The organism is Paracoccus niistensis (assembly GCF_042432925.1).
GTDB lineage: Bacteria > Pseudomonadota > Alphaproteobacteria > Rhodobacterales > Rhodobacteraceae > Paracoccus > Paracoccus niistensis.
Genome location: NZ_JBHLWE010000038.1, coordinates 1 through 111,057, shown reverse-complemented (window position 1 = coordinate 111,057; position 111,057 = coordinate 1). Strand labels below are relative to the sequence as shown.

Sequence of the window (111,057 nt, the reverse complement as noted above, 5' to 3'; positions counted from 1 at the left end):
GTCGGCGAAATATTCGTCCGCCGCCGTCACGCCCACGCGGGCGTCGATGACGAACAGGCAGATGTCGGCCTCGTCCACGGCACGCTCGGTCAGGCGCCGCATCCGTCCTTGCAGCGAGTCGTCCTCGACCATCTCGAGCCCCGCCGAGTCGATCACGACAAAGCGCAGGTCACCCAGGCGCGCGTCGCCTTCGCGCAGGTCGCGGGTGACGCCGGGCTGGTCATCGACCAGAGCCAGCCGCTTGCCCACGAGGCGGTTGAACAGGGTGGACTTGCCGACATTGGGCCGTCCGACGATGGCGAGTGTGAAGGTCATTACCTGTACGCGTGAAGCTGGCCGTCGCGGCCGGTGACATACAAGGTGCCGCCCGAGACGACGGGCGCGGTTGCGGCGCCCCCGGGGATCGGCGCCTGCCCGACCGGCGCGCCGGAGCGGGGATCGAAGCTGCGCAGGATGCCGTCCGACGAGGCCACGAACAGCCGCCCGCCCGCCAGCACCGGGCCGTAATGGACGTGGATCGAATCCTGCCGCCGCACCCGCTTGTCGGTGTAGTAAGGCAGGTTGACCGCGAAGATGCGCCCGCCCGTCGCGGCGTCCAGCCGCACCAGCTGCGCCTGATCGTTGACCGCGAAAACCGACCCGCCCGCAAGCAGCACGGGGCTGTTCGCGCCATCCTTGTCGGACCAGATTTCCGTCCCCGTCGCGCGGTCGAAGGCATAGATCCGCCCCGAGGACGACCCCGCCAGCACCACGTCGCCCGCGATCACCGGGTCGCCCGTCAGGTCGCGGATGAAGGCGATGGCGCGACCCCGGCGAGTGCCCGCGAGCTGCGCGTTCCACCGCTCGGTCCCCGTGGCCGTGTCCACGGCCAGAAGCTGGCCCGAGGCGAAGGGGAAGATCACCAGGTCGCCGTCCACGGCAGGCGCGGCGACGCCGGTCACGCCCGACTGCGCGCGGATGCCCGAAACTGTCCACAGGACGCGCCCGTCGGCTGCCCGCACGGCCCAGCCGGTCGCGTCGCGCCCGACCACGTAGATCACGCCGTTCTGCACCGTGGGCGCCCCGCCGATGGGCGCATCCACCCGCTGGCGCCACAGCACCGCGCCCGAGCCCGCGTCCAGCGCGACCAGTTCGCCATAGCCGGTGGTCACGAAGATCCGCCCGCCCTCGTAGGCGATGCCGCCGCCCGAGGCGCTGTCGCCCCGTTCGCCCGCAGGCGTCAGGTCGCGCCGCCAGGCCGTGCCGCCGCTCAGCGCCGTCGCCACCACCTGCGCGCGGCTGTCCAGCGTGAAGGCCCGCCCGCCCGCGACCACCGGGTCGGCGGTGATGCGATAACGCCGGGCCGAGCCCTCGCCGATCGGTGCCGACCACAGGCGCTGCTGGCCGCTGCCCGCAAGCGCGGCATGGGGCATCCGGTGCGCGGGATTGGCCGCCCGGGCGGTCCACTCCACCGAAACCGGCGCCGACAGGTTCAGCGCCGTCGAGGACACCCCTGCCGGCCCTTCGACCGCGGGGCCCTCGGGCGAGACGATCTCGCGCGGGTCCAGCCGCGTGCCGGGCAGGATCTCGTCGCGCTGCTGGCAGGCCGCCAGCGCGGTCAGGGCGATCAGGGGCAGCAGCGTGGTCAGTCTGGTCATGGAAGGCTCCGGTGCGGCGCGGGCGGAAACGTGCGGTCTCAACCGCCCGTCGCGGGCGGCATCACCTCGGCCGCGAGGGTCGAGTCGGGGGCGGTCTGGCTGTCGGTCTGGGGCTCGGGATCGATGCCCAGGGTGATGAGGTGCTCGGCCAGGCGCTGGCGCATCGCCTGGGTCAGCCCGTCCTTCTGCTGGATCTGGCGGATCAGCGTCACGGCATCCTCCTTGCGGCCCGCGCCTGACAGGGCGACCGCCTTCAGTTCCAGCGCGATCATCTCGAAGGGTGCGCCGGGGGCCGAGAGCTGGGCCAGCACGGCGTCGCGTTCGGCCGGGTTCATCCCGCGGCCCTGCGCGATCACCGCCTTCAGCGCGGCGAGGTCCCGCACCACGGGGTTGTCGCCCGCCGCTGTCGCCACCGCGTCATAGCGTTGCGCAGCCCCGGCCGGATCGTCCGCCTCCACCAAGGCGTTCCCCGACAGGATGTCCCGCAACCCCGCCTGGCGCGGATTGGCCGCCGGCACCGCGGCAAGGGCTGCCGCACGCGCGGCGGGGTCCGCCTCGGCCTCGGCGGCAAGGATCGCGTCACCGAAGGCGCGGGCCGCCGCACGGTCGCGCGACGAGGCATATTCCCGCCAGGCCGCCCCGGCCACCAGGGCCAGGATCAGCAGCACGGCGATCCAGCCATAGCGGCGCATCATCAGGAACAGCCGGTCGCGGCGCAGGTCCTCGGTCACCTCGTCGATGAAACGGTCGTTCTGGTTCGCCATGCGCGCCCGCGCCCCTGCCCTTTGTCGTGTTCCCGCCCTTCTACACACGCGCAGGGCGGTTTGCCAACGCCCGCGCGGATTCCTTGCCGCAGACCTGCAAGGAACCGCTGCCCCTTGCAAGGCGTTGTCGCGGCGGCGAGACTGCGTTCCGACGCACCAGACAAATCCCTGAAAGGACTGCGAACATGGCTTTCACCCTTCCCGACCTGCCTTATTCCCATGACGCCCTGGCGAGCGGCGGGATGTCGAGGGAGACGCTCGAGTTCCACCACGACAAGCACCACAAGGCCTATGTGGACAAGCTGAACGAACTGATCGCGGGCACCGAGTGGGAAAACGCCTCGCTCGAAGAGATCGTCAAGGGCACCTACCAGGAAGGCGCGGTCGCCCAGAACGGCATCTTCAACAACGCCAGCCAGCACTGGAACCACGCCCAGTTCTGGGAAATGATGGGCCCGAACCCTGGCAAGATCCCCGGCAACCTGGAAGCCGCGCTGATCGAATCCTTCGGCTCGGTCGCTGAGTTCAAGAAGAAGTTCACGGAAGGCGGGGTCGGCCAGTTCGGCTCGGGCTGGGTCTGGCTGGTCCGCAACGGCCAGGGCGGGCTGGAAGTCACCAAGACGGAAAACGGCGTGAACCCGCTCTGCAAGGGCCAGACGGCGCTTCTGGGTTGCGACGTGTGGGAGCATTCCTACTACATCGACTTCCGCAATGCCCGGCCGAAGTACTTGGAAAACTTCCTGGAGAACCTCGTGAACTGGGAAAACGTCGCCTCGCGGATGTGAGCCACGGACACCCGGAATGCGACAGGGGCCCGCCATCCGGCGGGCCCCTTTTCTTTGCGCCAGTCGCCTATCGCCCCAGGGGCGTTCTTCTTCGCCCAAATATCCTTGGGGGGGGGAGGATCCGCAGGGGCCGGGGGGCAAAGCCCCCGTGCCTGCAAGCGGCCCCACCGGCCCGCCACCAAGGCAGACATCCGCCCGGCACCGGCCGGACGGCCGCACCCCGCCTCAGTTGCTTCCGCGGGTGACGTCGGTCCCCGTTCCGGGCGCGAGGTCCGGGTTCGCCGGGGCCGCGCCGGGTGCGCCGGGCTGGGCGGCGCTGGTCTGGCCGGTGACTCCGGCGGGCTCGCCCACGGCTCCTGTCGCCACCGGGCTGTCGGGGCTGGGAACAGGATCCTGCAGCGGGGCGAACAGGAAGAACAGGACGATCACCAGGATGACGGCGGCGGCGGCGATGACAAGCGTCCAGGGATTGATACCGCTGCCGGTTCGGGGATTGCCGGAATTTGCCATGAAAGGACCTCTGCACGTTGGACATTGATCGCCGGGCTCGGCCGGCCTGGACCGCGCCCTGCGAACCATCTTGCAGGACGCGGCGTGACTTCGTTCAGCCGGGCGCGCCGCTCAGGTGCCACCGGCCTGCGCCGTGACCGGGCCGGGCGGCGGGGCTATCCCGACATCCGCGACACTGGCGCCCGGCAGGCTGCCCGAGCCCAGGAACCAGGCAAGGATGGCGGCGCTGAGCACCACCAGGGCTGCGATGATCCAGAGGTTCCTGTTCGACGGGTTGCGGGTTGCCATGATCGACTCTCCTTGCGATTCCCAAACGCCTGCGGCCCGGCGCGGGTTTCCCAGCCGGGATCAACGCATCACCCCGTCGTCACGCATTCATCCATGAAGCCTCCGGCAGGGCGGCCGCTTGTCCCAGCGACGCCCAATTACAGGGAGAGAAGCTGCCGAAACCAGGCTCCGGCGCTGCGGGCCCTGCCTTCGCAATGCCCTCTGCGGCGTCCGGCCGCTTTCGCCCGGCCGGGTTATTCCTTATCTGGTCCGTCAAGAAAGCGAGGCGGCGATGTTCTGGATCCTGACGGCGGCAATGACGGCGATGGTGGCGGCGGCGATCCTGCGGCCCTTCTTCCGAAGCTCCGCCCCCGTGGCAGAGCCGGCCGCGGCCTATGATCTGGGCGTTTATCGCGACCAGCTGCGCGAGGTGGACCGGGACGTCGCGCGGGGCGTGCTGACCGAGATCGAGGCCGAGCGGCTGCGGACCGAGATCGGGCGCAAGATCCTTGACGCCGACCGCGCCATGGTCCGGCAGGCCGTGCCACAGGGCCGGGGTTCGCGCCCCGTGATCGCGGCCGTGCTGCTGGTTGCCGCGCTGGCTGCCAGCGCCGCCGTCTACTGGCGGCTGGGCGCCCCGGCGATGCCCGACCTGCCGCTGGGCGCGCGCATCGCCGCCGCCGACGAGCGGCTGCGCGACCTTCCCACCCAGGCCGATGCCGAGGCCCGCGCGCCCGAACGCCCGAAGCCCCAGGCCGATCCCGACTACCTGCGCCTGATCGAGCAGTTGCGCGCCGCCGTGGCCCAGCGCCCCGACGACGCGCGGGGCCTTGCCCTTCTGGCCGAGCACGAGGCGCGGCTGGGCAACAGCGCCGCCGCCCGGCAGGCACAGGAACGGCTGATCGCCATCCGGGGCTCCGAGGTCCAGGGGCTGGATCACACCCGCCTAGCCGCGCTGATGATCGAGGCGGCGGGCGGGTTTGTCTCGGCCGAGGCACGCGCGCAGATCGAGGCGGCGCTGCGGATCGACCCCGCAGACGGTCAGGCACGTTACCTGCAGGGACTGATGTATGCCCAGAACGACCGCCCCGACATCGCCTTCGGCATCTGGCGCGACCTGCTGGAAACCGGCCCTGCCGGCGCTCCCTGGATGGGTCCGATCCGTCAGCTGATCCCTGACCTCGCCTGGCTGGCCGGGCAGCCGGACTATGTCCCGCCCGAGGTCCCATCCGCTTCTGCCCTGCCCGGCCCCGATGCCGACACGATGGCGGCGGCAGGCGACATGACGCCCGAGGAACGACAGCAGATGATCGCGGGCATGGTCCAGAACCTGGAAACCCGGCTTGCGACCGAAGGCGGCACGCCCGAGGAATGGGCGCGGCTCATCACCTCGCTGGTCCGCATCGGCAACGAGCCCCATGCGCGCGAGATCCTGGCCGAGGCCCGCACCCGCTTCGGCGCCACGCCCGATGCGAGCGCCGTGATCGAGGCCGCCGCCGCCGAGGTGGGGCTGTCCGCCCCATGATCTGCACGGTCTTCGAGGATTTCGCCGCCGCCCTGCCCCGCATCGGCGCCATCGCCGGGCTGGACCTGGGCACCAAGACCATCGGCATCGCGGTCAGCGACGGGCTGCGGCAGGTCGCCTCGCCCCTGACGGTGATCCGCCGGCAGAAGTTCACGCTGGACGCGGCAGAGCTTCTGCGGATCGCGTCGGACCGCGGCCTCGTGGGACTGGTGCTGGGCCTGCCCCTGAACATGGACGGTAGCGAGGGGCCGCGTGTCCAGTCCACCCGCGCCTTCGCCCGCAATCTTGAACGGCTGACGCCCCTGCCCCTGGCCTTCTGGGACGAGCGCCTGTCCACGGTCGCCGCCGAACGCGCCCTGCTGGAAGCCGACGCCTCGCGCCGCAAACGGGCCGAGGTCATCGACCAGGTCGCGGCGGGCTATATCCTGCAAGGCGCGCTGGATCGCCTGCGCCATCTCGCATGAGCGTCGAAAGCCCCTGCCGAAAGCTCTGCGCGCTGGACCCCGTTACGCGGGTCTGCGCCGGCTGCCTGCGCACACTGGACGAGATCGCCCGCTGGGGCCGGATGAGCGACAAGGAAAAGCGGGACGTCCTGCGGCGGATCGAGTCCGTGGCGGGCGGCGTGGAGCCTTGAGGCCGAACCTGGAACCTGCCGCCTGAAGAAAGCCGGCCGCGCGGCACGACATTGCCATGTGGCACTGACATCAGGGCTTCTTCCTCGTCTGAATATCCTGGGATGAACGGGGTCAGGGCCCCATTCATCGGCAGCGCACGCATTATTCCCGCTTGACCACCACGACAGGCGGCCTTGCGGGCGCGCCCGTTCTTTGGCACGGCTCGGGCCATGGCCCATTCCGTCTCGCATCCCGTCACCGCCGCCTATGACCGTCGTGTCGCGGACGGCGCCATCAAGGACGACGCCGCCCAGCGCGCCGTGCTTCCCGCGTTTGACCGGCTGGCCGCGGCACTGGCGCGGCCGCATCCGGCCAGCAAGCCCGGCGGGCTTCTGGGGCGCATCTTCGGGGCCAAGGCCAACCCGCCGCCCGATCCGTCACGCCGGGGTATCTACCTGTGGGGGGGCGTAGGGCGCGGCAAGTCGATGCTGATGGACCTGGTGATGGAGACGGCTCCCATCCCCGGGAAGCGTCGCGTCCATTTCCACGAGTTCATGCAGGAGGTTCAGGCCGGACTGAACGAGGCCCGCGCGCGCGGCGACCAGGACGTCGTGCGTCCCGTGGCCGAGGCCATCGCCGCCCAGACCCGGCTGTTCTGCTTCGACGAGATGCAGGTCACCGACATCGCCGACGCGATGATCGTCGGGCGGCTGTTCCAGGTGCTGTTCGACCGTGGCGTGGTGGTGGTCACGACCTCGAACCGGGTACCCGAGGACCTTTACAAGGACGGGCTGAACCGGCAGCTGTTTCTGCCCTTCATCGCGCTGATCCGGGACCGGATGCAGGTGCTGCATCTCGAATCCCCGCGCGACCACCGGCAGGGCCGCCGGGCAGGCAGCGAGGTCTGGTTCACGCCCGCGGACGCTGGCGCGGCAGAGGCGCTGGACGAGGTCTGGGCCGACCTGACCGGCGGAGCCGCGCCTCGGCCGCGCGACCTGGCCGTGAATGGCCGCAGCGTGACGATCCCCGCCGCGTCGGGCCGTGTGGCGCGTGCGGGCTTCGAGGACCTGTGCGGCAAGCCGCTGGGCCCCGCGGACTACCTCGCCATGGCCGAGGCCTTCGACGCGCTGCTGATCGACGGCATCCCGACGCTCGGCCCCGCGAACCACGACCGCGCCAAGCGCTTCGTGACGCTGATCGACGCGCTTTACGAGGCCAAGGTGCGCCTTCACGCCAGCGCCGCCGCCGAGCCCGAGGCGCTTTACCCCACCGGCACCGGCGCGTTCGAGTTCGAGCGCACCGCCAGCCGCCTGCGCGAGATGCAGGGCGCTGGTTGGGGCAAGGCGTCGTAGGAGCGCTCTCCAAAGGCATCGGCGCTTGTCGGGTCGTCGCGCTCGACAAGGGTATTCGGGTCAGGAAGAAGCGCCTGCCCGGCCTTGATTGGCAGGGCGCAAGGTTCGCACCGCCCGATCCGGCGAGATGTCCGCATGGGAAATCGACCGCGCCGCTGGGGCGGCACGGCTCAGCCGTTTTCGCGCAGCACCCGCCCCGCGAGATACAGCGAGCCGCAGATCAGGAGGCGCGCGCCCGGATGCTGCCGGGCAAGGGCCGTGACGGCGTCGGTCACGCCGGGCGCGGTCGTGGCCCGGATGCCCGCGCCTTCGGCGGCGGCGGCGGTCGCCTCGGCGGGCAGGGTCGCGGCCTCGCCCTCGATGGTGACGGCGGTCAGGCTCTCGACCTGCGGCGCGAGCGGGCGCATGTAGCCCGTGACGTCCTTGGTGTTCAGCATTCCGCAGACCAGATGCGTGGGCTTGCGCGGCATGGCGGCCAGCGTCGCGGCGACCGCCTCGCCCCCCGCCGGGTTGTGGCCGCCGTCGAGCCACAGCTCGCACGTCCCTGCCGTGTGAACCAGAGGCCCGCGCGTCAGGCGCTGCATCCGGGCGGGCCATTCGACCCGTGCCATTGCGGCAGAGGCCTCGGCCTGCCCGAAGCCCAGCTCGCGCAGGGCCGCGATGGCGGTGCCGGCGTTCTCGACCTGGTGCGGCCCCGGCAGCGCCGGCAGCGGCAGGTCCAGAAGCCCGCGCTCATCCTGATAGACCAAGGCATCGCCTTCGCGCGCGACGGTCCAGTGCTGGCCCGCGACGGACAGGCGACAGCCGAGGCGGGCGGCCTTGCTCTCGATCACCGCCAGAGCCTCGTGGGGCTGGCGGGCGACCACGCAGGGCACCCGGCGCTTGAGGATGCCCGCCTTCTCGCCCGCGATCTGGGGAAGCGTGTCGCCCAGGTATTGCGTGTGGTCGATGCTGACAGGGGTGATGACGGTCAGGCGCGGCGCCTCGACCACGTTTGTCGCGTCCAGACGTCCGCCCAGGCCCACTTCCAGCAGCGTGTAATCGGCGGGCACACGCGAGAAGGCGAGGAAGCCCGCGGCGGTCGTCACCTCGAAGAAGGTGATGGGGCGCCCGGCGTTCACCGCCTCGACCTCGGCCAGCGTCTCGGCCAGCATCTCGTCGCCGATCAACTCGCCTGCCAGCCGGATACGCTCATTGAAGAAGGCGAGATGCGGCGAGGTATAGGCGTGGACGCGCAGCCCCGCCGCTTCCAGCCCGGTGCGGATGAAGGCCTGGGTCGAGCCCTTGCCATTCGTTCCCGCCACGTGGATCACCGGGGGCACCCGGTCCTGCGGGTCGCCCAGGTCGGCCAGAAGCCGCCGCATCCGGTCCAGCGACAGGTCGATGACCTTGGGATGCAGCGTGGTCAGCCGCTGCAGGATCGCGTCGGTCGCCCCGCTCACGTCAATCCCGCGCGGCAACCGCTTCGGGCGCCGGTTCGGCCTCGGGGGCGAGGGATCCGGCGGGCGGGTCCGACGCTTCGGGCGCATCCGGCAGGGCCGAGGGCAGCACGCCCGGAGCGGGCAGGTCGGCCACAACGGGCGCGGACTGGCCCGTCAGCATCCGCAGGATCGAGATCAGTTCCTCGCGCAGCTTCTTGCGATGCGTCACGCGGTCCAGCATCCCGTGTTCCAGCAGGTATTCGGCGCGCTGGAAGCCCTCGGGCAGCTTCTCGCGGATGGTCTGCTCGATCACACGCGGCCCGGCGAAGCAGATCAGGGCGTTGGGCTCGGCGATCTGGATGTCGCCCAGCATGGCGTAGCTGGCGGTCACGCCCCCGGTCGTCGGATGGGTCAGCACGACGATGTAGGGCAGCCGCGCTTCCTTCAGCATCTGCACGGCGACAGTGGTGCGGGGCATCTGCATCAAGGACAGGATGCCTTCCTGCATCCGCGCCCCGCCCGAGGCGGAAAACAGCACCAGCGGCCGCTTCAACTCGACCGCGCGCTTCGCCGCCGCGATGATGGCATTGCCGACATACATGCCCATCGATCCGGCCATGAAGTCGAAGTTCTGCGCCGCCGCCACGATGGGCGTGCGGCCCATCTCGCCCTCGGCCACCAGCATCGCATCACGCTCGCCCGAGGACTTCTGCGCGGATTTCAGGCGGTCGGGGTATTTCTTCTGGTCCTTGAAGCCCAGCGGATCGGCCACCGGCTCGGGCACCTTGACCTCGACAAAGACGCCGCCATCGAACAGCGCGGTGAAGCGCGCCCGCGGGCTGATCGACAGGTGATGGTCGCAATTCGTGCAGACGTTGAGATTGTCGGCCAGTTCGCGGTGGAACAGCATCGTCCCGCATTCCGGGCACTTGGTCCACAGGTTCTCGGGCACCTCCCGCCGCGAGAACAGCGAGTTGATGCGCGGGCGGACGTAGTTGGTGATCCAGTTCATGGCGGCCCTCGGCGTTTTCCCGGCGTCGGGCCGAAATATGCCGGGGACCGCGCTATTGCAATCGCGCGCCGTCTTGGCAAGCTGCCGGACCATGTGGGCGGACGTGCCGATCATCCTCCATGCCGCGGCGGCCTTGTCCGTGTCGGCCCGGGTGCTGATGCGGCCCCGGCTGGAACCTCCGGTCAGGCTGGCCTGGGTGCTGATGATCGTCGTGGTGCCGCTTGTGGGCATTGCGGCCTATGTCCTGTTCGGGGAAATCCGCCTGCGCCGGGGCTATCTTCGGACGCGGCGTCACGTGCGCGAACGGCTGAGCGGACGCTGGCGGCGCGGGCCCCATGACCTGACCGCCCTGCCCGGCCAGGCCAGGCCTGTGCTGCAGTCGGGCCGCGCGGTGGGCGGCTTTTCGGCGGTCGAGGGCAACGAGTTGCATCTTCTGGCCGAGGATGACAGCGCCATCGAGGCTATCGCGGCCGAGGTCGAGGCCGCCCGCGACCACGCGCATCTGCTGTTCTACATCTGGCTGCCCGACCGCTCGGGTGTCCGTGTGGCCGAGGCCTGCATCCGCGCGGCCCGGCGCGGCGTCGCGGTTCGTGTGATCGTGGACGCGGTCGGCTCGCGCCTGCTGCTGCGGTCCGATCACTGGGCGCGGATGAAGGCGGCGGGGGTGGAATGCCGGGCGGCCTATCCGGTGGTCTATCCCTTCCTGCAGGTCCTGTTCCAGCGGATCGACCTGCGCAATCACCGCAAGATCGTGGTGATCGACAATGCCGTGGCCTTCACCGGCAGCCGCAACTGCGCCGACATGGCCTTTGCCATCAAGCCGCGCTTCGCCCCCTGGATCGACATCCTCGTGCGGATCGAGGGGCCGGTCGTGCGCCAGATGCAGACGGCCTTCCTGGCCGACTGGATGAGCTACACGGGCCAGGATCTCAGCCACATGCTGGACGGCGCGGGCGCCCGCGCGCATCCGGGCGCCATCGCGCAGGTGATCGCCACAGGCCCCGACCGGCGGCAGGCGTCGATGTCGGACACCATCACGACGCTGATCCATTCGGCGCGCGACCGGCTGACGATCACCACGCCCTATTACGTCCCCGAGCAGCCGCTGGATGCCGCCATCCGCACCGTCGCGCGGCGCGGCGTGCGGGTCACGCTGATCCTGCCCGAACGGAACGATTCGCTGTTCGTCAACGCCACCAGCGAGGGCCTCTGGCACGGGCTTCTGTCCTCGGGCGTCGAGATGCGTCTGTTCCGGGGCGGACTGATCCATTCCAAGATCATCACCGTGGACGGCAGCATGGCGATGCTGGGCAGCGCCAACCTCGACCGCCGCAGCTTCGAGCTGAACTACGAGCTGAACCTGATGGTCGTGGACGCGGCCCTGACCGCCGAACTGGACGAGCGCCAGCGCAGCTACGTTGCTCGCTCGCGCCTGCTGACGCTGGCCGAGGTGCGCCGCTGGCCCTGGTGGCGGCGGCTTCGCAACAATATCCTTGCGCTGGCCGCGCCGCTGCTGTGACGGCTGGAACATCACCCCTGCGGGTGGCACAGGGCGGCCATGAGACAGGATCTGCCCCCTGACAGCTTCCGCGCCGGGCTGCGCGCGGCCATGCCTATCGCCGTGGGCTACCTGCCCGCGGCCTTCGCCTTCGGCGCCGCCGCGACCGGCATCGGACTTGGCGTGGCCGAGGTCGGCGCCATGTCGGCCATCGTCTTCTCCGGCGCGAACCAGGCCTTCCTGCTGGCGGCCATCCCGGCAGGGATGGCGATTCCGCTGATGATCCTGCTGACCAGCGCGGCAAGCCTGCGGCACCTGCTTTACGGCCTCGTCCTGCGCAGCCGCATCGCCGCGGACCGCACCCGGCGCGCGGTCTTCGCCCTCGGCCTGACCGACGAGGTCTTCGCCACCGCATTGGCGGCGACCGCCAACGGCTGGAGGCCGAGCGGGCGCTGGCTGATCGCCGTGGCGCTGACCGCATGGGCCGCTTGGACCGGCGGCAGCCTCATCGGCGCGGCTGCGGGCGACGCCCTGCGGCAGACAAGCGAATCGGCCGCCGCCGCCATGGGCTTTGCCCTGCCCGCGCTGTTCATCGGGCTGATGCTCGGCTCCATCCGGCGCGAGGTCGCGGTGCCGGTTGCGCTCGCCGCCGGTATCGCCGCGCTGGCGGTTTTGACCGGCCACGACAAGCTGGCCATTCCCGGCGGCGCGCTCGCCTGCCTTTCCGCGCGGTGGTTCCGATGACCGGGGCGCTCTGGGCGGCCTTCGTCGTGATCGGTGCGGTGACCTATCTCACCCGCGCCCTGCCCTTGCTGCGCGACCGCCGCAGCGGGACGCCCGACACGCCGCCGCCCGCATGGCTCGACGCACTGGGGCCCTGCATCCTCGCCGCCATCGCGGTCGCGGTGCTGCTGCCCGAGGCGCGGGCGGCAGTCGCCAGCGGCAGCCTGCGCCCCTTCTCGCTGGGCGCCCTTGCCGCGGCGGCGGCGATGCTGTGGCGGCGGGACGCGGGGCTTGCGACGGTGGCGGGCGTTCTCGCCTACTGGTTGTCGATCTGAACGACCCTTGCCCTTGCCCGCCCTGCCGCGCGCGACTATTCCCGATGCCAAGCCAAGGGGGATAGCCATGCACAACACGCGCTTCGACAAGTCGAGACTGCCCAGCCGTCACGTGACCGAGGGGCCCGCGCGTGCCGCGCACCGCAGCTATCTTTACGCGATGGGCCTGTCCGAGGAGGAGATCCACCAGCCCCTGGTCGGCGTCGCCACCTGCTGGAACGAGGCCGCGCCCTGCAACATCTCGCTGAACCGCCAGGCGCAGTCGGTGAAGATGGGCGTCAAGAAGGGCGGCGGCACGCCGCGCGAGTTCACCACCATCACCGTGACCGACGGCATCGCCATGGGGCACGAGGGGATGCGGTCCTCGCTGGCCTCGCGCGATGCCATCGCGGACACGGTCGAACTGACCATGCGCGGGCATTGCTATGACGCGCTCGTGGGGCTGGCGGGCTGCGACAAGTCGCTGCCGGGGATGATGATGGCGATGGTGCGGCTGAACGTGCCGAGCGTGTTCATCTACGGCGGCTCGATCCTTCCCGGCCGCTATCAGGGCCGCGACATCACCGTGCAGGACATGTTCGAGGCGGCGGGCAAGCACGCGGCGGGCCTGATCTCGGACGCGGAACTGGACATCATGGAACGCGTGGCCTGCCCGTCCTCGGGCGCCTGCGGGGCACAATACACCGCCAACACCATGGCCTGCGTGTCGGAGGCGATCGGGCTGGCGCTGCTGAACTCCTCGGGTGCCCCTGCGCCCTATGAAAGCCGCGACCAGTTCTGCGACGCCTCGGGCGTGGCGGTCATGAACCTGATCGAGAAGAACATCCGCGCCCGCGACATCGTCACCCGCAAGTCGCTGGAGAACGCCGCCCGCGTCGTGGCCTGCACCGGCGGGTCCACCAACGGCGGCCTGCACCTGCCCGCCATCGCGCATGAGGCGGGGATCGACTTCGACCTGTTCGACGTCTGCGACATCTTCCACGACACGCCCTATTTCGTGAACCTGCGTCCGGGCGGCGAATATGTGGCGAAGGACCTTTACGAGGTCGGCGGCATCCCGGTCGTGATGAAGGAACTGGCCCGCGCGGGCCTGCTGCATCTCGACTGCATCACCGCCTCGGGCCGCACCCTGGGCGAGGAACTGGAGGAGATCCGCGGCGAGCCCGACGGCAAGGTCATCCACCCCGTCGCCACGCCCCTGACCCAGACCGGCGGCGTCGTCGGGCTGAAGGGCAACCTCGCCCCTGACGGGGCCATCGTGAAGGTCGCGGGCATGAGCGAGGCCGAGCAGGTCTTCACCGGCCCCGCCCGCGTCTTCGAATGCGAAGAGGACGCCTTTGCCGCCGTCCAGGCGCGCACCTACAAGGAAGGCGAGGTCATCGTGATCCGCAACGAAGGCCCCGCAGGCGGCCCGGGGATGCGCGAGATGCTGGCCACCACCGCCGCGCTGTCCGGCCAGGGCATGGGCAAGAAGGTCGCGCTGATCACCGACGGACGTTTCTCGGGCGCGACGCGCGGCTTCTGCGTGGGCCATGTCGGCCCCGAGGCCGCGCATGGCGGCCCCATCGCGCTGGTCCGCGACGGCGACATGATCACGCTGAACGCCATCGAGGGCACGATCTCGGTCGACCTGTCCGACGAGGAACTCGCCCGCCGCAAGGCGGAATGGGCCGGGCCGCGCAACACCGACTATGCATCCGGCGCGCTGTGGAAATACGCCAGGCTCGTCGGATCGGCCCGTTATGGCGCGGTCACCCATCCGGGGGCGCAGGCGGAAACCCATATCTACATGGACCAGTGACGGCAGAGGGCCCGGCATGGCGTTTCGTCCGCGCAGATGGGTGGCAAACCGGGTGCGGCGCCGGGCGGCGGCGCAATGGTCCGAGATGGCGGCGGATACCGGCAGCCTGAGCCGCCACGCCCTCCGCTCGCTTCAGGCCGAGGGACAGGAACTGCGCCGCAGTCTCGACCGCTTCCTGTCGCGGGCGCAACTGCGGCTGGACGGGGCGGCGCGCTCCGCCGACGTGCTGAACCTGCCCGCCGGCACCGACTGGCGCTGGCGGCCCTCGTTCCTGTCGTCCCGGATCGCGCCCACGGGCATCGCGGCCCCGGCCAGCGGCGAGGGCCTGGGCGAGGAAGCCGCCGTCTGGCACGACTGCTCGGCCCGGGCGCTGATCCTGCGCCAGATCCCCAACCGCAGCGCGGCGGACCTTGCGCCCTACGGGCTGCAACTGGAAACGCTTGGCTTCGCGGGCAGCTACCTTTCGGTGGCGATCAACCTGCCCCCGGAAAGCCTGGACGGACTGACGCGGTCCCATATCGTCCGGCTGGACGCCACGCTGGGTGTCGAGCGCCCCATGAGCATCTACGCCCGGCTGAACGTCGGCCACGGTCCCAACACCGACGACCTGCTGCGCCACCTGGGCGACCTGGTGCCGGGGGTGTCAACGACGCGGGTGATCGAGTTCGACCTGCATTATCTCGACATCAACGAACGGCGGCTCGAGCGGATGTGGCTCGACCTGATCTTCGAGGCGCCGCAGATGAACTCGGTCCGAATCCGCGACCTGTTCCTGTCGCGCCACCTGCGCGCGGATGTATAGAGGGTGAGATGATCGGGAATTTCGCTTCGCTGGGCCTGAAGGGCGGCGTCTGGGAAGGCGCGCTGCACATCGACGAGGCGCCCGCCCGGATCGCGCTGACCCTGAGCGGCCGCACCGTCGGGCTGGCCGAGGTCGAGCCCGAGGGCGAGGGCCTGTGGCGCATCCGCGCGCGCGTCCCCGCCGAGACCCTGGCCGAGGGGATGCAGACCTACATGCTGATCGCCGACGACGGCGAGGGGCTGGAGGCGCCGCGGCCCGGCGCCCGGCGCGTCGGCTACCTGCCCCTGCTGGCGGGCGAGGGACTGGACGGCGACCTGCGTGCCGAGATCGACCTGCTGCGGGCCGAGCTGGACCTGCTCAAGCGCGAGTTCCGGCGGCTGGCGACCGACTGAGGACTCAGTCCCGCCGCCAATAGGCGTAGGCGCCCACCTGGGCGAAGCCCAGCCGCTCATACATCGCGCGCGCGGGCGCGTTTGCCGCCGTCACCGCCAGGGTCAGGTCCTGCGCCCCGTGCTCCAGTCCGAAACGGGCGGCGCGCCGGACCATCCAGGTCCCCCGCCCCCGGCCCCGCCATTCCGGCAGTACCGCCAGCGCGTGCAGCATGGCATGGCGCCCATGCACCGCGACAAAACCCACGCCCGCTGCGCGGTCCTTGGTGCGCCCAAGGATCGCGGCCTTGGGGTGTCCGGCGCGATCGATGATCGCCTGCCTTTCGGGACCGATGCCGGTCTGCGCCCACAGGTCGCGCTGGATCGCCAGCGGCGGCCAGCAGTCCATCGCCGTGACGGGCGGGATCGGCGGCTCGGTCAGGACGGGCAGCGGCGCAGAAAGAACGAGCGTCGGATCAGCTTCCCGATAGCCGCGCGCCGCCAGCACCTCGGCCAGGACGCGGTCCCCGGCGTCCACCGAGAACAGCAGCGGCTGGCCCCAGGCATGGTGCCGGGCCTCGGCTGCGGCGATGTCGGCTTCGGACCAGTCGGCGACGGCACGGGCGGCGCTGACGCGGCCGCCTCCGCCCTCGCCGCGCGCGACCACGAAAGCCCCCTCGCGCGCGTATTCGGCGGCCGGCCATGTAGCCGTCCAAGCCGCCTCGAACTGGGGCGAGATCACAGGGCCAGCCGTGCGACCAGTGCGGCGCGGGCCTGCGCCACCTCCTCCGCGTCGAGGCCCCGGATCACCAGGTTCGTGCCGTAGCGTCCCTCCTCGGTGAACGGATAGCTGCCCAGCGACAGCCGGGGATAGCTGCGCGCGACCTCTCGCAAGCCGTCGGCGATCTCGGATTCCGGGCGCTCGACCCGGATCGTTTCCGACACGGGCGGACGGCCGGGGGTCAGGCGGGGCAGCAGCGCCTCGACCATGCTGCGGAAGACGGACGGCACCCCGGCCATGACATGCAGCCCGCCGATGGAAAAGCCGGGGGCAGCCGACTCGGCATTCTCGATCAGGGTCGCGCCGACGGGGATGCGGGCCATGCGCAGGCGGCTTTCGGTGACGGGAGTGCCAAGGCGGTTCCAGCGCTCCTCCATCACGCGCTTCGCCTCGGCGTTGATCTCCAGAGGCACGCCATAGGCATCGGCGACCGCGTCGGCGGTGATGTCGTCATGGGTCGGCCCGATCCCCCCCGAACTGAAGACCATGTCCCAGTCGCCGCCCAGCTGCCGGTCCAGCGCCCGGATCGCCGCCACGATCGCGTCGTGGTCGTCGGCCACCACGCGGATTTCGCGCAGGTCGATGCCCACCGCGTTCAGGATGCCCGCAAGGTGATGGGCATTGGCATCGCGGGTGCGGCCGGACAGGATCTCGTCCCCGATCAGCAGGATGGCGGCGGTGGGATTGTCGGACTGCATGGGGCTGCCTTTCTGTTCGGCCGCCATATTGCCAGCGCGCGGGACTGGAACAAGTGGCCTTCCGGGACTATCTGGCAAGTCAAGCGAAAGGACTGCCCGATGAACGAAGCCCGCGTCACCCCCGAGGGAATCCGCATCCACACCCGCGAGGACTTCGAGGGCATGCATGCTGCCGGGCGCCTGACCGCCCGGATCCTGGACGAGGTGGGCGAGCGCGTCTTCCCCGGCACCACCACGGGCGAGATCGACGATTTCATCCGCACCCGGGTCGAGGAACTGGGCGCAACCAGTGCCACCATCGGCTATCGCGGCTACCAGCACGCCAGTTGCATCAGCGTGAACCACGTTGTCTGCCACGGCATCCCGGGCGACAAGCGGCTGGTGGACGGCGACATCCTGAACATCGACGTGACCGTGATCCTGGATGGCTGGTTCGGGGATTCCAGCCGCATGTATGTCGCGGGCACCCCCTCGGTGAAGGCAAAGCGGCTGATCCAGGTGACCCATGACGCGCTGATGAAGGGGATCGAGGCCGTCCGTCCCGGCGCGACCTTCGGCGACATCGGCGCGGCGATCCAGACCTATGCCGAGGGCCACCGCATGTCGGTCGTGCGCGACTTCTGCGGCCACGGCATCGGGCGCGTCTTCCACGCGCCGCCGAACGTCCTGCACTTCGGCCGCCCCGGCAAGGGACCGAAGCTGGAAGAAGGGATGTTCTTCACCATCGAGCCCATGATCAACCTCGGCCGCCCCGAGACCAAGGTGCTGGCCGATGACTGGACCGCCGTCACCCGCGACAAGTCGCTGTCGGCGCAGTTCGAACATGCCGTGGGCGTGACCGCCGACGGCTGCGAGATCTTCACCCTGTCGCCGGCGGGCAGGTATTTCCCCGCGATCTGAGGCCGTTCAGCGTTTCGGGCTCTTGGTCAGCCTGACCGCGCCCTTGGCCGCAAGCCCGGCCAGGGTGGTCACGGCCAGCGCCACGGTCTTGCGGTTGCGGATAACAAGGCGCGCGACCTTCAGGGCGGTCTTGATGTTGCGGCGATAGGACATGACCAGTCTTCCTTCGGGATGGGACTGGCTCAATGCATCCGGCGCGCCGAAGTTTCAGCGCGCCGCTTTGGCCCGAGGCCTCACGCCGGGACAGGAGCCGGCACCTCGACCGGTCCGTCGGTGAACTGGAGCCGCGCGAGCCGCGCGTAAAGCCCGCCCTGCGCCACCAGTTCCTCATGCGTGCCCTGCTGGACGATGCGGCCCCCTTCCATCACCACGATCCGGTCGGCCTTCTTCACGGTCGCCAGCCGGTGGGCCACGATGATCGTCGTGCGTCCTTGCGCCAGGGCATCGATGGCGTCCTGCACCAGACGTTCGGATTGCGCGTCCAGCGCGCTTGTCGCCTCGTCCAGCAGCAGGATCGGCGCGTCGCGCAGGATCGCGCGGGCGATGGCGATGCGCTGCTTCTGGCCGCCCGACAGCATCACGCCGCGCTCGCCCAGCTGGGTGTCGTAGCCCTCTGGCAGCGACATGATGAAGTCATGGGCATTGGCGGCGCGGGCGGCGGCCTCGATCTGCGCGTCCGTCGCGCCGGGCTGGCCGAAGCGGATGTTGTCGCGCGCGGTGGTGGCGAAGATCACCGGGTCCTGTGGCACAAGGGCGATGGCGCGGCGGAAATCGTCGCGGGCCATGTCGCGCAGGTCGATGCCGTCGATGCGGACGCGGCCATGGTCGGGATCCCAGAAGCGCTGGATCAGCTGCACCACGGTGGTCTTGCCCGCGCCCGAGGGGCCGACCAGCGCCACTGTCTCGCCCGGGCGGATCGCCAGCGTCACGTCGTCCAATGCCGAGATGTCGGGGCGGGTGGGATAGCGGAAGCTCACCGCGTCGAAGTCGATGCGGCCCGCGACCGGGCGGGGCAGCGGCACGGGCTTGGCAGGATCGCGCAGCGTGTCCTCGGTCGCCAGCAGGTCGCCCAGACGCTCGGTGGCACCGGCGGCGCGCTGAAGCTCGCCCCAGATTTCCGACAGCGCGCCCAGCGATCCGGCGACGAGGACGGCGTAGATCACGAACTGCACCAATTCGCCCACGGTCATGACCTCGGCGCGCACGTCCCGCGCGCCGACCCAGAGGACGCCCACCACGCCCGCGAAGATCAGGAAGATCACCAGCGCCGTCATCACCGCGCGGATGCGGATGCGCCGCTCGGCCGAGCCGAAGGCGGTCTCGGTCACGCGGGCGAAGGCGGCGCGGGTGGGCGCCTCGGCGGTGAAGGCCTGGACGGTCTGCGCCGCCAGCAGGGCTTCCGAGGCGGTGCCCGACGAGTTCGCGATCCAGTCCTGGCTTTCGCGCGACAGCACCCGCAGGCGTCGGCCCAGCACGATGATCGGCACGATCACCACCGGAACCAGCAGGAACAGCAGGCCCGTCAGCTTGGGCGAGGTGATGAGCAGCATCACCAGCCCGCCGATCACCACGATGGTCTGGCGCAGCGCCAGCGAGACGGAACTGGACAGCACCGACAGGATCAGCGTCGTGTCAGTCGTAATGCGGCTGATGATCTCGCCCGTCATCACCCGCTCGAAGAAGGATGGCGAAAGACCGATCACCCGGTAGAAGACGGCACGGCGGATGTCGGCCACGACGCGCTCGCCCAGCCGCGTGACCAGCGCGTAACGCAGCGCCGTGCCGATAGCCAAGGCGGCGGCGATGCCGAGGGCCGCGAGGAAATACTGGTCGAGAAGCTTTGCCCCCTGGTCGAAGCCGTCCACGATGCGCCGGACGGCGATGGGCAGGACCAGGCTGACAGCCGCGGTGGCCAGCAGCGCCACCAGCGCCGCCGCCATCATCGTCCGGTAGGGGCGCAGGAAGGGCCAGAGCGCCCTCAGCGCACCGATGCGGCGGGTGGTCGGGCGGTCGATCGTCGGCTTGGGTTGGCGGGCCAAGGGCTTGCTCCGGCGCTGGGTCCGGGATGGTGTAGGCATTGGGCCGCCCTGGGGCAACCCATAGCCATGCGGCATCCTGCCCTGACGCCCCCCCTTGGTGCGGGAAGTTGCCTCAGACGCCGCCCATGATCGCGCCCATCACCGCGCAGGCCAGCACCGCATAACCCATGTCGATCAGGGTCATCACCATGGGCCGGGGCGAATAGGTGTTGGTGATGAAGAACCAGGGCGCGACGATGGCCGCGCCGATCCCCGCGCCCCAGCCGAGGCCCGGGACGACCCCGTCGATGCCCGCGCGCACGTAAAGGATGCGGATCATCGCCGCGATGGCGACCAGCGCCACGCCCGCCAGCAGGTAGGGCGTGACCGACCGCGACAGCGGGTGGCCGATGTTCTGCACCTGCAGGGCCGAGGCGTTGCTGTAGACCCGGTCGTTCAGCCGATACCAGATCGCGCCGACCACCCAGGCGAGGACGGCGGCGGCAATGACGATCATCAGTTCCATGCTCTCACCCCTTCGCGCCCGAAAGCGCCAGCACCGTGTCCCATTCCTCGGGCTTCACCGGCTGGACCGACAGGCGCGAGTTCCTGACCAGCACCATCTCGGCAAAGCGCGGGTCCGCCTTGATCTCGGCCAGACCCACGGCGCGTGGCAGAGGCTCGACCGCCCGGATGTCCACGCATTCCCATTTCGGGTCGGCGGCGGTCGAGTCGGGATGTGCCTCGGCGATCACCTCGACGATGCCGACGACGGCCTTGCCCAGGTTCGAGTGATAAAAGAACCCCCGGTCGCCCACCTTCATCTCGCGCATCAGGTTGCGGGCCTGATGGCTGCGGACGCCGTCCCATTCCTCGCCCGCGTCACCCTTCGCGACGAGGTCGTCCCAGGAAAACACGTCCGGCTCGGACTTGAAGAGCCAGAGGTTCATCCGATGGCCTTGCGCCAGGCCATGACCTCGACCGAGTCGAAGACATCGGCGGCCGCATAGGGGTCTTCCGCGACCCATGCCTTGGCCGCGTCAAGGTCGTCCGCCTCGACGATCAGCAGCGAGCCGCAGGGATTGCCATCCTCAAGGAAGGGTCCGGCCAGCTGCACCCGGCCCGATCCGTTCAGCCAGGCGAGATGCGCCTCGCGCGTGGTCAGGCGGGCATCCAGGCGACCGGGCTTGTCCCGGCAGATCACGGCAAACAGCGGCATCATTCCTCCTTGAGCGGGCGTGCGAGCAGAAGCTCCACCGCCTGTTTAACGCCGACGCGGCCCCCGGCAAGCCCGGCGATCAGGGTCGAGACGGGCATCTCGATCCCCTCGCGCGCGGCGATTGCGGCGACGGCGCGGGCGGTGGCCGCGCCTTCCACGGTGACATCGGGATCGAACGCCTCGGCCCGGCCCAGCGCCAGGCCGTATCGGAAGTTGCGCGACTGTTCCGAGGTTGCGGTCAGGATCAGGTCGCCCAGGCCCGACAGGCCGGTCAGCGTTTCGGCGTCCGCGCCCTTCGCGGCGGCAAAGCGGGTCATTTCCGCAAAACCGCGCGTGATGATGGCGGCGCGGGCGGAATCGCCCAAGCCCGCGCCGATGGCGACGCCCGCCGCGATGGCGATGACGTTCTTCAGCGCGCCGCCGAGTTCCGCCCCCGTCACGTCGGTCGTGCGGTAAAGGCGCAGAACGGGGGTGGAGAGCGCATGCTGCAGTTCATGCCCCGCCTGCCTGTCCGCGCAGGCAAGCGTCAGCGCGGTTGGCAGCCCCCGCGCGATGTCGGCGGCAAAGCTGGGGCCGGTCAGGACCGCCACGGTCGCGTCAGGGCACGCCTCGGCCAGCATCCGCGCAGGCGAGCGGCCGGTGGCCAGATCGATCCCCTTGGCGCAGCTGACCAGCGCCCGGCCGTCCAGCCGCGCGCCGTGGCCGGACAGAAAGCCGCCCAAAGCCTGCGCGGGAATGGCGACCAGCAGGACCTCGGCGTCCGGCAAGGACTCCGTCACGCTTACACTGGCGGGCAGGGTGACGCCGGGCAGCAGGGGGTTTTCTTCTCGCCACTCGATCCGCCGCCCCCACAGCGCCACCGGCCCCTTGGCCGACAGTGCGACAGCAAGCGCCGTGCCGAAGGCTCCTGCCCCAAGAACGGCGATGCTCATGCCTTGGCCCCCCGCTTGCCCGCGCCCAGCATCGGCGCGGCGCTCTGATCCAGGGGCCAGCGGGGACGGGCAGCCAGGTCCATGCCGTCGCGATGGCCCAAGCGGAACCGCTCGATCCCCGCCCAGGCGATCATTGCCGCATTGTCGGTGCAAAGCGCCAGCGGAGGCGCAAGGAAGCGGACGCCTGCTTCCTCTGCCACCTGCTCCAGCGCCGCGCGGATGGTCCGGTTGGCCGCGACTCCGCCTGCGACGGCAACCACCGGCACGTCGGCCTGCACCAAGGCACGGCGGGTTTTCTCGGCCAGCACCTCGGCCACGGCTTGCTGAAAGGAGGCGCAGATGTCGGCACGCAGGGTTTCGCGCAGCCCCCCCTCGGCGGCGACTGCCTGATCGCGGACCCGCAGCACGGCAGTCTTGAGGCCCGAAAAGCTCATGTCGCAGCCGGGGCGGTCCAGCAGGGGGCGCGGCAGGGGCACGGCGGCGGGGTCGCCCTTCGCCGCCTCTGCCTCGACCGAAGGGCCTCCCGGCTGGGGCAGGCCCAAGAGCTTCGCAACCTTGTCGAAGGCCTCGCCGGGCGCGTCGTCGATGGTGCCGCCCAGACGGGTGAACGCCTCGGGGCCCGAGACGCGCAGGAACTGGCAATGCCCGCCCGAGACGAGCAGCATGAGATAGGGAAAGCCGATCCCGTCCGTCAGCCGGGGCGTCAGCGCGTGCCCGGCAAGGTGGTTGACCCCGACCAGCGGCAGCCCGGTCCCGGCGGCCAGCCCCTTGGCCAGCATCACCCCCGCCATGACGCCCCCGATCAGACCCGGCCCCGCCGTCACGGCGATGGCATCGAGGTCGCGCAGGGTCACGCCCGCCTGTTCCAGCGCCGCCTCGACGCAAAGGTCCAGCCGCTCGGCATGGGCACGGGCGGCGATCTCGGGGACCACGCCGCCGAAATCCGCGTGCAGCGCCGCCTGGCCGAAGACGACCGAGGACAGCACGCGGCCCTCGTCGGCCACCACGGCGGCGGCGGTGTCGTCGCAACTGCTTTCGATGCCAAGGACGGTCAGGGGCATGGTTGAATTCGCGGGAAGGCTGCGGCTTATCGGGGGTTAGCACCGGCCCGAAGGAAACGCCATGCGAGAGCCCGCCCCCCTGCCACCCGCGGTCCTGATCACGCGGCCCGAACCCGCCGGACGCCGCTTTGCCGGGCAGATCGCAGGGTTGGGCCTGCGCTGCGTCGTCGCGCCCCTGCAGCGGATCGTGCCCGTGCCCCATGATGCGCAGGCGCTGGACCGGGCAAAGGGGCTGGTCTTCACCTCGGAAAACGCGGTGCCCTTTGCCGGTCCCGGCGCGGGACGCCCGGCCTTCTGCGTCGGTCCCCGGACGGCCGAGCGCGCCCGGGCGGCGGGATTCGACGTGACCGAGGGGCCGGGCGACGCGGCCGGGCTGATGCCGATGCTGCAGGACCTTGGGCCGGGCTGGGTGCATCCGCATGGCGCGCATCTGGCGGCGCGGCTGCCGATGCCGGGTGTCGTCGTCTATGACCAGCAGGCCCTGCCCTTGCCGCCCGAGGGCGCGGCCTTGCTGCAGGGCGCTGCGCCGGTGATCCTGCCGCTGTTCTCGCCCCGCTCGGCCCGGCTGGCGGCAGAGGCGGCGCGGGACGCAACCGCGCCGCTGTGGATCGCGCCGATCAGCCCCGCCGCCGAGGTCGCCTGGGCCGGGGCCTGGACGCGCGCCCCCCTGCGCTCCGAGGTCGCGGACAGGCCTGACGCGGAAGGGATTGTTCATGCCATTCACCGCCTGCTCGATGCGGAACGCGCGCCCCTCGGCGCGGGTTGAGCAGGCCGACGCGCCCGTCTAGGGTTGGCGCCACCGCGCCGCCTTCAGCGGCGTGTCTTCTGCCAGGGTTTTCGACCGCACCGGGGGCTGGGTTGCCACCGGGAACTTCAAGGGATCGCCGCGCCATGACCGACCGCTCCGACGACGCCGCACCGCACCGCCGCCCCGAGCCGGCGGCCCCCGGCACGGCCCTGCCCTCGCACGAGGCGTCGGCACCCGATTCCGCAAGCGCCGAGGTGCCGCCCGCGCCGCCCATCGAGTCGGCGTTGGTGGGCGAGAACGGCGACCGTCCGGCCATGTCCCGGCGGTCCATGGACGAGGACAGTCCCGAACGGCCGGTCACGATCGACATGCCTGATGGCGACAAGGCGGGTGCGGGGTCGGAGTCCCCGATCGAGGCGACGGAAACCCGCTCGGCCATTCCGGCGGTGACGCGGCCCGCGCCCCCGACCACGGCCTCCAGCGATGCCGGCAGCACCCGGACGCCCGCGCCTCGGCGCCGGGGCGGCTTCATGCCCCTGTTCCTCGGCGGCGTTATCGCGGCGGCGCTGGGCGCCGGCGCGGCGTGGTGGGCCGTGCCGCGCCTGCCGCCCGCATGGCAGCCCGCCCCCTTCGCGAACACCGTCGGCGCCGAGGCCCTGCGCGCCGAGATGGAGCGGCAGGCGGCCGAGATCGAGGCCCGCGCCGTCGAGGCCGCCCGGCAGGCCGCCTCGGAGGCCGCGACCCAGGCCGCAGGCGCCAGCCTTGCGGACCAGGGTGGCCCTCTGGTCGAACAGGCCCGCCAGGCGGGAGCCGATGCCGCCGCCAAGCTGCTGGCCGAAGCCCCCGCTGCACCGGGCGCCGACCCTTCCGTCGCGACGACACTCGCCGCCCAGGCACAGCAACTTGCCACGCTGGACGAGGCCGTGACCGCCCTGCGGAGCGTGCCCGCCCAGACCGTGGACCTTGCCCCCCTGCAGTCGGCAACCGAGGAACAGGCCGCGCGACTCGCGGCGCTGGAGCAGACCGTCACCACCCTGCGCGACACGCCTGCGGTCGATCTGGCCCCTCTCCAGCAGCAGATCGAAGCCCAAGCGGCCCAGATCGCCGAACTGGCGCAGCGTCCTGTGGTCGATGCAGCTGCGGTCGAGCGGCTGAACGCGCTTGCTGCCGAGGCCGACACCCTGTCCCAGCGCCTCTCCACCGCCGCCGACGAGGCCCAGGCGCGGCTGGCAGAGGCGGAATCGCGCGCCACGGCGCTGGCGCAGTCGGCCGAGGACGCCGCCCGCCGCGCCCAGGCCGCTTCGGCCGCGCTGGCGATCGGCGAGGCGCTGCAGTCCGGCGACTCGCCTTCCGCCGCGCTGGCGCAGCTTGAGGACGCGGGCATGACGCCGCCCCCTGCCCTGACGGCCCAGGTGCCGACGCTGGACGAGCTTGTCGCCGCCTTCCCGCCTGCCGCGCGCGCCGCCGTGCGCGCCTCGCTGCAGGCCGAGGCGGCCGAGGGACAGGGCAGCATCATCGGGAACTTCCTGCGCGCCCAGACCGGGGCCCGCTCGGTCGCGCCGCGCGAGGGCTCGGACGCCGATGCGGTCCTGTCGCGCGCAGGCGCGGCGGTCGAGCGCGGCCAGATCGGGGCCGCCCTGAACGAACTGGACGCCCTGCCCGAAGCCGCACGTCCCGCGATGGCCGACTGGACCGCGCAGGCGCAGGCCTATGTCGCGGCGCAATCCGCCCTTGGCGCGCTGGTCGCCCCGGCTGCACCTTGGGCGGAAGACGCGGCCCCTGACGCAACTGCCACGCCGTCCGAGGCGGCCGCCCGGCCTGCCCCTGCCCCTGCCGCCGATGCCGTGGCCGCCGAAGCGCCCTCCGAACCCGAGCCCGAGGCGGGGACCGCCGAAGCAGCCGCCCCTTCCGGACCTTCCGCCCCGGCCGCCGAACCGGCACCCACGGGCGCGGCACTCCGCCCCACGCCGCCGGTCATCACGGCCACCGTGCCCCTGCATCAACCCGACACGCCGCCGGCCGACGCTGCCGCAGCCCCGTCCAACTGAGGTTCCCGCCGATGCTGCTTACGCTTCTCAAGGTCACCTTCTTCTTCGCCGTCGTGCTGGCGGCGGCGCTGGGGGCGATGTACCTGGCCGAACATGGCGAGCCTCTGCTGATCCAGTTCAACGGCGTCGAATACACGCTGGGACCCGTGCAGGCCGCGATCGCCGCCGTCGTGGCGCTGTTCCTCGCCTGGCTGGCCGTGCAGGCATTGCGGCTGGTCCTGGCCTTTCTGCGCTTCCTCGCGGGCGACCGCACCGCAATCCACCGTTACTTCGACCGCACCCGTGAACGCCGCGGGTACCAGGCGCTGGCCGAGGGGATGCTGGCCGTCGCCTCGGGGGAGGGCCGGCTGGCGCAGGACCATGCCAAGCGCGCCGCCAAGTACCTTGACCAGCCGCACCTGACCAACCTGCTGGCCGCCCAGGCCGCCGAGACGGCGGGCGACGCCACTCATGCCGAGCAGGTCTATCGCGCGATGCTGGCCGACAACCGTACCCGCTTTGTCGGCATCCGCGGGCTGATGCAGCAGCGCCTTGTGATGGGCGACACCGAAACCGCGCTGCGGCTGGCCGAAAAGGCCTATGCGATCAAGCCCACCAACACAGGGCTTCAGGACACCCTGCTGACGCTGCAGACCCGTGCCCATGACTGGAAGGGTGCGCGCTCGACGCTCAAGGACAAGCGGAAGCAGGGCGCGCTGCCCAAGGACGTGGCGATCCGGCGCGACGCCGTGCTGGCGCTGCAAGAGGCGTCCGAGGTGCTGGCCCACGGCAATTCCATCAGCGCGCGCGAGGCCGCGATCAGCGCCAACAAGGCCTCTCCCGACTTGGTACCGGCGGCGGTGCTGGCCGCGCGCAGCTATCTGGCGCAGAAGGACACCCGCAACGCCAGCCGCCTGCTGCAGAAGGCCTGGGGCGCGCAGCCCCATCCCGCGCTGGCGGCCGCCTATGCCGAGATCGTGCCGGACGAGACGCCCGCACAGCGGATGCGCCGCTTCGAGGACCTGATCCGCCAGAACCCCGACCACGAGGAATCGCGCCTGCTTCGTGCGGAGCTCGCGCTGGCGGCCGAGGACTTCCCCGCCGCCCGCCGCGCGCTGGGCGACATCGCCGACACCCATCCGACCGTGCGGTCCATCGCGATCATGGCGGCGGTGGAGCGCGGCTCGGGCGCGGACGACAGCGTGGTGCGCGGCTGGCTCGCGCGCGCAATGAACGCCAGCCGGGGCCCGCAGTGGGTCTGCGACAACTGCCACAACATCATGGCCGAATGGTCGCCCGTCTGTGACAGCTGCCACGGCTTCGACACGCTGACATGGCGCGAGCCCCCGGTCGACTCGCGCATGGCGATGGCGGGCAACGGGGTCGAGATGCTGCCCTTGATCGTCGGCCGTCCCCAGCACGCGGCGGACGCTGCGGGGGCCCAGGATGACCCGGAGGCGGCCGAGGTTTCGCTGCCCCTGCCCGCACCCAAGCCGCAGCGCCCGGCACCCCGCCCCGTCCGGCCCGGCATGGTCGAGCGTGATTCGGACTACGAGCCCTCCTCGACCGTGACCCACCGCGAGACGCCGGCGGAGGGAAAACCGCGGCGCGACGTGGCGCGGGCCGAGCCCTTGACCCCCGGGATGACCGGTCCAGAACGGCAGGCACCGGCAACCACGGCAGGAGCAGTTCCGCAGCCCCCCGTGGACCCGGTGCCCGCCGCGGCCGAGGCGCCGACCGTTGTCACCGTCGAGGTGATCGAGCCAGCTGCGGGCGAGCCCCCGGTGCGGCCGGATGTCGAGCCCTTGACGTCACCGGGGCAGGAAATGCGCTGACCCCCTTTTCCTGCGCGCGGGATGGTGCTAATCCGCCCCGCACGCCGCAGTAGCTCAGCTGGTAGAGCACGTCATTCGTAATGATGGGGTCGGGGGTTCGAGTCCCTTCTGCGGCACCACTTCCCATTCTCGCACTCGCCACGCCGCCCCTGCCGGGCGGCGCTGCCTTTTCCGGGATGGGCCTCAGCCCCGGGGGGCGGCGTAGACGGCGGCCCAGAAAACGGTCTTGCCGTCCGATCCGACCGCCCGGCCGATGCCGAAGTCGGCCACGGGCGGCAGCATGATGTTCTGCGCGTGGCCCGAGGACCGGCTCCATACCGTCAGCACCTGGCCGAGGTCGAAGGGACCGGCGGCGATGTTCTCGGCCGTCACGGTGGGGCGATAACCCACGCCCTTGACCCGCTGCGCAGGACCCTGCGTGCGGCTGCCCTGATGGGCCATGACCCCACGGCGGGCCATGTCGCAGGCGTGCTTCGCCGCCGCCTGGGCAAGGCGCGCATTGGCGCGGACCGGGGGCAGGTTGGCGGCCGCGCGCTGCTGGCTGGTCACGCGGGCGGCCGCCTCGTTCTCGCCTCGGCTGGTCGCCAGGCAACTTGCGGCGCCGGGTGCGGAGGCCTGCACGCGCAGCGGTTCGGACAGAACCGCCCCCGGCAGGATCAGCGCAACGGCCATGGCGACGAGGGAAAGCTGTTTTTTCATCTGAACCTCTGATCTGGCTGGCAATCCGCCAGCTGTTGCACACGCTTCAGCTGATCGGATGCGCGCTCACGATCAACTATAGATTGTGCTTCATTCGCCTGATCCAAGGCTTGACGCCGCGTTCCGGCGGCTGCCCGTCGCCGACAACTTGCCCCTTCGGCAGGTTTCGGCCCATCTTCCCCTTGCGGGAATTGCGGAGGGGGAGCCGATGTCGCGCTTTGTCAGCATCGCGGATCGTGACCGGATCGAGGCCGAGATGCCTTATACCGACCGGCCGCTGCCCAGGACGATCTATGGCTTCCTGTCGGCTGCCCGCGACCGATCTCCGCAGCGCCCGGCCCTGGCCTTCCAGCTTCTGGCCGACCCGCGCAGCCGCGCCTGCACGATGAACTGGACGGAATTCCACGAGCGGGTGACCGAGACGGCGAACCTGTTCCGCAGCCTCGGCGTGGGCCCGACGGACACCGTGGCCTACCTGCTGCCGAACTGCCTGGAAACGCCGGTCGTGCTGCTGGCGGGGGCGACGGCGGGGATCGTGAACCCGATCAACCCCCTGCTTGAGCCGGAACAGATCGCCAGCATCCTGCGCGAAACCAACGCCAAGGTGCTGGTCACGCTGAAATCCATGCCCAAGTCGGACGTGGCGCAGAAGGCCGCCGCCGCGCTGGAGCTGGCGCCCAACGTCGAGACCCTGCTGGAGGTTGACCTGGCGCGGTACCTCAGCCGCTTCAAGCGGCTGATCGTGCGCTTCCTGCGCCCGCGCGTCGTGGCCAGGCACAAGGCGCGGGTGCTGGACTTCGAGGCCGCGGCTTCGGCCCAGCCCCATGACCGCCTGGTCTTCGAGGACGTGCAGGCCGACCGCGTCGCCGCCTATTTCCACACGGGCGGCACCACGGGGATGCCCAAGATCGCCCAGCACAAGTATTCGGGCATGATCTACAACGGCTTCCTGGGCGGCTCGCTGCTGTTTGGGGAAAACGACGTGCTGATGTGCCCGCTGCCGCTGTTCCACGTCTTTGCGGCCTATCCGATCCTGATGTCCTGCATCCACTCGGGCGCGATGATGGTGATGCCGACGCCGGCCGGATACCGGGGCGAGGGCGTGATGGACAACTTCTGGAAGCTGGTCGAGCGCTGGCAGGCGAGTTTCCTGATCACCGTGCCGACCGCCATCGCCGCGCTGATGCAGCGTCCGGTGAATGCCGACGTGTCCAGCCTGCGCACGGCCATTTCCGGCTCGGCCGCGCTGCCGGTCGAGCTTTACAACCGCTTCAAGCAGGCGACCGGCGTCGAGATCGCCGAGGGCTACGGGCTGACCGAGGCCACCTGCCTTGTCAGCTGCAACCCGGTGGACGGGCTGAAGAAGGTGGGGTCGGTGGGCATCCCCCTGCCCTATACCCATGTCCGCATCCTGCGGCGCACGCCCGAGGGCTTCAAGGACTGCGGCACCGACGAGGTGGGCGAGATCTGCGTGGCCAATCCCGGCGTCTTCGAGGGCTCGACCTACACCGAGACGGACAAGAACCACGATCTGTTCGCCGAGGACCGCTTCCTGCGGACAGGCGACCTCGGGCGGATCGACGCGGACGGCTACCTGTGGATCACGGGCCGGGCCAAGGACCTGATCATCCGGGGCGGCCACAACATCGACCCGGCCGAGATCGAGGAAGGGATGCTGTCGCACCCTGACGTGGTCGGCGCCGCCGCGATCGGCCAGCCCGACAGCTTCGCGGGCGAACTGCCCTGCGTCTATGTCCAGCTGCGCGACGGGGCCTCGGTGCCGACCGAGGCGCTGGCCGAACATGCCCGCGCGCATATCCATGAACGCGCGGCCGTTCCCAAGCACATCGAGATCATGCCCGAGTTGCCGACGACCGCCGTGGGCAAGGTCTTCAAGCCCGCCCTGCGCAAGCTGGCCATCGCCCGCGTCCTGTCTGCGGCGCTGGAGGGCACCGGCGCCTCGGTCGCCGAGGTGGTCGAGCATCGCCGGAACGGCCTGACCGCCCGCGTCACCCGGGCTCGGGGCACGGACGAGGCCGAGGTGACCCGGCGGCTGGGCGAGTTCACCGTGCCTTGGGAGTGGGCCTGAGTCCCGCCCCCCGGCCCCTTGGGATCAGCCCTGCCCGGCCAGGGTAATCGCTGCGCCGGCGGCCGCGCCCAGCAGGACGATGATCCAGGGCGGCGTCCTCCACATCACCAGCGCGACGAACAGCACCGCCGCCAAGGCGAAATCGGCGCGGTTGTGAATAGCGCTGGTGAAGACGGGATCCTGAAGCGCGGCCGCCAAGATGCCCACCACGGCGGCATTGACGCCATGCATGGCCGACTGCGCCCAAGTCCGGCTGCGCAGCAGGTTCCAGAAGGGAAGCGCCGCGACCAGTAGCAGGAAATTCGGCAGGAACAGCGTCCCCAAGGCGGCGGCCGCATCATGGGCTGGCCTTTCGCGGCATCTGGCGGGCCGGGCATGGCACGCGCGGGCGGGACAGGCAACGACGAGGCCCGCCCGGCCATTGACGCGGCCCCGACCCTGCGCGTATCTGCCGCTGTCCGAGTTCCGGCCCTGCCGGATTGAAAGGGAACACGGGACGGCCCCGAAGGGCCAAGGCCGTGGCTGCCCCCGCAACTGTGCGCGGAGAGCGGCGCCGACATGCCACTGGGGCTTGCCCCGGGAAGGCCGGCCGCCGTGATGACCCGCAAGCCAGGAGACCTGCTCGGCGACACCCTTTCGATGGTGCGGGGCGCGCCAGCGAAGCGGCATGCCGCAGCGGTGATCCGTCAACCGTCTGCGGGGCTGATCCGTCCCTCGGACCCCTGCCAACCTTGCGGGCGCCGCCCCGCCATCCCGGGACCGATCATGTCCATCCGCACCCTTCGCCTGACCACCGCGCCCCTTGCCATCGCGCTGACCCTTTCCGCCCCCGCCCTGGCGCAGGAGAATGTGACGCTCGACCCCGTGATCCTGTCGGGCGGCTTCTCGCCCGTCGAGGCCGGGGCCTACGGTCGGGCGGCAACCGTCCTGGACGCCGAGGACCTGCGCCGTCGCGGCGTGTCCAGCGTGCAGGACGCCCTGCGCGCCCTGCCGGGCGTCTCGGTCGGCAGCACCGGCACCTCGAACACGGCCGTCCGCATCAGGGGCGGAGAGACGCGGCACACGCTTGTCCTGATCGACGGCGTCAGCGCGGCGGCGGGCGACCAGCCCTATTTCCTGTCCGGCCTCGACCTGGCCGATGTCGAACGCATCGAGGTGCTGCGCGGCCCGCAGACGGTCTATTACGGATCGAACGCCGCCTCCGGCGTGGTCAACATCATCACCCGCAGGGCCGAGGCGACGGGCGGCTATGCGCGCGCCGAGATCGGAAACGGCGAGGCGCTTGCGCTGGGGCAATCGCTGGTGGGCGATCGCTGGCGCCTGCAGGGCGACTGGTCCTGGCGGGACGACAAGGGCTTTGACGTCTCGGCAGGCGACGGGGGCGATGACGACGGCATCCGGCGGGGCACGCTGGCGCTGTCGGGCGAATACGAGGTGACCGAGACGCTGCGCTTCGGCTTTTCGGCGCGCCGCTCGGACGAACGCTACGAGTTTGACGACACCAACTGGTTTGCCTCGGACAAGGACAACTACCTGATCGACAGCGACGCCGAAGCCAAGCGCGACGAGCGGATCGGCACGGTCTGGGCCAGCCGGACCTCGCTGGACGGGCGGCTCGAACAGCGACTTGCCTGGCAGGACACCCGCCACCGGCTGGAACAGGACAACGGCGCGACGTCGCGCGCGCGGACGCGGGCGCTGAAATACCGCGCCACCTTCGGCCTGGACGGGTCCGTCGCCGAAGCGGGCCAGACCCTCGCGCTGGCGCAGGATTGGATCACCGACGAGGCGACGGGCGTGGCCGACAACCGGCGCGAGACCAAGTCGACGGCGCTGGAATACCGAGGCGCCCATGCCAATGGCCTCGATGTGCAGCTGGGCCTGCGCCACGACGACAGTTCGGACTTCGCATCCAAGACCACATGGAACGCGGGCCTGTCATGGCGGATCGAGGACACGCCCCTGCGCCTGCACGCCTCGGCCGGGACGGGCGTCAGCAATCCGCAGTATTTCGAGATCCTCGGCGGTTACGGTTATGTCGGCAACCCGAACCTCAAGCCCGAGGAAAACCGCAGCATCGATCTGGGTATCGAATACAGCCTGCCCGATGGGCGCGGGGTCATCGACGTGACCTGGTTCAAGGAACGACTGGAGGATGAAATCACCTTCAGCGGCCTGCTGCTGCCGAATGGCACAAACTACTACAACCAGGACGGCACCAGCCGCCGCGAGGGGATCGAACTGGCCTATCGCCAGGACATCACCGATGCGCTGACGGTCGGCGCGGCCTATACCTATCTGGACGCAAGGAACTCGGACGGCACAGTCGAGATCCGCCGCCCCCGGCACGAACTGACCGTGAACGCCAGCCTGCAGACCTTCGGCGGGCGCGGCTGGGTTGCGGCCGACCTGCGCCATGTCCGCGACCTGTCCGACACCCAGTATTGGCATGACCGGGAGCAATATCCGAACGGGATCACCAAGGATCTTCCCGATTTCACCACCGTCAACCTCGCCGCCAGCTATGACCTGACCGACCAGGCCCGCCTGTCCGCCCGCGTCACCAACCTGTTCGACGAGGATTATTCCGAAACCTGGGGCTATGCCGCGCCCGGCCGGGCCGCCTGGCTGGGGGTCGAAACGCGGTGGTAAGCCTGCGCGCCCTGGCGGTGCTGGCGCTGGCGGCGGGTCTTGCGGCACCCGCCGGGGCCGAGCCGCCCAGGCGGGTCGTGTCAATGAACCTCTGCACCGACCAGCTGGCGATGGCGCTGGCTGCTCCGGGGCAGCTCGTCTCGATATCCTATCTTGCCCTGGATCCCCGGTCCTCGGCCATGGTGGAGGAAGCCAAGGCCTATCCCACCAACCGGGGCCGGGCCGAGGAGATCTATCTGCTGAAGCCCGACCTGGTGCTGGCCGGCAGCTTCGGCGGCCCCGCCGTCGCCATGCTGCACCGGCTGGGGGTGCCCGTGGTCGAGGTCGCACCGCCCACGTCGCTGGCCGAGGCGCGCGACGCCATCGCCCAGGTCGGCGCAGCCCTGGGCCGCAGCGAGACGGCCGAAGCGATGATCGCCGACTTCGACCGCGAGGTGGCGAAGCTTGCACGCCCCGCAGGGCCGGATGCGCCGACCGCCGCGACCTGGGGGGCGAATGGCTATTCGATCGCAGGGGACACGCTGGCCGGGGACATCCTGCGCCTGGCAGGATTTGCGCTGGTGACGGATCGACTGGGCATGAAGGCCTCGGGCTATGTCCCGCTCGAGGTGCTGGTCATGGCCCAACCCGACCTGATCGTGACCGGCAGCCCCTATCCCGGCGCCTCGCGCGCCGAGGAGGTGCTGGACCATCCTGCCCTGGAGAAGCTGGAGGGCCATGTCCTGCGCGTGCCGGATGCGCTGTGGACCTGCGCCCTGCCCCGCTCGCTGGAAGCCTTGGCGATGCTGTCAGCCGAAGCCGAGGCGCTGCGGTGACGCGGGACGCGCGCCTTCTGGGCGGCCTTGCCGCGCTGGTGGCGGCGCTGGCGCTCGTCTCGCTGCTGACCGGGCCGGCGGATGCCGGGCTTCGCGCAGGGATCGAGGCGCTGTGGACCGGCGAGGGGCCGCTGGGCATCGTCCTGCGCGAGATCCGGGCCCCGCGCACCGTGCTGGCCATCATGGTCGGGGCGAGCCTGGGGCTGTCCGGCGCGGCGCTGCAGGGCTATCTGCGTAACCCGCTGGCGGAACCGGGGCTGATCGGCATCTCGGCCTCGGCCGCGCTGGGGGCGGTGATCGCGATCCAGGCGGGGATTTCGGCACTGGCGCTGGGGGTGCCCTTCGCGGCCTTGGGCGGCGCGCTGGGGGGCGTCGCGCTGATCCTGGGGCTGGCGGGTCGCCGGGCCGGGGGCCTGGGCCTGATCCTCGGCGGCATCGCCGTTTCGGCGCTGGCGGGCGCCTTGACGGCGTTGGTGCTGAACCTCTCGCCCAATCCTTTCGCCGCCTATGACATCATGTTCTGGACCATGGGCTCGCTTGCCGACCGCAGTTGGGGCCATGTGCTGACCGCAGCCCCGCTGATGCTGGCGGGATGGGTGGCGCTGGCGCGGGCCGGCCGTGACCTCGACGCGCTGTCCCTGGGCGAGGAGGCCGCCGCGTCCATGGGCGTGAACCTTGCGCGGCTGCGGCTGCTGGTGGTGCTGGGCGCTGCCGCCGCCGTCGGGGCCGCGACGGCCGTCGCCGGGGCGATCGGCTTCGTGGGGCTGGTCGTGCCGCACCTGCTGCGGGGCGCGGTGGGCGCGATGCCCTCGCGGCTGCTGCCCGCCGCAGGTCTGGGCGGCGCGGCGCTGGTGCTGGCGGCGGATGTGGCGGTGCGGCTGATCCTGCCGGAACGCGACCTCAAGCTGGGAGTGATGATGGCGCTGGTGGGCGCACCCGTCTTCCTGCACCTCATCTGGCGCACGCAGGCCGGACGATGAGCCTGTCCCTGCACGGCCTGACAGTGCGGCGCGACGGATGCCCGACCGTCGATCACGTCACACTGTCGGTGCCCCCCGGCAGCCTTGTCGGGCTGATCGGCCCGAATGGCGCTGGCAAGACCACCCTGATGCAGGCCGCGCTGGGGCTGATCCCGGCCGAGGGGCAATCGGACCTTGCAGCCCTTTCTCCTGCCCGCCGCGCCCGCCGTGCCGCCTGGCTGCCGCAGGCGCGCGAGATCGCCTGGCCCATCCCGGTCGAGGCGCTGGTGCGACTGGGCCGCCGCGCCGATCCAGACCGCCGTGCCGATGCAGCTGCCGTGGCCGAGGCCATGGCCGCGCTGGACGTGACCCATCTGGCAAGCCGTCGTGCGACCGAGCTTTCCGGCGGAGAGCTGGCCCGGGTCCTGATCGCCCGGCTGCTTGCTCAACGCACGCCGCTGATCCTGGCCGACGAGCCGGTGGCGGGCCTGGACCCCTCGCACCAGTTCGCGGTGATGGAGCTGTTCGCCCGCCTCGCGCGGCAGGGGCGCACGGTGATCGCCTCGATCCACGACCTCGCGCTGGCCGCGCGCTTCTGCCACCGGCTGGTGCTGATGGACCGGGGGCGCCTTGTCGCCGACGGCCGCCCGTCCGAGGTTCTGACGCCCGCGCGGCTGGAACAGGTCTTCGGCGTCTCGGGCGCCTTCGTGCCGACGCCGGCGGGGCCGGTCTTCGTCACCCTGCCGCCACCCCCAGGGTCTTGCGCGCCCGCGCCACCAGAGCCGTGAGATCCTCGAAGCTCTGCTCGCCGAACAGGGCTTCGTCGCCGGCGATGAAGGTGGGGGTGCCGATCAGGCTCATGTGCTCGGCCAGCATGAAGGAGCGGGCGATGTGATCCTCGACCGGATCAGACTGCATCGCTGCGCGCAGCTTCGCCTCGTCCAGCCCTAGGCGGCGCACCACGCGCATCACGGATGCTTCGGCGGCACGGTCCTTCATCGCCATCAGCCCGGCGTGGACCTGCCAGTATTTCCCCTGCTCGCGCGAGGCCAGCGCCGCGCGCGCCGCGAAGTCCGAGCCTTCGCCGAAGACCGGCCATTCGCGGAACACCACCCGCAACTGCGGGTCTGCGCCGATCAGCCGCTGCATCGCCGGGACCAGCTTCTTGCAGAAGGGGCAGTTGTAATCGAAGAACTCGGTCAGCGTGACGTTGCCCTGCGGATTGCCCAGCACGACGGCATTGCGGTCGCGTTCCAGCGCCTCGCGCAGCTCTCCCGGCATCGGGTTCGGCCGGTCGGCCGTCTGGCCGAGCGCGGGCGAGGCCGCCACGGCGGCAAGAAGGGCAAGCGTGGCGCGGCGATTGGGCATGAAGCGTCCTTTCCGTGATCCGGCGCCACGCTAGAAACGTTAAAAGGCAGAGGGAAATCACGATGCCTCCAGTTCCGGAGGCGAGCTTAAGGGGGATAGATGCCGCGCCGATTCGACCCGCCGACCCCCAAGCCCGAGGCGGTGCCCACCTGCCCTCTCTGCCTGCGCCCGATCCCCCCGGGCGTGCCGCAAAGCCGCCATCACCTGATCCCGAAGCTGCGCGGCGGCAAGGGCGGCGAGACGGTGCTGCTGCACCAGGTCTGCCATTCCACGATCCACAGAACACTGAGCGAGACGGACCTGGCGCGGAACTACGCGACGGTTGACGCCCTGCGCGGGCATCCCGAACTGCGGCGCTTCTTCGACTGGGTGGGCAAACGCCCGCCAAGGTGGAAGGGAAAGGTGCGGTGAGAAGTGGCGTGTTCGTACGTGCCATTCCGCCCTTGCCGGATGTCTTCTTGTCTGGCGCGTGATCACAAGACAACGTGGCCGTCAGCCCGCACCTGATGCGGCCCAATCATCCGCACGCCCAGTCCGCCTCATCACAGCCTCGTCATCCGGCCCGGCTGCATGGCTCAGCGTTTGGAGAATGAGTGATTCGGGTACACCATCGGACCTCTTCTCCAGGAAAGGAACCGCCATGCCCCGCCTGACGATCATCAGCCTCGCCTCGGCCTGCGTCCTCGCCGCCTCGCCGGTCCTGGCCCAATCCGCCGCAACCACGACGCCAGCGCCCCAGCCGGCGGTCACGACCCCGGATCAGGGCGCGACGCCCGCGAAGCCTGCTGGTGGGCACAATTGCGGGGGGAAAGCGCGGCAGGTGATGTCGTAATGCGGGGATACCCTAGGAGGTAATTTCGGTTTCGGATGCAGGCACGAAAACCATATTTTCGATTTGAGGACTGACATGTCTGTTTGTCCTGCGAAACGGCAAGTGTTCTTGCATGCCGCTAGCAGTGGTGCGCGAATCTGAACGGCCCGCCTCCGCGCACCGAACATAACGATCCGCGCTTTACATGGGTGCCCTCACTCTGAGGTATGGAAAGCGTCTCATTCGGCATATGGCTCAGAAAACAGTCTGCTTTGCCTCGACAAGTGTGATCCCTGCCGGTGGCTGAAATGCCGAAGAGCCGACAGCGGGTGCACTTATCCTGAAGTGATGAAAGTCAGGCCTGTTCATATACGATTGAAGACGTGCGGCGACTTCAATATCCTCGTGCCGCATCTCCTTTTCGATCTTGCGCCGGGCCAAGCGGTCAGCCAACGCGCCGACCTTGGACTGTAAACGCCGCGATAGGCCAACCGCCTGAGTCATGCGGTCAAGTTCGGCCTGTTTCTTCTGCCGGGCTTTAACCTGCTCGTTCAAATGGATCAGTGTCGGCATACAATGTTCCAGCACGGGCGAGGGAAACAAGGCATAAACAGGATTTCTCACCTCCCAATAGCGGTCGATGAGATCATCCACTGGCCGGACAATGCGCCCCGCTGCTGTAACTGCATCGATAATTCGTTGGGCGCCTTGGCGCGTCAGCATGAAGGCCTGCATTCCTCCAAGCGTCCAGGTGAACCGGACAATCTGAGTGCGCGCCCGATAGATGATCTGACGTGCGGGCATCCAGACGCGCGCATAGAGGCGAAGATAATCGAGCCCCGTGGAATGTGCGAGGGCAGCCGCCGCTTGGAAGTCGAACCAGGGATCCAGATAGACGTCGTCTTCAAGGACAAGCAGAACATCGGACGCGCCGTCCTCAAGCCATGAGGAGATGATTCCGATATGGCTTACGAAGCAACTCAGTTCTGCCGCGGAAAGCGTTCGACCGGCCGCATGGGCCGATCGATCGTCATAGGCAAGCGCCGAACCTTCATGGGGAACCGCGTGATGAAACTGCCAAGGGGCTCCTTTCAGCCCCTCGGCCTTTTGCATCACCTCCCGCATTCGGGTCTGGCGATCCGTGGCGCCCGGAAGGGTCAGGATGCGGACAGCGAGTGAAGTATCAGCAGTTTCCATGTGCATCCTCGTAGATGATCAGCGTCCCTGTGCCCCTCTGGACAGCCTGCCCGCGTCCTTAGCGTGCAAACTTCTTGTACTTCACCCGCTTCGGCTCGATCGAATCCGGCCCCAGCCGCCGCACCTTGTCTTCCTCATAGGCCTCGAAGTTCCCTTCGAACCACTCCACATGCGCGTCCCCCTCAAACGCGAGGATATGCGTGCAGAGGCGGTCGAGGAAGAAGCGGTCGTGCGAGATGATCACCGCGCAGCCGGCGAAGTCCTCCAGCGCCGCTTCCAGCGCCTGCAGGGTTTCGACGTCTAGGTCGTTGGTCGGTTCGTCCAGAAGCAGGACGTTGCCGCCGGACTTCAGCAGCTTGGCCATGTGGACGCGGTTGCGCTCGCCGCCCGAGAGCAGGCCGACCTTCTTCTGCTGGTCGCCGCCCTTGAAGTTGAAGGCCGAGCAATAGGCGCGGCTGTTCATCTGCGCGTCGCCCAGGTCGATCTGCTCGGCGCCGCCCGAGATTTCCTCCCACACGGTCTTGTTGGGGTCCAGCGCGTCGCGGCTCTGGTCGACGTAGGACAGCTGCACGGTGTCGCCGAAGGTGATCTCGCCCGCGTCGGGCTTTTCCTGCCCCGTCAGCATCCGGAACAGGGTGGATTTCCCCGCGCCGTTCGGGCCGATCACGCCGACGATGCCGCCGGGCGGCAGGCTGAAGTCTAGGTTCTCGATCAGCAGCTTGTCACCGAAGGCCTTGGTCAGGCCCATCACCTCGATCACGCGGCTGCCGAGACGCGGCCCGTTCGGGACAATGATCTGGGCGTTGTTGATCTTCTCGCGCTCGGACTTGGACGCGAGTTCGTTATAGGCGTTGATCCGGGCCTTCTGCTTGGCCTGCCGCGCCTTGGCGCCGGCGCGGATCCAGTCGAGTTCGCGCTCAAGCTGCTTCTGCTTGGCCTTGTCCTCGCGGGCTTCCTGCTCCAGCCGCTTGGCCTTCTGTTCCAGCCAGGCGGAATAGTTCCCTTCGTAGGGAATGCCCCGGCCACGGTCGAGTTCGAGGATCCAGCCAGTGATGTCGTCCAGGAAATAGCGGTCGTGGGTCACGATCAGGATCGTGCCGGGATATTCGATCAGGTGCTTCTGCAGCCAGGCGATGGTCTCGGCGTCCAGGTGGTTGGTCGGTTCGTCCAACAGCAGCATGTCGGGCGCTTCCAGCAGCAGCTTGCACAGCGCCACGCGGCGGCGTTCGCCACCGGAAAGGGTTTCCACGTCAGCGTCGTCGGGCGGGCAGCGCAGGGCCTCCATCGCCACGTCCACCTGGGAATCCAGGTCCCACAGGTTCTCGGCGTCGATTTCGTCCTGCAGCTTCGCCATCTCCTCGGCGGTCTCGTCCGAGTAGTTCATGGCAAGCTCGTTGTAGCGGTCGAGCTTGGCCTGCTTGGCCTTGACGCCTTCCATCACGTTGCCGCGCACGTTCAGCTGCGGGTCAAGCTGGGGTTCCTGCGGCAGGTAGCCCACGGTCGCGCCCTTGGCGGCCCACGCCTCGCCGGAAAAGTCCTTGTCGATGCCGGCCATGATCCGCAGCAGCGTCGACTTACCGGCGCCATTGACGCCCACGACGCCGATCTTGACGCCCGGCAGGAAGTTCAGGCGGATGTTCTCGAAGGTCTTCTTGCCGCCGGGATAGGTCTTGGACACGCCGTCCATGTGATAGACATATTGATACGAGGCCATGATCCGCTCCTGTTCGCTTGTTGCGGGCTATCTAGGCCACCAGTGGGGCGAATGTAAGCGGCGCCACGCGGGCGCCGCCCAAGGATCACTGGGTAAGTTCGCGATCAAGGAAGGCGCGGATCTGCTCGCCTGCCTGGGCAATGTTCAGGACGCCGTCCAGGTGACCGCGGGTGCCTTCGAGTTCGACCACCTCGACCGGGGTGCCGTCGGACCTGATGATGGCGGCGGTCTCACGCACCGCATTGCCGGAGAAGACCAGATCCTCGTCGGTGTGGATCAGCATGGTCGGCACGTCGATGGCCTTGAGCCCGTCATAAAGGCTCTCGCCCCCAGCCCCGCCCGCGACGAAAAGCTGGTTGGCGCGGATCAGATACAGCAGGTGGTTCGCGTCGGAAGTTGCCGCCCGCGCGGCGCCGCCGTCGTTCAGCGTCTTGACCACGGCAAACTCGTTTTCCATGGCGGCGGCGGGGTCCGCGTCCTCCTCGGCCCAGTCGCGGCCGAAGGTGCCGTTTGTCCATTCGGCCGAGTTCGCGTGCAGCGTCACGATCTTCAGCGCCTGCGCCAGCCCAGCGTCCGGCGGAGTCCCCTTGTAGTAGTCGCCCCCGTTCCAGTTCGGGTCCAGCCGCACCGGCGCCCCCCAGATGTCCAGCCAGGCGATCAGGTCGGCATCGGCCCAGCCCGAGGCGATCACGGGGATCACCCGCGTCAGCTTGTCGGGATGCCGCGCTGCCCAGTCATAGGCCTGCAGGCCGCCCATCGACGGCCCCATCACGGCGTGCCATTTCTCGATCCCCAGTTGCTCCATCAGCCCGCGCTGGGTTTCCACGAAATCGCCGATGGTCAGGATCGGGAAGTCCATGCCCCAGGGCTTGCCGGTCGCCGGGTTCACCGTGGCGGGGCCGGTGGTGATGACCGTCGGGCTTTTCGCCGCAAGGTTCACAGGCGTGTCGGCCGAGACGACGAAATACCTGTCGGTGTCGATGGGCTTTCCCGGCCCGATGATCGCGTCCCAATAGCCGGGCGCGGCGTCGCCTTCCGCATATTTTCCGGCAGCGTGCGAATTGCCCGAAAAGAAATGGGTGATCAGGATCGCATTGTCCTTGGCCTCGTTCAGCGTGCCATAGGTTTCGTATCCCAGCGTCATCTCGGGGATCGTTTCGCCGCCCTGCGTCTGGAAATCCGTCAGCGTGAAGCTTTTCTTCTCGACGATCTCGTCCAGCGCGAAGGCGGGCGCAGTCAGCAGCAGCCCGCCCATCAGGGCGGCCATGTATCTGATCATTCCGGGTCTCCTCTCCCTCATCCCTTGGGCGAGTAGAGCCGAGGCCGCAAAACCTGTCCACCGCCTCAGCGGATCAGGCCCGAGAACTCCTTGCCGAAAGTCTGCTCGATGAAGTCGAATTGTGGCTCGAGCCGTTCGCGGATCTTCGCCCGCGCCTCGGGGGGCACCGAAAGCTCGGCATTGGCGGCGAAGACCTTGGCGTTCAAGCCGCGATAGGCGTGCGGGGTCAGGCCGCAGAAGGATTCGACCCGGCGCATGACGCCCCCCGGGTCCCTGGCGATCAGGCCGAAGGGCAGGATCAGCAGCCGGTCCGCAGCCAGGCGCGAGGTCCAGCGCGGCACATAGGTCGCGTAGTCGCCCCGGTCATACAGCACCGGGTCGTCGATCTCGGCCAGCCAGGCCTCGACGCCTTTGGGGGCTTTCTTCTTGCGCGTCAGGTTCATCTTCAGCTGGCTGATCGCACGGTCCACCGGGTGGCGGATGATGTAGATGAAGCGCGCCTGCGGCAGGAAGTCCGTGACGAACTCGACCCCTTCGTCCGGAAGGGTGGAATATTCCGGGGTGATGTCGCAGGGCATGGTGCCCTCGGGGGCGGGGGCGAAGACCTGCTTGTACCAATGGTTGGTGAACATCTCGCCCCGGGTGATCCGGTCGAGCCAGTCGTCCAGCGCGGGCGGCATCGCCTCGCCCTTGGCGGCATAGCGCTTTTCCTGCGTCTGGCGCGCACGCTTGAAATGCCAAGGCAGCCATTGGCGGTGTTCCGGCAGGAAGCGATGGTTGAAGAACTGCACTTCCTTGAAGGGCGGCAGCCAGACCTGCGGATGCTGCGAGATCATCTGCCCCAGCCAGGTGGTCCCGGCCTTCTGCGCGCCGATGCCGACGATCAGCGGCTTCTTCGGCGCGCCCTCGGGGTCCCACTTGGGCAGGTCCGTCACAGTGTTCCCCACAGGTCGTAGTCCGAGGCCTCGTCCACGGTGACGGTCACGATGTCGCCGGGCGTCAGGGCCTCGAAGCCTTCGTCGATGAACAGGTTGCCGTCGATCTCGGGCGCGTCCGCCATGGTGCGGCAGGTGGCGCCGTCGGCGTCGATGCTGTCCACGATGACCGACTGGCGGGTGCCGACCTTGGCGGCCAGCCTGGCGGCCGAAATCGCCTGCGCCTTCTGCATGAAGCGGTCCCAGCGGTCCTGCTTGACCTCGTCCGGCACATGGTCGGGCAGATCATTGGCCCGCGCGCCACGCACGTTCTCGTACTGGAAGCAGCCGACGCGATCCAGTTGGGCCTCGTCCAGCCAGTCGAGGAGATACTGGAACTCGGCCTCGGTCTCGCCGGGGTAGCCGACGATGAAGGTGGAGCGCAGCGTGATCCCCGGCGCGGCGGCGCGCCAGGCGGCGATCTCGTCCAGCGTCTTGGCGCTCGCCGCAGGCCGGGCCATGCGCTTCAGCACGTCGGGGTGCGCGTGCTGGAAGGGGATGTCGAGATAGGGCAGCACCCCGGTTCCCGTCGCCGCCGTCTCGGCCATCAGCGGGATCAGGTTGCGGACATGGGGATAGGGATAGACATAGTGCAGCCGCACCCAGGCCCCGAGCGAGCCCAGATCGCGGGCGAGGTCGGTGACATGGGCGCGGTGCCCCCGCTCCTCGGCGTGGCGCAGGTCGAGGCCATAGGCCGAGGTGTCCTGCGAGATCACCAGCAGTTCGCGCACGCCGCTGGCGACCAGCTTCTCGGCCTCGCGCACCACGGCATGGGCCGGGCGGCTGACCAGGCGGCCGCGCAGGTCGGGGATGATGCAGAACTTGCAGGCGTGATTGCAGCCCTCGGAAATCTTCAGATAGGCGTAGTGGCGGGGCGTCAGCCGCACCTCGGACGCGGGCAACAGGTCGATGAAGGGGTCTGGTGCGGGCGGCACGGCCAAGTGGACCGCGTCCAGCACCTGCTCGTACTGATGCGGACCGGTGACGGCCAGCACGCGGGGGTGGACACCGGTGATGTATTCGGGCTCGGCCCCCAGGCAGCCGGTGACGATCACCCGGCCGTTTTCCGACAGGGCCTCGCCGATGGCTTCCAGGCTTTCCGCCTTGGCGCTGTCGAGGAAACCGCAAGTGTTCACGATCACCGCGTCGGCGCCCTGGTACTGCGGGCTGATCGCATAGCCCTCGGCCCGCAGGCGGGTCAGGATGCGCTCGCTGTCCACCAGCGCCTTGGGGCAGCCAAGGCTGACCATGCCAATAGTGGGCTGCCCGCCACGCCCCGCTGCCGCGCGTGCTGGCGCGTCGTCGAGGCGAAGGGCGGGGGCGAGATCCGGGCGAAGGCTGGGCGGGTTCAGGCTCATGGTCCGGCATATAGCGACGGGCGGGCCGAAGGCAAAGCGCGCGACGTGGCGTTTATGGCGCGATGATGCGCGAGGGCCGCGCCTTTCAGGGGATCGCGCCCGCCGTTAGGCTGGCGCGGTCGTGATGGGCGCGCAGTCCGAAGGGAGCGGGCGGCGGATTTTCATTCCGGCCGCAGACCGCCATGATGCGCCCATGCACATCCTTCCCCAACTTGCCCGCCGCGCCGCGCTTCTGGCGCTGATCGCCCTGCCCGCCTGCGCCGCGCCCCCGTCCGGCGGCAACGCCGCGACCCCGGTGGCCGCCGGGCCCGAGCCCATCGTCATCCATGACAACCGGGGCGGCAACGTCCTGCAGATGATCCAGCGACGCAACGAGCTCGAGGCCTCGGGCCGGCCCGTCCGCATCAGCGGCGTCTGCAACTCGGCCTGCACGATGCTGATCACGCTTCCGAATGCCTGCCTTGCGCCCGACGCCTCGGTCGGATTCCACGCGCCGCGCCTGCCGGGGACCAAGGTCATCCCGCCCATCGTGGACCAGCTGATGGCCCTGCACTACCGGAACGGCATCCTGGAACGCTGGAACGCCGAATGGCGCCATTCGCTGAAGATCCGGAAGATCAGCGCGCGGGAGTACGTCAGGCTGGACCCCCAGACGCGGCTCTGTCCGCGCTGAGGCTCAGGCCGCCATCACCAGCGGCTTGAGGTTCCGAAGCTGCCGCTCGATCAGCCGGGTCACTGGCTTGCCGCGCATGACGGGGCGCGCCGTCGGCTGCGGCTCGGCCGTTCCCCCCGCCGAAACCAGTTCGGGAAACAGCGCATGCAGTTCCTCGACCGCGTCCTTCGTCATCGCCGCCAGCGCCATCGGCCCGAGATAGAGCGATTCCGCCTCGGCCCCTTCGGCGAAGACGATCTCGTGCCGGTCGAACATGAGGTGCCAGTAGCCGACGCCGCTCTGCGCCTCGGTCCGCTCGATCCCCGGATGCCCCAGCAGGTGAACGGCCGCGATCAGCACCTCGGCCGAGCCGGTCATGCGTTCGGCGATCACGGAACGGACCAGCATCCGGTGCTGGGGCGAGACGACCAGGTCGCGCGCAGGCAGGCCCGGCCCCAAGGCTCCCGCCGCGATGCGGATCGGGTGCAGCCTGGGGTTGGCGCGCAGGTCGGTGCCCGACACCTGCCGCCCGCCCAGCCAGCGCAGCGGCTGCAGCCCATGGTCGCGGGTGCGGACCAGGTCGCCCACCCGCAGGCGCTGGACAGGGCGAAGCCCGCGCTCTGTCTCGATCAGCGTCCCGGTCGTGAAGCAGGTGACGTCGATCCTGAAATCGTCGTCGCGTGAAATCTCGGCCCAGGGGTAGCGTTGCAGGGGCTCGACATAGCTGACGTGCATGGTCGAGATCGCCGCGCCCGAACTGCCGTCGTACGGAGTGGTCTGCCCGTCCAGCGGCACCAGCAGCCGCATTTCCTCGGAAGGGTCCGCGACTCGGGTCAGGGACAGGACAATGGCGTTGGTATCGCCGGACTTGCCCTCGGCATATTCGACATAGCTTCTGAGGAACCGGACGGCGCCGACCCGGTACGCGACCCCGGCCAGGACAATGGTGTCGCCGTTCGACAGCATCGCGGAACTGGACTGGGAAACCTCCAGCGGTTCAAGAACGTCCGAGATCCTGTGGGTGCCGCCAGGCCTGCCCTCGGGCCTGATGACCGCACCGTCAAGCGAAGCAGGCCCCGTCAGAATGCTGGCGTCGTAAAGATTGACCATCGTTAACCCCGCATTTTTACAAGGGGTTAACGATGATTGGTTAACGCAAGGTTAAGCGTCCGGAAAAATGCGGCTCAGTCGCGCAGCCGCCAGCCTGTCACGAAGATGCGCCGGATCACCGCCAGCAGCACGACGATCATCAGCCCGACCGCGACCAGCGACACGCCCACCGGCACGTCGGCCAGCCCGAAGAAGGACCAGCGGAAGCCCGAAACGAGGTAAAGCGCGGGGTTCAGCTTGGCCACCTGCTCCCAGAAGGGCGGCAGCATCGAGGCCGAGTAGAAGGCGCCGCCGAGGAAGACCAGGGGGGTGATGACCATCATCGGGACGATCTGCAGCTGCTCGAAGTTCTTGGCCCACAACCCGATGACGAAGCCCAGCAGCGCGAAGGCCGTCGCGGTCAGCGTCAGAAAGGCCATCATCCACAGCGGGTGGACGATATGGACGCCCACGAAGAAGAAGCTGGTCAGAAGGATGATCGCTGCGATCAGGATTGCCTTGGACGCGGCGGCGCCCACGAAACCCAGCGTGACCTCGGCCCAGCCGGTCGGGGCGACGAGGTATTCGTAGATCGTGCCCGAGAACTTGGGGAAGTAGATCCCGAAGCTCGCGTTCGAGACGGACTGCTGCAGCACCGTCAGCATCATCAGCCCCGGCACGATGAAGGCCGCGTAGGAAATCCCCTCGACCGATTCGATCCGCCCCCCGATGGCGGCGCCGAAGACGACGAAATACAGAACCGTGGACAGGACGGGCGAGGCCAGCGACTGCCAGATCGTGCGGAAGAAGCGCGCCATCTCGTGGCGGTAGATCATGCTGACGGACTGCCAGTTCATCGCCGCGCCTCCCCCCCGTTTTCCAGCAGCGACATGAACACCTCCTCCAGCGAGGACTGCTGGGTGGCGACGTCGCGCACGCCGATCCCCTGCGCGTTCAGGTCGGCCAGCAGGCGGCCGATGCCGGTGCGTTCGGCGCGCGCGTCATAGTCATAGTCCAGCCTGCGGCCATCGGACGACAGCGTGATCCCCCGGTCGGCCCAGCCCTGCGGCAGCGCGTCCAGCGGCGCGTCCAGCTCCACGGTCAGCTGCTTGCGGCCGAACTCGCCCATCAGCTCGGTCGTGGGGCGGACCAGCATCAGGCGACCCTTGTCGATGACGCCGATGCGGTCGGCCATCTCCTCGGCCTCTTCCAGGTAATGCGTGGTCAGGATGATCGTCACGCCCGAGGCGCGCAACTCGCTGACGACGGTCCACATCTCGCGCCGCAGGTGGACGTCCACCCCGGCGGTGGGCTCGTCGAGGAACAGGACCTTGGGGCGGTGCGACAGCGCCTTGGCAATCAGCACCCGCCGCTTCATGCCGCCCGACAGTGCACGGGTCGGCGCGTCGCGCTTGTCCCACAGCGCCAAGCTGCGCAGAAGCTGTTCCAGGTAGGCCTCGTCCGGCCCTTCGCCGTAAAGGCCGCGGGTGAAGCGGACCGAGTTCGCCACCGTCTCGAAGGGCTCGAGCGCGATTTCCTGCGGCACCAGCCCGATCAGCTTGCGCGCGGCGCGCCAGTCGGTGCGGATGTCGTGCCCGCCCACGCGCACGGTCCCGCCCGTGGGCACCACCAGCCCGCAGATGATGGAAATCAGCGTCGTCTTGCCGGCGCCGTTCGGGCCCAGCAGCGCGAGGATCTCGCCCTGCTTGATTGACAGCCTGACGTTGTCGAGCGCCCGTGTGCCGCCCGCATACTGCTTGGACAGATGGTCGATCTCGATGATCGGGGGCACGGCACTCTCCTTGCGAACTGACGAGAGCTATGCCTGCAAGACGCGCTTGTCCAGACGCGCGGGCGGTCAGCGCGCCGAGGCCTCGGCCATCAGCGCCTCCGACGCGCCCTCGACCACGGCTTCCAGCCGCTCGACCGTCTCGGCTGCCGAGCCCCCCGGCGAGAGGGGATCGAGGAACTCGATCACCGCGCGGCCCGGGCGCATCCGCAGGCCGTCCCTGGGCCAGAACATGCCGCAGTTGACGGCAACGGGATGAATCGGCAGCCCGGTTGCAGCCTGGATCGTGCCCACGCCGTGCTTGTACTTGCGCCGCTCGCCGGGACGGGTGCGGGTGCCCTCGGGGTAGATGATGAGCTGGCCGAGCCCGTCTTCCGAGGCGCGGGCGGCCTGTACCCCGGCGATGATCTGGCGCATCGCCTCGGACCCGCGGGCGCGGTCAATGGGGATGCAGCCCGCAAGCCGCGCGTAATGGCCCATGACCGGCACCCGCAGCACCTCGCGCTTCATGACGAAGCCGCATTGCGGGACGGCATGGGCGATGGCGAGGATGTCAAGGAAGCTCTGGTGCTTGGCGGCGATGATGCAGTCGCGGGTGGGCGGCGTGCCCCGCACCTCGACCGAGATCCCCAGGATCGCGCGGGCAGCGGCCAGCAGCCGGCCCGTCCAGACGACCGGCAGGACATGGGCCTGCGACGGGTCGCGGCGGATTCGGGGCCACCAGGCCAGCCCCATGACCAGCGTGACAAGCGCGATCCAGACGTAGAAGACGGCCGTGCGCAGCGGCCACAGCAGCGGCAGGCGGCCGGGCTGGTAGCGGAGATCGCGGGCAGGGACTGCGACGGCTGACCGGGGCTCTGCCCCGGACCCTGGGATATTTCCAGACAGAAGATACCCCTGCTGCGGCATTCCTTCGGGCGCAGGGCTGAGCGCCCAGCCGGGCTGTTCAAGGCGGCGCAGGGCCATCAGCGGACCTCGCGCAGCATCCGCAGCGCGGCGGCGCGGGTGGCGGCAAAGCCCACCAGCGCGCCCACGGGCGGGATCAGCAGCGGCCAGAGCCAGCCCCAGCCGGTGAAGCCGAGGCCTGTCAGGAAGCCCCCCGCCGCCTGCATGTCGGGCAGCGCGAAAACGGCGAGCATCCCCAGCAGGGTGCCCCCGGCCGCGCCCAGCGCCGTGCGGCGGGTCAGGCGGCGGACGAAGGCCTGTGCGATGGTCAGGTCGCGCGCGCCGATCAGCCGCATGACGCGGATCACCGGCCCGTTCGCGGCCAGCGCCGCCTGCGCAGCCAGCGTCACCATCGCGGCCCCCGCCGCCCCGATCAGCAGAAGCGACAGCCAGCCGAGCCAGCGCAACCGCGAGGCGGCCGAAACCAGCGGCTGGCGCCAGCGGGTATGGTCGTCCAGCACCGCGCCCGGAGCCTCGGCCTCGAGCCGCAGGCGCAGGCCCTCGGCGTCGAAGCCGCGTTCGGTCGTGACCTCGACCAGCCGCGGCACCGGCAGCGCGTCCACGGGGACGTCGGGGCCGAACCAGGGCTCGAGCAGCGCCTCGACCTCCTCGCTCCCCAGCAGGCGGCTTTCGGCGACGCCCGGCGTCGTTGCAAGCGCCTGCTGGACAGCGGCCGTCTGCGCCTCGATTTCCGACGCAGGGGCCGAGAGGCGGATCGTCACGGTCTGCGCCAGTCCTTCGGCCCAGCGGTCGGCCAGCCGTCCCGTCGCCAGCGCCAGCGCCAGCGCGAAGACCGCGAGAAAGGCCATGACCCCGGCCGCGAAGACCGTCAGCTTCGCCGTCGCCCCCGAGGGCGGCACGATCCGGTCGGCCAGTCCCGCCTCGCGCCCGACCAGGCTGCGCCAGAGGGTGCGGACATCCAGCGCGTCCAGCCCCGTGCGCACGCGGGGAGCGCGCGGCGCGCGGCGGACCATGGCCCGCCAGTCGGAGCGCTTCTTCGGACCCGCGCTCACAGCTCGGTCCCCGCGGCCTGCACGCGGCCGCCAGCGATGCGCAGCACGCGCACCGGGACCTGCTGCCTGGCAGCCCGGATCAGGTTCATGTCATGGGTGGCGATCAGCACGGTCTTGCCTGACTTGTTCAGTTCGATGAGCAATTGCAGCAGACGCAGGGACATGTCCCAGTCGAGATTGCCCGTGGGTTCGTCCGCCAGGATCACGTCCGGCGACAGGATCACCGCCCGAGCCAGGGCGGCGCGCTGGCGCTCGCCCCCGGAGAGCGCTGGCGGCAACTCGCGCGCGGCCTGTGTCATCTGCACCCAGGCCAGAAGGTCGCGGATGGCGGCCATGTCCACCGGCTCGCCCGCGACGATCATCGGCAGGGCAATGTTTTCGGCAACCGGCAGGTGATCGAGGAACTGCGTGTCCTGCTGCACGAGGCCGATCCGGCGGCGCAGGGTCGCGATCTCGTCCCGGCCCAGCGCGGCCGCGTCCTGTCCGAAGACCGTCAGGGTGCCGGAACTGGGCAGAAGGTCCGCGATGCAGAGTCGCAGGAAGGTCGTCTTGCCCGATCCCGACGGGCCGGTCAGGAACTGGAAGGAGCCGCGCGGCAGCTCCAGCGTGATGCCCCCAAACAGCGCGCCGCCCCGAGGATAGGCGAAGCCCACATCCCGCATCTCGATCACGTCCGCCCTCCTTGACCCGGCGCGCTTGGCGGCCGATGGCGGCGTTGATAGAACGTCGGCGCGGCGATGAAAACCACGCGGCTTGGGCGAAACGGAGGCGATGCGATGCGGCTGGTCTGCCCGCGCTGCGGCGCGCAGTATGAAATCGACGGCGCCGCGATCCCGCCGGCGGGGCGTGACGTGGAATGCTCGGCCTGCGACCACGTCTGGCACGCCCTGCCCGCGCCCGAATCCTTCGATCCCGCCGCCCGCCCGCAGTTGAGCCGCCCCCTGAGCGATTCGGTGATCGAGATCCTGCGCGAGGAAGCTGCCCGCGAGCTCGAGGTCCGCGCCGCCGAGCGGCGTTCCCTTCGCGCGGCGGAAAGGGCGTCTGTCGCACTGGCCGGGATCGGGGATCAGGACGGCCAAGCGCTGGCGGACGACGTTCCGCCCGCGCCCGCCCTAGTGGCCGGGGCAGGCAGCGGCCCCGGTACAGGCGCACAGGGTGTCGTGACCGACGCGGGCACCGGCCCGGAAGCCGCTGAACCTCCCGCCCGCAAGACGGACACTTTTCCGACATCGGCAGCCGTCACACGGACCGCACCAGGTGCGGACCTCACGACAACTGAGGACGTCATTGCGGCCGCGCCTGCACCTGCGACCGAGCTGTCGCGGCCGTCGGCCTCCTTTCCCGCTGCTCCGCCACCACCGAGGGCCTCGGCCACGAACCACCGGCGCGGCTATGGCGCGGGCTTCGGGCTTGCGGTGATCGTCGCGGCCATCGCGGTTGCCCTTTATGCGCTGGCCCCGCGCCTGAGCGGCATGGGTCCGCTCGGCGCGACACTGGCGGAATGGCGCAGCGGAGTGGACGAGGGCCGAGGGTGGCTTGCCATGAAGGGAGAGGCTCTCACCAGCCGTTTGAATGGGGAACAGGGCAGCGAATAAGGGCGCTGCCTGGGCCAGTTCCCGAGGCAACCCGACTTGGGCTTGATCTCCGCCTTGGCGTCTCTTCCCGGTTGCGACCCGGCCGCCCTGGTGCGGTCTTGCGGCACCTGATCGCGGCAGAGGTTCCGACGTCGGCTGACCCTCTGCCCCGCGTTCTCAGAACCGGTCCAGCAGCCGTCCCAGATAGTCGCGCTCGGCGCGGGGGCGCTCGGGTTCACCGCTGCGGCGGCGGATCTCGTCCTGCAGCTCGCGGGCGCGGTTCTGGCGGGCCTCGCCCTCGGCCAGCGGCTCGCCCGTGGTGACATTCCCGCCCTGCCCGCTGCTCTGGCGGCCCAGGGGATCGAGCGTCGTGCGTCCGTCGCTGGTCCCTTCTCCGCCATCCGCCTGCGACTGGCCCTGCTGGCCGGGCTGCTCGCCCTGGCCCTGCCCCTGCTGGCCCTGCTGCGAACGGGCAAGATCGCCCAGCGCCCGCATTCCCTCGCGCAGCGCCTCGATGGCGTCGGCCTGGCCCTGCATCGCGCCCGCCGGATCGCCCCGGCGCAGCGCGCGCTCGGCCTCCTCCATGGCGCGGCCCGCCTCGCCCAGACGCTGGCGCGCCGCATCGCCTTCAGGCGTGCCCTGACCGGGCAAAAGGCCCTGTTGGCGGTCCAGTTCCTCGCGCAGCGCCTGCTGACGGTCGGCAAGCGAGCCCTCGCCCGGCGCGCCGCCCTGCCCGCCGCCGCCCTGACCTCCCTGCCCGCCGCCGCCCTGGTTCGACCGGGAGCCCTGCTGTCCCGGCTGCTGCCCTTCGCCCGGCTGCTGGCCCTCGCCGGGCTGTTCCCCCTGGCCGGGCTGCTGGCCCTGCTGGCCGAAGGGGTCGCGCTGGGCCTCGCGCATGGCCTCGTCCGCCAGCCGCTGCTGCTCGCGCAGGGTATCCTCCAGCCGCTCCATCTGACGCGAGCCCTCGCCGCCCTGGCCGCCCTCGCGCACCTGGAGGTTCTCCATCATGCGGTTGAACTGCTCCAGCAGTTCCTGGGCCTCGGCCATGCGGCCCTCGTTCATCAGGCGCTGGATCTCGTCCATCATCGCCTGGATCTGGTCGCCGGTGACCTGCTGTCCCTGCTGCTCGGACCGGTCGAAGCGGGCGGCCGGGTCCTCGCCCCGCTCGGCCAGCATCCAGGTGTAGTCGTCGGTCGCGGCCTTGAGCTCGTCCATCAGCTTCTGGATCTCGTCGCGGCTGGCGCCGTTACGGATTGCCTCGGACAGCCGTTCCTGCGCCTGACGCATCCGTTCCAGCGCATCTCCCAGCCCCCCGTCCTCGATCTGCACGGCGGCGTCCCACAGGGCATCGGCCAGCCGGTCGCGCGCCTCGGGTGACAAGGGTCCGGATTCAAGCGTCCGGACGGCATCGGTGATGGCGGCCCCGGCCTCGGGCGGGATCGCACGGTCGGGCTGCCAGACCATAGCGCGCAGCAGCCGGGCCGAGCGGTCGGCGTTCTCGCGCGACCACAGCAGGTCGCGGCGCATCTCGACCAGACCGGCGGCGAGGGGGTCGAAGAAGCGCCGGCCGGGCAGGATCATCGCGGCGGGCTGCGTCTCGGCCCCCTGACCGATGCCGTCCTGCACCGACAGGGTGATGCGCACGGGCAGGTTCGCCCAGGGGTGGCGAGCGAGGTCGGCTGCCAGTGTCCCCGCGACCTGCCGCCGCTGGCCCGCGGCAGGCAGGGGCAGGTCCAGCACCAGCGCCTCGCGCGGCTCGGGCTCGGGCGTCAGGCCGAAGCGGCGGTCGATCGCGGGCAGGTCCAGCCGGATCGTGGCATTGCCGCTTTCGACCCCGTGATCGTCTTCGGCCGAGAAGCCCTGTGCCATGCGTCCGTCAGCGCGGCGCTCGGCCAGTACGGCCAACTGCACCGTGGGCGCGTCGTCGGGGTTCACGGTCAGCGCGAAACTGCGGCCGCCCACCTCGACAAGGCCGCTGTTCTGCGCGGCGAACTGCGGAGCGTCCGTGGGGCTTTCGAGTGCCGGGCCGACATCCTGCGCAACCTCCAGCCCCTCGCCATACAGGCGGAAGCTCAGCACCGTGCCCTCGGGAACCGTCAGCGCGTCCCCCCTCAGCGCGTTGAGATAGATCGTCGGACGGCGAGTGTGGCGCGGCGGCCCGGCCCAGCCCTCCCAGGCGGGGCCGGTCGTCACGGGCTCGTCCGGCGCGCGGGGGGCAGGCGCCCAACTGGCCGCCAGCGCGCCCAAGCCCTGCCCCACCGGTCCCGCACCGCCGAACAACAGCGCCATCGCCAGCGCTGTCAGGCCCACCAGGCGCAGGGCGAATGGGTCGCGGATGGCAAGGCCGGCACGGGGGCCGACGGGCCGTGCCCCTGCGGCGGCGCGGCGGGCGGCTTCGACATGGGCGCGCCACAGGCCCTCGGCCTCGGGTCCGCCCAGCGCCATGCGGTCGCCCAAGGCCGACAGCGGCCGCCCGCGCAACCGGGCATCGACACGGACCAGCGCCTCGTCCCCAGAAGGGCGGCGGAACCGCCGCCATCCCGCAAGGGCCGAGGCCAGGAAGGCCAGCGCCCAGGCCAGCGTCCCCCAGACCAGCAGCGCGGGCGGCAGCGCCGCGACCAGCCCCAGGGCCAGCGCGGCCGCGGCCAGCATCGCCAGCGTGACCGGCACCCAGAAGGCGCGGGCCAGCCGTTCCCACCACATCCCCGCCAGCGTCAGGCCGACCGCACGCCGGGCGGCGGGGGGCAGGCCTTGGGGCTGGCGGGAAGGGCGCGTCATGTCAGCCAGTCCGGGATGCGGTCGCGGGCCAGCATCTCCTCGACCGTGGGACGCGGGCGGATGACGTCGAAGCGCTCGCCCGCGACCAGCACTTCGGGCACCAGCGGGCGCGAGTTGTATTCGGACGCCATCACCGCGCCATAGGCGCCGGCCGAGCGGAAGGCGACCAGTTCGCCGTCCTCCAGCCGCGGCAGCGGCACGCCGCGGGCGAAGGTGTCGCCCGTCTCGCAGACCGGGCCCACCACGTCCACGGGCGCGGGCTCGGTCCCCGGCGCGCGTTCCCGCACCGGCAGGATGTCGTGATGCGCGTCATACATGGCCGGGCGGATCAGGTCGTTCATGGCGGCGTCCACGATCAGGAAGTCGCGCCCCTCGCCCTGCTTCGTCCAGATGACCGAGGCGAGCAGCACCCCCGCGTTGCCGGCGATGTTGCGCCCCGGCTCGATCTCGATCTCGCAGCCGAGGTGGCCCACCGTCTCGCGCACGACCTGCCCGTATTCGATGGGCAGGGGCGGTGCGGCGTTGTCGCGGCGATAGGGGATGCCGAGGCCGCCGCCCAAGTCCAGCCGCATGATCGGGTGCCCGTCCGCCCGCAGCGCCAGGCACAGGTCGGCCATGCGGGTATAGGCCTGACGGAAGGGCTCGAGGTCGGTCAGCTGGCTGCCGATATGCATGTCGATGCCGACGACCTGCAGCCCCGGCAGGGCGGCCGCATGGGCATAAACCTCGCGCGCCCGCGCGATGGGGATGCCGAACTTGTTTTCCGACTTGCCGGTGGCGATCTTGGCGTGGGTCTTCGCATCCACGTCCGGATTCACCCGCACGGCGATGGGCACCGTCGCGCCCACGGACTGTGCGACCTGCGACAGCGCAGCCAGTTCGGGCTCGCTTTCCACGTTGAACTGGCGGATGCCGCCGCAGATGGCCTGCGCCATTTCCTCGCGTGTCTTGCCGACGCCGGAAAAGACGATCCGCTCGCCCGGCACGCCCGCCGCACGGGCGCGTGCATATTCGCCGCCCGAGACGACATCCATGCCCGCGCCCAGGTCACCCAGCAGCTTCAGCACGGCAAGGTTCGAGTTCGCCTTGACGGCAAAGCAGACCAAGTGGTCCGTCCAGTCTAGGGCCTGCCGGAACAGGTTGAAATGCCGCGTGAGCGTCGCGGTCGAATAGACATAAACCGGAGTGCCGACCGCCCGCGCGATCTCGGCCAGCGCGACGTCCTCGGCGTGAAGCGCGCCGTCCTTGTAGTTGAAGTGATCCATGCCGTTCCGTATCGCGCCAGTCAGGCGACGATATTGCGCCAGCGCCGGCGGCTTTGCAAAGGGCGCCGCGGCGCCCCTTGCCTCAGGTCAGGCGATCGCACGCAATCGTGCGGACGGATGCGGCTGGATCAGCGGGGTTCGAGCCCGACCAGGTCCGCGCCCGACAGCGATACCGGGGCGTGACGCTTGTTCGGGTCATAGACATAGGTGCCCTTCTGGATCAGCACCTGTTCCGAATCGCTGACCGTGCCCGATGCGCCCCCGCCACAGGCGGACAGCGCCGCCAGAGCCACGGCGATCAAAGTGAAACGTCCAATCATCTTGTGCCTCGTCTGCTCGTGATGGGCGGGTCTTCTGCCCGCTTCTGCCTGGATCCGCGCCGCCGTTCCGGCGTGTCGCGGCGGGTGCGGCGGGCAAGGGTCCTCCCCTGCCCGGCCGCGCGGTCAGGGCGTGAAGACCACGCCCATGCGGGCATCGCCCGTGACGGTCACGCCCGGCTCGTCCGCCACGCGCGGCACCTCGGGCGGGCCGTCCACGCCGCAGCCCGACAGGGCCACGGCCAGGGCGAAGGCCAGTCGTCTCACCATTCCTCCATCGCCTTGCGCCAGCGGGCGACCTGCGAACGCACCTGATCGGGCGCGGTTCCCCCGTATGATTGCCGCGAGGCGACCGAGTTGTGAACGCCCAAAACGTCGAACACGGCAGATGTTATCGCCGGGTTGACCGCCTGCATCTCCTCCAGTGTCAGTTCGGGCAGGTCCACGCCGCGCGCCTCGGCGCGGGCGACCAGCGCGCCGGTCGCGTGATGGGCGTCGCGGAAGGGCAGCCCGGCCTCGCGCACCAGCCAGTCGGCAAGGTCGGTCGCGGTCGAGAAGCCCGAGGAGGCCGCCGCCTCCAGCCGCTCGCGGTTCACGGTCAGGTCGGACATCATGCCGGTCATCGCGGCCAGCGCCAGCATCAGCGTGTCGGCGGCGTCGAAGACTTGCTCCTTGTCCTCCTGCATGTCCTTGGAATAGGCGAGCGGCAGGCCCTTCATCACCGTGAAGAGCGCCACCGCCGCGCCCAGGATGCGGCCGATCTTGGCGCGGATCAGTTCGGCCGCGTCGGGGTTGCGCTTCTGCGGCATGATGCTGGACCCCGTGGACCAGCGGTCGGACATGGCCACGAAGCGGAACTGGGCCGAGGACCAGATCACCAGCTCCTCGGCGAGCCGCGACAGGTGGGTGGCGCAGATCGCGGCGGCCGACAGGAACTCCAGCGCGAAGTCGCGGTCGCTGACGGCGTCGAGGCTGTTCGCCGTGGGCCGGTCGAAGCCCAGCGCCTCGGCCGTCGCATGGCGGTCGATGGGGAAGCCCGTGCCTGCCAGCGCGGCCGAGCCCAGTGGCGATTCGTTCATCCGGGCGCGGGCGTCGGTGAAGCGGCCGATGTCGCGGCCCAGCATCTCGACATAGGCCATCATGTGATGGCCCCAGGTGACCGGCTGTGCGGTCTGCAGGTGGGTGAAACCCGGCATCACCCAGTCCGCGCCCTTATCCGCCTGATCGACCAGCACTCGGATCAAGGTCCGCAGGCTATCCAACGCCGCGTCGCACTGGTCGCGCACCCACAGGCGGAAGTCGGTCGCCACCTGGTCGTTCCTGGACCGCGCCGTGTGCAGCCGGCCCGCCGGTTCTCCGATCAGTTCCTTCAGCCGCGCTTCCACGTTCATGTGGATGTCTTCCAGTGCCGTCTGGAACTGGAAGCGCCCGCCCTCGATCTCTGACAAGACGGTGAGCAGCCCTTCCCGGATCGCGTCCGCATCGCTAGGGCTGATGATGCCCTGCGCGGCCAGCATCGCCGCATGGGCCCGGCTGCCCCGGATGTCCTGGGCGTAAAGCCGCCGGTCGAAGCCGATCGAGGCGTTGATCGCCTCCATGATCGCGTCGGGACCCGCGGCGAAGCGCCCGCCCCACATGGTGTTGGCCGTGGGTTTTTCGGGCGTGTCGGTCATCGGATCGGTCCTGTCGGAGGTCACATGTTGCGTTCCCTCGCCCTTTATACGTCGCTGGCTTTTGCTGCAAACGCAGCCGTGGCGGGGCCGGTGGACTGGCAGGCCGCCCGCGACGCAGGCCTGCCGAAGCTGATCGAGTCCGAGGCGGCGCCGGTGCCCGAGGTCGAGTTCACCGATCTGGACGGCGGCACGCACCGGCTGGCCGACTGGAAGGGCAAGGTCGTCCTGCTGAACTTCTGGGCGACCTGGTGCGCCCCCTGCCGCGAGGAGATGCCTTCGCTCGACGCCCTGCAGAAGGCCAGGGGCGGCGAGGGGTTCGAGGTCCTGACCGTCGCCTCGGGCCGCAACACCGAGGCCGCGATCAACCGCTTCTTTCAGGAATCGGGCGTGACGGACCTGCCCAGGCTGACCGACCCGCAGATGGCGCTGGCGCGCGCCTTCGGGGTCATGGCGATGCCGGTCACGATCCTGATCGACGCCGAAGGGCGCGAGGTCGCGCGGATGACCGGGGACGCCGACTGGTCCTCTCCGGCGGCGCTGGCGCTGGTGGACCAGATGCTGGCGGAATGACCCGTTAATCCTCTTCCCAGATCACGTCTGGCATTTACGGTTTCTTTGCCGATCCTTGCCAGAGTCTCGTTCAGGACAAGGGGGCAGCGATGCGATTCGAAGATGGACAGGCGCCCGCCGGGCAAGGCTCTCCGCTGGATTTCGCGGTCGACCACCAGACGCGGCTGACGATGGCGACCGTGCGCCGCGCGGTCGAACGGGGCGACGGCGTGCTGGCCTTTCAGCCCATCGTCCAGGCCAGCCGCACCGACCGCCCCGCCTTCCACGAAGGGCTGATCCGCATCATCGACGAAACCGGCCGGATCATTCCCTTGCGCGACTTCATGCCCGTGGCGGAGCTGGGCGAACTGGGGCGGCAGATCGACTGCCTTGCGCTGGCGCTGGGGCTGCGGGCGCTGGCCGAGGAACCGGGGCTGCGGCTGTCGATCAACATGTCGGCCCGTTCCATTGGCTATCCCGACTGGCTGCGGACGCTGCGCCGCGGGGTGGCCGAGGACAAGACGGTGGCCGAGCGGCTGATCCTGGAAATCACCGAAAGCTCGGCCATGGGGCTGCCCGAGCAGGTCCGCCAGTTCATGCGCGAATTGCAGCAGGCGGGCGTCAGCTTCGCGCTGGACGACTTCGGTGCGGGCTACACCTCGTTCCGCTACCTGCGGGACTTCTCGTTCGACCTCATCAAGATCGACGGGCAGTTCATCCGCGAGATCGCCGAGCATCCCGACAACCAGGTGCTCACCCGCGCGCTGATGTCCATTGCCAGCCATTTCGACATGTTCACGGTTGCCGAGCATGTGGAAACCGCCAATGACGCCGCCTTCCTGATCCAATTGGGGATTGATTGCCTGCAGGGCTTCTATTTCGGCGCGCCCACGATCTCTCCGCCGTGGCAGGCACCGAATGCCGCCGCCCGGCGCTGAGGACAGGGCACGAGCCGAAAGTGTAAACGGCCTCTTGCGCAACATTCTTTCTCCCCCTACCCCTTAGAAGAAAGACGATTTCACGCCAAGTTGGAGGGGATGATGGCGAGAGTTGCTTTGGTGACCGGCGGTTCGCGTGGAATCGGTGCGGCGATTTCAAGGGCTCTGAAAGACGCAGGCTATGAAGTCGCGGCCAATTATGCAGGCAATGACGATGCCGCAAAGGCCTTTACCCAGGAAACCGGCATCCGCACGTTCAAGTGGTCAGTCGCCGATTATGACGCCTGCGCCGAAGGCATCGCCCGCGTCGAGGCCGAGGTCGGCCCCGTGGATGTTCTGGTGAACAACGCCGGGATTACCCGGGACGCGATGTTCCACAAGATGACTCCCCAGCAGTGGAAAGAGGTCATCGACACCAACCTGACCGGCCTGTTCAACATGACACATGGCGTCTGGAACGGGATGCGCGACCGCAAGTTCGGCCGCATCATCAACATCAGTTCGGTGAACGGGCAGAAGGGCCAGGCGGGTCAGGCCAACTATTCGGCGGCCAAGGCGGGCGACATCGGCTTCACCCGCGCGCTGGCGCAGGAAGGCGCACGCGCCGGCATCACCGTCAACGCGATCGCGCCCGGTTATATCGGGACCGAGATGGTGCGCGCCATCGACGAAAAGGTGCTGAACGAGCGCATCATCCCGCAGATTCCGGTCGGCCGCCTGGGCGAGCCCGAGGAAATCGCCCGCTGCGTCGTCTTCCTTGCCTCCGACGATGCCGGCTTCATCTCGGGTTCGACGATCAGCGCGAACGGGGCCCAGTTCTTCGCCTGACGCGAAACCGCTTATCCCTGGACCGGCCCCGCTGTCGGTCCAGAACCAAGTGTCGCCACAGGGACATGTGCTGCGAACATATCCGGCACCGTTGCGCCTTGGCGGATGGAAGCGCCTGGCTCAGATGCAATTGCCGCAAGACAATACTTGTGTCTGTGCGCCGAGTTGACCCTGTGCAGGCCGGAGTCGCACCAGTTGGGGCTGCGGATACAGGAAGTATTGCAGTCACGGCCAAGCAGGCCGCATTCCCGCCGTCGGCTGATCCCGTCCCTGACCCTTAGCGATCGGCTGGCTCATGGCCGGCGCGCCCGAGCTGCGCAGGGTGATTCCCCCTCTGCCCCGCCTATGGCTCAAGCGCCAACGGGCGGCAGCGCCTTTTCGTCGGCGCGGGCATAATCGCCAGCGGTGGCGGCAGTGCCTCAGTCGCCTGTCATGCGCCATTCCAGCCCGGTGAAGCCGTCGCGGAAGGCGAAGATCACCAGGTGCTTGTCGATGACATAGCGCAGATTGATGATGCCCTTGGCGTCCTCGGCCTCCACCCGGGCAACGAAGGCGCCATCCTCGGCGCGAAGCCGGACGCTGCCAGCCTCCATCTCGAAGGCCGCGGAGTCCGCCTCCGCGCGGACCTCGATCTTGTGAGCGAAGTGCTTGGCGAGCTGCTGAACGTATTTCGAGGCGTTCGGGGTGGGATAGCGGGCGGTCGAGATCATGGCGGTCCTCAATGCAGGGTGGGTCGGTCGGTGTCGGTCCGGACCGGAAGCGGCGTGCCAAGCTGGTCGTGCCAGTGATGATGCAGGACCAGCGGGCGGTCGTCGTGGCGCATGACCTCGACAGGGGTGTCATACAGGGCGGACAGAACCGGCTCGGTCAGGACCGTCTCGGGCGGGCCCTCGGCCACGACCCGGCCGCCCTTCATGGCGACCACATGGTCGGCCCAGGCAGCGGCATAGTTGACCTCGTGCACGACCGTCACGACGCTGCGACCGCTGCCGCGCACCAGGTCCGCCAGCCGCGCCATCAGCGCGCGGGAATGGGCCATGTCGAGATTGTTCAGCGGCTCATCCAGCAGCAGCCAGTCGGTGCCCTGCGCGAAGGTCATCGCCAGATGCGCACGCTGCGCCTGCCCGCCCGAGATCTCGTCCAGGAAGCGGTTGCGCAGCGGCGCCAGCCCGAAGGCTTCGAGCGCCGCCTCGACAGCCGCACGGTCGGCGGCTCTGGGGCGGCCGTGGTGATGGGGCCAGCGGCCGAATCCCACCAGTTCCGCCACCCGCAACCGACTGGCGACATGGGTCTGCTGGCCCATGACGGCCATGGTCAGGGCCAGCCGCTCGGTCGGCGTGGTCGCAAGGTCCAGCCCGTCGATCTCGATGCGGCCCGCCTGCAGGGGCTCCAGCCGGGCGACAAGCCGCAGCAGCGTGGACTTGCCCGCGCCATTCGGCCCGATCAGCGCGATCAGCTTGCCGCGCGGCAGGGTCAGGTCGATGTCGTGCAGGATCGGCGCGGCGCCGATGCGATGGCTCACGCCTTCGATGCGGATCATCGGACACGTCCTTTCAGAAGGAGGAACAGGAAGAACAACCCGCCCGCGAACTCGACCACGACCGACAGGGTCGCGGCCTGCCCCATCAGGCGCTCGAACAGCGTCTGGCCGGTCACAAGGATTGCCGCGCCGATCAAGGCGGCGGCGGGCAGCAGCACCGCGTGGCGGGCAGACGGCGCCAGCCCATGCGCGAGCCCCGCGACCAGCAGGCCGAAGAATGCCACCGGCCCCACCAGTGCGGTCGAGACGGCGACCAGCGTCCCCACCAGCCCCAGCACCACCAGCACCAGCCGGTCGAAGCGCAGCCCCAGCGAGATCGCGGGCTCGCGCCCCAGTGCCAGCACGTCGAGACGCGGCGCGAGCCACAGCGCCGCCGCGACGCAAAGCCCGGCGATTGCGCCCGCGACGGGCAGAAGCACCGCATCGAGGCTGCCGAAGCTTGCGAAGCTCGCCGCCTGCACGGTGGCGAAGGCATTGGGGTCCATGACACGGGCCAGAAAGCTGGACAGTGAGCGGAACATCACCCCCAGGATCACGCCCGTCAGGATCGTGCGCGGGATGTCCCGCGCGCCCCGGCCCAGAAGCGTGCCGAACAGCGCCGCCGCCAGCAGCGACATCGCCGCGACCTCGGCCAGGAACTTCGCCCCCGCCGGCAGCGCGGCAAAGCCCGCGACGCCCAGGGCGGCGACCATGGCCGTCTGCAGCAGCACATAAAGCGCGTCGAAGCCCATGATCGAGGGCGTCAGCACCCGGTTCGCGGCGACCGTCTGGAACAGCACCGTGGCGATCCCGGTGGCCGCGCCGACGACCACCAGCCCGGCCAGCTTGGTGCCGCGCAGCTGCAGGATGAAGGCGCGGTTGCCGCCGCCGATCCCCTGGAACATCCAGACCAGGGACGCGGTTGCCAGCAGCGCCAGCAGCGCGGCGATCAAAGTGGCCGCGGCCCTATCCACGGACAGCCGGCCGGTAGAGAAGCCACAGGAAGATGACCGAGCCCACTACGCCCAGGATCGTGCCGACCGGGATTTCATAGGGATGGCGGACGATCCTTCCCACCAGGTCGCAGGCTAGCAGAAGGCCTGCGCCCCCTGCCGCCACCACGGGGATCGAGGCGCGCAGGTTGTCGCCCATGACCCGCGCGACGATGTTCGGCACCACCAGCCCGACAAAGGGGATCATGCCCACGGTCGTCACCACCATGGCCGAGACGACCGAGACCACCACCATCCCCAGCCGCATCACCCCCCGCGTGGACAGCCCCAGCCCCGTCGCGACCTGGTCGCCCAGCGACAGGATGGCGAAGCGGTCGGCCGCGAACCAGGCCAGCCCCGCTGCCGCGCCTGCGACCCAGAGCAATTCATAGCGGCCGGCGATGACGCCCGAGAACTCGCCCGACATCAGCCAGGTGCCCACGAATTGCAGCAGGTCCGCCTCCCAGGCGATCCAGGTCACGACGGCGCCGATGATGCCCGACAGGACGAGCCCCGCGATGGGAACCAGCATCACCTCGCGCACCGGCAGGCGGCGGACGATCTGCAGGAACAGCGCCGTGCCCGCCATGGCCGACAGGCTCGCCACCACCATCTTGACCCAGATGGGCGCGCCCGGCGCCAGAAGCGTGATCGCCAGCAGGCCCAGCGCTGCGCTTTCGCCCGTGCCCGCCGTGTCGGGGCCGACGAAGCGGTTCCGCACGAGGCTCTGGATCACGACGCCCGCCACCGCCAGCGCCGCGCCGGTCAGCAGCACCGCCAGCGTGCGCGGCAGGCGCGATTCCATCAGCACCAGCGTCGTCCAGCCCTCGCCCGCCGCAGCACCCGGGCCGATCTGCGCGGCCCCGAGGCCGAGGCTCGCCAGCACCAGCAGCGCCAGGACGAGCCCCGCGGCGAGCGGGCGGGCGGTCATTCCGACAGGGCCGCCGTCAGCGCGTCCAGCGTCTCGGTCAACGCGGTATAGCCGCCGGGCGCGAGATAAACGTTGTCGGCCGGCAGATAGACCACGTGCCCGTTCTTCCACGCATTGGTTCGGTGCAGCAGTTCGTTGTCCAGCGTGGCCTGGGCCGAGGGCTCATCCGCGCCGATGGCCGCGCCGCGGTCCAGAACGAACAGCCAGTCGGGGTTCGCCTGCGCGATGAATTCATGGCTGATGGCATCACCGTGATTGGCTTCTGACTTCAGCGTTGCGTCCACCTGCGGCAGACCGGTGACCTCGTAGATCCAGCCGAAGCGCGAGCCCTTGCCATAGGCCGACATCTTCGGCCCATTGGTCAGCACCACCAGCGCGCTGCCCTTGTCCTTGCCGGCCTCGGCCAGCGCGGCGAGCTTGCCGTCCAGCGCCGCGGTCAGCGCCTCGCCCTCGGCCTGCTTGTCGAACAGTGCGGCCAAGCCCGTCAGCCGGGCCTTGGCATCGGCGATCAGGTCGGCGCCGTCCACGGTCATGTCGATGGCGGGGGCAACCTGCGCCACCGCGTCCTTCTTCACGGCCGAGCGGTTGGCGACCACGATCAGGTCGGGGTTCAGCGCGGCGAGCTTTTCCAGGTCCGGCTCCTGCAGGGTGCCGGCAGGGGCCGCAGTCTGCGCCAAGGGCTGCAGGTGATCGAGGTAAAGCTTATCGGGCACCGCCGCAGGCGTCACGCCCAGCGCCATCATCGAGTCGGCCACGCCGAGATCGAGCGCCGCCACCTTTTCGGGCGTGCCGGGCAGGGCCACGGGCCCTTGGGCGGTTTCGACCGTGACTTCGGCAGAAGCGGCAGAGGCCATCAGCGCCGCAATGGCGGCCGACAAGATCATGCGCATGAACGCGTCCTTTCCTGGGCAGGGGCGCGTGGCGTCTGCCGTCGCGCCTGCTGCGGATTATGAAGCAAGGACGCCGGTGTCAATAATGCCGACTAATTTTATCAACGACTGTTGAGCGGCAATGAAACGCCCAGCCTTAGCGGGTCAGCCAGCGCAGCGAGCGTTCCAGCCGGACCCCTGCGTCGCGGTCGAACCACTTGCCGTGCGCGAAGATCACCCGCTCGGGGTTCGTGGCCAGCAGCCCGCGCCCGGCTTCGCGCGCCCGGCCTCCGCCCATCCTGACGACCGCGCGCAGATAGGCGGGGGCCTTGCCGTCCGGGGCGGTGATGCCCATCGCCCGCGCGAAGGGCCGCAGGGGAAACGGCAGCTTTCCGGGTTCGAAGTTCAGCACGAGGTCCACGAGGATCAGTGTCCGGCTGGGGCGGTGGAACAGCGCGACCTCGCGGAAACCGCCGCCGCCGGGCACGATGATGCGGTCGAGTCCCTCGGGCCAGTCGGGCAGCGGGCCTTCGTGCAGATCACGGTCGAGGCGCACGCCCGAGCGCCTGATCGTTCCCCGCTGCCGCAGGCCCGGCGCGGCCCAGGTGAGGGCTCCGGGAAGCTGGCGCTGCCATTCCTTGAGAAAGGTCCAGTGAACGATGTTGGGCGCGACCAGGTGCCGGATCGGGCCGAGGCTTTCCAGCGCGGCCTGCAACTGCGGCACATGACGCGTCGGGGAATGCAGCAGGAGGTCTCCGTTCTCCAGCCGGACAACGGTCATGCGGACGGGGATGGGGATCACGCCCATCGCCCGCATCGGGCCGCTGTCCACGATCCACAGGTCCTGCGCCACGGGCTTGGGTATGTCGAGCGGCGGATAGGTCGCCTCGGTCATCGCCGGTTCCTCCTGCGCGACCGGCGGCCCGGGCGGCTGAGCGCCAGCGCGAGTCCCCCGGCAAGGGCAAGCCCGGCCAGCGCCGCCACGGCGCCCGCGCGCTGGCCGGGCGACCTGAACCCGCCGTCGATGCCGCCCGGATCGGCCGGGGGCGCGAACAGGTTGCCGCTGGTGCGCGGCGCAGGCGGCGCGTCGGAAAGGTAGGACCGCATGAAGCGCGCCATCAGCCGCGTGCTCGCCTCGGGCGAGATCGCGTGGCCCAGCCGCACCAGCGCGGTCGGCATCCCGATCATCGTCGTGGGCCGGGGACGGTCGGCAAGGCCCAGGATCACCCGGGCCACCCGGCGCGGGTTTATCAGCGGCGGCGGTGCGGATAGTTCGCGCCCCGTGTAGTTGGCGCCATGCGCGATGCCGGGCGCATCCACGAAGGCCGGGTAGACATCGCAGACATGGATATGCGGATGGGGCGCCAACTCGCCCCGCAGCGCCTCGGCGAATCCCCGCAGGCCGAACTTGCTGGCACTGTAGGCGGCGGCGAAGGGCGCGGCGGCGAAGCCTCCCAGCGAGATCATGTTCACGAAGGTCCCGTGGCCCTGCCGCAGGAAGATCGGGATCGCCGCATGGGCGTCGTTCATGTGGCCGATCAGGTTGGCGCGGATGATCTGCTCATGCGCGTCCAGCGGCACCTCGTGGAAGGCGCCGACCGCGCCCACGCCGACGTTGCTGACCCAGACGTCGATGCCGCCCGCGAAATCGAGGGCGCGGCGGGCAAGCTCGGCGACCTCGTCGGCCTGCGTCACGTCGGTGGGCACGACAAGGGCTTCGGCGCCAAGCTGACGGCAGCGGTCGGCGACCTCCTCCAGCGCGGCGGCGTCGCGCGCGGCGATGACCAGCCGCGCGCCGTCCCGCGCGAAGGCCACGGCCGTCGCCTGGCCGATCCCGCTGGAGGCCCCGGTGATCACGACGCTGCGGGGTTGCGATGCGGCTGCGCTGTCGGGCATGGGCGGCTCCTCGGGGCGGCTCCCGCCGGTTGCGGCAGGCGGCTGCACGAGGCTCAACCGTTCCACCGCCCCTGCGTTCCACCGCGCATCCATCTTTGCCGCGTCTGCGGCCTTGTCACAGGCCCGAGGGAAACATCTCCGCATCTCCGGGGTCGGCCTGCGCGGCAGGGTCGGCGTCGCCGCCGTGAGGCGTGGGCGTCAGTGCCGTGCTGCGGTCGAACCAGACCCAGGCGTCGAACTGGCGCGGCAGATCGGCCTCCATGTAATGGCTCTGGCGCTCGGTTCCGGGGCGGTAGATCACGCCGATGAAGCGTTCGAGCAGGCTGCCGGGAAGGCGCTCGGGCGCGCCGCCGAAATCGGCCAGGAAGCGCGGGATGCCGGCCGCGTGGCACAGCGCCTCCCAGCTGCCGGGCAGCGGCGGGCGGACCTTCATCACTTCCATCTCGTCGCCCCAGTCGTCGGCCGCGGCGACGGTGCCGGTGGCGGTGCCGAAGCCGATCAGCGCGGCGTCCTTCCCGAAGCGCTCGCGGCAGAGCTGGCCCAGGTTCAGCTCGCCCATGCCGCGTCCCATCGCCGTGGCCCGCGCGTCCCCGATATGCGAATTGTGCGCCCAGACGACAGCCCGCGCCCGAGGCCCGCGCGCCTTCAGGATCTGTTCCAGCGTCTCGAACATGTGCCGGTCGCGCAGGTTCCACGAGGCGGCGCCCCCCTGGTACATGGCGCGGTAATAGCGTTCCGCCGCGCTGACGAGCCGGGCGTTCTGCGCCGCGTCCAGATAGCCCTCGGGGTCGCCCTCGATCCCGCGCTGCAGGATCTCGCGGCATTGGGCGACCACGGCCTCCTCGCAACTGCCATAACGGCGGCGCAGCACCGCGCTGCCGTAATGCTCGGGCTCCTCGGCCCAGGGTGTCAGGCAGCCATAGCGCCGCCGCGCGATCCCGGCCGCTTCCGGGTCATGGTGGTCCAGATAGCCCAGCACCGCCTCGATCGAGGCGCCGAGACTGTAAAGGTCGAGCCCGTAGAGCCCCGCGCGGTCTTCCGGCGCGCGGCCCGCGTTCTCGTTCCGCAGCCAGTCCACCAGCGCGGCGAACTCGGTGTTCCGCCACATCCAGCGGGGAAAGCGCTGGAACGGCTCGGAGGATGCAGGTCCGGGACGGTCGCGCACCCGGCGGTCCAGCACGGCCATGTCGGGCCAGTCGGCCTCGCAGGCGATGATCCCGAAGCCGTGACGGCTGACCAGCCGCCGGGTGATCGCCGCGCGGGCACGGTAGAACTCGGCCGTGCCGTGACTCGCCTCGCCCAGAAGGATGATGCGGCGATCGGCGAAGCGGTCGAAGAGCGCGGCAAGATCGTCATCGATATCGTCGAAGGGTTCGGCAAGACCGGCAATCAGGGCGGCGGGGCCTGCGGGGGTCTCGGCAGCCCCTTTGTGCGGTCCTGCCATGCCCTGGGGATCGGCACCCCCCTGCCCCCTGGCGGGCGCCGCCATGCTGTCAGGTTCCATCCGGGGGTCGGCCACGGCGCTTTCCGTTTCAAGGCTGCATCATCCTACCAACCGCCAAAGCGTCACGCTGTTCCCCACGCCCCGGAATGTCCTCTTCGGACAGGCAGACCAGAGAATGGTTCGAAGGCGCAGCAGCATCGGCCGACCTGAATGACAACAGCAGCCTGAAACGCGCGCCCAAGCGTAAAACAATCCCGGTCCGGAGCCTTGCCGCGATCTCTTCGAACCAGCAGCCTAGCGGGGCGGCTGGTCGGACCAGTTCTTCGCCTCCCTTTCCAGACGGTCGCGCAGTTCCGTCTGTTCGGCGATCGCCGTCTCCAGCCGCCTCGCCGTCTCGTCGCGTTGCGCCTGCAAACGCTCGATCCGCCCGTTGATCCGGGCGATGCGCGCTTCGAGGGTCTTCGCCGGAAGGGCGAGATCCTCGGCGGTGCGGGTGGCCCGCTGCGCATCGCGCATGGTGGTCTGGATGTCCTTGAGCTGGGTTTCGATCAGTTCGGCAAGGGTCATCGGGGTCACTCCGCAATCCTGGTTCAGGTATCCAGGTTGAAGCTGTTGGTCGGGGTCGGGACGAAGCCGCCCTGGACGGGAACGTTTTCGGCGACGTTGCCCACATAGGTGGCATCCATGAAGTTCAGGTTGACCGGGAAGTATTCCCCAACCAGCGACTTGATCTGATTGCCGACCACCGCGGCGTGCCGCCCGGTCAGCGAGACGGTGGCGCGGTTGTCGCTGGGCGGCAGCGAGAAATGCATGCAGTAGTTGTCCGAGAAGGTGACCCGCTCGAACCGGATGTTCGTGGTGTCGGTCAGCTGCTGCGACAGGATCTCGACCAGGGCGGTCGCGCCGCTGCCGGTGAAGCTGTTGCCGAGGATCTTGATCGGGAACCCCAGCACGATCCGCCGGTCGGCAAGGACAACGCTCGCCTCCAGCAGCCCGCGATAGCGCAGGGCCCGGTCCTCGTTGGCCACGTCGCGGGTCTGGCCGCCGGCGTAGGTGACGAGGTTTCCGGCCACCAGAGCCTCGAGCACGAGGTCGCCGAAGATGCCCCAGGCGATATTCGACGCCTGTCCGTCCGGACCCTGGCCGGTGTCCATCACCTCGTTGCCGGTGACCGCGGTCTCGCCCAGAACCAGGTAGCAGCCGATGCCCGTGCCGATCGGCGCCGCAAAGCCTGCGTTCAGGACGCGATTGCCGCCGATGACCGTGCGCGCGGTGGCGGCGGCGACAAGGATGCCGCCGCGCGAAGGCTGGCGCAGGCGGTTTCCGGTCACGGTCGGGGCATCCTGGTTCATCACCACGATCCCGAAGCCGCCGCGCTCGATCCGGTTGTCCGCGATCCGGCAGCGGCCGCCCTGGATGATGCCGATGCCGACGCTGGAATCGCCGATATCATTGCCGGCGATGTCCAGCCCCGTGCAATCCTGCGCAAAGATGCCAGGCGCGGCCGCCTCGCCCCCGCCGCCCCCGACGTGGTTGCCCGTTATCCGGCATTCCTGCGTGTTCAGCGCCACGATGCCGGTCTGCGGACCTTCGACGACATTGCCCGACACCTCGACATCCTCGACCTGAGGCGGGATGTCGAGGTTCGGGTCGCTGGCGCCCACGAGGATGCCGATGGTCGCGGCACTGGGAACCCGCCCGACATGGAGGCAGCGGTTCCCGCTGGCGCTGCTGCGGGCGGCGGCCAGCCGGATGCCGATATGGCCCTGCCCCGGATACCGGACGAGGTTGCCCCGCACCTCGGCCATCTCGGCGGCCATGTCGATGCCGATGGCAACACCGGGCGGGATGCCTTCGGGCGCTTCCGCACATTCGACGGTGCAATCGGTGACGCGGGATCGGAAGGCCAGCGAGAAGGGCGTGCCGCCGGGGTCGTCATTGATTACAATCCCCGCGATGCCGTTGCGGATCGTGCAGCCAGAAACCTCGATCGGCCCTGCCGCCCGGTCCATGCCGATGCCGACCAGCCCGGGCCCGCCGTCCACCCGGCCGGTCTCGACCCCGCAATCCCGCACAACGATGTCGCCCGAGGACTCGGTGACGTAGATGCCGGTCACGGCGCTGTCGATGCGGCAATTCCGGACGGTCACCTCGTCCGAGGCCGCGATGCGGATGGCGATGCCCACCGGCTCGGGGGCAGCCGAGAAGCGGCAGTCGGACACCACCAGATCATCGGCCCCGCTGACGTCGAGCAGACCGCCGTTGCCCGCCGGCACATCGTCGCCGACGAAGGTGATGGTCGCGATGCGGTTGCGGGCGGCGGGCTCGCGGACCGTTCCCGTGATCCGAAGCGCCGGATCGCCGCCCGGCGCCTGCAGGACGACGCCCTTCGCCTCGCCATGCAGGGTGACGCCCGACCGCCCGAGAACCAGCGTCTGCTGCAGCGTGTGGGTGCCGGGCTTCAGGCAGATGCAGCCGCCCGAGGGCGGCAACTGGTCGATGGCCTGCTGAATGGACTCGCCGGGCGCGACGACAAAGGTGCAGCAGCATTCCTCGTCGGTGTCGATCGGGTTGCGGCAATCGTCGATCGGCTCGACCCAGCCGCCTGCCCCGCCTTCCACCACTGCAAGCCGGGCATGGTGGTGGTGCGTATCGACGGGCGGCGCCGCGTTCAGGATCTCGATCGTGCCGGTGGCGGCGCGGGCGCGGAAGATCCAGTGATCGTCCACCCGGACCTTCCGCGGGCCGGGCGCAAAGGAGACCTCGACGGCGATCCCGGCCTCGAGTTCGACGAACTCGCCCGCGGGCGGAACCGGGAACACTCCGGGGCCGAGCGGATTGTCCAGATCTTCCAGCAGCGCGCCGCCCGAGGCGCGGACCTCTCCCTTCTGGTCCCAGCGGATGATGCGCAGGTTGCGGTCGGGATCGGGCAGGCCATCGGCGTTGGCGGGGAAGGTGCCGGCGGGGACCGGGCCCTGGAAGGTGATGAGCCCGGTCGCCGGATCGGCCGTCTCGACCATCCGCATCAGCCCCGGCAATCCGGCGAACTCCAGCCGGTCGTCCGTCATCTCGAACCAGTCGCCGGGGGCGAAGCGGTGGACGTCGTCGCGCGCGACCTCGGCCACCGTGATCTGCGTGGCGCTGTCGAGGGTGGTGACGCGGGTCGCCACCGATCCATTTGTGCGCGACCATTTCAGCAGCGGCCGGCCATCCGCGTGCAGGCCATGGGTGGCCAGCCGATAGGTGCGGTTCTCGGTCGTGCGCAGGCGCTGGCCGGAGGGGATGTCGCAGGGGTTGCCGGGATCGGCCACCGGAACCAGCAGGGTCGTCAGCCGGATGGTGGAAGGCTGGATCTCGGCCTGCCAGGCGTCGATCTCGTCGTCCGGCGTGGCGCAGGTCACGCCCTCGGGGACGCTCAGCGCCTTGACCTGCCAGACCGTCTGGAGTCGGCCGGCGGTATCGACGCCGACCGCGGGCTCGACCAGCGAGGGGTCCTTGAGGTGATCGACCTCGCGACGCCAGACGTCGAGATAGACGAGCACGTCACCCGCGGCCGGGTCGGGTGCGGTGCCGCCGGGAAGATAGGGCTGCTGGTCGAGGGGCAAGGCGGTGGACGAGCGCAGCTCGGCATGAGGCGCATCGAAATCCTCGGTCCCGCCTTGGGCGGCGGGAAGCCCGTGGTTCTCGGCCAGGAAGCCGTCCACATACATGCGGCCGACCCCGATCTGAAGCCCGCCGCCCGCGCCGATGGTGATCCGGAAGCTGTCGGGCAGCCACGCCGGATAGCCGGCGTGGCCGACCAGATCCATGGTCTCGACCCGCCAGCGCCGGTCGCGCGCAAGGGCGGCCTCGTTCTGCTCGCTGTCGAGCGTAAGCTTGCCTTGCGCAAGGAGGAGCTCGTTGTGGTTGTCGCGCGGGTCGAATGTTCTGCCGGAAATGTCCAATGTCATGTCAGAACTCCTTTCCGACTGTCAGTTTTCGAAGAACGACCCGGCCTCCATGCCGACCGGCAGGTATTCGTCCAGCCTGAGTTTGAGGTTCGCCATCCGCTGCGGGGCGAACAGCCCGTGATGGGCGCCCATCTCGCCGCCATCGTCCGCGCCGGTCGCGATGCCGGGATGGATGCCGCGCGACAGCTGCATATACGCCGGGCGGCCATAGCGGCGGTCGGTGAACATCGGCTGCGCCCAAGTCCTTTCGGCGGGCCGCGCGCCTTCGGGAAGGCAGCGATGGCGGCGCGGCGTGCGGGCCTCGGGGGGCGTGACCGAGAAGCGGATGCAGCCGACCTGCACGCGTTCGGCCCGCACCGGAAGGGTCCAGCCGTCGCCCGCGGCCAGGCGCGCGTCGAGGATGCTGTTGGAAATCAGCGGCATCTGCCGGGCGTGAACCTTGCCGATCAACGTGCAGGCCACCGCCTGCAGCGTTCCGCCCGCCGAAAGCCCGTTGGGCGCCGAAAAGGCCACGTTGCCGGGCGCGCCCGCGTCCACGATCGTGTCGGCCAGAGCGACTTCCGAATCGGCCACGCAGCGGATTCCGCCGAGGATCGAGGACGTGATCTCGACCGCCACGTTCGGCGCCTCGACGACCAGCGACGGCGTGCCGGGCGAGACGGCGTCGCCATTGGCGTCCAGCGTCAGCCCAGGGACCAACGTCACGTGACTGAGGATCAGCCGCCGGATCCCGGCGCTCGCCGGCACCCGGATCGCGCCGCCCGCGATCAGCAGGCCGTTCAGCACCACCTCGGCCGAGGCGCCGCCGGTGACAAGGATGTTGCCGCCCGCGATGATCGTCGGCCGCTGCTCGTTCGCCGCCTGCACCCCCAGCCGGACGTCTGGGTCCGGGTTCAGCGAAATGGTTTCGGCGAAACGCCCGTTGTCGGTGATCCCGACGCCGCCGCCACCGGCAACGCTGTCGATGGCGGCCTGCAGCACGTCGCCATGTACCGCCTGCACGGCCGGCGCCAGCCCGGCGTCGAGGCTGGCCGCGCGGTCGTAGCTGCCGCCGCCGATCAGATGCGGGACAGCATGGCTGAAGGACACCAGCACCTCGGCCGGCGCCGGCTGCGCCGAGGGAAAGGCGATGCGCCCGCGCTCGGGGTCGATGTAGATGCCATTGGGCGGGTCATGGGCCCAGGCCGCGCCCTCGTCGGCCAGATACGCGGCGCGGACCTCGCTGACCGGAATTTCCAGCCCGTCGGCGGTCACGGTGATGTCGCGCGGATAGAAAGCGGAAAGGTGGTCGCGCAGGCCGAGGATCGGGATGGCGTCCGGCACGTCCAGCGGCGTGGCGAGATGGGCGATGTCGGTCTCGGTCCGCCCCTGCGCGAACAGCGGCTGGCTGGCCGCGAGCGGAGAGAAAAACCAGCGGTGCCCGTCCAGCGCGGCTGCCGGGGCGTTGCGGACGGGCACCGCCGCCAACCGCCACAGGTGGATGCCGATGCTGCGGATGTTGTGCCGCCCCTCGCCGCTGGCGATGCGGCCCACGTCCACCGTCCGCGCCGAGGTGTCGAAGGCGCGGTCGACCGGGCGCAGCGGATCGGGCGCGGTCAGTGCAGGCCACCCGAAGGACGATGCCCGGACATGGTTCATGTTCTGCGTCCACACCAGCCGCTGGTAATATTCGACCGCATGGGCGGGCCAGCCGGTGACGTCGCGCGACAGCGATTCCAGCGCCACCACCGTTCCCTTGCGCTTGCGCCGCGCAATCTCGCCGGCAACCAGGGCGCGCGGGTTCGCGATCTGCGGGGTGACGCCGTGGATCGGCTGGAAGCCGATCAGGTCGCCGATATAGGCGGTCAGCCAGGGCGCGCAGGTTTCGATGAACTGGTCGTCGTACAGGCGGCGGACATCTTCCTCCAGGATCGCGGCCTGAAGCCCGAGAATGCCGATCAAGTCCTTCAGCGCGCCATCGGACTGGCCGTCGCGAAGGCGCAGAATCGCCGGCAGGCGGGCATGGATCTGGTCGGGCGAAAACAGGGTCATGGCAGGATCACCAGTCTGTCGAGGGCGCCGGGGTGGAGGGTCAGCAGCTCGGCACCCAGTGCCGAGCCGTCGGGCAGAAGCCTCATGCCCTCGGCCACCAGCCCCGGCAGGTTCGCCTCCGGCTGCGGCATGCCGTCCGGGTCGAGGTCCCGCCACAGCCCGGTCATGTCCACGGCGACCACGCCCGGGACCGCGTGGATCTCGGCCACGATCTCGGACATCCAGACCGCCTGCGAGAAGCTGCGCGCCGCAAAGCCGAACCGGTCGCGCAGGCGGTCGCGGACGGCGGCAAGGACATCCCCGGCGATGAAGTCGGGATCGACCTTGACCCGCGCGCCCAGGTGGAAGGTGGCGGGGCGATAGCTCGATACCAGCACCCGGCGATAGGGATCGGCATGGCTGGCGATGGCTGCCGAGAGCCCGTCGTGCAGCGCCGAGCCGGGCAGGATCTGCTCGCCCTCCTCTCCGGCCACGGTCAGGTGCACGGTCTGCGTGACGCCACTGGCCAGAAGCCGCGCCTCGGCCTTGGCGATGCCGGCATAGCCCTGCGCGAAGTCCTGGAAGTCGATCGCCGACACCGCCCGGTCCAGCGTCCGTACGGTCAGCGGCGCGTTCCGGCGAATCCCCTCGGGGGGCTCGGGATCGGCGCCGCCCGACGAGGGCAGGCTGTTGACGGCGCCGATCAGGCCCAGGGGGCGGCTCATCAGAACATTCAGCTGCCCTGCCTTGACCCGACCGGCAAGGCCCAGTCCCTTGCGGTAGGTGGCGCGCAGGTTCTGCCGTCCGGTGGGCGGCCGCGCGCCGTTGATGCCATCGCCGAAGCGCACCGTGGTCCGCCCCGCGGCGTCCGTCGAGGTCGTATGGACCCGGTCCTGCGGGCCCGCGCCGAGCAGGTTGTCGACCCTGGCCCAGCGTATGTCGTTGACCCGCACCTCCAGTGTCGGCGCGGCGCCCGAGGCCGAGTTGTCGGTGACATGGGTCTGCGGCGCCTGCTTCAGCGTCACACTGAGGAACGGCACGGTGGCGTCGCCATCGCCAAGAAGCTCGGCCACGCTTTCGCCGTGGGTCGCCTTTGCGACATTGGCGTTGATCCTGACCGAGTCGCGCAGGAACGGTCCTGGCAGCGCCGGAGAGAACCGGATCGCCGTGCCGCCGCCGGCCGAGAAATCATGCGTCACCTCCTCCAGCGTCGCCATTGCCGTGGTTCCGGCCCCGCCGTCCCCGACTCTCCGGCCGGTGAGGGCGATGCGCCGGCCGACCTGCAGGCCCGGCGCATAGCCGTGCAGCCGCATCGGCTCCGATGACCCGTCACTGACCGGGGCGGACAGGCGGGGGCGGCCGACGGTCACGGTTTCGGCGGCGAAATAGACGGTGGTGCCGCGGATCGTCATCTTGTCGAACCCGGTCCTGGACGACAGTTGCAGCCGCATTGCCTTGCCCGAGACAGTGAAGCGCGACAGCGAGGTCTCGGCCACCGCGCGGGCGGTATAGGCGCCCCAGTTGTCACCATCGCGCAGGATCACCGTCGAGCCGTTGGCCAGCAGCGGCTGCGCCCCTTCGACGAAGATCGTGCCGTCCGAGCCCGTGTCGAGCACCGCAAGCGCACCATCGGCCCAAGCGGCCGACTTGCCCTTGAAGGGCCCGTCGATGACGCCGTTCGCCACAACGACGCCGTCCTTGACCTCGTAATTCGGCACCGTACCCGTCAGCGCCGGTGGCAGCGTCGAGAATGGCGGCGCCGCGTGCCCGAACACCGGGGCATGGGCCCTGAGCAGCGTGATCGTCGGCCGGTCCGCTTCAAGGGTTCCATAGACCTCGAACAGCCTGGCCTCGTCATGCCCGGCCGCCGTGACCTCGGCGGCGAACTCGGCGGTCGACAGGATGCGTCCGAGATAGCTCAGCGCAGGTTCGGGCGGCGCGATGCCGGCGGAAAGGACGGGACTGCTGTCGTCGACCAGGGGCGGGGTCAGGACCGGCTCGACCCACAGAAGGGTGAAGTCCCGGGCGTCGGGGTCCGCGGCGCGGTCGGCGGCAAGCCGTTCGATGCGGGTGACGACCGAAAGGAACGGTCCGCCGGCTGCGTCGAAGAACACCATGTCGCCGGCTGCGGCGGACAGGGCCGTGCCCTCAATCCAGATCCGCCGCATGGTCCGGGTCAGGACCTGCGGCGCCTCCAGTTGCGGGCGGATCGCGTTCCAGGCGGGGCGCGCCTCGATACCCTCGATGGTCTCGTAGGTGACCGGCGCCTGGTCCTGGGCGGGGGTGGACTGGACCTTGATGCCAGGCGTCAGGACCACCGAGGCCGGGGCGCCGGGGGCGCTGTCCATCGTGAAGGCGATATCGGCCGAGGCGGCCACGCCCGGCCCGGGCCGGTAGCCGATCAGCCGTGCCAGCTGATGCAGGGAATCCAGCTCCTCGGCGGTGCGCAGCAGGCCCTCGGACATCAGCCGCTCATTGTAGAACGTCAGGATGTCCCCGACGGCAGCCCAGGCGTCGATCAGGGCGATCGTCGGGTCGCGCGTGTCGCGTATGGTCAGCCCGGCAAGCGCCCCCGCATCGGCCGAGGACAGCCGCGCCAGCATGGTGTCGCGGAAGCTCTGCCAGTCACCCGAGCGGTAGGAGATGGCGGGCAGCAGCGGCGCGTTCCCGGGCTCGACCGGGGCGCGGACGGCGATGCCGTCGCAGCAGCCGCAGGGGGTTTGGGTGCCATCGGCCATCTCAGCCTCACAATCCCCCCGAGATCTCCAGCCGAAGCTGGCCGCGCTCGGGGAAGTTCGGGTCGTTGTCCAGTTGCGCGATCTCCAGCCGCTCGAAGGTCAGGAACTCGTCCTCCAGCCCGCCGGAGGAGGTGTCGCCCAGCCGCCGGAAGACCTTGGCGCGGACGTTTCGGACGCCGGGCACGGCTTGGACCGCGGCCAGGATCGGCGACAGCCAGACCGTCTGGCCGAAGCTCTGCCGGTCGGGGTCGAAGAAGCCGGGCGTTCCGTCGGGTGCGGTACCGGAGCCGAGAACGGCAAGGATCCGGCGCTGCACGTCGCTGCGGAAGAAACCGGGCAGCAGGCAGACGCCAAGCTCGACCTCCAGCGGCACGAAGATCGGGGGATCGACGTTCAGGTCATAGCCGGCCAGCCGGAAGCGTTCCAGGAAACCGGCCAGCCGCCCGGCAAAGGCGTCATCCACCGGCCCGTCACCGAAGCGGTCGGCCGAAACGAACACGGTCAGCCAGCTTCCCGTATGGATCCAGGTGGCGGCGGCGCGCTGGACCTCTGCCAGCCGCCGGCTGACCTCGGCATAGTCCTCGCGGGTGACGGCCCGTTCCTGGGTGCGGAAGGCATGGGGCGCGCGGGCGCGGACCGAAGCGGCGGTTTCGGGATCGACGCCGCCGGTCGAGGGCAGCGGGTTGCGCACCCGGAATATCTGGGGCAGCGGCAGCGCGATGTGGCGCAGGGTATCGGCGCCGATCGCCCCGGCGGGTCCCGAACCGACGCGGTAGGTCGCGGCAAAGGCAGTCTCTGGCTCGGGGCGATGGCCGTTGATGTCGTCGCCGAAGCGGATCTGCGCGGTACCGTCGGCCTCGATCTCGACGACGAACTCGTCGGCAAAGGGGCCCGAGGCGAGCAGGTCGCGCCGCGCCGCCCAAGGGTCGCCCCCGGGGCTGCCGGTCAGGGCGACCTGCGGCAGCGCCCGCGCCGGTTCCTGCCGCAGCGACAGGCCCGCCGGCAGCGTGGGGTCGAATGGCTCGGCCTGCGTGACGGGGCGCAGGCTCAGCCGGGGCTCGAAACGCGGCGGGGCGAAGCGCGGCGCTTCGCGGACGCAGGGATCGCAGGCGGCGGGCGGGGCAAGGCGGTATGCGGGTTCGGGCACCACGCCCAGCAGTTCGCCCACAACCGTGTGGCCGTGGTCCGCAAGCACGATGTTTCCGCGCGCGACCGAGACGGCGGGGATGAATGCCGCGCCGAACTCGGGGTCGGTCTCGGCCGAGAGGCATAGGGGGAAGCCGAGCGCATCCTCGGGAGCCCATTCGATCCACGTCACCTGCGCACCGGTCACGGGGTCGGTCAACGGCACGCCCGCGTCGAATGCCTCGACCGCCGTGAGCCGCACCGCCTGCCGGTGGGCGGGATCGGCATCGGCCCGCCGGCCGGTGCGCGGGCCGAAGATCTCTTCGAAGATCAGCGTCTCGCCGACACGCAGGTCGGGAAAATGCCCGTCCAGAGTCGCCCGCGTCGCGCCCTTGGGCAGGCAGCAGCGGCGATCGCTCCAGCTGTAGAACGGCATCTCGTTGTGACGGGTGAAAAGCGCGGGGATGTTCTCCATCGTCTCGTAGACAGCATCGGCCCCGGCGATATCATCGAATATGTTGGGCACGGTGATGCCGGCATCGGGAAGGAAGGTGGCGACCGGCGTGCTGCGCGGCACGGCCGGCGGGTCGCCCGGCAGCAGCGGCACGACGTCGGCCGAGACAGCAAGATGGACATGCACCCGCGCGTTGCAGCCCTCACCGATGAGATAATCGACCAGCCGGGCCAGCCGCCGCAGCGAGATGCGCGACCGGCAGCGGTCCAGAAACGCCTCGTTGTGGGCGGCGTCCTGGGCCCATGAGATCTGGTCGCCGATCCAGGCCAGCAGTTCCAGCACCGCGACCATCCCGTCGGCGGCATTGCGTTCGGTCCAGTCCGGCGCCAGCAGCGCCATCCGGTCGCGCATGACCGACAGCAGGCTTTCATAATCCTTGGCGAGATAATCGATCTGGGGCAGCGGTTCGCGCGCGTCGCTGCAGCCGCAGACAGGCTTGCAGTCGAAGGGGGACGGGCACTCGGCCTTGAACGAGAAGGTGGCCCGGGACAGCATCGGGTCGAAGTCCGCCGGCGGCCGGTCATCGGTGGGCGAGCGGACCAGCCGCAGGGCATAGGGCGAGGCGTCGCCGTAGCGGTCGACCTCGACCACCACCACGTTGGTCTGCGGACCGAGGCCCATCGTCACCGCATCGACGCGGATGCCGCGGATGCGCTCGCCGCCCTCGCAGCGGATGTTGTCGCGGGTCAGGACCAGCGCGCCCGGGTCGTTCACCAGATGGACATGCAGGATGCGCTGGCGCATGTCCTCGGACGGCGCGTCGCGGTCGACCACCTCGACGAAGTCGATCCCGTTCAGGGCGGTTCCCCGGATGGCGGCGCGGCGGAACTGGTCGCAGCAGAAATAGATCATGGCAGCGCCCGCCTGAAGCTGTCGGCGCGGGTCTCGCCGGTTTCGAGGATTGCATAGACGACCGTCGCCTCCAGCGTCGATTCCTCGGCACGGACGGTGACCTCCTGCACCTCGATCAGGTCGCGCAGGTGTTCCTGCAGGGCCGACTGGATCAGCGCAAGGGTCGCCGCGGCCTCTTCGGCTCCCGTCGGGGCGAAGACGCTGGCCAGCAGGTTGGCGCCGAAGGTGGGCCGCATCACCCGCTCGCCCGGCGTGGTGAACAGCAGGATCTCGATCAGGTCGCGGATGTGCCCCGTCCGCGAGGTTTCGGCTGTCCGTCCGCGGGCGTCGATCCGGTAGGGGAAGGCGATCTCGGCCATGGCTCAGGTTCCGATCACGCGGGGCTGGACGACAGCAGGGATCAGCGGCGTCCCGGTGGGGGCGCAGATCGCCTGGCTGTCCATCAGAAGGACCGGCTGCCCCAGCGAAAGGACGCGCAGCGCCGAGGTGACGAACTGGGCGGTGACGCAGGGACCGTTCGCGGCGGGCGGCGGCGGCAGGGCGCAGCCCGCCACCGTCCACGGGCCGGTCACGACCGCGACCGGCTGGCCCGAGACCAGGACCCGCGGGCTGGTGACCGTGGGCGTCGCCTGCCCGGCATGGGCGCACATCACCGTCGCGCCCAGATGAAGGACTGGCCCCGGCATCATGTCACCGTCAGCGCGCCGAGGTTGATGTCGACGGTGGGCCCCACCATCGAGATCTGCGCGCCCTTTCCGTTGTTGATAAAGATGCCGGTGTCGTTGACGGCCAGCGTCGCGCCGGTCGCGCTCTGGATCACGATCCCGCCCACGCCCAGCGGTCCCAGCCCGTCCGAGATCACCAGCCCGTTCTTCAGCGGCGTCTGCATCGTGATCGCCGGGGTCGGCGCCGGGGCGGTCTTGGCCAGGACAGGCGTTTCGGCGGCCGAGCCCCAGAAGCACCCGACCCAGATCGGATAATCCGGGTTGCCCTGCTCGAATTCGACCCAGACCCCGGAACCGGGGATCGGAACCGCCATGAAGCCGTTGTTGATCCCCGCCACCGGCACGCAGGGCATCGCCCAGGACGAGATGCCCGGCCCGTGCACGTCGGGAACCTGGACCAGCAGGCGGCCGATCAGCATCGGATCGATGTTGTTGATCACGGTGCCCCGGAACTTGCCCAGAAATGGCCTGTCGCTGCTCATGCCACCACCCTCTCGACCGCTGAAACCACTCCGTCCCGGCTGAGGACGAAGTCCTGGGTGAAGCCCCCCCGCTGCATCACCGAGGTGACCTGTTCGACGTACCAGCGCCCGTTGAACGCCGTGCCCGCGCCGCGCACGCCCACCGGGCGGCGGGCCTTCAGCAGCCGACCATAGGTGCGCACGTCAAGCGAGCCGCGCGCCTTGGCCGCCTCGGACTTCCGGGCGGCGACGGCCAGACCGATCAGCGCCGCCTGGACGGGGTTGTATTTCGCGGTCTCGGGCAAGGGCTCGATGTTCTTCGGAAGCGCCGGGATCAGCGCCAGCGGCTGCAGAAGCGACGTCAGGTCCGGGACCGGGATCGGGATGGTGACCTTTGTTTCCTGATTGTGGATCAGCACGATCGGCAGCGTCGCCTTTTCGGCATTGTATTCGAAGTTCAGATCCTTGACGTTGCGCCGGCCGCGGAAATCCAGCGACAGCGCCGGCTGGTCGGCCCCCACCCGGATCTTCGGACCCCAGTAGGCTCGGGTCACCCCGACCTCGGGCGTGGTGTCCAGGTAGAAGACATAGCCCACCTTGTCGGCCAGCTTGCGGATGTATCCCAGGTCCTTGCCCTGATGCACCGGGATCCGGCTTGTCGGGATCGGCACGTCGATCAGCGGGCTGGGCACGACGTTGGGAAGGATGCCGAGGATCGCGTATTTGGCCAGGATCAGCGCGACGCGCGCGAAGTCGGGCATCGCAGGATAGGGAATGAACGAGAAGTCGATGTAATCCATCACCCGGGTGAGGTCCTCGCCGGTGATGGTCAGAAGCGACTTGCCCGGCGTCTTCGAGGGGCGGACCTGCTGATGCGTCACCACGCCGTCGATCAACACGTCGCGCGTCCCGTTGACCCGCACCGCGATCACGGTGCGCACCAGCGGCAGCGCGGCCCCGCCCGAGATCAGGAAGAGCGCGTTCAGCGGCGACTGGTTCGACAACTCGAAGGTGATGTTGAACGCGTCCGGTCCCTCGGCCGAGTTGATGACCGTCACCTGCTGCACGGCCTCGATGACCTCGCGCGAGGCCTGCAGCGGTATCCCCGGTCCGATCCACAGCTCGAGGGTGACCGCGTTCAGCATCGCCTACCCCATCCCGTCCGGGACGGCGATGCGCAGTCGCGTACCGGGGTTCCGCGTCAGTTCCTCGGGCAGGCCACGGCCGTTCGCGTCGGCGATGCGCCACGAGGCCAGCGGATCGCCGAAATAGCGCGCGGCCAGCACGTCGGTGCGGTCCAGTGGCGCCACGGTGTGGACGGCAAGGTCGGTCATTTGCGCCGGGTCGGGCAGCACCCGCGGCACCAGCCAGGTCGCCTCGCGCCCGTCAGGCAGGCGCCGCACCCGCGCGGGCAGGCCGAAATAGCGCGAGTTCGCCGGATAGCGCGTCTGTTCCTGCGGCGGCGCGGCGACAAGGGCGGCAAGGGCGTCCTGGCGGCTGGCCATCATATCGCTCCGATCCGGGTGGTGCGGCCGAGGTCGGCCCGGAAGCCCTCGCGCAGACGCTCCTGCCCTGCCAGCGAGGCAAGGAAAACGCCGCCGCCCTTGGTGCCGACGCCGAGGTCGTCGCTGGTCATCACCTCGACGCTGACGGTCAGCCGGGCCCGGATCGGGTTGAGGTTCTGGTCGAACAGGTCCTCCTCGATCGCCAGATCCTTCAGCCGCACGACCTGCACGCGCGAAGCGTTCCAGATCAGCAGCGTCAGCGCGGGGGGCGCGGGCAGAAGTTCCAGCGCGCCTCGGTCCGCCAGCGCGTCGGCCTCCAGCACCGCGTGGCGCGAGGGCGAGATCAGAAGCTCCAGCGCCGCCAGCCGGGTCGAAAGCCCGGTTTCCAGCTCGGCCCCCGCATTCGCATCCAGCGCGTCGGTGGCGTCCATGATCGCCTCGAAGCTGATCGTCTCGCGCGCGGGGCCGGACAGGCGCACCAGTTGCGCGGGATCGCCCTCGGGGTCGATGTCGCGCGCGACCAGCCGGCGCGAAAGGCGCTCGGGGTTGAACTGGAACGGGATCACCCGCGTCACCCTACCCGAGTCGGGATCGACCGAGGCAAGCGCCGCCTTGGCCAGTCGCGGTGCGCTGGACAGCGTCATGGCTGGGTTCCTTTCTGCTGGTTGACCGGCCCGCCGCCGCCGCGCTGCCCTGCCTCGGACATGACGTGATAGCGGCCCTTCTCGCCGGTCAGCTTCACGCGCAGGTCCAGCCGGTCGAAGGCCGCCCCGTACCTGTTCCGGTCGCTGCCCTCCATGTCCGACTCCGACCTGTTCCTGCGGTCGATGTTGGTCGTGGTGTCGGACTTCGACGAGCCGGTCTCGTGCTCGTTGATCTGCTCCGTGCGGCTGACGTCGGTTTCGCCTGCGGTGACATCGGTCTTGCGTCCGACGGTCGCCTTTTCGGACGCGCCCTGCGTCACGCTTCCGCTGCGTTCGACCTCGGTCCGCTCGGTGGTCCCGGTACCCTTCGTGGTGCCCGAGCCTTCGGTCTTGACGGTGCCCTTGGTCGTGTTGGTGCCGGTCGTCCGGGTCTTCTGGTTGATCTCCTGCACCTCGCGCCACTTGCCGGTGACCTCGCCCGACAGCGAGCCCGTGACGCGCCCCTTGCCGGTGGCGTCGATCGTCACCGTCCAGTCCGGCGGTTGCGCGATCAGCTTGTCGAGGATCCAGTCGATGCCCTCGCTGGCCGGACCCGCGGCGGGGCCGAGATAGCGCCGGACCACCTTCTCGATGATCTTCTTGCGGACCGGCTCGGCCAGGTCGAACAGCCGCCGCGTGATCGAAGGCTCGCCCTTGGACAGGTCAGCCTTGCCCTTGATGCCGGATTTGACGTCCGCCTCGAACTCGACGTCGTTCAGGTCGATGGTGATGTTGCCGGTGGTGGTGTTGGTGCCGGTCGTCTTCGACGTCTGGTCCACCTTCTCCTTCAGATCGACGTCGCTTTTCGACGAGCCCTTGTGCTTGAGATCCACCTCCGTCCGGTCCTTGCCGGTCCGCACCGCGCCGCCCTGCTGGACCTCGACCGACCGTCCGGCCTCGACCCCCTCGGATGTGCCCTTGGTGACCGAGACGGACTTGTCCTTGCCGGTCGTGGTGTTCGTGCCGGTGCGGTCCAGGGTGGAACTGCCCGTGGTGCTGGACTTGTCGGTGCCGGTCTCGGCGCCCGTTGTCGTCGTGTGTTCCTTGCGATCGGTCCCGGTCTCGATCCGGACATAGTGCAGGTCCACCATCACCTCGACGGTGTCGAACTCGTGGCTGATCGCCGGATAGGAGGTCTTGGCCTGCTGCGGCCCCTCGGACCCCGGCGTAACGGTGTCGCCCTCGATGATTCCGGGTGCGCCGTCGATCGCGACCTCGCCGCCCTTGTCGCGGGGATGGGGCACGTCCGAGGCAATGGTGGTGCTGTCCTTCACGATGCTGGTGTTCGTCGCAAGGCTGGTCATCGCCCCTCCGGTCGGCTTGAACCCGAGGTCGCGGATCAGCACGCCCTGCGGGCCATCCGTTTCATCCGCGGCGCCCGACACGGTAAGGTTGACCTGCCAGTCCAGTTCCACCGGCGGCGGTGGGTCAGTCTTGTAGACCTTGGTAAAGATGTCCATCAGCCGCTTGAAGCGGCTGCCCTCCATCTCTTTCCTCAGCCGGTCGGGTCCGACGGCCTCCATGATCTCCAGCGCATCTCCGGTGCTGGCCTCTTCGAGGATGCGGATCGACATTTCCTGGTCGTCGCCGCTGACCCAGCCGTCGAGCATCTCCTGGATCAGCAGCGCGCGCACGCGCACCGGCTCGGCCTTGTAGAGGCCCTTCTCGACCACGGCGCGGGCCTTGTTGTCGCTGTCGTTGTTGCCCTCGATCTTGCCGCTGTCCTTGCCGGGCTGCCCTGTCGGGTTGTCTCCGCGCAGACGGTCGAGATATTCCAGCAGTTCGCCTTCCGAGAAGCTTCCGCCCCCGAAGAACCGCGCCACCGCCTCAAGGAAGCCCACGTCGCGGCGGATCACCGGCTCGGGATCGGGTGAAAGCGTGTGCGCCAGCTCGTGGGACAGCAGCGCAAGGCCCGGGGCGGTCTCGGGCCGCCAGGCGCCATCGGCGAAGACGATGTCCCGGCCCAGCGCAAAGGCATCGGCGCCGACGGCCCGCGCACCGGCGGCCGCCGCAGGGCCGTCATGGATGCGCACATGCGAGAAATCGCGGCCGAAACCCGCCTCCATCCGGCTGCGCGGGGCGGGCGGCAGGCGTTCGCCCCCACCCTCGGCGGCGGCCAGGGCGGCCGGCGGCGCGGGGCGGCCGCCGGCCGTGTCACCGGCGCCATCTGCCCGCAGATAGCCGAGGCCCAGCCGGTCGGTCGCGGCTTCCGCCTTGCGGTCGGCCTCGGTCTCGGCGCGGTCGGCCACGCTGCCGATGCGGACGTCCGTTTCAGCGGGCTTCAATGCGGGGGTGGGGACGCCGGTCATTGCGGCCTCCCGTGAACCGGCCCGATCCGGGCGGCGATGATTTCGGCGGCGCGGTGCAGCTCGGGCCCGGTCGAGGTCGGCCCCTTGGCCGCAGACCCCCGCGCCTTCGCCGCCAGCGCCGCCGCAAGCGCGGCGGTCAGCTTTGCCTTCGTCTCGGCGGGTGCCGCAGCCCCTGCGGGAAGGCGAAGCGCGTCGAGGCGGACGTGAAGGACCCGGCGTCTCATGTCTCGTCCTCTCGCCGGCGCAGGGTGCCGGGCACGCGGTTGAGCTTGGCAAGCTCGCCCTCGGCCGTGGCAATGATGTCACCCATGCCGATCTCGGCGGCCCCGCGGGCCGCGGCACGATAGCCCGCCCCCAGCGCGATGTTGCGGATGTCGCCCCCGGTTGCGGCCAGTTGCGCCAGCCGGGCATGGTCCAGCGCGCCCACCGGGGCCGCCGCCGGCATGACCCGCTTCCAGATCTCGCGACGCGCGGCGGCGTCGGGAAAGGGGAAATGCACGACCACCGAGATCCGCCGCAGGAAGGCGTCGTCGATGGCGCCGGACAGGTTGGTCGTCATCACCGCCAGCCCCGGGAAGGCCTCCATCCGCTGCAGAAGGTAGCTGACTTCCATGTTGGCATAGCGGTCGCGCCCGTCCTTGACGTCCACCCGCTTGGCGAAAAGCGCATCCGCCTCGTCGAACAGCAGCATCGCCCCGCCCCGCTCGGCCAGTGCGAAGATACGGTCTAGGTTCTTCTCGGTCTCGCCGAGCCACTTGCTGAGAACCTGGCTGAGATCGACATGCAGCAGGTCCAGTTCCAGCTCGCTCGCCAGCACCTCGGCCGCCAGCGTCTTGCCGGTGCCCGAAGGCCCCGAGAACAGTGCGGTGACCCCGGTCCCCCGCGCCGACGCGCCGAAGCCCCAGTGTTCGAGTACCCGGGCCCTGTGCCGGATGCGGGCGGCGATGTCGTCCAAGGCGGCGCGCTGCGCCGGGCGCAGGGCGATGTCCTCGCGGCAGAGGCGCGGGCTCCGCCGCCGCGCAAGGCCGTCGCAGGCCGTGCGGGTCCGCAGCCGCGCCGCCTGCCGGATCGCAGCGGCGTCACCGCCCCCGGCACCGATCTGGGCCAGGGCCTGCGCCCCCAGAGGGAACTCGGCCGCGAGCCGGTCGATCTCGCCCTCCGCGATGTCCGGCGCGGCCCTGCGCCACAGGGCGCGGCGGCCGGCGAAGTCGATCGCCGGACATTCAACCACCCTCGCGGGCCGCCCGGGGCGGTGGTCCGGCTCGTCCGCCGACAGGACGAAGGCCGACTCGAGCGCTGATGCCAGCGGGCCGATTCCGGGATATGCGTGATCGAGCAGCGGCAGCATTCCCGTCAGCACCGCCTCGCGCTCGATCAGGCGTGCGAGCCGCAGCCGCGGCGCAGGTTCCTGCGGCACGTTCGGGCCGAAGCGCCAGACTGACCGGCCGGATCGCGCGGCCGCGCAGCGGGCGACGGCGTCGCGGTCCTCGGCGCAGCCGCCGATCAGCTGTGCCGGGCCGGCATCGAGTGCCTGTGCCAGCACGTCCGCGGCCATTTGCTGCGCAGGCGCAAGCGGCACCGGCTCGCCTGCGCGCTCGCCCCATGCCTCGAGCGCGCTGTCGGCGCTGCCCGCGCCCATCAGCGCGTGAAGCATCCGCGGGTCCAGCGACAACGGCGCATCGGCGATAAGGGGCGCCGCATCGGCGTGAAGGAGCCTCCAGCGCAACAGCGGCCGCTCGGGGGACAGGGCACTCCAGTGCGGGGCGGTCAGGACGGCAAAGCCCAGACCGAAGCTGGGGCGCGGATCGCCGCCCGGCTGGCGGGCCCGCAGGGCGTCGCTGACGCCCGGATCGATCTCGGCGGCAAGCGCCAGAGCCATCAACTCGGCCTCGAAGATGCTGAGCCCGAAGCCCTGAGCCACGGCGGCGACCAGCGGCGGCAGTCCGCTGGCCCCCGTGACCGGCGGAGCATCGGTCTGCGGCACGGCGGGGCGGGGACCGGCCGCGTCGAGCCGGGCGCGCAACTCGGCGCACATCGCCCGCAGCAGGGCGCCATGATCGCTGCGGATGACGGATTGCTCGGTCATGCCGGCACCGTGACGCTTGCCGCCGGGTCGAATTCGGGCGGGCGCGGCAGGAAGTCCGGCCCGACAGGGGGCAGGTCGCGCAGGGTGAACCAGCTGTCCACGCCGTCCACCCTCAGCCAGGCGAGATAGCTTCCCGCAGCCATGTCGGCAAATTCGAAATGGGCGGCTGCGGCCTGGCTTGCGCCCAGCGGGTCAGCCATCGCGGTCTGGCTGCCGACGGTCAGCAGGATCTCCTGCCCTTCGCGCGGTTCTGGCCGGACCGTCAGGTCCACCGAGACCGCGCCGGCGGCATGGGTCACCGTCGCCCCGGCCAGATCGGGCGCGGGGGCGATCATCAGGGGCCAAGCGTTGCTGTCGCGCTCGGGCTCGCCGGGGCGCTGCACCCGCAGGGTCAGCAGCGCCGGACCTGCCGCCCAGGACGCGCGGCTCGCGGGCGTGTCGGGGATGGTGAAGCTCGCCACCCGCGCGCTGTTGCCGGGATCGGGGGAAAGCGTCAGCGGCTCGGCCAGGCGCGCATGGACGATCCGCGCCTCGACAAGCGTTCCCATCAGGTTGCGTCCTTCGACGACGAAGCTGTCGCCCAGCCGCACGCTCGGCTGCCGTTCCGGCGTGATCAGCCGCGTGATCGCCGGCAGGGGCGGCAGCATGGCGGGAAACACCGACGCGCCCCGATTGTCCCGGCCGATCCGGAGGACGGGGCGGGCGATCCGGGCGGGCAGCTCGCTTTCGATCAGGACTACCGAGACGAGATAGGCCGTCGTCGGGCGGTATTGCGTCTGCATCGCCGTCCAGATCCGGGACACCTCCTCGGTGGTCAGGTAATCCTCGATGATCTTCACCTGCTCGACCTGCTCGGCAAGGCCCGATCCGTCGAGCGCCTCGAGCGCCGGGGGAAGCCCGCCCGAAACGGGCGGCGCCGGACTGAGGGCGCGGGTAATCTGGGCCCGGGTCAGGATCGGGTTCTCGTGCAGGGTGCGCATGGCGAAGCCCAGCAGGATCTCGGCCTGCAGGTCGTCATAGCCGAAGGCGGTCACCAGATAATGCAGGTCCAGCGCCAAGAGCGGCGGCCGGACCACCTCGCCGCGCGGGTTGCGCACCGGCAGTTCATGATTGCGCCAGCCGGTGTTGGGCGTGACGTTGTAGAGAAAGACGTTCAGCGTCGGCGTGGCATCTGTCACCACCGTCTGCAGCCGGTCGGGCGGCAGCGCGCGCACGTTGATGGCGGCACCGACGGCAGCCGCCACATCATGATCGACCACGCCCTCGTTCAGCAGGTCCTGCAGCACCCGGGTGACCCCGGCGAGGGCCAGCGCGCTGGTCATCCCCGCTCTCCCCGGCGCGCGGCGAGATAGTCGCCGAGGGAGAGCAGCGGGCCGGGACGGGCTGCAGGCGAGGATGAAGGCCCCGGTCGCGGCGCCGGACCCGCCGGCAGCGCGCCCACCAGGTCGATGCGGCCGATCTCGAGATGGATTTCGACGGTTTCGGCCTCCTGGACCTGCGCCGCCGGGACGGGCACTGCGCGGGGAGAAGCGGGGGTCGCATGGATCAAGGGCGGGGGGAGGAAGGATGGCGTCGGCGCCGGCCCGGTCTGCTGCTGTGCCAAGGGCGGGACGGAGGGCCCGGGCCCGGTGGTAACGGGGTTCGCGGCGCGGAAGGCGCGTCGAGACTCGGGCCGCACCGCCGCCGGGAAGTCACCGGAAGGTTGCGGTTCGTGTCGGGCAGCGGCAGGTGGCGGCCGGGGCGCTGCGGTTTCAGGAAGGAAATCCGCGGGCTCTGTCGGCCGGGCGGGAGGGTCCGGCGCTGCGGCACGAGTTTGCCGGACGGCCCTTGGCCGCGAAGGCTGAGTGGGCCGTTCGGCCGGTTCCTCCTCGACCTCCGCGGACTCGTCCACGGGCTCGGGCGTCACCTGCCCCCATGCCGGATGGTCCAGTTCGGCGGCAGCCGACGGGGCGTTCTCGATGGCGGGCGGGGCAAGGGCGCGGTCCAGAAGGCGTTCGAGAAACATCACAGCCCCCCGATCAGCAGGTATTCCCTTCGACGGCGGGGCGGAACCGCAAGGATCTCGGCCTCGCTCCACCCATAGGCGGTTGCCAGATGATGCACCTCGCGCAGCAGCCGCCGCGCGGCGAGGAGAATGTCACCCCACAGGCAGGCGGCGATGTCGAAAGGGGCGTCCCAAGCCGTTCCGCAGTCCGGGCAGGCCAGCGTCAGGACGATTTCCGCGTCGGGATCGGCCTCGTGCAGCGCCACTGACGCGGCCTCGACCAGCGCGGGCGGCAGCGGATCGGGCAAGGGGTCGAGCGCGCATCTGCGCACCAGCGCCTCGACGCGTCCCGAGGCAGGCCCGGCCAGCACCCGCGCGATGTCGCGCGTGGTCGGCGACCGCAGCCGCCACGTGCCGCCTTTCATGCGGACCATGGCCAGTTCGGCCGGCGGGCCGTCGGATTGCATGCGGTCCAGGTCCAGGTCCAGTTCGACCCGCGCGGCGCATCTGGGGCAGTTAGCGGTGCAGCGCATCCGGCTGCCGAAAAGCCGCCGTCGCAGCCCGATCAGGGCCTGGTCGCGGCGGCCCACCGGCAGGCTGTCCGCAGGATCGCCCGCCTCGCCCATGCCCGCGCGCAGGGCGTCGAGCAGCACTGCCGGCTTCAGCGGCAGCGGCGCGCTCCCGACGCGGTCCCAGACCTCCAGCAGCGCGCTTTCGGCGAGTGGGGTCATGCCGCCGGCTCCTCGAACGAAGGCTCGCGCGGCTCGGGCACGTCCTCGTCCACTTCCCAGCCCTCGTTCTCGATCTTGATCGACTGGATGGCGGTTGCCGAGGACGACGCCGACAGGTCAGGCAGCGCCCGGAACTCGCTGACCCAGGCGCGATAGATCTTGTAGGCCAGCGCCAGCTGCCCGGCCTCGTTGAAGAAGTTCAGGATGATGTCCTTTCGGAAATCGGCCAGCGACGATTCCGCCCCCGGACCCGCGCCGAAGTTCCAGACCTTGTTGGCCCAGCGCAGGAAGGCCGTGTCATGGGTCACGCCGCGTTCCAGCGTGATCGGGGCGAAGGTGGTCTGCCCCGGCATCTTGCGCGGGGTCGCGGGGTCGCCGCCTTCGCGGAACTCGATCACCGAGGTGGTGCGGGTCAGCGCGGTGACCTTGCTGAGGCCGGCGACGGTTTCGCCGTCGATGACGACCTGAAAGCGGAAGTCCTTGTAGGGATCGAACCTCTGCGCGTTGACGGTGAAACGGGGCATGGCCCTCTCCTCAGGTCTCGGCCTGCAGGTTCATCAGCTGCAGGCTCAGGATCACGAACTCGGCCGGTTTCAGCGGGGCGAAGCCGACCAGCACGTTGACGATGCCCAGATCGATGTCGGCTTGCGGGTTCGTCTCGGCGTCGCACTTGACGAAGAAGGCATCGCGCGGGCTTGCGCCCTGGAAGGCGCCCTGCCGGAACAGGCGCGACATGAAGGATGTCGCCGCCAGCCGGATCTGCGCCCACAGCCGCTCGTCATTCGGTTCGAACACCGCGAACTGCAGGCCGCGCAGCAGCGAGGCCTCGATGTTCAGCGCGGTCCGGCGGACGGGGATATAGCGCCAGTCGGGCGACAGGATGTTCGCCCCCTCCAGCGTGCGCGCGCCCCAGACCACCGTGCCGATATTGTCGAAGACCCGGATCGCGTTCAGCCCTTCGGGGTTGATGAGCCCGTTTTCGGGATCGGTCAGCCGATAGTCGAGGTCGCCCACCCCGCGGATGCTGGCGACGATACCGGCAGGCGCCCGGAACACGCCGAAGGCGCCGTCGGTGCGGGCATAGATCCCGGCCACCGCGCCCGACGGCCCGACGCTGCGCAGCCGGTTGCCGTCCAGCGGATCGGCGATGCGCAGCCGCGGAAAGTAGACCGCGGCGTTGCGGTGCCTCAGTCCCGCCGCCGCCAGGTCACCGATCCAGCCCAGCGCGTCGTCGATGGTGTCGACGTCGGGCGGCGGGTCGATCAGCAGGAAGGCGAAGCGCTCTTCGCAATAGGGTTCGGCGGCGGCCATCACCTGGGTCAGGTTGGTGATCGCCCCCGGCCCGTCCAGGCGCGAGGCCTCGGGAATGCAGAGGATGTTGAACACGTCCGCCGCTTCCAGCGCGAAGATGCCGCTGCGCGCCGCGCGGCTGCCGGCAAGCGCAAGCGCCGTGGCGCCGGTATCGTCGACGCCGGGGGTGGCCGCGCCGCGGAACGCGGTGGCCGCGCTGCCGCTGCCCACGACATACTGCTGCATGTTCTCGGTCACTCCGCCGCCGACCAGGCCGATGTTGGCGCCAAGATCGCCGGTGGTGTCGGCAAAGGAGACCACAGCCTCGGGGTCGTAGTCGGCACCGGTGCGCCCGAGAAGCACCCGCAGGGCGCCCCCCGCCAATTGCACCGAGGCTTGCGACCACATCATGTCGGTCGGCCGGGCTGCCCGGATCAGGCTTTCCAGCAGCGCCCGCACCTGACCCATCGTCGCGGGCATGTCCGCCGCCGGGATGGCAAGCGTTTCGGTGACCGCGCCCGCGCCCGTGGTCACGGTCATCTCGATCTCGCTGTCCCCCGCCGCCGCGGCGCCGGGATCGGTCCCGCCGAATCCCTGCGTCCCGGTCGGCACCGGCCGGGACGCAGAGGCGCCTTGCGTCAGCTGGATCATGGTAGAGCCGTCGTTGACGACCGGCACCGCATAGTTGGTCGCGGTCGTCGTCATGCTGAGATTGCGGAAGGTTTCCGTTCGCAGCACCAGAGACCGGCCGGCCTCTCGCCGCACCTCGCTGACGGAAAGGTTGAACTCGGTGGCCGGATCCGACGCGGCATGATCGACGTCGATCCTGAGGTTGTCCCCCCATCGGCCCGGGTTCTCGACGGAAGCGTCGCCGATCTGCTGTCCGGCGGTCGCGGTCAGCGCGGTCACATTGGCGTCGTCCTGCAGGATCACGTCCGAGGCACCGCCGCCCGGCGCGACCCGAACGATCAAGGCGTCGCCGCCGCCGTTCTGGAAGAACTGCGCGACCGCATAGGTAGTCTCGCGGTCGCGCTCGAGCCCGCCGAAGTTGCGCTCGAAATCGCCCTGGTTGAAAACGCGGACCGGCACGTTCTGCGGCCCGCGGGCGAAGCGGCCCACGAATGCGGTGACCGAGGTCGGCAGCCCGGCAATCGTGCGGGCGCCGCTGGGCAATTCCTGCAAATAGACGCCAGGGTAGGTCGGATTGACTGGCATGGTGGCCTCGCCTCAGGAGAGTTGCGATTTCCCGGTCCGTAGGTCTGCCGAAAGAAATGAACTCTGCACGAATGGTGCAGTCGCGCCATCTCGAGGGACAGTGGCGGCGGGCTCCAGTTCCAGTGTTTATGCTATTCCCGCGACGTGATTCGCGCAACAGGAGGTTGTTCCCTCGGCGGGGCAACCACGTTTAGCCCGATTTCGTCAGTTTAGGACGGCGACGGATTGGTTTTTCGTGTCCTCTGGCTGGCTGTGTAAACTTGCAGGAGCAGGAGCAGAAATTTCCGGAATATTTGTGTCGCAGGATCCGCCGATGCGAAGATCAATCAAGCTCCCGGTCAGTGGATTTCCAATCTGCAGCCCTAATGCGATCCACATCCGCAACGCTTCGAAGGCCATTTTCACGTAAATACATCTGCGCCAGACCGCTAGGATCTGTTGACAAAAGGGATTCACCAAGCGCGCTGATCGTGATTCAAGCTGGTATCTGCAATGGAGACCAGCGTGGCACGAGACCTGATGTCGGACGACGAGTGGGCGTTCTTTGAACGCTTCATCCTGGCTGTCCGTGCTCCGAACGGCCGCAAGCCCACGAACCATCGGCTTGTTCTGGATGGGGTTTTCTGGATCGCACGAACGGGCTCGCCCTGGCGCGACCTGCCCGAGGAGTTCGGCAAATGGTCGTCTGTCTATCGCCAGTTCCGGCGGTGGACCCTGTCCGAGCGCATCTACCTTTGAGCACCACCAACGGGCGACCCGCAGCGGTCGGCCCATAGCCGACACTCGGTCTCGACACATGCTACCTGACAGCATTCCCATGGATCACGTCACCCGACGCGGCCAGCGAGCAAGACCTTCTGGCGGGCCGTAGGGGCGGCCCCGGACGCCGCCAACGCACCGCAGGCGTCCCAGGCGCAGCTAGCGCGCGTGACGGTGAAACCTGCGCAGTTAGATCTGTGCGCCTGTTCGGCGGCCTATCGGTTGTTTTGCGCGCCGGACTGGACGCCCAGCCCTGTCCGGGCCGCGCCGGCTGTGCGTCCGCTGATGCCATGGGCCTCCGCCCCGACCTCTGCCAGCCGCTCTTCTCCTGCCCCAAAGCGCCAGGCCACTGCGCGTTCGGGACTGTAGCTGCAGAAGGTGCCAGTGCGCAGGCTGTGGGCGAAATGGCGGCCGAGTTCCGGGTGGGCGGTCTCGATGCGGCGGGTGGCGTGGCGGATGCGCCAGGTGACGGTGGTGCGGGCCCGTTCCGCAAGGCTGCCCAGCCGGCGGCTGCGCCCGCCAAGGCCCAGGGCCTGCGACAGCGCCGACAGCAGGGTCTCGAACTCTTCGCGCAGGCGCTCGGCGCGGCCAGCGTCATTCATGTCCTCGGCCTCACCGATCTCTTCCTGCAGGTCGCGCAGGCGGGCCTTGATCGCGGCGCGGGCGGTATCGTCCAGCACCGCGTCGTCGCCATGCTCGGCCGGCAACCGCTCGGCAAGGTCGAGGCAATGAATCTCCTGCCCCGGGCTCTGGATCAGGCGGCAGATGTCACCCAGGCCCTTGAGGTCGGGCAGCAGGGCGCGCCTGCCATCATAATCGACAAGCCAGCCCTCGCCCAGCCGAACGAAGCGCGACATCGTCGCGGTTTCTGCCGGCGCCGGCCCCGTCGGCAAGGGTGCATTCAGCAGGCGGAAGCCTTCAACCATGAGTTCCACCTGAGCCTCGCTGCGGAAGGGGTTGATGTCGAAGAACCAGCGCAGCGGCTCGTCCGGCTTCGGCAGACGGCCGAAGAGGATCTTTTCGGTGAAGCTCCTCTCGAACTCGGCAAAATGCGCGCGCGCCTCGTCAAATCGGCCGAGATGGGCCAGCGTCACAGCCCAGAAGGCGGCAGTATCGACGAAGTTCGGCCCCTCGGCGCGCGACGCCAGCTCGGCGGCGGTGGCGAAGTCGCCCGCCATCAGGTGCACCATGGCCGCGATGCCCGGATAATAGCCGGGGTGATAGGGATTGAGCCGCATCGCGCGCGCGGCGTTGAGAATGCCGACCTCGGGCCGGCCGAGATAGGCGTCATATAGCGACTGCGCGATCAGCAGTTCCGGGTCGCTGGGGCAAAGCTCGAGCGCGCGGTCGAAATACCACGAGGCGTGTTCCCAGTCGCGCCGGAACAGCAGGATCTTGCCAAGGATCTGGTGGGGATAGGGGTCACGGTCGTCCAGCGTAAGCGCGGCATGGGCGGTGGCATAGGCGCGGCCTGCGGTCTCCTCGAAGCATTCCCAGAACTGGCAACTGAACTCGTTGAGCCAGCTGAGCGCGATCCCGGCATGAGGCCGGGCAAAGTGCGGATCCAGCTCGATGGCGCGCTGGAACAGCGCGCGTGCGGCTTCGTCGGCTTCGAAGGTGCCTTCGCGCAGCCGTTGATAGCCGTGAAGGGTCAGCATCCAGGCGGTCATGTCGGAGGGTCGGCGGCGCGCCTCGGCCAATGCGGCCTGCTCGATCCGGACGTTCAGCGCGGCGGCGATGCGCGCCACCACGTCGTCCTGCAGATCGAACAGGGCCTCGGCCGGCACGTCGAAGCGCTCGCTCCAGATCTGGCTGCCGCCCGCGGATTCGACCAGGTGCCCGCTGATGCGGAAGCTGGGTCCTTGGCGACGCAGGCTGCCGCGCAGCACATGGGTCACGCCCAGGCGGTCGCGGATCTCGGCGTCGGTCAGTTCCGCGACAGCGACGCCCGCGCTCCATGACAGGACCTGCAGGGTGGGAAAGCGGCTCAGTTCACCGGTGATGTCTTCCAGCAGTCCCTGCGCAATCGCCGCGTCGTCCCCCGAGCCGCCCGGGGTCCGCAAGGGCAGGACAACCAGAACCACGCTCCTGCGCATCGGAAGGGTCCGATCGAAGAGGACACGTGAACTGTGCGCTTCTGAAAACCGCAGGTCAATCCGCCCGTGAGGCGCAGTCCCTCACACCCGTGAGGGACAACCTTACGCCCTTTGATCAAGGCAGCGGAATGGCCGCGGCCGCCAGACAGGAAAAAAGGACCATGACCACCCCACGTTACCGCGACGCCCTGCCGCAGCTTTCCGGCCGGCGGATGCTGACCGACAGCGGGCTGGAAACCACGCTGATCTTCCATGACGGCATCGATCTGCCGCTGTTCGCCTCTTTTGCCCTGCTGGCCAGTGCCGATGGCAGGGCTCGGCTGCGCGGCTATTTCGACCGCCATGCCGAGATCGCCGTATCGCACGGCATTGGCTTCATCGCCGACACGCCCACCTGGCGCGCAAGCCGCGACTGGGGCGAGAGGCTGGGCTTTGATGCCGTGGCGCTCGCCCGGCTGAACCGCGAAGCGGTGCGGATGATGTTCGCCCTTCGCGACCGGTGGGAGAGCCCCGCGACCCCGGTCGTTGTCAGTGGCAACATCGGCCCGCGCGGTGACGGCTATGCGCCCGACAGGATGATGACCCCCGAGGAGGCGCAGGACTATCATGCCCAGCAGGTCGAGACCTTCGCCCGCGCGGGCGTGGACATGATCACCGTCATGACGATGACCCATGCGGGCGAGGCCATCGGGATCGCCCGTGCGGCGAAGGCCGCGGCGGTGCCGGTCTCCATGGGCCTGACCGTCGAGACCGACGGCCGGCTTCCCACCGGCCAGCCGCTGGGCGAAGCGATCCAGGAGATCGACGGCTCGGGCGCCGCCCCGACCTATTACATGATCAACTGCGCCCACCCTGACCACTTCCGCGACGTGCTGGCGGCAGGTGGCGCGTGGCGGGACCGCATCCGGGCCATCCGTGCGAATGCCTCGCGCAAGAGCCACGCCGAACTGGACGAGGCGACCGAACTCGACGCGGGCGACCCGCATGGGCTGGGTGCGGACTATGCCGGGCTGTTGCGGCTGCTGCCGAACCTCAGCGTGTTCGGCGGCTGCTGCGGGACCGACCACCGCCATGTCGCCGCGATGGCCGAAGCCTGCATTGCGGAGGCAGCCTGAGCGCAGGGCTTGGTCCACTGGCTCGCCGACCAGCTTCATCGGAAGCCAGCCCACCTTCAAGGGGAGATCCGACCCATGCCGACCACCCTGCCGCAACCGACGACGGCCCTTTCCGACCCCATGCCGCCGCCCGGCAATCCCTCGGCGGTCCCCCTTGATTTCGAGCGGTGGGGCAGCGGTCCGCCGCTGGTTCTCGTCCATGGCTGCTTCAGCGACCAGCGGACGAACTGGACCCACGCGAAACCGCATCTCGCGCGGCACTTCACGGTCTACGCAATCGCACGCCGCGGGCGGGGCGCGACGCCCGGAGTGGCGGGATACGGCATCGAGGACGAGATGGAGGATGCCGCTGCCTTGATCCGGCAGATCGGCACGCCGGTCTTCCTTCTCGGGCATTCCTACGGGGCGCATGTCGCGCTGGGGGCCGCGGCCCTGGTCCCGGACATGGTCCGCAAGCTCGTCCTTTATGAAGGGCCCTGGCCCAACCTCATCGATCCCCCGGCGCTTGCGCGGCTTGAAGCCCATGCGGCCTGCGGCGATTGGGAGGCGTTCACCGCAGCCTTCTTCGGTGAGGTTCTGGCCGTCCCGCCCGAGATCCTCGAGCCGCTGCGCAGCACCGAAGACTGGGCCGCCGCGGTCGCCGATGCGCCGCAGTCGCTGCACGACCTGCGGGCCCTGGCGCGCCACGACTTCGACCCCGAACGCTATGCCTTCCTGCCGATGCCCGTCCTGCTTCAGGTCGGGACCGAAAGCCCGCCCGAATTCTGGGTCACGGACGCCCTTGCCGCGACCCTGCCCGACGCGACGCTCGGACCCCTGGCCGGACAGGCGCATGAGGCGATGACCACCGCACCCGAAGACTATGCCGCCGCCGTGCGCCGCTTTCTCGAAGCCTGACACGGTTCCTCACCGCTTCGGCCCCTGCGCCGCTCAATGCCACAAGCAATGGAGAGAGACATGTTCGACACCACCCGCCGCCGGATGATGGGAGGAGCGCTTCTTGGCGCCGGGACCGTCCTTGGCGGCCTTGGGCTCGCCGCCCGGGCCCAGACGCTGACCACCAAGGGCCGCATCCTGCTGGACGGATACACCGACCTGCCGAGGGGCCTGATCGAAGCGGTGAACTTCCCGCTGATCGAGGCGATCCACGGCCGCCGGTCGCGCCGCTTCGCCAAGGGCGCCACGATCCCGGACGGGCCGCTGGCCTTCACCTCGCGCCATGACCCCGCGCCGCTGACCGACCTTGAACAGATGATCCTGCTGTCCTCGGTCGCGGGCAACACCGGCTGGCTGAACCTGTTCGCCTTCAACCGGAACTATGCGCCGAAGATCCCGAACTACCAGGGCGCGGCGGGCGGCCGGACCTTTCCCTCCTCGGCCGGCTTCCACACCAGCGAGATCTTCTTCACCGACGACAACGGCACCTACTTCCTGCCGACACGCGACATGCATCCGGTGACGCAGGGGCCGGAAACCGACCTGAAGGCATGGGTCGAGGCGCACCGGGCACGTATCGTCAAGCTGTCGGACCAGCGGCTGAACCTTCCGCGTGAGGCCGCGCATATGGAGATGCACAACACCTGGTGCGCGAACGTGCCCGGCAGCACGCTGGTGATCCCGGTCGCCGACGTGGCCCAGCACATGGTGCTGACGCTCGCCTATCTGGTGCAGAACGGCGCCTGCATCTACGACGACATCAATGGCCGCCCGATCCCGGGGATGGAGCGGTTCGCCGACCTCGTGGCCGTGGACACGCCCTATCCGTTAAGCTTCGTCGAGCAGTTCGCGCTGACCGAAACGACCGTCGAGATCGCGACCTCGTGCTATGCCGGCGCGTTGATGCTGCAGGCGCTGGGCCTTGGCGGGTGGATGTATGACGGGCTCAACGCCTTCAGCGTCCTGGGCGCCAGCGGCGATCCCGCGGTGCCGGGCCTCGGCTTCCACTCCTTCACCATCGAGGGAAAGCCGCTTCCGATCGTTACCGGCTTGCCGGGGGTGTTCGAGGGCCACTGCCCGCCGCATTTTCCCGACATGGCTGCTGCGGTCGAGGCGGTGGTTGCGCGCAAGTTCGGCACCGGAGGCCCCTTCAATCCAGCCACGCCCGGTCCCTACAAGGAAACTCCCACGGTGCGCGGGGCGGCGGCGGCGATGGACGCGAGGTTCGTCGAATGCGTGACAACGATGGCCGACTATATCCACGCGACCTTTGGCCGCTTCCCGGCAACCGTGCCGCCGATCTTCGCGCTGATGTATCTGCAGGCGCACCAACTCGACACCGAGTTCTACGACCGGCACTTCGCTCCCGGCGCCTATCTGCGCACCCACAGCGAGCACGACCGGAACTGGGCGTGACGGTGCCGGATCCGATGGCTGAATCAGCCTGGCGGGGTGAGAGGGTTCCTACTGCGCGCGACGAACCAAAGGAGGTGATCGCGGCAATGATCCATCTGCTCGTCAACGATGGCTACAATCGTGCGCCTATCACGTGGAAAGCAGTGCACCACGTGCGAATGTCTGGTTTGAGAAAGCTGCCATGCAGCATCGAGTCAGCCATGACCGGCAGCTAAGGGCCGTCCTGCACGACCAACCGGCGCAGCCATCTTGCGTTCATCAGTCCTGCCGACCGCCTGTTGGTCTCGGTCGACCGGTATGATCCGCTCCGGTCGACCCATCGGCGACGATCACATGGCGGGCATGGCTGTGATATCGGTCAGGTCGCCCTCGATGCCCTCCAGCATTCCGGTCTCGGTGGCTTTGCCGGTTTCCAGGTCGACGGCATGGATCGTGCCGACCGCGACCAGCCAGGCCATGTTGGTGCCGTCGGCGCTGGTCTGGATGTCGAAGGCCGGGGTGGTGTCGTCCAAGACAGTGCCCAGCTTGCCGACCGCCGCCAGCGTGCCGTCATTGGGCGAGGTCTGGCGGATCAGCGCCCCGATGGTGGTGTCGATGTCATACATCGCTGTGGCCTCGGGCTTGCCGAAGCTGTTGGTATAGGCCGCCGCGGCGATCATCGGCGCCTCGCCTTTGTGCATGTCCCCATCCTCGAAGGCCAGGCTGCCGTCCACCGTCACCTCGCCCGTATCAACGTTGACGCGGTGGTTGGTGGTGCCGGTCATCAGCCGCAGCCGGTCGGCCATCGGGTTGAAATCGACGATCACCGGCATGTCGGCCATGGGCAAGGGGGTGTTCATGGTCGAAAGCTCGGTCGCGGCGCCGGTCGCGGGGTCGATGGTGACGATCCTGTTGTCGCCGGTGACGCCGACAAGGGTGTCGTTGCCGGGGCGATGGTCGATGCCCAGCAGCATCTCGGCACCGGTCACCGGCACCATCGAGACCTCGGCCGGCGTCTCGCTGTCGAACATCACAAGGGTCTTGCCATCGACAAGACCGACCATCGGGGCGGCAAGGCCGAGGCCGGTCGAGGCGCCAAGGGTCAGGGTCGCGACAACTGCGGTGCGGAATGCGGACATGGGTCGATCCTTTCGGGGTGCGCGGGCGGCGACGTGCCGCCCATCACACCCAAGGACACGGCGGCCTGCGGGTTTGGATGCAGGCGTCAGGAAAAAACTTCACGCCGCATCGGGTGGCGGGTTTCCCGTGTCATTGCGACATGGGAACCCGACGGCTGGATCATCTGCACCCGCCCGTGCCACCATGCCCGCGACAAGGGGAGGCACGGGCATGAAGGCATCCGCCGCCGCGGCGATGGACGGAGCTGTCGATCTGGCCGATGCGCTGGGGCGCTGCGCCCGTGGCGACCAGGGGGCCCTGCGGCTGATCCTCGAGGCCGAGGGCGGCCGGCTTCTGGGCATCGCCCAGCGGATGCTGCAGCGGCGCGACCTGGCCGAGGAGGCCGTGCAGGACAGCATGGTCCAGATCTGGCGCAAGGCCCACCAGTTCCGGGCCGGCGACGGATCGGCGCGGGGCTGGATCTTTGCCATCCTGCGCAACCGCTGCCTGAACATCCTCCGTGACGGCCGGCGCCTGGACAGCCTGTCACCCGAGGCGCTGACCGCCATGCAGGATGCCCGGCTGCACGCCGCGGGTGCGGGCCTGGATGCGCTTGGCGACACCGTTGCGCTGAAGGACTGCCTGTCCGGGCTCGAGCCCCCGACGCGTCGCGCGATCCTGCTGGCTTATGTCGGCGGCTTCAGCCACGGCGAGATCGCCGCCATCCAGTCCGTGCCGCTGGGCACCTGCAAGTCCTGGATCCGGCGGGGCCTGGACCTTTTGCGGAGGTGCCTGGCATGAGCACGGATATGGACAGCCGCGCGGATGCCTTCGTTCTTGGCCTTCTGGACGAACGGATCGAAGCGGAACTGGAGGCGGCCTTGGCCGATGACCCGGCTTGGACCGCAGCCGTCGCGCGTGCCCGCGACAGGTTGCTGCCCTTGGACATGACTGCGGCGGAGCTGCCGGGCGCTGCGACCTTGTGGGACCGCATCGCTCCGCAGCTGGGGCACGCCGAGCTGGCAAGACCATCCGCGCCCGCACCTGCGAACGACGCGCGACCGCCACGACGCTGGTTGCCGGTAGGCATCGCTGCGGCAGCCGGCGTTCTGGCCGGGGCGCTGCTCGGCGCCTCATGGTTTTCCGCTGATCCGGTGGTGATTGCCGTGCTGATGGACGACACGGACAATCCTACCGCCGTGGTCGAGGATTTCGGCGCCTCCGACGCCCGGATCCGCTTTGTCCGTTCCGTCGCCGTTCCGGAGGGACGGCAGATGCAGGTCTGGACGCTGCCATCGGCCGAAACGGGCCCGGTGTCGCTGGGCCTGCTGATGGACGCCACTGGAGCCGACCTGGACCCGCCGCGCTTGCCCGCGCCCGCCAACGGCCAGCTTTACGAGATCACGCTGGAACCGCTCGGCGGCTCACCTACTGGCAGGCCGACCGGAGCGATCCTGGCCAAGGGACTGGCCGCGCGGCAGGACGGGGTCTAGGCAGGCCAACGTTGCAGGCAAGTCGGCCCGCAGGCGCATGAAATGTTGCCAGTGTGAATCAGCCTCGCTGTAACTCCGGTCCCTTGGTGGCCTCACACCCTACCGACACACTTGCAAAGCTTAAACTTGAGAGCCGGACCGACTCTTCGTCACTCGGGCTCACCAGATGCCGGGACGAGGACTAAACAGCGAGCGGCCAACTTCGTCCGGCAACGGACCGTGCAGGCACAAAGCTGCCGCTCCGGCGATCATTGTCGGCTTCGGGCAAGCTGTGGCGCCTTCGTCGGCCCGGCCGGCAGCTATGGGCCGAGGTTGTGTGGAAATTGCTGCCCGAAACGGAAAGAGCGTTTTTGCCGTTTGAGCGAGCGCCGTGTGACGGCTGCCGAGGTCAGCCAGCGGGGCGATCGCGCATTCAGAGAACATGCGAACGGGCAAGGGCGAGGCGTGTGGTCACGAAGCGCTCTCGCGTCCAGCCGCAGTCGATAACCAGACGGCGCCAGCTGGAGATGTGGGTGGCGTTCCAGATCTCCTGTGCCGCCTCGGTGGGCGCAAGGCCGTACCTCAGCCGCCCTGCCTCGGCGACCCGCCCTGCAAGCCGCTGGAAGCCTGCAAGCAGGGCATGAACCAGGCGGTCGTCGATGGCGGCCTTGGCCTCGGGATCGGTCAGTGCGGCGGCATCCAGCAGGATGGCGACCGGATAGACCTCCGGCAGGTAGTCCAGCCAGACGGCCGTGTAGTCCAGAAAGGCCTCGACGGGGTCGCCTTCACCGCGGGCATGGGAAATCAGGCGCGCGACATGGTCGGTCTGCTCGTCCTTGTGCCGCACCATGGCCGTCAGCAGGCCGGTGCGGTTGCCAAAGGCATAGAAGACCGTCTGCCGGCTGACCCCGGCGGCCGAGGCGATCTCGGCCTGACTGACATCGACCCGCCCCTTGTCGGCGATCAGGGTCCAGGCGGCCTCCAGGATCGCGGCCTTGGTGGTGTCAAGGATCGGCTTCGATTTCATTTTACAAGCGTTAACCAGAATGCTATTTTACAGACGTTAAACGATCATGAGGAGAATGTCATGATCCTTGACCCTGCACGTCCCCGACCGCTCGCCGGCACCGTGACTTGGCCGTCCGGCTGAGCCGGGCCTTCATCTTGGAAAGGCAGTAACTCGGGCCGCCCATCCAGCCCCGCTTCCTGCCATTCTTCATCGTCGCATCGACCGACCATCCCCGCGGGCCTCCGCCGCGGAGAACCGTCCCCGTCATCCCGGTGCCCCGGCACCGCTTCCCCAGCCCGAGGACCGTGGGGCCCGGGCGCGGCCGGCTTCCGCATGGGCCCGGCCTTCTGATGCAAGGATCGACACCATGGCCAACATCTTTGGCAACAACGCCGACAACCTTCTGCTCGGCACCATCGACCCGGACCTGATCCTCGGCCTGGGAGGCAACGACACGCTGGTGGGCGGCCAGGGTGCCGATCTTCTCGACGGCGGCAGCGGCATCGATCTTGCCAGCTATGCGGCCTCCTTCCAGGGAGTCACGGTGAACCTCGTCGGCGGGACCGGCCTGGGCGGCACTGCGGCCGGCGACCGGCTCGTTGCGATCGAGAATGTCACGGGATCGGGCTTCAGTGACAGCCTCGGAGGTAATGCAGCCGGCAACACCCTCAACGGCCTTGGAGGCAACGACAGGCTGGCGGGCCGGGGCGGGGCCGATACCCTCTCGGGAGGCTCGGGCAACGATATCCTTGATGGCGGAAGCGGCGCCGACCGGATGATCGGCGGCGCTGGCAACGACATCTTCATCGTCGATCGCGCGAGCGATGTGGTGGACGAACAGCGCGGCACGGGGATCGATGCCGCGCAGTCGTCCCTCTCGATCGACCTCTCCTCGGCGCAATTCCTTGGCGCGGTGGAGAATGCGACCCTGACCGGCACGGCGGATGTCGATGCCATCGGCAACACCCTTGCCAACACCCTGCGGGGCAACGCCGGCAACAACGAGATCGATGGCGGGTCTGGCGCCGACTGGATGATCGGTGGCGCGGGGAATGATGCCTATGTCGTGGACAGCGCAGGCGATGTCGTGGACGAGGGCGCGCCCGGATCGGGCGGCACCGACGTCGTCATCTCCTCCGTGACCTTCAACCTGCGAGGGGCGCAGGTCGCCGGAACGCAGGATGCTGTGGAGGATCTCGTCCTGAGCGGGCGGGTGGCCATCAACGGCCTGGGCAACGGTCAGGGCAACCGCATGGTCGGCAACTCTGCCGCCAATGTCCTGACGGGATTTCAGGGCAATGACGTTCTTTTCGGCGGCGGAGGGGCCGACACCTTCGTCTTCCAGGCGGCCCTGAACGCGGCCACGAATGTCGACACGATCACCGACTTCGATGTCGCGCAGGACAGCATTCGGCTCGAGAACCTGTTCATGCAGGCGCTTGGCACGGGCACTCTCGCGGGCTCCGCCTTCCGCATCGGCGCGGTGGCCGCCGATGCCTCGGACCGCATCATCTACCAGTCGAGCAGCGGCAACCTTCTGTATGACGCCGATGGCACCGGCGCCGCGGCCGCCGTCCGCTTCGCCACCCTCGACGCGGGATTCGCGCTCACCAGCGCGGATTTCTTTGTCGTCTGAGCCAGCAGGAGGGCCGCGGGACCTCGCTCTTCCCCCGCTACCCGGACAGCGCGACAGGCGTAGCCTAGAGCCCCTGCCGGACATGGAAGGCCGAACACCGATGGAAAACGCGTCCGCATGGCGATGGATGGCAACCGGAGCCGCCACGCTGGCCTCGATCTGCCTTCTCGACGCCGTCGCTGCGGCGATGGGCGCTCTCCTTGTCGTCTCGGATGTCCTGACGGGCGCTTCGTTCGCGCAGGCATCGGGGCTTCTTGTCGTCAGCTATCTCGCTTGGGGTATGGCGCTGAGACCCGCGCTTGCCGCCAACCGGGACATTTTGGAACGCGAAGGCATCAGCACCTGCCTTCCCTCGAAGCTGGCGCACGGATTCGCGCTCCGCTGGGGACTCGGTCCGGCCGGGCGCCGCCTCGCGGCGTCGGCAGGCTATGTGGGAACGGAACTTGCCAAGGAGGCGCCCTATTACCTGGGCGCGTCCGGTGCCGCGCTTCTGACCGAGGCCGTCACCTCGCGCGATGCGCTGGCGTTTCTGGCCGGGGCGAACCTGGGAGCTGCCGCCTATGAGTATGGCCTCGCGCGGCTTCTGCGCGCCTGGCTCGGGCGTCGGTCGCCCCGCACCTTCGCCTCTTTCGAAACCGACTGGAGTCCGGCAGCCTACCTTGCCGACTACTACCGCAGCGTGGAGGCGGATGAGAGGCGCACGATCGCGTTCCTGGTCGATGCTGCCCGCCGGTTGCCCGATGCACGGCACATCCTTGTCTTCGGCGTGGGCCCGACCTTGCACCATGTCTTCCCGCTGGTGCCCAAGGCCGCCGCGATCGACCTCTGCGACGTGCTGCCCGCCAACCTGTCCGAGATCGAACGCTGGATCGCCATGGATCCCGACGCGCATGACTGGCGCCCCTTTGTCCGGGAGGCCTTGGCCTGCGAGGGCGGAAAGACCGATGCATCGGCCGTGGCCCGCCGCGAGGCATCGGCCCGGTCCCGGATCGGCGGGCTGCGTCTAGCGGACCTGCGTGATCCGGTGCCATTGCCCGGCAGCCGGCGCGCCTATGATGTCGTCGTCAGCGCTTTCTGCGCCGACTCGGCCACCGACGATCTGGACACATGGGCGCTCTACATGCGGCGCATCGCGGGGCTTGTCCGTCCGGGCGGTGTCTTCCTCGTGGCGGCACTTTCCGGGTCGCACGGCTACCGTGTCGGTGGCCGGCTGTTCCCCAGCGCCGGCGTGACGGAGGTGGACATGCGGAGGGTGCTGGCGCCCTTGTCCATGCGCCTCGATGTGGAAACCTGCCTTCTGCCCGAACAGGCGGGGCATGGGTATGAGGCGATCATCCTGGCAGAGGCGCGCCTGAACTTCGCGCCTCTGCCGACGCTCACCCCGCCAGCAAGCGCGCGAACCTGTCCGCCGGCAACGGGACCAGCTTTGAAAGGCCCTCCCCCCATGCCATGACGCTCCGCTCACGCGTGCGGCAGGACGCGAGCGCCCTCTGGCTCACCCCGCATAGCCACCGCCGGCGAGGTAGGCCGCCTCCTCGGGTGTCGTGGCTCGACCAAGGATGGCATTGCGGTGAGGGAACCGGCCGAAGCGCCGGACGATGTCGCGGTGGCGGCGTGCATGGTGCGCACTTTCGGGCAGGAACGCCTCGGCCAGCGTCACCGACCGCTCCTGATCCTCCAGCCGTTCCGAATGGCCGAAGGGCAAGAGCAGAAACACCCCCAGATCCGGCGGAAGCCTCGCCAGATGGCCGAGCACGAGAGCCTGCTCTGCCACGAGCCGCGCCATCGGGTCGGTGGCATACATCCACGGCGTGCCGCGAAAGGAGTTCCTCGGATACTGGTCGAGAAGCAATGCCAGCGCCAGCGCGCTTTCGGGCGCGACAGCCCAGTTCGCCAGCGCCCCCTGGACGGCCTCGCTGTAGGCTGCGGCAAAGCGATCCCGGAACAGGACATCGAACTCCGGGTCCTTGGCGAACCATTTCTCCTGCCCGGCGTCGCGCCAGAACGAGACAAGGGCACGGGCGTCCTCCGGCACGGCAGAGTCGATCACAGCGCCCGCATCGGGCGTCGCCTGAATGTTCATCCTGATCTCCTGGGTGGGGCCCGGCCGATCTGTCGCCGGGGCAAGCCGGAAAATCTCATTCGCGGGACGCTGAGTCGAATGATACGATTTCACCGACATGCTGAACGAGGTTGATCTCTCCCGGGCCGACCTGAACCTGCTCGTCATCTTCGAGGCGGTGATGCGCGAGCGGAACGTCGGCCGGGCTGCGGCGCGGCTGAACCTCACCGCTTCGGCCGTCAGCCATGGGCTGGGCCGGCTCCGGCGTCTCCTCAACGATCCCCTGTTCCTGAGAACGCCGAAGGGCGTCGTCCCGACCGACCGGGCAGAGGAACTGGCCGTGCCCATCGCGGACATCCTCGCCCGGATCCGTGGCGTGGTGGCCATGGCCGAGCCCTTCGATCCCAAGACCTCGACCCGCCGCTTCATCATCGGCGCGCCGGACGGCATCGCCGCCGTGCTTGCGCGAAAGGTTCTGGAGGGGATCGAACGCGCCGGCCCCGGGGTCGGCATCGGCCTGCGGCAGCTGATGGTCGGCCGCAGCCGTCTTTATGATCGCGTCTGGGACGACCTGTTGCAGCCGCTGGAAACGCGCGAGATCGATCTCGCCATCCTGCCGCTGAAGGAGGTTCCGGCGCGTTTTGCGGCCCGCGTGCTCTACCGCGAGGATTTCGTCGCGGTGTTCCGCGAAGGCCATCCCTTCGCCGCCGAGCCGAGCCTCGATCATTACTGCAGGCTGCGGCATCTGCTGGTTTCGGAAACGGCTGATTTCTTCGGCTTTGCCGACGACATGCTGGAAAGGCTCGGACGCCGGCGCGAGATTGCCGTGACGGTGCCGAACTTCATGATCGGTCTGGCCGTTCTCGCCGAAACCGACCTGATCGGCGCGATGCCGCGGCACCTTGCGGCTATCCAATGCGCGCGCTTTGCCCTGGTGACCGCAGAGCTGCCGCTGCCGGTGGAACCCTGGGACATCTGCCTGGTCGTGCCGAGATCCGCCCTCATGGATGCCGGCACCGCCTGGCTTTACGACGCCGTCTTCACGAGCTTCCGGGCAGCCGCCGATGCGGACGCAAGCGCATCCGCTCCGCGTGATTGAATCGCCGCCCCGCGCCGGTTGGCACGCCCGCTCCTGAATGCGCTTCAGCGATACGCTGAGATATCGTCGCTGGCTTCATCTCCTCCCCGGCGTGATCCTGTTGCGGGCCGGAGGCGGCAACCCGCCGTCTCGACCATCCGCCTTGCCTGGGGGAGGCATCACATGGCGACCACATATCCGCACGCCCCGGCGCCGGTCATCGCGGGACCGGAAGACGCTCCGATCGCGGCGTCAGGGCAGACCCTTGTCCTTCACGAATGGACCATGCCGGGACCTTCCTACCTCCACATCCATCGATCCGACGATGAAGCATGGCATGTGCTGGAAGGCCTTCTCCGCTTCCGGCTGGCCGACCGGACCTTCGACGCGCCCGCGGGCACATCCGTGTTCGTGCCCGCGGGAGTGGCGCATACCTATTCCTGCCCGGTGCCAAGCCGTTATCTCATCGTCCTGACACCAAGGCTGGACCGGCTGATCTCCCGGTTGCTGGCGCTTGCCGATCAGCGGGACGTGGCACGTGTTCTGGCGGAGCATGACACGGAGATCGTCGGCCAGCCCGTTCCGATGCCCGCTGGTGCTGGACAGGTGGCGCAGTCCTGATCGGAGCAAGGGATGTTCAGTGCGAGCCAAGTGAGGAGGCATCGGGGCGTTCTTAGTAGCCTGCATTACTGCTCTGGTCGTGCGCTCATCGTGCACAAAGATCGATGCACCAGGTGCAAATGGCTGGCTTGGGAAAGCTGCGCTGCAGCATGAAGGCCGGCACGAATGGCAGCTAGGGGCTGGACTCGGCACCCGCCCCCTTTTTTCGCAGGCACGGCGGCACTGCCGCGGGAGGCCCGGCTGCGGTCCAACTGCCCCTTACCCGCTAGGCGCTCCAGCAGCACGCGATGAAGCCCGGCCCAGACACTGGCCACCTGCCCGTCCCGCAGCCGCCGCCAGCAGGTCATGCCGGAGCAGCCGAACTCGCGCGGCAGCATCTCCCAAGAAATGCCGGACCGCAGGACGAAGATGATGCCAGCCAGGGCCCGGCGATCGTCGCATCGGGGGCGGCCGTCCTTCGGCTGGGGCCGCTGCTTCGGCAGCAACGGGGCAATCACCGCTCACAGATCATCGGATACAAGGGCCTTGCTCATGGCCCCTCAGCGCACGAAAGCCGGTTATGTTAGGCGCTCAACGGAACGCGTCTGATCTGCATTTCAGCGCTGTGGGAGAGGCCGAGTTGCGGCGCGGCGCGGCTCTCCTGCCGGCGGGCAGGCGCCGCGATCGCCTGATGGCAGAGATCGACGTCATGGACCTGGAGGATCTCGCCGGTCGGGTGCTGCCCTTTGACAGCGCCGAAACCGTTCGGAACCTTTCGATCCGTCCTATGGGATCCTTCTATGGGGCGTCTTCATCTGGGAGTGCCTTCGAGAAGGTCATCAAGAACCGACATCCGTCTTCGGAACGGTCCAGCCGGAACGTCCCGCCCATGCGACGCATCGCCGTCTCGCAGATCGAAAGGCCAAGACCGCTGCCGGCTCGCCCGTCGTCCGAGCCGCGCGCGAAGCGGGCGAAGTCGCGCTCGCGGACGCGGAGCGGCAGTCCGGGGCCCGTGTCCTCGAAGGTGACGGTGCCGTCCTCGCCGGCGCGGACCATCACCTGCGTTCCGGCCGGGGTGTGCTTGCGGACATTCTCCAGCAGGTTGCGCAGCACAAGCGCGATCAAGGTCGGATTGCCGATGACCGGGACCGGCCTGTCCAGACCGTCCGCCTCGACCAGCCACCCCTCCGACACGAGACGCGGCGCGGCCTCCTCCAGCACCTGCGCGACCGCCTCGGACAGGTCGAGGGGCGCGAGGTGCAAGACGGCGCCGCCGTCGAGACGGGCGATGTGCAGGAGCTGCTCGAACAGCCGCGCCATCGCATCGACGTCGCGTATCGCCGCGTTCCGGTCCGCACCCGGCGGCATCCCCTCCAGCCGCAGGCGGAGATCGGCCAGGGGCGTCCGCAATTCATGGGCGGCGTGGATGGAAAAGTCGCGTTGGGCGGCAGCCCCTGCCTGAATGCTGTCAAGGGCCTTGTTGACGGCCGCGATGAAGGGCTGAACCTCGGCCGGCGCGCCGTCGTCGCCAAGGCGCTCATGGCGGAGGTTCTCGAACGTGATCCGTTCCGCCTGGGCGGCAGCGCGCCGCAGACCTCCGAGGCTGACGCGGACGGTCGCCACGGCCGCAACGATCGTCACTGCCAGCAGCAACAAGGCGGCCCAGCCCATCTCCCCCAGGAACTGGGCGAAGAAGGTGTTGGCCAGGGCGTCCACGTCCGAGCGCGCGCGTGCCACGCGCAGCCAGACGCCGGCCTCCGGTGCGTAAAGTTCTCCAATGAGCAGAGGGCCGGAACCGTCCAATGCGGGTCCGCTCGACAACACGGGCGTCGAGGTTTTGGGACCGGGCCGGCCAGCCGGGGCCATGGCCGCCGAGCGGTCCAGAACGCGACCCTCCGCATCGACGACCGCGTATCCGTAGATCGGTCGGGTGCCCGTCAGAAGGCCAGTGTAGGGCGGGTCCAGATCCTGCGTCGTTTCCGCAGGTCGCTCGAAGGCTATGGAGCCGTCGGCCCTGCGCTGGACCAAGGCGACCCAGTCCTCGACCTGCGAGGACAAGCCGCGCTCCTCGATCGCGAACTGCTCGCCCCTGAACTCCAGCATCAGGACCATCCCGGCGGTGAACACGGTCAAGGCCGACACTGCGGTGACGATGACGGCCAGCCGGACATCAAGGCGATAGGTTTGGCTCACTTCGGGACCTCGACCAGCAGGTAGCCAAGGCCGCGCAGCGCTTTCAGCTCGACGCTCGCGCCCGCACCGGAAAGCTTCTTGCGCAACCGGTGGATCAACGTCTCGACCGCGTTGTCGGACCATTCGCGATCGAAGGCGAAGAGATACTCGCCCAGCCGGCGCTTCGGCGTGATCCGGTCCCCGGCGCGCAGCAGCCGTTCGAGGACGGCGTGTTCGCGGGCTGTCAGCTGCACCGGCCGGTCCCCGACGATGAGGGTCGCGCTTCGGGGCGTGTAGATCAGGTTGCCGATCCGGAACTCGGGCGCGGCCGGGTCGCCGGTGCGCCGTCCCAAGGCCCGCAACCGCGCCAGAAGCTCGTCTGTCGCGAAGGGCTTGACCAGATAGTCGTCGGCCCCCGCGTCAAGGCCCGCCACGCGGTCCCCGATCTCGTCGCGCGCGGTCAGCATGATCGTGGGCGTCGCCAGCCCTGCGGCCCGGACCGTCCTGACCAGCGCCCGGCCGTCCCCGTCCTCCAGCATCACGTCGATGATCGCCAGATCATAGACGGCCAGGGTCCATGCCGCCTCGGCGTCCGCAATCGATGAAAAGACGTCCACTGCATGCCCCGCCTCTGCAAGGCGGGAGGCCAGGGCCTGGGCGAGTGGGCGATCGTCTTCCACCAGAAGGACACGCATCCCGCTTTCTTCACGGGCCGGCCCTGGCAGGTCAATGCGGATTGCAGGCGGCCGATCGCGCGTCACTGGCCCGCGTCTGCGACAGGCCGATTTGTCGCGCCCTGCAAGCTTCGTGCAAGCCACGCGATCTACGCGTCGGGGCATGACACCTGTTCCCATCCTGCCAGATCTGCTCGCCCGATCCCGGTCCGCGATCGCCGTTCCGAAGGCCCCGCTCACGGTCTTGGCCCTAGCCTTGGTGGCGAGCAGCGGGTTCTTTCATGTCTTCCCCGGCGTCGATCTGTCGGTCTGCCGGTGGTTTTATGATGACGTCGAGGGGTTCGTGCTGGCGAACAGCCCCCCGCTCCGCGCGCTGAGGTCCAGTGCGACCTGGATCATGCGCGGCGTTGTGCTGCTGGCACTTTTCCAGCTAGCGCGTCACGCTTCGGCAGGTCGCATGGCGGAACACGGGGCGGGCCGGTGGCTCTGGCTGTTGTCCTGTCTCGTGTTTGGCCCCGGCCTTCTGGTGAACGGGTTTCTCAAGGAGCACTGGGGCCGGCCGCGACCGAGGGCGACGGTCCTCTTCGGCGGCGAGGCGCCGTTCCAGAAAGTCTGGGTCATCAGCGACTGGTGCGACAGCAACTGTTCTTTCGTCAGCGGCGAAGCCTCTACCGCCGCCTGGCTGGTGGCGGCGGCCTTGATGGCGCCCCGCCGGATCCGGACGACCGTCACGGTGCTGGCGTCGATCTACGCCTTTGCCGTCTCGATCAACAGGATCGCCTTCGGAGGCCACTACCTGTCCGATGTCGTGCTGGCCTGGCTGCTTTGCGCGCTCGTCTTCATGGCCCTGTCCCGCCTCATTCAAACCACAACCGCAGCAAGCTTCGAACCGGGAGCGATTGGGGTCATGGGCTTCATGAAAAAGAAGAAAGGCAGGACGGATCGTCGCCAACCCTGAGAGCGCCTTGCGAAACCGCTGGTCACGCCTTGAAGGGCTACCCTTGTATTCGATGATCCGTGGAAGGTCATTCGGAAGGATGTGGGCCGGTGTGACGGCAACCAGGGGGCGCCCCGACCGAAGTCCCGCTTTGCTTCGGTCCGTCGTGCCTCGGAGAATCGATTACACGCTGATTGCCGTGGTGTAAAATCCGGCTTGGGCGGGGATCAGGGGAAGGGAGAGGTCCATGAAGCAGGCATCTTTGGCCGCGGCAGTGGCGATCGCCACGCTGACGGGGGGCGCGGGCTCGGCGTCCGCTCAGACGCTTCCGATGGAAGACGTCTACCTCAAGGGTTTTGGTGGCGCGACCTGGCCGTCGGACCTGGACACGACGCTCATCGAGGACGGGGAGCAGATCGCCCTGCCGAGCTTCGACCATGACACCGGCTATACCCTGGGCATCGCGGTCGGGGCGGCCGTCACGCCGAACCTCTCCGTGGAGTTGGAATACGCCTACCGCAAGGCCGACTTCACCGTCAGGGACCGGGCTGAAGGCGATCAGACCGACGGCGACACCTCGGCCAAGGCGCTCATGGTCAATGTGCTTTACATGTTCGACGGTATGGGCCCGACCGGGGCGGTCCAGCCCTATCTCGGCGCAGGCATCGGCGCAGCCAATGTGGAGAAGAGCGCCGGCGGCCAGGATTTCGATGCCGACAGGTTGCTTGCCTACCAGTTGATCGGCGGCGTCGGTTACCAATTGAACCCGAATATGAGCATCTTTGCCGAGGGACGCTGGTTCCAGACGGAGTCGGACAGGTTCGAAGGCCCAGCCAACGAGAGCTTCGACGGCAAGTTCGAGACCTTCGACCTGCTCGTCGGGATGCGCTTTGCCTTCTGACGAAAACTAACCGGCGGGCGCCCGGCTTGCCTGTGCCAGCGAGACGCCCCGATCCATCGCCAGCTTCACGCCTCGATCATGAACTCGCGGCTGAACTTCCGCCTCGTCATGTGTGGTCTCCGGTCCCTTGGTCACGATCTTATTGAACTGGCCCCTGTTTCGACCGGACACCTGGGCATAGCCATGGAGGCCTAGGCTCAGGACCCATTGTCTTCATGGCCAGAACATGACGGTGGCTGCGAGGGGTCGACGCATGCGTCGACGGCCGACAGGAAGACCTTCGGGCATCTGTCGTATCGGGTTGCCATG

Annotated in this window: 106 protein-coding genes, 1 tRNA gene, 2 pseudogenes and 1 riboswitch (1 of these 110 only partly in view); of the genes and pseudogenes, 40 read left to right on the top strand and 69 right to left on the bottom strand. The window is 69.4% G+C overall.

From position 1 onward, the window contains the following. The 3 genes in view from der to ACFFII_RS12040 are tightly spaced (at most 38 nt apart) and all read right to left on the bottom strand, a layout consistent with a single transcriptional unit that may run on beyond the window. Window positions 1-315, bottom strand: partial view of a ribosome biogenesis GTPase Der gene (gene der / locus ACFFII_RS12050; protein WP_377699123.1) — the 5' end (the start) only. It extends 1,167 nt beyond the left edge of the window; the window shows 315 of its 1,482 coding nt (coding positions 1-315); it begins with the start codon at window positions 313-315; the stop codon falls past the left edge of the window. Beyond that, on the bottom strand, window positions 315-1,637 hold the full coding sequence (locus tag ACFFII_RS12045) for a PQQ-like beta-propeller repeat protein (RefSeq protein WP_377699122.1): 1,323 nt from the start codon (window positions 1,635-1,637) through the stop codon (window positions 315-317). The genes der and ACFFII_RS12045 overlap by 1 nt, the downstream gene beginning before the upstream one ends. A gap of 38 nt (window positions 1,638-1,675) precedes the next feature. Then, window positions 1,676-2,401, bottom strand: coding sequence for a tetratricopeptide repeat protein (locus ACFFII_RS12040; protein WP_377699121.1), 726 nt, complete (start codon window positions 2,399-2,401; stop codon window positions 1,676-1,678). Between the two features lie 185 nt (window positions 2,402-2,586). Between ACFFII_RS12040 and ACFFII_RS12035 the strand changes: the two genes are divergently transcribed. Continuing rightward, window positions 2,587-3,186, top strand: coding sequence for a superoxide dismutase (locus ACFFII_RS12035; protein ID WP_377699120.1), 600 nt, complete (start codon window positions 2,587-2,589; stop codon window positions 3,184-3,186). A 225-nt stretch (window positions 3,187-3,411) separates the two neighbouring features. Here the strand turns inward: ACFFII_RS12035 and ACFFII_RS12030 are convergent, their stop codons facing one another. Next, window positions 3,412-3,696 (bottom strand): hypothetical protein, encoded by a 285-nt coding sequence (locus ACFFII_RS12030; protein WP_377699119.1) that lies wholly within the window; start codon window positions 3,694-3,696, stop codon window positions 3,412-3,414. 111 nt (window positions 3,697-3,807) lie between these two features. Then, complete coding sequence (locus ACFFII_RS12025) at window positions 3,808-3,984, bottom strand: hypothetical protein (protein ID WP_377699118.1); 177 nt, start codon at window positions 3,982-3,984, stop codon at window positions 3,808-3,810. Window positions 3,985-4,255: 271 nt separating this feature from the next. Here ACFFII_RS12025 and ccmI point away from each other — a divergent pair, with 271 nt between their 5' ends. The 4 genes from ccmI (at window position 4,256) to zapE (ending at window position 7,454) form a co-directional block, all read left to right on the top strand. Beyond that, window positions 4,256-5,488, top strand: a complete 1,233-nt coding sequence (gene ccmI / locus ACFFII_RS12020) for a c-type cytochrome biogenesis protein CcmI (protein ID WP_377699117.1) — start codon at window positions 4,256-4,258, stop codon at window positions 5,486-5,488. Next, window positions 5,485-5,952, top strand: a complete 468-nt coding sequence (gene ruvX, locus ACFFII_RS12015; RefSeq protein ID WP_377699116.1) for a Holliday junction resolvase RuvX — start codon at window positions 5,485-5,487, stop codon at window positions 5,950-5,952. Before ccmI ends, ruvX begins: the two co-directional genes overlap by 4 nt. Further along, window positions 5,949-6,122 (top strand): DUF1289 domain-containing protein, encoded by a 174-nt coding sequence (locus ACFFII_RS12010; RefSeq protein WP_377699115.1) that lies wholly within the window; start codon window positions 5,949-5,951, stop codon window positions 6,120-6,122. The genes ruvX and ACFFII_RS12010 overlap by 4 nt, the downstream gene beginning before the upstream one ends. 210 nt (window positions 6,123-6,332) lie before the next feature. Further along, entirely contained in the window at window positions 6,333-7,454 is a 1,122-nt protein-coding gene (gene zapE, locus ACFFII_RS12005; RefSeq protein ID WP_377699114.1) for a cell division protein ZapE, read from the top strand. A gap of 170 nt (window positions 7,455-7,624) precedes the next feature. On the opposite strand, the gene ACFFII_RS12000 is transcribed toward zapE, so the two are convergent. Further along, complete coding sequence (locus tag ACFFII_RS12000; RefSeq protein ID WP_377699113.1) at window positions 7,625-8,896, bottom strand: bifunctional folylpolyglutamate synthase/dihydrofolate synthase; 1,272 nt, start codon at window positions 8,894-8,896, stop codon at window positions 7,625-7,627. Window position 8,897: 1 nt separating this feature from the next. Then, window positions 8,898-9,887 (bottom strand): acetyl-CoA carboxylase, carboxyltransferase subunit beta, encoded by a 990-nt coding sequence (gene accD, locus ACFFII_RS11995; RefSeq protein ID WP_377699112.1) that lies wholly within the window; start codon window positions 9,885-9,887, stop codon window positions 8,898-8,900. Window positions 9,888-9,978: 91 nt separating this feature from the next. On the opposite strand from accD, the gene cls reads away from it, so the two are divergent. The 6 genes from cls to ACFFII_RS11965 all read left to right on the top strand — a co-directional run bounded on the left by cls (window position 9,979) and on the right by ACFFII_RS11965 (window position 15,438). Further along, the gene (gene cls / locus ACFFII_RS11990; protein WP_377699111.1) at window positions 9,979-11,406 is read left to right on the top strand and encodes a cardiolipin synthase; all 1,428 of its coding nucleotides are present in this window, start codon (window positions 9,979-9,981) and stop codon (window positions 11,404-11,406) included. Between the two features lie 39 nt (window positions 11,407-11,445). Then, entirely contained in the window at window positions 11,446-12,129 is a 684-nt protein-coding gene (locus ACFFII_RS11985) for an AzlC family ABC transporter permease (RefSeq protein WP_377699110.1), read from the top strand. Beyond that, window positions 12,126-12,443, top strand: a complete 318-nt coding sequence (locus ACFFII_RS11980; RefSeq protein WP_377699109.1) for a branched-chain amino acid transport AzlD family protein — start codon at window positions 12,126-12,128, stop codon at window positions 12,441-12,443. The genes ACFFII_RS11985 and ACFFII_RS11980 overlap by 4 nt, the downstream gene beginning before the upstream one ends. A 67-nt stretch (window positions 12,444-12,510) precedes the next feature. Continuing rightward, window positions 12,511-14,244 carry a dihydroxy-acid dehydratase gene (gene ilvD / locus ACFFII_RS11975; protein WP_377699108.1) on the top strand — a complete coding sequence of 578 codons (1,734 nt, stop codon included), beginning with the start codon at window positions 12,511-12,513 and terminating at the stop codon, window positions 14,242-14,244. Between the two features lie 16 nt (window positions 14,245-14,260). After that, the gene (locus tag ACFFII_RS11970) at window positions 14,261-15,046 is read left to right on the top strand and encodes a DUF6478 family protein (protein WP_377699107.1); all 786 of its coding nucleotides are present in this window, start codon (window positions 14,261-14,263) and stop codon (window positions 15,044-15,046) included. Window positions 15,047-15,054: 8 nt separating this feature from the next. Continuing rightward, window positions 15,055-15,438 (top strand): hypothetical protein, encoded by a 384-nt coding sequence (locus tag ACFFII_RS11965; RefSeq protein WP_090755055.1) that lies wholly within the window; start codon window positions 15,055-15,057, stop codon window positions 15,436-15,438. Window positions 15,439-15,442: 4 nt separating this feature from the next. Here ACFFII_RS11965 and ACFFII_RS11960 read toward each other — a convergent pair whose 3' ends face one another. After that, window positions 15,443-16,156: a GNAT family N-acetyltransferase gene (locus ACFFII_RS11960; RefSeq protein WP_377699106.1), complete on the bottom strand. Its 714-nt coding sequence runs from the start codon at window positions 16,154-16,156 to the stop codon at window positions 15,443-15,445. Next, window positions 16,153-16,893 carry a competence/damage-inducible protein A gene (locus tag ACFFII_RS11955; RefSeq protein ID WP_377699105.1) on the bottom strand — a complete coding sequence of 247 codons (741 nt, stop codon included), beginning with the start codon at window positions 16,891-16,893 and terminating at the stop codon, window positions 16,153-16,155. The genes ACFFII_RS11960 and ACFFII_RS11955 overlap by 4 nt, the downstream gene beginning before the upstream one ends. Before the next feature lie 99 nt (window positions 16,894-16,992). On the opposite strand from ACFFII_RS11955, the gene map reads away from it, so the two are divergent. Continuing rightward, a complete protein-coding gene (gene map, locus ACFFII_RS11950; RefSeq protein ID WP_377699104.1) occupies window positions 16,993-17,793 on the top strand; it encodes a type I methionyl aminopeptidase in 801 nt (266 codons plus the stop codon). Between the two features lie 6 nt (window positions 17,794-17,799). On the opposite strand, the gene ACFFII_RS11945 is transcribed toward map, so the two are convergent. The 7 genes from ACFFII_RS11945 to tsaD form a co-directional block, all read right to left on the bottom strand. Next, window positions 17,800-17,946: a hypothetical protein gene (locus ACFFII_RS11945; protein ID WP_377699103.1), complete on the bottom strand. Its 147-nt coding sequence runs from the start codon at window positions 17,944-17,946 to the stop codon at window positions 17,800-17,802. Between the two features lie 80 nt (window positions 17,947-18,026). Then, window positions 18,027-19,832 carry an ABC transporter transmembrane domain-containing protein gene (locus tag ACFFII_RS11940; RefSeq protein ID WP_377699102.1) on the bottom strand — a complete coding sequence of 602 codons (1,806 nt, stop codon included), beginning with the start codon at window positions 19,830-19,832 and terminating at the stop codon, window positions 18,027-18,029. A gap of 112 nt (window positions 19,833-19,944) precedes the next feature. After that, window positions 19,945-20,337 (bottom strand): DUF1761 domain-containing protein, encoded by a 393-nt coding sequence (locus ACFFII_RS11935; protein WP_377699101.1) that lies wholly within the window; start codon window positions 20,335-20,337, stop codon window positions 19,945-19,947. Between the two features lie 4 nt (window positions 20,338-20,341). Further along, window positions 20,342-20,761, bottom strand: coding sequence for an EVE domain-containing protein (locus tag ACFFII_RS11930; protein ID WP_377699100.1), 420 nt, complete (start codon window positions 20,759-20,761; stop codon window positions 20,342-20,344). After that, window positions 20,758-21,030 carry a YciI family protein gene (locus ACFFII_RS11925; RefSeq protein ID WP_377699099.1) on the bottom strand — a complete coding sequence of 91 codons (273 nt, stop codon included), beginning with the start codon at window positions 21,028-21,030 and terminating at the stop codon, window positions 20,758-20,760. Before ACFFII_RS11925 ends, ACFFII_RS11930 begins: the two co-directional genes overlap by 4 nt. Further along, a complete protein-coding gene (locus ACFFII_RS11920; protein WP_377699098.1) occupies window positions 21,030-21,962 on the bottom strand; it encodes an NAD(P)H-dependent glycerol-3-phosphate dehydrogenase in 933 nt (310 codons plus the stop codon). Before ACFFII_RS11920 ends, ACFFII_RS11925 begins: the two co-directional genes overlap by 1 nt. Next, complete coding sequence (tsaD, locus tag ACFFII_RS11915; protein ID WP_377699097.1) at window positions 21,959-23,023, bottom strand: tRNA (adenosine(37)-N6)-threonylcarbamoyltransferase complex transferase subunit TsaD; 1,065 nt, start codon at window positions 23,021-23,023, stop codon at window positions 21,959-21,961. The genes ACFFII_RS11920 and tsaD overlap by 4 nt, the downstream gene beginning before the upstream one ends. A 61-nt stretch (window positions 23,024-23,084) precedes the next feature. Between tsaD and ACFFII_RS11910 the strand changes: the two genes are divergently transcribed. The 4 genes from ACFFII_RS11910 to ACFFII_RS11895 all read left to right on the top strand — a co-directional run bounded on the left by ACFFII_RS11910 (window position 23,085) and on the right by ACFFII_RS11895 (window position 27,752). Further along, window positions 23,085-23,789, top strand: coding sequence for a uroporphyrinogen-III synthase (locus ACFFII_RS11910; RefSeq protein WP_377699096.1), 705 nt, complete (start codon window positions 23,085-23,087; stop codon window positions 23,787-23,789). 125 nt (window positions 23,790-23,914) lie between these two features. Beyond that, window positions 23,915-25,819, top strand: a complete 1,905-nt coding sequence (locus tag ACFFII_RS11905; protein WP_377699095.1) for a hypothetical protein — start codon at window positions 23,915-23,917, stop codon at window positions 25,817-25,819. 11 nt (window positions 25,820-25,830) lie between these two features. Next, entirely contained in the window at window positions 25,831-27,633 is a 1,803-nt protein-coding gene (locus tag ACFFII_RS11900) for a heme biosynthesis protein HemY (protein WP_377699094.1), read from the top strand. Window positions 27,634-27,676: 43 nt separating this feature from the next. Continuing rightward, window positions 27,677-27,752 (top strand) — tRNA-Thr (locus ACFFII_RS11895). A gap of 64 nt (window positions 27,753-27,816) precedes the next feature. On the opposite strand, the gene ACFFII_RS11890 is transcribed toward ACFFII_RS11895, so the two are convergent. Beyond that, window positions 27,817-28,332 (bottom strand): CAP domain-containing protein, encoded by a 516-nt coding sequence (locus tag ACFFII_RS11890; RefSeq protein ID WP_377699093.1) that lies wholly within the window; start codon window positions 28,330-28,332, stop codon window positions 27,817-27,819. A gap of 208 nt (window positions 28,333-28,540) precedes the next feature. Here ACFFII_RS11890 and ACFFII_RS11885 point away from each other — a divergent pair, with 208 nt between their 5' ends. Further along, window positions 28,541-30,421: an acyl-CoA synthetase gene (locus ACFFII_RS11885; RefSeq protein ID WP_377699092.1), complete on the top strand. Its 1,881-nt coding sequence runs from the start codon at window positions 28,541-28,543 to the stop codon at window positions 30,419-30,421. Between the two features lie 24 nt (window positions 30,422-30,445). Here the strand turns inward: ACFFII_RS11885 and ACFFII_RS11880 are convergent, their stop codons facing one another. Continuing rightward, entirely contained in the window at window positions 30,446-30,745 is a 300-nt protein-coding gene (locus ACFFII_RS11880) for a chromate transporter (RefSeq protein WP_377699091.1), read from the bottom strand. Window positions 30,746-30,866: 121 nt separating this feature from the next. After that, window positions 30,867-31,061: riboswitch (cobalamin riboswitch) on the top strand. A 125-nt stretch (window positions 31,062-31,186) separates the two neighbouring features. On the opposite strand from ACFFII_RS11880, the gene ACFFII_RS11875 reads away from it, so the two are divergent. From ACFFII_RS11875 to ACFFII_RS11860, 4 genes are read left to right on the top strand one after another with little or no spacing between them, the layout of a single operon-like run. Next, window positions 31,187-33,073 (top strand): TonB-dependent receptor plug domain-containing protein, encoded by a 1,887-nt coding sequence (locus ACFFII_RS11875; RefSeq protein ID WP_377699090.1) that lies wholly within the window; start codon window positions 31,187-31,189, stop codon window positions 33,071-33,073. Next, complete coding sequence (locus ACFFII_RS11870) at window positions 33,067-33,888, top strand: ABC transporter substrate-binding protein (protein WP_377699089.1); 822 nt, start codon at window positions 33,067-33,069, stop codon at window positions 33,886-33,888. Before ACFFII_RS11875 ends, ACFFII_RS11870 begins: the two co-directional genes overlap by 7 nt. Continuing rightward, entirely contained in the window at window positions 33,885-34,868 is a 984-nt protein-coding gene (locus tag ACFFII_RS11865; protein WP_377699088.1) for a FecCD family ABC transporter permease, read from the top strand. Before ACFFII_RS11870 ends, ACFFII_RS11865 begins: the two co-directional genes overlap by 4 nt. After that, window positions 34,865-35,635 carry an ABC transporter ATP-binding protein gene (locus ACFFII_RS11860; RefSeq protein WP_377699087.1) on the top strand — a complete coding sequence of 257 codons (771 nt, stop codon included), beginning with the start codon at window positions 34,865-34,867 and terminating at the stop codon, window positions 35,633-35,635. Before ACFFII_RS11865 ends, ACFFII_RS11860 begins: the two co-directional genes overlap by 4 nt. On the opposite strand, the gene ACFFII_RS11855 is transcribed toward ACFFII_RS11860, so the two are convergent. Next, window positions 35,583-36,215 carry a DsbA family protein gene (locus ACFFII_RS11855; protein WP_377699086.1) on the bottom strand — a complete coding sequence of 211 codons (633 nt, stop codon included), beginning with the start codon at window positions 36,213-36,215 and terminating at the stop codon, window positions 35,583-35,585. The two genes, ACFFII_RS11860 and ACFFII_RS11855, sit on opposite strands and share 53 nt — an antisense overlap. A gap of 99 nt (window positions 36,216-36,314) precedes the next feature. Here ACFFII_RS11855 and ACFFII_RS11850 point away from each other — a divergent pair, with 99 nt between their 5' ends. Further along, complete coding sequence (locus ACFFII_RS11850; RefSeq protein ID WP_377699085.1) at window positions 36,315-36,626, top strand: HNH endonuclease family protein; 312 nt, start codon at window positions 36,315-36,317, stop codon at window positions 36,624-36,626. Between the two features lie 229 nt (window positions 36,627-36,855). Beyond that, entirely contained in the window at window positions 36,856-37,047 is a 192-nt protein-coding gene (locus ACFFII_RS11845; RefSeq protein WP_377699084.1) for a hypothetical protein, read from the top strand. Between the two features lie 234 nt (window positions 37,048-37,281). On the opposite strand, the gene ACFFII_RS11840 is transcribed toward ACFFII_RS11845, so the two are convergent. The 5 genes from ACFFII_RS11840 to rimO form a co-directional block, all read right to left on the bottom strand. Next, entirely contained in the window at window positions 37,282-38,223 is a 942-nt protein-coding gene (locus ACFFII_RS11840) for a glycosyltransferase family 25 protein (protein ID WP_377699083.1), read from the bottom strand. A 58-nt stretch (window positions 38,224-38,281) separates the two neighbouring features. Beyond that, window positions 38,282-39,937: an energy-dependent translational throttle protein EttA gene (gene ettA, locus ACFFII_RS11835; protein WP_377699082.1), complete on the bottom strand. Its 1,656-nt coding sequence runs from the start codon at window positions 39,935-39,937 to the stop codon at window positions 38,282-38,284. A gap of 85 nt (window positions 39,938-40,022) precedes the next feature. Next, window positions 40,023-41,216 carry an E22 family MetX-like putative esterase gene (locus ACFFII_RS11830; protein ID WP_377699081.1) on the bottom strand — a complete coding sequence of 398 codons (1,194 nt, stop codon included), beginning with the start codon at window positions 41,214-41,216 and terminating at the stop codon, window positions 40,023-40,025. Window positions 41,217-41,281: 65 nt separating this feature from the next. Beyond that, window positions 41,282-42,151, bottom strand: coding sequence for a sulfotransferase family protein (locus tag ACFFII_RS11825; RefSeq protein ID WP_377699080.1), 870 nt, complete (start codon window positions 42,149-42,151; stop codon window positions 41,282-41,284). Next, on the bottom strand, window positions 42,148-43,548 hold the full coding sequence (gene rimO / locus ACFFII_RS11820; protein WP_377699079.1) for a 30S ribosomal protein S12 methylthiotransferase RimO: 1,401 nt from the start codon (window positions 43,546-43,548) through the stop codon (window positions 42,148-42,150). The genes ACFFII_RS11825 and rimO overlap by 4 nt, the downstream gene beginning before the upstream one ends. A 193-nt stretch (window positions 43,549-43,741) precedes the next feature. Between rimO and ACFFII_RS11815 the strand changes: the two genes are divergently transcribed. Further along, complete coding sequence (locus ACFFII_RS11815; protein WP_377699078.1) at window positions 43,742-44,221, top strand: hypothetical protein; 480 nt, start codon at window positions 43,742-43,744, stop codon at window positions 44,219-44,221. A gap of 3 nt (window positions 44,222-44,224) precedes the next feature. On the opposite strand, the gene ACFFII_RS11810 is transcribed toward ACFFII_RS11815, so the two are convergent. The 6 genes from ACFFII_RS11810 to ACFFII_RS11785 form a co-directional block, all read right to left on the bottom strand. Then, on the bottom strand, window positions 44,225-45,310 hold the full coding sequence (locus tag ACFFII_RS11810) for a Hint domain-containing protein (RefSeq protein ID WP_377699077.1): 1,086 nt from the start codon (window positions 45,308-45,310) through the stop codon (window positions 44,225-44,227). A gap of 74 nt (window positions 45,311-45,384) precedes the next feature. Further along, window positions 45,385-46,146, bottom strand: coding sequence for an ABC transporter permease (locus ACFFII_RS11805; RefSeq protein ID WP_377699076.1), 762 nt, complete (start codon window positions 46,144-46,146; stop codon window positions 45,385-45,387). Further along, entirely contained in the window at window positions 46,143-47,081 is a 939-nt protein-coding gene (locus tag ACFFII_RS11800; protein ID WP_377699075.1) for an ABC transporter ATP-binding protein, read from the bottom strand. Before ACFFII_RS11800 ends, ACFFII_RS11805 begins: the two co-directional genes overlap by 4 nt. A 66-nt stretch (window positions 47,082-47,147) precedes the next feature. Further along, the gene (locus ACFFII_RS11795; RefSeq protein ID WP_377699074.1) at window positions 47,148-48,044 is read right to left on the bottom strand and encodes a lysophospholipid acyltransferase family protein; all 897 of its coding nucleotides are present in this window, start codon (window positions 48,042-48,044) and stop codon (window positions 47,148-47,150) included. Next, the gene (locus tag ACFFII_RS11790) at window positions 48,044-48,997 is read right to left on the bottom strand and encodes a cell division protein FtsX (protein WP_377699280.1); all 954 of its coding nucleotides are present in this window, start codon (window positions 48,995-48,997) and stop codon (window positions 48,044-48,046) included. The genes ACFFII_RS11795 and ACFFII_RS11790 overlap by 1 nt, the downstream gene beginning before the upstream one ends. Window positions 48,998-49,032: 35 nt before the next feature. Continuing rightward, on the bottom strand, window positions 49,033-49,707 hold the full coding sequence (locus ACFFII_RS11785; protein WP_090755117.1) for a cell division ATP-binding protein FtsE: 675 nt from the start codon (window positions 49,705-49,707) through the stop codon (window positions 49,033-49,035). A 105-nt stretch (window positions 49,708-49,812) separates the two neighbouring features. On the opposite strand from ACFFII_RS11785, the gene ACFFII_RS11780 reads away from it, so the two are divergent. Further along, a complete protein-coding gene (locus ACFFII_RS11780; protein WP_377699073.1) occupies window positions 49,813-50,631 on the top strand; it encodes a zinc-ribbon domain-containing protein in 819 nt (272 codons plus the stop codon). A gap of 156 nt (window positions 50,632-50,787) precedes the next feature. Here the strand turns inward: ACFFII_RS11780 and ACFFII_RS11775 are convergent, their stop codons facing one another. From ACFFII_RS11775 to argH, 5 genes are all read right to left on the bottom strand, one after another. Next, entirely contained in the window at window positions 50,788-53,388 is a 2,601-nt protein-coding gene (locus ACFFII_RS11775; RefSeq protein ID WP_377699072.1) for a DUF4175 domain-containing protein, read from the bottom strand. After that, on the bottom strand, window positions 53,385-54,653 hold the full coding sequence (gene lysA, locus ACFFII_RS11770; protein WP_377699071.1) for a diaminopimelate decarboxylase: 1,269 nt from the start codon (window positions 54,651-54,653) through the stop codon (window positions 53,385-53,387). Before lysA ends, ACFFII_RS11775 begins: the two co-directional genes overlap by 4 nt. A gap of 128 nt (window positions 54,654-54,781) precedes the next feature. Beyond that, complete coding sequence (locus ACFFII_RS11765) at window positions 54,782-54,973, bottom strand: hypothetical protein (protein WP_139166677.1); 192 nt, start codon at window positions 54,971-54,973, stop codon at window positions 54,782-54,784. A gap of 123 nt (window positions 54,974-55,096) precedes the next feature. Next, entirely contained in the window at window positions 55,097-55,240 is a 144-nt protein-coding gene (locus ACFFII_RS11760) for a hypothetical protein (RefSeq protein WP_377699070.1), read from the bottom strand. After that, window positions 55,234-56,643, bottom strand: coding sequence for an argininosuccinate lyase (argH, locus tag ACFFII_RS11755; RefSeq protein WP_377699069.1), 1,410 nt, complete (start codon window positions 56,641-56,643; stop codon window positions 55,234-55,236). Before argH ends, ACFFII_RS11760 begins: the two co-directional genes overlap by 7 nt. 24 nt (window positions 56,644-56,667) lie before the next feature. Here argH and ACFFII_RS11750 point away from each other — a divergent pair, with 24 nt between their 5' ends. The 3 genes from ACFFII_RS11750 to phbB all read left to right on the top strand — a co-directional run bounded on the left by ACFFII_RS11750 (window position 56,668) and on the right by phbB (window position 58,958). Continuing rightward, the gene (locus tag ACFFII_RS11750; protein ID WP_377699068.1) at window positions 56,668-57,213 is read left to right on the top strand and encodes a TlpA disulfide reductase family protein; all 546 of its coding nucleotides are present in this window, start codon (window positions 56,668-56,670) and stop codon (window positions 57,211-57,213) included. A gap of 89 nt (window positions 57,214-57,302) precedes the next feature. Further along, window positions 57,303-58,130, top strand: a complete 828-nt coding sequence (locus ACFFII_RS11745) for an EAL domain-containing protein (protein WP_377699067.1) — start codon at window positions 57,303-57,305, stop codon at window positions 58,128-58,130. A gap of 102 nt (window positions 58,131-58,232) precedes the next feature. Next, window positions 58,233-58,958 (top strand): acetoacetyl-CoA reductase, encoded by a 726-nt coding sequence (phbB, locus tag ACFFII_RS11740; RefSeq protein ID WP_377699279.1) that lies wholly within the window; start codon window positions 58,233-58,235, stop codon window positions 58,956-58,958. Window positions 58,959-59,377: 419 nt separating this feature from the next. On the opposite strand, the gene ACFFII_RS11735 is transcribed toward phbB, so the two are convergent. The 27 genes from ACFFII_RS11735 to ACFFII_RS11605 all read right to left on the bottom strand — a co-directional run bounded on the left by ACFFII_RS11735 (window position 59,378) and on the right by ACFFII_RS11605 (window position 90,787). Next, window positions 59,378-59,668, bottom strand: coding sequence for a DUF2218 domain-containing protein (locus ACFFII_RS11735; RefSeq protein WP_377699066.1), 291 nt, complete (start codon window positions 59,666-59,668; stop codon window positions 59,378-59,380). Between the two features lie 8 nt (window positions 59,669-59,676). Beyond that, on the bottom strand, window positions 59,677-60,498 hold the full coding sequence (locus ACFFII_RS11730) for an iron ABC transporter ATP-binding protein (protein WP_377699065.1): 822 nt from the start codon (window positions 60,496-60,498) through the stop codon (window positions 59,677-59,679). Then, window positions 60,495-61,382 carry an iron chelate uptake ABC transporter family permease subunit gene (locus ACFFII_RS11725; RefSeq protein ID WP_512700628.1) on the bottom strand — a complete coding sequence of 296 codons (888 nt, stop codon included), beginning with the start codon at window positions 61,380-61,382 and terminating at the stop codon, window positions 60,495-60,497. Before ACFFII_RS11725 ends, ACFFII_RS11730 begins: the two co-directional genes overlap by 4 nt. Window positions 61,383-61,443: 61 nt before the next feature. Then, window positions 61,444-62,400: an ABC transporter permease gene (locus ACFFII_RS11720; protein ID WP_377699064.1), complete on the bottom strand. Its 957-nt coding sequence runs from the start codon at window positions 62,398-62,400 to the stop codon at window positions 61,444-61,446. Continuing rightward, window positions 62,397-63,290 (bottom strand): siderophore ABC transporter substrate-binding protein, encoded by an 894-nt coding sequence (locus ACFFII_RS11715; protein ID WP_377699063.1) that lies wholly within the window; start codon window positions 63,288-63,290, stop codon window positions 62,397-62,399. Before ACFFII_RS11715 ends, ACFFII_RS11720 begins: the two co-directional genes overlap by 4 nt. A 136-nt stretch (window positions 63,291-63,426) precedes the next feature. Continuing rightward, entirely contained in the window at window positions 63,427-64,164 is a 738-nt protein-coding gene (locus tag ACFFII_RS11710) for a DUF4336 domain-containing protein (protein WP_377699062.1), read from the bottom strand. Continuing rightward, the gene (locus tag ACFFII_RS11705; protein ID WP_377699061.1) at window positions 64,161-65,165 is read right to left on the bottom strand and encodes an SDR family oxidoreductase; all 1,005 of its coding nucleotides are present in this window, start codon (window positions 65,163-65,165) and stop codon (window positions 64,161-64,163) included. Before ACFFII_RS11705 ends, ACFFII_RS11710 begins: the two co-directional genes overlap by 4 nt. 115 nt (window positions 65,166-65,280) lie before the next feature. Then, window positions 65,281-66,684, bottom strand: a complete 1,404-nt coding sequence (locus ACFFII_RS11700) for an erythromycin esterase family protein (RefSeq protein ID WP_377699060.1) — start codon at window positions 66,682-66,684, stop codon at window positions 65,281-65,283. A 219-nt stretch (window positions 66,685-66,903) separates the two neighbouring features. Next, window positions 66,904-67,185, bottom strand: a complete 282-nt coding sequence (locus ACFFII_RS11695; RefSeq protein WP_377699059.1) for a hypothetical protein — start codon at window positions 67,183-67,185, stop codon at window positions 66,904-66,906. A 14-nt stretch (window positions 67,186-67,199) separates the two neighbouring features. Then, complete coding sequence (locus ACFFII_RS11690; RefSeq protein ID WP_377699058.1) at window positions 67,200-70,559, bottom strand: right-handed parallel beta-helix repeat-containing protein; 3,360 nt, start codon at window positions 70,557-70,559, stop codon at window positions 67,200-67,202. Window positions 70,560-70,580: 21 nt separating this feature from the next. After that, a complete protein-coding gene (locus ACFFII_RS11685; protein ID WP_377699057.1) occupies window positions 70,581-72,590 on the bottom strand; it encodes a hypothetical protein in 2,010 nt (669 codons plus the stop codon). Beyond that, the gene (locus tag ACFFII_RS11680) at window positions 72,587-75,307 is read right to left on the bottom strand and encodes a putative baseplate assembly protein (RefSeq protein ID WP_377699056.1); all 2,721 of its coding nucleotides are present in this window, start codon (window positions 75,305-75,307) and stop codon (window positions 72,587-72,589) included. Before ACFFII_RS11680 ends, ACFFII_RS11685 begins: the two co-directional genes overlap by 4 nt. A 7-nt stretch (window positions 75,308-75,314) precedes the next feature. Then, window positions 75,315-77,798 (bottom strand): putative baseplate assembly protein, encoded by a 2,484-nt coding sequence (locus tag ACFFII_RS11675; protein WP_377699055.1) that lies wholly within the window; start codon window positions 77,796-77,798, stop codon window positions 75,315-75,317. Continuing rightward, window positions 77,795-78,157, bottom strand: coding sequence for a GPW/gp25 family protein (locus ACFFII_RS11670; protein WP_090755153.1), 363 nt, complete (start codon window positions 78,155-78,157; stop codon window positions 77,795-77,797). The genes ACFFII_RS11675 and ACFFII_RS11670 overlap by 4 nt, the downstream gene beginning before the upstream one ends. Before the next feature lie 3 nt (window positions 78,158-78,160). Then, the gene (locus tag ACFFII_RS11665) at window positions 78,161-78,484 is read right to left on the bottom strand and encodes a hypothetical protein (RefSeq protein ID WP_377699054.1); all 324 of its coding nucleotides are present in this window, start codon (window positions 78,482-78,484) and stop codon (window positions 78,161-78,163) included. Further along, a complete protein-coding gene (locus ACFFII_RS11660) occupies window positions 78,484-79,005 on the bottom strand; it encodes a phage baseplate assembly protein V (RefSeq protein ID WP_377699053.1) in 522 nt (173 codons plus the stop codon). The genes ACFFII_RS11665 and ACFFII_RS11660 overlap by 1 nt, the downstream gene beginning before the upstream one ends. Then, window positions 79,002-80,129 (bottom strand): hypothetical protein, encoded by a 1,128-nt coding sequence (locus ACFFII_RS11655; RefSeq protein WP_377699052.1) that lies wholly within the window; start codon window positions 80,127-80,129, stop codon window positions 79,002-79,004. Before ACFFII_RS11655 ends, ACFFII_RS11660 begins: the two co-directional genes overlap by 4 nt. 3 nt (window positions 80,130-80,132) lie before the next feature. After that, window positions 80,133-80,489, bottom strand: a complete 357-nt coding sequence (locus ACFFII_RS11650) for a LysM domain-containing protein (RefSeq protein WP_377699051.1) — start codon at window positions 80,487-80,489, stop codon at window positions 80,133-80,135. Continuing rightward, window positions 80,489-81,133, bottom strand: a complete 645-nt coding sequence (locus ACFFII_RS11645; RefSeq protein ID WP_377699050.1) for a hypothetical protein — start codon at window positions 81,131-81,133, stop codon at window positions 80,489-80,491. Before ACFFII_RS11645 ends, ACFFII_RS11650 begins: the two co-directional genes overlap by 1 nt. After that, window positions 81,130-83,481, bottom strand: a complete 2,352-nt coding sequence (locus ACFFII_RS11640) for an eCIS core domain-containing protein (RefSeq protein ID WP_377699049.1) — start codon at window positions 83,479-83,481, stop codon at window positions 81,130-81,132. Before ACFFII_RS11640 ends, ACFFII_RS11645 begins: the two co-directional genes overlap by 4 nt. Then, complete coding sequence (locus ACFFII_RS11635; RefSeq protein WP_377699048.1) at window positions 83,478-83,705, bottom strand: hypothetical protein; 228 nt, start codon at window positions 83,703-83,705, stop codon at window positions 83,478-83,480. The genes ACFFII_RS11640 and ACFFII_RS11635 overlap by 4 nt, the downstream gene beginning before the upstream one ends. Then, complete coding sequence (locus ACFFII_RS11630; protein ID WP_377699047.1) at window positions 83,702-85,567, bottom strand: ATP-binding protein; 1,866 nt, start codon at window positions 85,565-85,567, stop codon at window positions 83,702-83,704. Before ACFFII_RS11630 ends, ACFFII_RS11635 begins: the two co-directional genes overlap by 4 nt. After that, window positions 85,564-86,889, bottom strand: a complete 1,326-nt coding sequence (locus ACFFII_RS11625; RefSeq protein ID WP_377699046.1) for a Pvc16 family protein — start codon at window positions 86,887-86,889, stop codon at window positions 85,564-85,566. The genes ACFFII_RS11630 and ACFFII_RS11625 overlap by 4 nt, the downstream gene beginning before the upstream one ends. Next, a complete protein-coding gene (locus tag ACFFII_RS11620) occupies window positions 86,886-87,116 on the bottom strand; it encodes a hypothetical protein (protein ID WP_377699045.1) in 231 nt (76 codons plus the stop codon). The genes ACFFII_RS11625 and ACFFII_RS11620 overlap by 4 nt, the downstream gene beginning before the upstream one ends. A 455-nt stretch (window positions 87,117-87,571) precedes the next feature. Next, window positions 87,572-88,282: a hypothetical protein gene (locus ACFFII_RS11615; protein ID WP_377699044.1), complete on the bottom strand. Its 711-nt coding sequence runs from the start codon at window positions 88,280-88,282 to the stop codon at window positions 87,572-87,574. Further along, window positions 88,279-88,806 (bottom strand): phage tail protein, encoded by a 528-nt coding sequence (locus ACFFII_RS11610; protein WP_377699043.1) that lies wholly within the window; start codon window positions 88,804-88,806, stop codon window positions 88,279-88,281. The genes ACFFII_RS11615 and ACFFII_RS11610 overlap by 4 nt, the downstream gene beginning before the upstream one ends. Window positions 88,807-88,816: 10 nt before the next feature. Further along, complete coding sequence (locus tag ACFFII_RS11605) at window positions 88,817-90,787, bottom strand: phage tail sheath C-terminal domain-containing protein (protein WP_377699042.1); 1,971 nt, start codon at window positions 90,785-90,787, stop codon at window positions 88,817-88,819. 492 nt (window positions 90,788-91,279) lie between these two features. Between ACFFII_RS11605 and ACFFII_RS11600 the strand changes: the two are divergent. Then, window positions 91,280-91,507, top strand: a pseudogene (locus ACFFII_RS11600) (transposase); the annotation flags it as partial. A gap of 254 nt (window positions 91,508-91,761) precedes the next feature. Here the strand turns inward: ACFFII_RS11600 and ACFFII_RS11595 are convergent. After that, window positions 91,762-93,642: a hypothetical protein gene (locus ACFFII_RS11595; RefSeq protein WP_377699041.1), complete on the bottom strand. Its 1,881-nt coding sequence runs from the start codon at window positions 93,640-93,642 to the stop codon at window positions 91,762-91,764. Window positions 93,643-93,803: 161 nt separating this feature from the next. Between ACFFII_RS11595 and ACFFII_RS11590 the strand changes: the two genes are divergently transcribed. The 3 genes from ACFFII_RS11590 to ACFFII_RS11580 all read left to right on the top strand — a co-directional run bounded on the left by ACFFII_RS11590 (window position 93,804) and on the right by ACFFII_RS11580 (window position 97,109). After that, window positions 93,804-94,757 (top strand): homocysteine S-methyltransferase family protein, encoded by a 954-nt coding sequence (locus ACFFII_RS11590; protein WP_377699040.1) that lies wholly within the window; start codon window positions 93,804-93,806, stop codon window positions 94,755-94,757. A 75-nt stretch (window positions 94,758-94,832) separates the two neighbouring features. Next, window positions 94,833-95,654 (top strand): alpha/beta fold hydrolase, encoded by an 822-nt coding sequence (locus ACFFII_RS11585; RefSeq protein ID WP_377699039.1) that lies wholly within the window; start codon window positions 94,833-94,835, stop codon window positions 95,652-95,654. 60 nt (window positions 95,655-95,714) lie between these two features. Continuing rightward, complete coding sequence (locus ACFFII_RS11580; protein WP_377699038.1) at window positions 95,715-97,109, top strand: hypothetical protein; 1,395 nt, start codon at window positions 95,715-95,717, stop codon at window positions 97,107-97,109. Between the two features lie 329 nt (window positions 97,110-97,438). On the opposite strand, the gene ACFFII_RS11575 is transcribed toward ACFFII_RS11580, so the two are convergent. Next, window positions 97,439-98,227: a DUF4394 domain-containing protein gene (locus ACFFII_RS11575; protein ID WP_377699037.1), complete on the bottom strand. Its 789-nt coding sequence runs from the start codon at window positions 98,225-98,227 to the stop codon at window positions 97,439-97,441. A 211-nt stretch (window positions 98,228-98,438) separates the two neighbouring features. On the opposite strand from ACFFII_RS11575, the gene ACFFII_RS11570 reads away from it, so the two are divergent. After that, the gene (locus tag ACFFII_RS11570; protein WP_377699036.1) at window positions 98,439-99,008 is read left to right on the top strand and encodes a sigma-70 family RNA polymerase sigma factor; all 570 of its coding nucleotides are present in this window, start codon (window positions 98,439-98,441) and stop codon (window positions 99,006-99,008) included. Beyond that, window positions 99,005-99,700: an anti-sigma factor gene (locus ACFFII_RS11565; protein ID WP_377699035.1), complete on the top strand. Its 696-nt coding sequence runs from the start codon at window positions 99,005-99,007 to the stop codon at window positions 99,698-99,700. Before ACFFII_RS11570 ends, ACFFII_RS11565 begins: the two co-directional genes overlap by 4 nt. 412 nt (window positions 99,701-100,112) lie before the next feature. On the opposite strand, the gene ACFFII_RS11560 is transcribed toward ACFFII_RS11565, so the two are convergent. After that, window positions 100,113-100,706, bottom strand: coding sequence for a TetR/AcrR family transcriptional regulator (locus ACFFII_RS11560; RefSeq protein ID WP_377699034.1), 594 nt, complete (start codon window positions 100,704-100,706; stop codon window positions 100,113-100,115). 349 nt (window positions 100,707-101,055) lie between these two features. Here ACFFII_RS11560 and ACFFII_RS11555 point away from each other — a divergent pair, with 349 nt between their 5' ends. Beyond that, window positions 101,056-102,324, top strand: coding sequence for a calcium-binding protein (locus tag ACFFII_RS11555; protein ID WP_377699033.1), 1,269 nt, complete (start codon window positions 101,056-101,058; stop codon window positions 102,322-102,324). A 127-nt stretch (window positions 102,325-102,451) separates the two neighbouring features. Continuing rightward, entirely contained in the window at window positions 102,452-103,777 is a 1,326-nt protein-coding gene (gene gntF / locus ACFFII_RS11550; protein WP_377699032.1) for a guanitoxin biosynthesis pre-guanitoxin forming N-methyltransferase GntF, read from the top strand. Window positions 103,778-103,819: 42 nt separating this feature from the next. On the opposite strand, the gene ACFFII_RS11545 is transcribed toward gntF, so the two are convergent. Then, complete coding sequence (locus tag ACFFII_RS11545; protein ID WP_377699031.1) at window positions 103,820-104,407, bottom strand: DUF924 family protein; 588 nt, start codon at window positions 104,405-104,407, stop codon at window positions 103,820-103,822. Window positions 104,408-104,504: 97 nt separating this feature from the next. On the opposite strand from ACFFII_RS11545, the gene ACFFII_RS11540 reads away from it, so the two are divergent. Continuing rightward, window positions 104,505-105,485 (top strand): LysR family transcriptional regulator, encoded by a 981-nt coding sequence (locus ACFFII_RS11540; protein WP_377699030.1) that lies wholly within the window; start codon window positions 104,505-104,507, stop codon window positions 105,483-105,485. Window positions 105,486-105,647: 162 nt separating this feature from the next. Further along, window positions 105,648-106,085 (top strand): cupin domain-containing protein, encoded by a 438-nt coding sequence (locus ACFFII_RS11535; protein WP_377699029.1) that lies wholly within the window; start codon window positions 105,648-105,650, stop codon window positions 106,083-106,085. A 194-nt stretch (window positions 106,086-106,279) separates the two neighbouring features. Here the strand turns inward: ACFFII_RS11535 and ACFFII_RS11530 are convergent. The 3 genes and pseudogenes from ACFFII_RS11530 to ACFFII_RS11520 form a co-directional block, all read right to left on the bottom strand. Further along, window positions 106,280-106,582: pseudogene (locus tag ACFFII_RS11530) on the bottom strand (transposase); the annotation flags it as partial. Between the two features lie 280 nt (window positions 106,583-106,862). Beyond that, window positions 106,863-108,257, bottom strand: a complete 1,395-nt coding sequence (locus tag ACFFII_RS11525) for a sensor histidine kinase (protein WP_377699028.1) — start codon at window positions 108,255-108,257, stop codon at window positions 106,863-106,865. Beyond that, window positions 108,254-108,931 carry a response regulator transcription factor gene (locus tag ACFFII_RS11520; protein WP_377699027.1) on the bottom strand — a complete coding sequence of 226 codons (678 nt, stop codon included), beginning with the start codon at window positions 108,929-108,931 and terminating at the stop codon, window positions 108,254-108,256. The genes ACFFII_RS11525 and ACFFII_RS11520 overlap by 4 nt, the downstream gene beginning before the upstream one ends. A 142-nt stretch (window positions 108,932-109,073) precedes the next feature. On the opposite strand from ACFFII_RS11520, the gene ACFFII_RS11515 reads away from it, so the two are divergent. Continuing rightward, window positions 109,074-109,868 (top strand): phosphatase PAP2 family protein, encoded by a 795-nt coding sequence (locus tag ACFFII_RS11515; RefSeq protein ID WP_377699026.1) that lies wholly within the window; start codon window positions 109,074-109,076, stop codon window positions 109,866-109,868. Window positions 109,869-110,094: 226 nt separating this feature from the next. Beyond that, on the top strand, window positions 110,095-110,748 hold the full coding sequence (locus tag ACFFII_RS11510) for an outer membrane protein (RefSeq protein WP_377699025.1): 654 nt from the start codon (window positions 110,095-110,097) through the stop codon (window positions 110,746-110,748). Window positions 110,749-111,057 lie beyond the last annotated feature (309 nt).

Bases quoted from the DNA above. Each gene is read 5' to 3' on its own strand.
- ACFFII_RS12045 (WP_377699122.1), bottom strand. From the start codon at position 1,637: ATGACCAGACTGACCACGCTGCTGCCCCTGATCGCCCTGACCGCGCTG.
- ACFFII_RS12040 (WP_377699121.1), bottom strand. From the start codon at position 2,401: ATGGCGAACCAGAACGACCGTTTCATCGACGAGGTGACCGAGGACCTG.
- ACFFII_RS12035 (WP_377699120.1), top strand. From the start codon at position 2,587: ATGGCTTTCACCCTTCCCGACCTGCCTTATTCCCATGACGCCCTGGCG.
- ACFFII_RS12030 (WP_377699119.1), bottom strand. From the start codon at position 3,696: ATGGCAAATTCCGGCAATCCCCGAACCGGCAGCGGTATCAATCCCTGG.
- ACFFII_RS12025 (WP_377699118.1), bottom strand. From the start codon at position 3,984: ATGGCAACCCGCAACCCGTCGAACAGGAACCTCTGGATCATCGCAGCC.
- ccmI (WP_377699117.1), top strand. From the start codon at position 4,256: ATGTTCTGGATCCTGACGGCGGCAATGACGGCGATGGTGGCGGCGGCG.
- ruvX (WP_377699116.1), top strand. From the start codon at position 5,485: ATGATCTGCACGGTCTTCGAGGATTTCGCCGCCGCCCTGCCCCGCATC.
- ACFFII_RS12010 (WP_377699115.1), top strand. From the start codon at position 5,949: ATGAGCGTCGAAAGCCCCTGCCGAAAGCTCTGCGCGCTGGACCCCGTT.
- zapE (WP_377699114.1), top strand. From the start codon at position 6,333: ATGGCCCATTCCGTCTCGCATCCCGTCACCGCCGCCTATGACCGTCGT.
- accD (WP_377699112.1), bottom strand. From the start codon at position 9,887: ATGAACTGGATCACCAACTACGTCCGCCCGCGCATCAACTCGCTGTTC.
- cls (WP_377699111.1), top strand. From the start codon at position 9,979: ATGTGGGCGGACGTGCCGATCATCCTCCATGCCGCGGCGGCCTTGTCC.
- ACFFII_RS11985 (WP_377699110.1), top strand. From the start codon at position 11,446: ATGAGACAGGATCTGCCCCCTGACAGCTTCCGCGCCGGGCTGCGCGCG.
- ACFFII_RS11980 (WP_377699109.1), top strand. From the start codon at position 12,126: ATGACCGGGGCGCTCTGGGCGGCCTTCGTCGTGATCGGTGCGGTGACC.
- ilvD (WP_377699108.1), top strand. From the start codon at position 12,511: ATGCACAACACGCGCTTCGACAAGTCGAGACTGCCCAGCCGTCACGTG.
- ACFFII_RS11970 (WP_377699107.1), top strand. From the start codon at position 14,261: ATGGCGTTTCGTCCGCGCAGATGGGTGGCAAACCGGGTGCGGCGCCGG.
- ACFFII_RS11965 (WP_090755055.1), top strand. From the start codon at position 15,055: ATGATCGGGAATTTCGCTTCGCTGGGCCTGAAGGGCGGCGTCTGGGAA.
- ACFFII_RS11955 (WP_377699105.1), bottom strand. From the start codon at position 16,893: ATGCAGTCCGACAATCCCACCGCCGCCATCCTGCTGATCGGGGACGAG.
- map (WP_377699104.1), top strand. From the start codon at position 16,993: ATGAACGAAGCCCGCGTCACCCCCGAGGGAATCCGCATCCACACCCGC.
- ACFFII_RS11945 (WP_377699103.1), bottom strand. From the start codon at position 17,946: ATGTCCTATCGCCGCAACATCAAGACCGCCCTGAAGGTCGCGCGCCTT.
- ACFFII_RS11935 (WP_377699101.1), bottom strand. From the start codon at position 20,337: ATGGAACTGATGATCGTCATTGCCGCCGCCGTCCTCGCCTGGGTGGTC.
- ACFFII_RS11930 (WP_377699100.1), bottom strand. From the start codon at position 20,761: ATGAACCTCTGGCTCTTCAAGTCCGAGCCGGACGTGTTTTCCTGGGAC.
- ACFFII_RS11925 (WP_377699099.1), bottom strand. From the start codon at position 21,030: ATGCCGCTGTTTGCCGTGATCTGCCGGGACAAGCCCGGTCGCCTGGAT.
- ACFFII_RS11920 (WP_377699098.1), bottom strand. From the start codon at position 21,962: ATGAGCATCGCCGTTCTTGGGGCAGGAGCCTTCGGCACGGCGCTTGCT.
- tsaD (WP_377699097.1), bottom strand. From the start codon at position 23,023: ATGCCCCTGACCGTCCTTGGCATCGAAAGCAGTTGCGACGACACCGCC.
- ACFFII_RS11910 (WP_377699096.1), top strand. From the start codon at position 23,085: ATGCGAGAGCCCGCCCCCCTGCCACCCGCGGTCCTGATCACGCGGCCC.
- ACFFII_RS11905 (WP_377699095.1), top strand. From the start codon at position 23,915: ATGACCGACCGCTCCGACGACGCCGCACCGCACCGCCGCCCCGAGCCG.
- ACFFII_RS11900 (WP_377699094.1), top strand. From the start codon at position 25,831: ATGCTGCTTACGCTTCTCAAGGTCACCTTCTTCTTCGCCGTCGTGCTG.
- ACFFII_RS11890 (WP_377699093.1), bottom strand. From the start codon at position 28,332: ATGAAAAAACAGCTTTCCCTCGTCGCCATGGCCGTTGCGCTGATCCTG.
- ACFFII_RS11885 (WP_377699092.1), top strand. From the start codon at position 28,541: ATGTCGCGCTTTGTCAGCATCGCGGATCGTGACCGGATCGAGGCCGAG.
- ACFFII_RS11875 (WP_377699090.1), top strand. From the start codon at position 31,187: ATGTCCATCCGCACCCTTCGCCTGACCACCGCGCCCCTTGCCATCGCG.
- ACFFII_RS11860 (WP_377699087.1), top strand. From the start codon at position 34,865: ATGAGCCTGTCCCTGCACGGCCTGACAGTGCGGCGCGACGGATGCCCG.
- ACFFII_RS11855 (WP_377699086.1), bottom strand. From the start codon at position 36,215: ATGCCCAATCGCCGCGCCACGCTTGCCCTTCTTGCCGCCGTGGCGGCC.
- ACFFII_RS11850 (WP_377699085.1), top strand. From the start codon at position 36,315: ATGCCGCGCCGATTCGACCCGCCGACCCCCAAGCCCGAGGCGGTGCCC.
- ACFFII_RS11845 (WP_377699084.1), top strand. From the start codon at position 36,856: ATGCCCCGCCTGACGATCATCAGCCTCGCCTCGGCCTGCGTCCTCGCC.
- ACFFII_RS11840 (WP_377699083.1), bottom strand. From the start codon at position 38,223: ATGGAAACTGCTGATACTTCACTCGCTGTCCGCATCCTGACCCTTCCG.
- ettA (WP_377699082.1), bottom strand. From the start codon at position 39,937: ATGGCCTCGTATCAATATGTCTATCACATGGACGGCGTGTCCAAGACC.
- ACFFII_RS11830 (WP_377699081.1), bottom strand. From the start codon at position 41,216: ATGATCAGATACATGGCCGCCCTGATGGGCGGGCTGCTGCTGACTGCG.
- rimO (WP_377699079.1), bottom strand. From the start codon at position 43,548: ATGAGCCTGAACCCGCCCAGCCTTCGCCCGGATCTCGCCCCCGCCCTT.
- ACFFII_RS11815 (WP_377699078.1), top strand. From the start codon at position 43,742: ATGCACATCCTTCCCCAACTTGCCCGCCGCGCCGCGCTTCTGGCGCTG.
- ACFFII_RS11810 (WP_377699077.1), bottom strand. From the start codon at position 45,310: ATGGTCAATCTTTACGACGCCAGCATTCTGACGGGGCCTGCTTCGCTT.
- ACFFII_RS11805 (WP_377699076.1), bottom strand. From the start codon at position 46,146: ATGAACTGGCAGTCCGTCAGCATGATCTACCGCCACGAGATGGCGCGC.
- ACFFII_RS11795 (WP_377699074.1), bottom strand. From the start codon at position 48,044: ATGGCCCTGCGCCGCCTTGAACAGCCCGGCTGGGCGCTCAGCCCTGCG.
- ACFFII_RS11790 (WP_377699280.1), bottom strand. From the start codon at position 48,997: ATGGTCCGCCGCGCGCCGCGCGCTCCCCGCGTGCGCACGGGGCTGGAC.
- ACFFII_RS11780 (WP_377699073.1), top strand. From the start codon at position 49,813: ATGCGGCTGGTCTGCCCGCGCTGCGGCGCGCAGTATGAAATCGACGGC.
- ACFFII_RS11775 (WP_377699072.1), bottom strand. From the start codon at position 53,388: ATGACGCGCCCTTCCCGCCAGCCCCAAGGCCTGCCCCCCGCCGCCCGG.
- lysA (WP_377699071.1), bottom strand. From the start codon at position 54,653: ATGGATCACTTCAACTACAAGGACGGCGCGCTTCACGCCGAGGACGTC.
- ACFFII_RS11765 (WP_139166677.1), bottom strand. From the start codon at position 54,973: ATGATTGGACGTTTCACTTTGATCGCCGTGGCTCTGGCGGCGCTGTCC.
- ACFFII_RS11760 (WP_377699070.1), bottom strand. From the start codon at position 55,240: ATGGTGAGACGACTGGCCTTCGCCCTGGCCGTGGCCCTGTCGGGCTGC.
- argH (WP_377699069.1), bottom strand. From the start codon at position 56,643: ATGACCGACACGCCCGAAAAACCCACGGCCAACACCATGTGGGGCGGG.
- ACFFII_RS11750 (WP_377699068.1), top strand. From the start codon at position 56,668: ATGTTGCGTTCCCTCGCCCTTTATACGTCGCTGGCTTTTGCTGCAAAC.
- ACFFII_RS11745 (WP_377699067.1), top strand. From the start codon at position 57,303: ATGCGATTCGAAGATGGACAGGCGCCCGCCGGGCAAGGCTCTCCGCTG.
- phbB (WP_377699279.1), top strand. From the start codon at position 58,233: ATGGCGAGAGTTGCTTTGGTGACCGGCGGTTCGCGTGGAATCGGTGCG.
- ACFFII_RS11735 (WP_377699066.1), bottom strand. From the start codon at position 59,668: ATGATCTCGACCGCCCGCTATCCCACCCCGAACGCCTCGAAATACGTT.
- ACFFII_RS11730 (WP_377699065.1), bottom strand. From the start codon at position 60,498: ATGATCCGCATCGAAGGCGTGAGCCATCGCATCGGCGCCGCGCCGATC.
- ACFFII_RS11725 (WP_512700628.1), bottom strand. From the start codon at position 61,382: ATGTTCCAGGGGATCGGCGGCGGCAACCGCGCCTTCATCCTGCAGCTG.
- ACFFII_RS11720 (WP_377699064.1), bottom strand. From the start codon at position 62,400: ATGACCGCCCGCCCGCTCGCCGCGGGGCTCGTCCTGGCGCTGCTGGTG.
- ACFFII_RS11715 (WP_377699063.1), bottom strand. From the start codon at position 63,290: ATGCGCATGATCTTGTCGGCCGCCATTGCGGCGCTGATGGCCTCTGCC.
- ACFFII_RS11710 (WP_377699062.1), bottom strand. From the start codon at position 64,164: ATGACCGAGGCGACCTATCCGCCGCTCGACATACCCAAGCCCGTGGCG.
- ACFFII_RS11705 (WP_377699061.1), bottom strand. From the start codon at position 65,165: ATGCCCGACAGCGCAGCCGCATCGCAACCCCGCAGCGTCGTGATCACC.
- ACFFII_RS11690 (WP_377699058.1), bottom strand. From the start codon at position 70,559: ATGACATTGGACATTTCCGGCAGAACATTCGACCCGCGCGACAACCAC.
- ACFFII_RS11685 (WP_377699057.1), bottom strand. From the start codon at position 72,590: ATGACCCTGTTTTCGCCCGACCAGATCCATGCCCGCCTGCCGGCGATT.
- ACFFII_RS11680 (WP_377699056.1), bottom strand. From the start codon at position 75,307: ATGGCCGATGGCACCCAAACCCCCTGCGGCTGCTGCGACGGCATCGCC.
- ACFFII_RS11675 (WP_377699055.1), bottom strand. From the start codon at position 77,798: ATGATCTATTTCTGCTGCGACCAGTTCCGCCGCGCCGCCATCCGGGGA.
- ACFFII_RS11670 (WP_090755153.1), bottom strand. From the start codon at position 78,157: ATGGCCGAGATCGCCTTCCCCTACCGGATCGACGCCCGCGGACGGACA.
- ACFFII_RS11665 (WP_377699054.1), bottom strand. From the start codon at position 78,484: ATGCCGGGGCCAGTCCTTCATCTGGGCGCGACGGTGATGTGCGCCCAT.
- ACFFII_RS11660 (WP_377699053.1), bottom strand. From the start codon at position 79,005: ATGAGCAGCGACAGGCCATTTCTGGGCAAGTTCCGGGGCACCGTGATC.
- ACFFII_RS11655 (WP_377699052.1), bottom strand. From the start codon at position 80,129: ATGCTGAACGCGGTCACCCTCGAGCTGTGGATCGGACCGGGGATACCG.
- ACFFII_RS11650 (WP_377699051.1), bottom strand. From the start codon at position 80,489: ATGGCCAGCCGCCAGGACGCCCTTGCCGCCCTTGTCGCCGCGCCGCCG.
- ACFFII_RS11645 (WP_377699050.1), bottom strand. From the start codon at position 81,133: ATGACGCTGTCCAGCGCACCGCGACTGGCCAAGGCGGCGCTTGCCTCG.
- ACFFII_RS11640 (WP_377699049.1), bottom strand. From the start codon at position 83,481: ATGACCGGCGTCCCCACCCCCGCATTGAAGCCCGCTGAAACGGACGTC.
- ACFFII_RS11635 (WP_377699048.1), bottom strand. From the start codon at position 83,705: ATGAGACGCCGGGTCCTTCACGTCCGCCTCGACGCGCTTCGCCTTCCC.
- ACFFII_RS11630 (WP_377699047.1), bottom strand. From the start codon at position 85,567: ATGACCGAGCAATCCGTCATCCGCAGCGATCATGGCGCCCTGCTGCGG.
- ACFFII_RS11625 (WP_377699046.1), bottom strand. From the start codon at position 86,889: ATGACCAGCGCGCTGGCCCTCGCCGGGGTCACCCGGGTGCTGCAGGAC.
- ACFFII_RS11615 (WP_377699044.1), bottom strand. From the start codon at position 88,282: ATGACCCCACTCGCCGAAAGCGCGCTGCTGGAGGTCTGGGACCGCGTC.
- ACFFII_RS11610 (WP_377699043.1), bottom strand. From the start codon at position 88,806: ATGCCCCGTTTCACCGTCAACGCGCAGAGGTTCGATCCCTACAAGGAC.
- ACFFII_RS11605 (WP_377699042.1), bottom strand. From the start codon at position 90,787: ATGCCAGTCAATCCGACCTACCCTGGCGTCTATTTGCAGGAATTGCCC.
- ACFFII_RS11595 (WP_377699041.1), bottom strand. From the start codon at position 93,642: ATGCGCAGGAGCGTGGTTCTGGTTGTCCTGCCCTTGCGGACCCCGGGC.
- ACFFII_RS11590 (WP_377699040.1), top strand. From the start codon at position 93,804: ATGACCACCCCACGTTACCGCGACGCCCTGCCGCAGCTTTCCGGCCGG.
- ACFFII_RS11585 (WP_377699039.1), top strand. From the start codon at position 94,833: ATGCCGACCACCCTGCCGCAACCGACGACGGCCCTTTCCGACCCCATG.
- ACFFII_RS11580 (WP_377699038.1), top strand. From the start codon at position 95,715: ATGTTCGACACCACCCGCCGCCGGATGATGGGAGGAGCGCTTCTTGGC.
- ACFFII_RS11575 (WP_377699037.1), bottom strand. From the start codon at position 98,227: ATGTCCGCATTCCGCACCGCAGTTGTCGCGACCCTGACCCTTGGCGCC.
- ACFFII_RS11570 (WP_377699036.1), top strand. From the start codon at position 98,439: ATGAAGGCATCCGCCGCCGCGGCGATGGACGGAGCTGTCGATCTGGCC.
- ACFFII_RS11565 (WP_377699035.1), top strand. From the start codon at position 99,005: ATGAGCACGGATATGGACAGCCGCGCGGATGCCTTCGTTCTTGGCCTT.
- ACFFII_RS11560 (WP_377699034.1), bottom strand. From the start codon at position 100,706: ATGAAATCGAAGCCGATCCTTGACACCACCAAGGCCGCGATCCTGGAG.
- ACFFII_RS11555 (WP_377699033.1), top strand. From the start codon at position 101,056: ATGGCCAACATCTTTGGCAACAACGCCGACAACCTTCTGCTCGGCACC.
- gntF (WP_377699032.1), top strand. From the start codon at position 102,452: ATGGCAACCGGAGCCGCCACGCTGGCCTCGATCTGCCTTCTCGACGCC.
- ACFFII_RS11545 (WP_377699031.1), bottom strand. From the start codon at position 104,407: ATGAACATTCAGGCGACGCCCGATGCGGGCGCTGTGATCGACTCTGCC.
- ACFFII_RS11540 (WP_377699030.1), top strand. From the start codon at position 104,505: ATGCTGAACGAGGTTGATCTCTCCCGGGCCGACCTGAACCTGCTCGTC.
- ACFFII_RS11535 (WP_377699029.1), top strand. From the start codon at position 105,648: ATGGCGACCACATATCCGCACGCCCCGGCGCCGGTCATCGCGGGACCG.
- ACFFII_RS11520 (WP_377699027.1), bottom strand. From the start codon at position 108,931: ATGCGTGTCCTTCTGGTGGAAGACGATCGCCCACTCGCCCAGGCCCTG.
- ACFFII_RS11515 (WP_377699026.1), top strand. From the start codon at position 109,074: ATGACACCTGTTCCCATCCTGCCAGATCTGCTCGCCCGATCCCGGTCC.
- ACFFII_RS11510 (WP_377699025.1), top strand. From the start codon at position 110,095: ATGAAGCAGGCATCTTTGGCCGCGGCAGTGGCGATCGCCACGCTGACG.